Below are 113549 nucleotides of genomic sequence, written 5' to 3'. Positions count from 1 at the left end.
GGACGGCCCGGCCGACCGCGTCGCCCCCCGGGCAGCCGGCTGGCACGCCGTCCGGCTGCCGTCCGCCCCGCGCAACCAGGAGCTCCGTTCGGTCGCCGCGCTCGGGCCCGACGCGGCGTGGGCGGTCGGCTACGAGGAGAGCCAGGCCGGCGGCGCCCCGCTGGTGGAGCGGTACGACGGGCGGGTCTGGCGCCGGCTGAAGGTGCCCGGCCACCGCGGTGCGGGCAGCCTGGAGGCCGTCCTGCCGTTCGGGCCGGGCGACGTCTGGGCGGTCGGCAGCCGCAGCGACCCGGCGGCCGGCGAGGACCGCGGTCTCGCCGAGCACTGGGACGGCCGCGCCTGGCGCGAGGTCCCGCTGCCCGCCGGGCCGGCCGACCGGTCCGTCCACCCGCTGGCCCTCGCCGCCGCCGGCCCGCGCGACCTGTGGGCGGTCGGCGCCACCGCGCATGACCGCACCACCGCCCCCCGCCCGCTGGCCCTGCACTGGGACGGTTCGGCCTGGCGCACCGTCCCCACCCCGGGGACGGAGGGCGACGCCGCGCTGCTCGGCGCCGCCGCCGACCGCGCGGGCGGACTCTGGGCCGTGGGCGTCGCCTACGACCCGGACGGCACCGGCCGGCCGCTGACCGAGCACTGGGACGGCCGGGCCTGGCGCATCGTCGACGCCCCCGGCGAGGACGGCCGCAGCACCACCCTGGAGTCGGTCGCCGTGCTCGCCCCCGACGACGTGTGGGCGGCCGGCTCCAGCACCGACGAGGACGGCCCGGCCCGGCCCTACCTGCTGCACTGGGACGGCGGCGACTGGCGGCCCGCCGACCCGCCCGCCGATGCGGAGGGCCAGCTCCACGCGGTGGCCGCCGCCCCCGACGGCACCCTCTGGGCGGCCGGCGAGCAGCCCGGCGCCGCCGTCCCGGCCTTCACCCTCCGGTACCGCGACGGCGCCTGGACGCACCACCCGGCCGACCCGGCCGCGGCCGGCGCCTCCTTCTTCTCGGTCGCCCCCGTCCCCGGCACCGGCGCGCTCTGGGCCGTCGGCTCCACCCAGCCGCAGCTCCAGGACGCCTGGCACCCCGTCGTGGAGTCGTACACCCCGTGACGGCCGCGCCGGGCCGCCGTGGCACAGTGACCGGATGCTGCTGCCCCCCGAGAACGCCCGCTTCGTGACGGGTCCGGTGCCCCCGCTGCTGCTGCTCGGTGCGGCGCCCTTCCACGCCGCGCTGCCCGTGCTGGCCGACGGCCCCGACGGGAAGATGCCGATCTGCGCGGGGTGGACGCTGGTGCCGAGTCTGATCATGTGCGTGGTCGACGGACCCGGGGAGGCCGGCTGCGTGATCCCGACGCTCACCTCTCCCGGCGACCCGGAGGAGGCCGCGTACATCGACGCCTGGTGCGCCGAGGCGGCGGAGGCCGGCGGCGCCGTGGTGGTCTCCCTCGACGCGATGCCCGAGCAGGTGGACTGGGCCGAGGTGTTCGGCGGGGACGCCGCCCGGGGCGGGTTCGTCGCGCTCGCGGCGCTCGCCTGACACCTGCTTCGCAGCCTGGCGGCGGCGGCCCGTGGGTAGAGTGCGGGACATGAGCGATGGCGCGGTGCTGCACATCAAGGGGCGAGTGCTGGTCGGGCCCGAGGACGTCCGGGACGAGCTGTGGGTGGTGGACGGGCGGGTCACCTTCGACCGCCCCGCGCACGCCGCCGACGTCCGCACCGTCGCCGGCTGGGCGATGCCGGGCCTGGTCGACGCGCACTGCCACGTCGGCCTGGACGCGCACGGCGCCGTCGACGAGGCCACCAGCGAGAAGCAGGCGCTCACCGACCGGGACGCCGGCACCCTGCTGATCCGCGACGCCGGTTCGGCCGCCGACACCCGCTGGATCGACGACCGCGAGGACCTGCCGCGGATCGTCCGGGCCGGGCGGCACATCGCCCGGACCCGCCGCTACATCCGCAACTACGCGCACGAGATCGAGCCCGGCGACCTGGCCGCGTTCGTCCGGCACGAGGCCCGGCGCGGCGACGGCTGGGTCAAGCTGGTCGGCGACTGGATCGACCGCGAGGAGGGCGACCTCACGGCCTGCTGGCCCGGGGACGCGCTGCGCGAGGCGATCGCCGCCGCGCACGAGGAGGGCGCCCGGGTCACCGCGCACTGCTTCGCCGCCGCGTCGCTGCCGGACCTGATCGCGGCCGGCATCGACTGCATCGAGCACGCGACGGGGCTCACCGAGGAGTTGATCCCGCAGTTCGCCGAGCGCGGGGTGGCCATCGTGCCGACCCTGGTGAACATCGCCACCTTCCCGAAGCTGGCGGCGGGCGGCGAGGAGAAGTTCCCGGCCTGGTCGGCGCACATGCGGCGGCTGCACGAGCGCCGGTACGACACGGTGGGCGCCGCGCACGACGCGGGCATCCCGGTGTACGTCGGCACCGACGCGGGCGGCTCGCTCGCGCACGGCCTGGTCGCCGAGGAGGTGGCCGAGCTGGTGAAGGCCGGGCTGTCGGCCACCGAGGCGCTGTCGGCGGCGAGTTGGGCGGCCCGCGCATGGCTGGGCCGGGACGGCCTGACCGAGGGCGCACCGGCCGACCTGGTGGTGTACGCCGAGGACCCGCGGGCGGACGTCCGGGTGCTCGCCGATCCGCAGGCCGTGGTGCTGCGCGGCCGGGTGGTGGCCTGAGCGGGACGGCGCCGGCGCCGTCCGCGAGTAGGGGCGGGGCGCGGACGTCAAGCTCCCCGACGGCGTGTCGGCGGGGGCCGCTAGGGTGATCACCATGGCACCCCGTCCCCTGCACGAGATCGTCGAACCCGGCTGGGCCCGCGCCCTGGAGCCCGTGGCGCCGCGTGTCGCCGCCATGGGCGACTTCCTGCGCGCCGAGCTGGCGGCCGGCCGCACCTACCTGCCCTCCGGCCCCAACGTGCTGCGCGCCTTCCAGCAGCCGTTCGACCAGGTCCGCGTCCTGATCGTCGGTCAGGACCCGTACCCGACCCCGGGCCACGCGGTGGGCCTCAGCTTCTCCGTGGCGCCGGACGTCCGGCCGATCCCGGCGAGCCTGGTGAACATCTACCGGGAGTACGGGACGGACCTCGGCTTCCCGCCGCCGTCCAACGGCGATCTCACTCCGTGGACGCAGCAGGGCGTGCTGCTGCTCAACCGCGTGCTCACGGTGGCGCCGCGCACGCCCAACGCGCACAAGGGCAGGGGCTGGGAGGAGGTCACCGAGCAGGCGATCCGCTCGCTGGCCGCCCGGGGCGGCCCGCTGGTGGCGATCCTCTGGGGCTCGGCCGCGCGCAACCTCCGTCCGCTGCTGGGCGGGATCCCGTCGATCGAGTCGGCGCACCCCAGCCCGATGTCCGCGGACCGCGGTTTCTTCGGCTCCCGCCCGTTCAGCCGGGCCAACGAGCAGCTCGTCCGGCAGGGCGCGCAGCCGGTGGACTGGCGCCTGGCGTAACGGAGTTGGCGTCAGTCTCGGGTGCCGCGGCCGGCGGGTGTCAGGCCGCGGCGTCAACCTCACCCGAAGGAGTGAACTGACGCTCCGTGGTGCTCGGGTGACGCACGGTTCGAGTGAGACTGATTGTCAGTCCAGAGCACGAGCCCCGTCCCCGGACCGGTGCGCGCCCCGCTTTCTCCGCGCCCGCGCCGGGGATGTCTCCGCGCCCCGCGCGGGGTGACGTCCCCGCGCAGGGCGACGTCGGTGGCGCGCTCCTCCTCGTCCATGTGTGGGGGTCACTCCGTCATGCCGTCCCGTTCTTCCGTCCGCGCCGTCGCCGCCTCGCTCGCCGCCTCCGCGCTCGCCGTCTCGCTGCCGGCCGCCACCGCGCAGGCCGCCACGCCCAAGGGGTCGGCGGGCAGCGCCCGGGCGGTCACCGCCGAGGTCGACCTGGAGGTGTCGCTGCTCGACAAGGCGGTGCGCGTCCCCGTCGACGCGACCCTCAACAAGGTGCAGACACCCGCCGAGCGGGACGCCTCGATGCTCACCGCGGCGGTGGACGGCGTCGACCGCGGCCGCCCGGTCACCCTGGTCAAGGCGGACGTCGGCCGCTCGGTCACGCACTCCGACGACCGGGGCACCTCGGCCTCCGTGACGCTCGCCGACGCGGACGTGCACGCCCCCGGCCTGCCCGGCACCACCCTGCTCGGCCTGCAGGCGCTCTCCGCCGAGGTCACCTGCCCGGTGGACGGGCGTCCCACCGCCAAGGTGACCTCCCCGCTGAAGCTGACCGTGCTGGGCCGCCCGGTCAGCGTCGGCCTGAACAGCCCGAGCCGGGTCGCCGTGCCCGCCGTCGGCACGGTGGAGGTGGAGTTCTCCAAGAAGACGGTCACCACGACGACGGCCGCGGCCTCCGCCCTGGAGGTGTCGGTCGACCTCAATCCGCTCAACCTCAACGTCGCCCGGGTTACGGGCAAGGTGACGGTCGCCTCCGTTTCCTGCGAGAAGCCCACCGCGGCGCCCGTGGTCCAGACCTCCCGGCCCGCTCCGAAGCCGACGAAGGCCGACCTCCCCGTGCCCGCCGGGCAGCCCGGGGCGCTCGCCTCCACCGGCAGCAGCGGCACCGGCACGCTGGTCGGCGGAGCGGCGACGCTGCTGGTCACGGGCGGTGCGGCGCTCTGGGCCACCCGTCGCCGACGGGCCCACGCACGCCGCCGCTGACCGCCCCGGGTGAACCAGCCGTCCCACCGGTGCGCCCACATCCCGAGACGTGCACTGTCCGAGGGTGAGCGTGCCGCCGCGGACGGTTGGTTCACATGGGCGTTACATAGGAGGAACAACCGGGAAACGGCGGCTTGCAACGCTACGCGGGCACCCACCACCCAAGCAGTGAGGTTCACCGCAATGGCAATCAAGGCCGAGTACATCTGGATCGACGGCACCCAGCCGACCGCCAAGCTCCGTTCCAAGACTCGGGTGCTGCCGAACGCGGACAAGATCCCCACCTGGGGCTTCGACGGCTCGTCGACCAACCAGGCCGAGGGCCACGCCTCGGACCGTGTGCTCGAGCCGGTGAAGGTCGTCAAGGACCCGATCCGCGGCGGTGACAACATCCTGGTGCTGTGCGAGGTCTTCGAGATCGACGGCACCCCGCACGTGTCCAACACCCGTGCGAAGCTCCGCCCGATCGCCGAGCAGTACGCCGCTCAGGAGTCGATCTTCGGCATCGAGCAGGAGTACACCTTCTTCAAGGGCTCCCGCCCGCTCGGCTTCCCCGAGGGCGGCTACCCGGCCCCGCAGGGCGGCTACTACTGCGGCGTGGGTGCCGAGGAGGTCTTCGGCCGCGAGATCGTCGAGCTGCACCTCGACCGCTGCCTGGACGCCGGCCTCGCGATCTGCGGCATCAACGCCGAGGTCATGCCCGGCCAGTGGGAGTTCCAGATCGGCCCGGTCGACGCGCTGACCGTCTCGGACGACATGTGGATCGCCCGCTACCTGCTCTACCGCACCGCCGAGGAGTTCGGCATCGACGCCACCCTGGACGCCAAGCCGGCCCGTGGCGACTGGAACGGCGCGGGTGCGCACACCAACTTCTCCACCAAGGCGATGCGCGAGGGCTACGACGCGATCATCACCGCCTGCGAGTCGCTCGGCGCCTCCCAGGAGAAGGTCATGGAGCACGTCAACCAGTACGGCGACGACATCCAGTCCCGCCTCACCGGCAAGCACGAGACCGCCCCGTGGAACGTCTACTCCTACGGCGTCTCGAACCGCGGTGCCTCCGTCCGCATCCCGTGGCAGGTCGAGGTGGAGCAGAAGGGCTACATCGAGGACCGCCGCCCGAACGCGAACGTCGACCCCTACGTCGTCACCCGCCTCCTGATCAACACCTGCTGCGAGGCGCTGGAGAAGGCCGGCCAGGTCTGATCCGCGCTCCCCAGAGCCTTCGCCCGCCGCTCCCTCCGCACCGCGGAGGCGAGCGGCGGGCGCTTTCCGTACCCGCCGCGCACGGCCTTCCGTAGGGTGGTTCCATGGCGGACGACCCCGACCCCACGCCCGACTTCACGCCCGAGCAGACGGCCCGCGGCCGGGCCCTGCGGCGCGCCCAGGTGCCGTGGCTGCTCGGCGGTGCGCTCACCGCGCTCGCCCTCACGCTGGTGCTCGGCCTCACCCCGGCCGGTGCCGGGCTGGTGACGTGGGCGGGCGGCCTGTTCGGCGGCTCGCGCACCGCCGAGGTGCTGGGCGGTGCGGCGGCGCTGGCGGTGCTCGGCCAGGCCGTCCGGATGCCGTTCGGGGCCCGGATCAGGGCCGTCCGCGCCCGCTACGGCCTGGTCACCCAGGGCTGGGGCGGCTGGGCGCTCGACGCGCTGCGCGGCCTCGGTCTCGGGCTGGCGCTCCTCCTGCCCGCCGCGCTCGGCCTGTACGCCCTCACCGGACGCTCCCCGGACCGCTGGTGGATCCCCGGCGCGGTGCTCGCCGCACTGCTGGTGACGGCGCTGTCCTTCCTGCACCCGCTGCTGATCGAACCGGTCTTCAACCGCTTCTCGTCGATGCCGGCCGGCCCGCTGCGGGACGCCCTGCTGGGCCTCGCGGACCGGGACGGCGTCCGGGTGCGGGACGTCCTCGTCGCGGACGCCTCGCGCCGCACCACCGCGCTCAACGCCTACGTCTCGGGCCTCGGTTCGACCCGCCGCATCGTGGCCTACGACACCCTGCTGAACACGGCCGAGCCGCGCGAGGTGGAGCTCGTCGTCGCCCACGAACTCGGCCACGTGAAGCACCGGGACGTGCTGACCGGCACCCTGCTCGGCGCGGCCGGGGCCGCCGCGGCCACCGTGCTGATCGGGCTGGCGGCGAACTGGCAGCCGCTGCTGGACGCGGCCGGCGGCGAGCCCACCGCCGACCCCCGCTCGCTGCCGCTGCTGGCCGCCCTGGCCGCGCTGATCGGGTCCGCGACCGGCCCGCTGCAGGCCGCCGCCAGCCGCCGCATCGAGGCCCGCGCGGACCGGCACGCCCTCGAACTCACCGACGACCCGGAGCAGTTCATCGCGATGCAGCGCCGCCTCGCGGTGGCCAACGTGTCCGACGTCGACCCGCCGCGCCTGCTGGTGCTGCTCTTCGGCACCCACCCCAGTGCCACCCGCCGGATCGCCGCCGCCCGCGCCTGGCGCCCGGCCGCCGCGCCGCCGGCCGCGGCACCCCCGGCCGGCTGAGGACCGGGCGCCGCCGACTGCCGTGCCGGCGTCCACGGCCGCGGCCGTAGACTCGCGGGAGTCGTCACGGAACGTATCGAACAAGGACTCTGATTCATGGTGGACCCTTCCCCCAAGGTCGTCGTCGTCGTGCCCACGTACAACGAACGGGAGAACCTGCCGGTCATCGTCGGCCTGCTCGCCGACCTGGGGATGCCCGACCTGCACGTGCTGGTCGTCGACGACAACTCGCCGGACGGCACCGGTGAGGTCGCCGACAAGCTGGCCGCCGAGTCGCCGGACACCGTCGGCGTGCTGCACCGCACCGACAAGGACGGTCTCGGCCGCGCCTACGTCGCCGGCATGAGCCGGGCGCTCGACGAGGGCGCCGACGTGGTCGTGCAGATGGACGCCGACCTGTCGCACCCCGCCGCCGTCCTCCCGGTCATGGTCGAGACCCTGCTCTCCGGCGACGCCGCGGTGGTGCTCGGCTCCCGTTACGTGCCGGGCGGCTCGACCGCCGCCGAGTGGCCGTGGCACCGCAAGGCGCTCTCCGCCTGGGCCAACTTCTACGTCAACGCGATCCTGCGGCTGCACGTCAAGGACGCCACCGCCGGCTTCAAGGCGTGGAAGGCGGACACCCTGCGGGCGATCGACCTGCAGTCGGTGCACAGCAACGGCTACTCCTTCCAGGTCGAGATGAACCACCGCACCGTCCGCCGAGGCCTGCGGATCGCGGAGGTGCCGATCCGGTTCGAGGAGCGGGTCAAGGGCGCCTCCAAGATGAGCTTCGGCGTCCAGGTCGAGTCGGCGCTCGCGCCGTGGAAACTGCTGTTCGCCGGACGCCGCTGACCGGCCCCCGCCGCGGCGGCCGGCCGGGGGAGCACCCCGGCCCCCGCCGCGCGGGTGACGTGCCGTCACCGTGCAGCGGTGTCGGCCGGATCGCGCCCCTCCGCGTTCCTATGCTGCGTCGGTAAGGCCGGGTACGACCGGGCTTCCGACTCCCGAACGGTTGAACGCATGCGAGTGAAGACCCGGAGCCGGCGGGTGTGGGCCGGCATCGGCGCCGTGCTGGTCGGCGTCACCGCGACCACCGGTGCGGCCGCCCCGCAGAAGGGACCGCGCCAGGACCTCGGCCCCGCGATCTCCGCGATCCTGGACAAGCCGCGGTACCAGCACTCCCAGTGGGGCATCCTGGAGCAGGACCCGCAGACCGGCCGGACGATCCACGACCTGCAGGGCGGCAAGTTCTTCATCCCCGGATCGGTCGCCAAGCTGATGAGCGTCTCCGGCGTCTGGGACACGCTCGGCGGCGACCACCGCTTCACCACCCCGGTCAACGCGCTGGGCAACCGCTCCGGCTCCGTCCTCACCGGCAACCTGGCGATGGTCGCGCAGGGCGACCTGACCATGGGCGGGCGGACCGCGCCGGACGGCCAGGTCTCCTACACGCCCGTCGACCACACCTACGCCAACGACGTCCCGGGTGCCACGCTCACCCCGGAGGACCCGCTGGCCGGCCTCGACTCCATCGCGCAGCAGGTCCGTTCGGCCGGCATCACCCAGGTCCGCGGCAACGTCGTCGTCGACCCGCGGCTGTTCACCGCCGGGCCGCCGCTCGACCCGGCGCCCACCCCGATGATCGTCAACGACAACGTCATCGACCTGCTCACCACCCCGACCGCCCCCGGGCAGACCGCGCAGCTGTTCTGGCGGCCGCAGGTCGCCCCGTACCAGGTCACCTCGGACGTGCGGACCGTCCCGGCCGGCGGCACCACCGACATCCAGGTGTCCGCCGACCCGGACGGCACCCGGATCACCCTCTCCGGCACCATCGCCGCCGACGCCGCCCCGGTGCTGCGGATCTCGCACGTCCAGGACCCGAACGCGTTCGCCCGCACCGCCCTGATCGAGGCGCTCGCCCGGGCCGGCGTCACGGTCGGCGCCCGCCCGGTCGGCCCCAACCCGGTGGACCTGCTGCCCGCCTCGTACCCCGCGGGCTCCCGGGTCGCCGCCTACGTCTCCCCGCCGTTCGAGCAGTACACCCGGCTCATCCTCAAGGTCAGCCACAACCTCGGCGCCAACCTGGGGATCTGCCTGATGGCCGTCTCCGCCGGCAGCCACGACTGCCTGGACGGCTTCCCCGTGCTGCGGGCCTTCCTGGAGCGGGCCGGCGTCGACCTCACCCAGGTCCAGCTCGCCGACGGCCGCGGCGGCGACCCCGTCGACCGGGTCACGCCCGTCGCGATCAACCAGATCCTCGCGTACTGGCTGCGCACCCCCGAGGCGGACACCTTCCGCAACGCCCTGCCGATCCTCGGCGTCGACGGCACCCTCGCCGACAACTGCACGGACTGCCCGGCCAAGGGCAAGGTCTGGGCGAAGACCGGCACCGTCGCCGGCTTCGACTACCTCAACCAGCAGCTCGCCGTCGGCGCGGAGACCGTCGCCGGCTACCTGGACGCGGGCAACGGCCGGCTCCACACCTTCTTCGCCGGCGTCAACAACACCCAGGCCGCCGACTTCGACGACTTCCTGGAGGTCATCGACGACGTCACGAACGTCGCCGCCCTCCTCCAGCAGCAGGCCGCCCGCCACCCGCACCACTGACGGACCGCCACCACCGGGCCGCGGACGGCACGGCCGTCCGCGCCCCGCGGCGTGCCCGCCGAAACCCGGTGGCCCGGCGGCACAGCCCCCGACGACAATGCGGCGGACACCGCGGTACGGGGGAGGGGTCGTGGAACGACCGGACGACGACGGGCGGCCGTTGCTGCTGCTGGACGTGGACGGGCCGCTCAACCCGTACCGGGCGAAGCCGCAGCGCCGGCCCGAGGGCTACCTCACCCACCGGGTGAAGCCCGCCTCCTGGCTGGAACGGCACCGCGACACACCGCCGGCCCGCGTGAAGCCGCTGCGGCTGTGGCTGCACCCCGGGCACGGACCGGCCCTGCTCGCCCTGCCGTACCGGCTCGTCTGGTGCACCACCTGGCAGGACGAGGCCAACGAGTGGATCGGGCCGCCGATCGGCCTGCCCCGGCTGCCCTTCGTCCGCTGGCCGCGGATGCACCACGGCGACCCCGACGGGCTGCACTGGAAGACCCGGTACCTGACCGAGTGGGCCGCCGGCCGGCCGTTCGCCTGGGTGGACGACGAGATCGAACCGCAGGACACCGCCTGGATCACCGCCCACCACCCCGCTCCGGCGCTGACCCTGCTGATCGACCACCGGTACGGCCTGCGGGCCGCGGACTTCGCGGCCCTCGCCCACTGGGCCGAGCAGCTTCCGGCGGCCGGCCGGTGACCGCCGGGACGGTGCGCAGCCTGCACCGCCACCCCCTGAAGTCCGCGCTCGGCGAGGAGATCGCCCATGCGCGGATTACCGGGCGCGGCCTCGACGGCGACCGGGTCCGCGCCCTGCTCGACACCGCCACCGGCCGCGTGGTCAGCGCCAAGAACCCGCGGCTGTGGCGCGCCCTGCTGACCGTCACCGCCCGCACCACCCCGCACGGGATCCGCCTGCTCGCCGCCGACGGACGGGAGTTGGACGAGGCGGGGCTCACCGCGCTGCTCGGCCGGGAGGTACGGGCCGTCGACGTGCCGCCGCCCGGCGCCGAGCTGGAGCGCAGCGTCCCCGAGGAGGTGCTCGACCGCGGCGCGGACGCCGAGGTGACGTCCACCGTGCACGTCCTCGGCAGTGCGGCGCCGCCCGGGACGTTCTTCGACTTCGCACCCGTCCACCTGGTCAGCACCGCGACGCTGGCGGCGCTCGGCGAGGGCACCGGCACCGGCGGGCCGGTCGCGGCGGCCCGCTACCGGCCCAACCTGGTGGTCGACACCCCGGGGCGGCGCGGCTTCCCGGAGAACGGCTGGGTCGGCCGCGAGCTGCGGATCGGCGACGGCGTCCGGCTGGAGGTGCTGGCGGCGACCCCGCGCTGCGCCGTCCCGACCCTGGCGCACGGCGCGCTGCCGCGCGACCTCGAGGCGCTGCGCGCGGCCGCCCGGCTGAACCGGGTGGAGCCGCTGCCCGGCACGGGCCCGATGCCCTGCGCCGGGGTGTACGCGCGGGTGCTGGCGGGTGGCACCGTCCGCCGCGGGGACGCCGTCAGCCTGCGGTGACCGGGCGGGCGGGCGGGGCGCCGACGGCGGCGGCCAGCGCGGCGAGGAAGCGGTCTCCGGTGGCCGGGTCCCGGACGGCGATCCGCAGCCAGTCCAGCCCCAGGCCGGGGAAGGTGTCGCCGCGCCGCACCGCGAACCCGGCCTCCCGCAGCCGCTCCCGCACCGCGGCCGCGCCGGCCAGCTCCACCAGCAGGAACGAGGACGCCGGGGTGCCGTGCACCCGCACGCCGGGGACGCCGCGCAGGCCCGCCAGCAGGTGCGCCCGGTGCGCGGCCAGCTCGTGGGCGGCCTCCTCGGCCTCGGCGAGCGCGGCCGGTGCCGAGCAGACCTCGGCGGCCGCCAGCGCCGGGGTGGAGACCGGCCAGAGCGGCTGGGCGGCGGCGAGTTCGGCGATCAGCTCCGCCGGGCCGAGCACGTAGCCGATCCGCAGCCCGGCCAGGCCCCAGGTCTTGGTGAGGCTGCGCAGCACGACCACCCGGCCCGGCAGGCCGCGCACGTCGGCGAGGGCGGCGCTCTCGCCCGGGACGGTGTCCATGAAGGCCTCGTCGACCACCAGGGTGCGGCCGGGGCGGGCGAGCGCGGCGACGTCCGCGGCGGGGTGCAGCACGGAGGTCGGGTTGGTGGGGTTGCCGATCACCACCAGGTCGGCCTCCTCGGGCACCGCGCCGGGCGTCAGCCGGAAGCCGTCCCCGGCGCGCAGCACCGCCCGGTGCACGGTGTGCCCGGCGTCCCGCAGTGCGGCCTCCGGCTCGGTGAACTGCGGGTGCACCACGCAGACGTGACGGGCCGCCACGACCCGGGCGAGCAGCACGAAGGCCTCGGCGGCGCCGGCGGTGAGCAGCACCTCGCCGGCCGGCCGGCCGTGCCGGGCGGCGACGGCGGCGCGGGCGGCGGCCGGGTCCGGGTAGGCGGCGAGGTCGCCGAGGGTGGCGGCGAGCCGGTCGCGCAGCCAGGGGGGCGGGGTGCCGGTGCGGACGTTGACGGCGAGGTCGACCAGGCCGGCGGCGCGGACCTCCGCGTCGCCGTGGTGCCGGAGGTCGAAGTCGGTGCTCATCGCGGTGGTCTCCCGAGGGGTCGCGGGGCGGTCGGGGCTGCCCGGGCGCAGCGGCTCGTCCGGGGCGGGGGCGCGGCGGGCGATCGCGACCGTGGCCGTCCGGGAGGCCGTCTTGGGCACCACCAGGCGCCCGCCGGGGGCCTCTGCCAGGGCGGCGGCCTCGGCGACGCCGGGGGTGCCGAGGGCGGCGCGGACGGCCGCGGAGGGGTTCGGTACGGGCACCGCGGCGAGCACGGCCGCCGGGTGCGCGGTCAGCGGGACGCCGAGGATCCGGGCGGCCCCGCGCAGGCCGGGTTCGGCGGCCCTCACGTCGACGGTGGCCAGCAGCACGAGCTCCGTGCGGTCGAGGCCGGCGGTGGCCAGTGCCTCGTCGAGCAGGCGCAGGACCTCGTCCGCGGGGGTGCCGGGGCGGGCGCCGACACCGGCGACCAGCGGGCCGTGCAGCTCCACCACCGTGCCTCCGCAACCCCTGTGACCTGCCGGAAATCCCACCACGGGCGCGACGGGCGGGTCAATCGTGGCGGGTGTGAGATGGAACGTACCGGCGTCGGATGCTGTTCTTCCGTTCTTCACTTCCGCGGCGCGGCCCCGGCCACCGGCCCCGGCCTAGGGTTTGGCCGCTCGACCGGTCGCAGCCAGCACTGCCTCGCACCACCCTCAACTGCCGCCCCTCGTACGGAGGACAGCATGACCGCCGCTCGGACCCCGAAGCGCAACCGGCGCACCTTCACCGCCCTCGCCGGAGCCGTGGCGATGGCCGCCGGATCGCTCGGCATCTGGGCCGTCACCGGCGCCACCGCCCAGGCCGCCACGCTCCCGACCCCCGACCACGTGGTGGTCGTCGTCATGGAGAACCACGCCTACTCGCAGGTCATCGGCAGCTCCAGCGCGCCGTACCTGAACAACACGCTGAAGGCGGGCGGGGCCAACCTGACCCAGTCCTACGGCCTCACCCACCCCAGCGAGCCCAACTACTACCAGCTGTTCTCCGGCTCCAACCAGGGCCGCACCGACGACAGCTGCGTCACCGTCGGCTCGATCTCGGCGCCGAACCTCGCCTCCGAGCTGATCGCCGCCGGCCAGACCTGGGCGAGCTACAACGAGGGCCTGCCCAGCCAGGGTTCGACCGTCTGCAGCAACAGCGCGACCAAGTACGCCCAGAAGCACAACCCGTGGTTCGGCTTCTCCAACGTGCCGACCTCGACCGCCAAGACGATGACCCAGTTCCCGACCGACTACACCACCCTGCCCAAGGTGTCGTTCGTGGTGCCGAACCTGTGCAGCGACATGCACGACTGCTCGGTCTCCACCGGCGACACCTGGATCCAGAACAACCTGGGCGCCTACGCGACCTGGGCGAAGACCCACAACAGCATGCTCGTGGTGACCTTCGACGAGGACAACAAGCTCTCCGGCAACCGCATCCCGACGATCTTCTACGGCGAGCACGTCGCCGCGGGCAGCTCCACCGCCACCACCTACAACCACTACAACACGCTGCGCACCCTGGAGGACCTGGCCGGCCTGACCAGCCACGCGGGCAACGCCGCGAGCGCCTCCGACATCACCGGCATCTGGAACTGACGCCCGTGTACCTCGCGGACTCCCGCAGCACCAAGGCCGCCACCACCGGGGCCGGCCGCACCGCGGCCGGCAGCGGCGACGCCGGCAGCGCCGCGAGCCGCAGCACCGATCCGGCCGCCGTCCCGGGCATCCGCCCGGGGCGGCGCGCCGCCGCGGTGCCCGGCACCGTCCTGGCCCTCGGCGCGGTCAGCCTGATCACCGACGTCTCCTCGGAGATGGTCGGCGCGGTGCTGCCGCTGTACGTGGTCGCCGGACTCGGGCTCTCCCCGCTCGGCTTCGGCCTGCTCGACGGCATCAACAACGGTGTCGGCGCCCTCGTCCGGCTGGTCGGCGGGCACGCCGCGGACGGCGGCCGGGGCAGGCACAAGGCCGTCGCCGCGATCGGCTACGGCCTGTCCGCGGTCTGCAAGCCGCTGCTGCTCGCCCACACCCTGCCGCTGATCAGCGCGGTGCTGGCGGTCGACCGCACCGGCAAGGGGCTGCGCACCGCCCCGCGCGACGCCCTGATCTCGCTGGCCACCGCGCCCGAGCACCGCGGGCGGGCGTTCGGCGTGCACCGGGCCATGGACACCACCGGCGCGCTGCTCGGCCCGCTGGTCGCCTTCGCCCTGCTCCGGTTCGCCGCCGACGGCTACGACGCGGTCTTCGCCGTCTCCGCGTGCGTCGCCGCGCTCGGCGTGCTGGTGCTGCTGCTCTTCGTCCCGGGTCGCGCCGCCACCGCCGCCCCCGCCGGCGGGCCGCGCCCCGCCCTGCGCGACTCGCTGGCCCTGCTGCGGCTGCCCGCGCTGCGGCGGCTCACCCTGGCCGCCGTCCTGCTCGGTCTGACCACCGTCAGCGACTCCTTCCTGTACCTGCTGCTGCAGCGCCGGCTCGACCTGCCGGCGCACCTCTTCCCGCTGCTGCCGCTCGGCACCGCGGCCGCCTTCCTGCTGCTGGCCGTGCCCTTCGGCGCGGCCGCGGACCGGATCGGCCGCCGCAGGCTCTTCCTGCTCGGCCACCTGGTGCTGCTCGCCGGGTACGGGCTGCTGCTCGCCCCGTTGCACGCCTGGTGGGCGGCGCCGGTCGTACTGCTGCTGCACGGCTCGTTCTACGCGGCGACCGACGGCGTGCTGGCCGCGGCCGCCTCCGCGACCGTGCCCGCCGAGCAGCAGGGCGCCGGGCTCGCCCTGGTGGGCACCGGGCAGGCGCTGGCCCGCTTCGGCTGCTCGCTGGCGTTCGGCGCCGGCTGGACCCTCTGGGGCGGGCGGCCGGTGCTGGCGGTCGCCGCCGCGGCGCTGGCCGTGGCCGCCGGTGCCGCCTTCCTGCTGATCCGCACCCCCGGCTCCCCGCACACCCCCGACTCCCCGCCCGACACCGGCACCACCGAGGAGCACCCTGCATGACGCGCACCGCCCGCCTGCTGACCCTGCTGGCCGCCGTCCTCCTGCTCGGGGCGGTCGGCACGGTGGCGGTGCTGCACGCCGCCGACCGCTCCGGCCGCAAGGACCGGGAGCAGGCGGGCGGTCCCGTGATCACCCCCGGCCCCGTCCCGCTCGCCCCGGACGGGCCCCGCCGGCTGCTGTTCCGCTCCACCGCCTGGGGGCCGCACCGCGACGAGATCACCGCGGTGCCCGCGGACCGGCCGGACGGCCCGCGGACCGCCTCCGGTCTCAGGTGCCTGCGCTTCCACGCCGCCGCGGGCACCGGCATCTGCCTGCAGGGCGAGCAGGAGGGGCTGGGCGACCGCTACACCGCGGTCGTCCTCGACGCCGGCCTGCACGAGCTCAAGCGGTACCCGGCGGCGGGCATCCCCACCCGCTCCCGGGTCTCGCCCTCCGGCCACCTTGCCGCCTGGACGGTCTTCGTCAGCGGCGACTCGTACGCGGGCACCGACTTCTCCACCCGCACCTCGATCGTCGACACCCGCGGCTGGACCCTCTACGACAACCTGGAGACCTTCACCGTCCTCGACGGCGGCAAGCCGCTGAAGTCTCCCGACACCAACATCTGGGGCGTCACCTTCGCCGACGACAACGGCTTCTACGCCACCGTCGCCACCGGCGGGAGGACCTACCTCGTCCGCGGCGACCTCGGCGCCCGGACGCTCACCACCCTGCACCAGAACGTCGAGTGCCCCTCGCTCTCGCCGGACGGCACCCGGGTGGCCTACAAGAAGCGGGTGGCCGGCGCCTCCCCGGACGCGCCGTGGCGGCTGTACGTGCTCGACCTCGCCACCATGACCGAGACCGCCACCGCCGAGCAGCGCAACATCGACGACCAGGCGCTGTGGGCCGACGGCCGCACCCTGGTGTACGCCCTGGCCGGGGACTACGGGGCCGACCTCTGGACCGTCCCGGCCGACGGCTCCGGCAGCCCCGCCGTCCTCACCCGCTCCGCGGTGGCCCCGGCCTACCTCGGCTGACCGGCCGCCGGGCGGGCCGTCCGCTCCGCCGGCGGCCGCCAGTCCAGCAGCGACGCCGCGGCCCGGACGGCCGTCCGTTCGGGCAGCCGGCCGGCCGCCGCGAGGAGGGCGTCCGCAGGGCGACCGCGGGGGCGGCCCGCAGCCCGACCAGCCGGCCGACCCGGCGCGAGCCGGCGGTGACGGCGGTGGTGCGGGGCAGCCGGGCCGCGGTGTAGGCGGCGAGGGCGCCGGTGACGGCCGCCCCGGCGAGTGCGTGCGCGAGGACGACGGCGTCCTCCAGTGCCTGGCAGGCGCCCTGCCCCTGGAAGGGCGTCATGGCGTGGGCGGCGTCGCCGAGCAGGGCGACCCGGCCGCCGTGCAGGGCGGGCAGCGGGTCGGCGAGCTCCCACGCGTCGTGCCGCAGCACGGCCGCCGGGTCGGCGGAGTGCAGCAGGTCGACCAGCCCCCGGTGCCAGTCGCCGTACCGGCGCAGCAGTTCGGCGCGTTCGTCGCCGTCCGCGGCCCGGCCGCCGGGCGGGGTGAGCGCGGCGGCGTAGAGGTAGACCCGGCCGCCGGTGAGCGGGATGACGCCGGTGAGCGCGCCGCGGCCCCAGGTCTCGCCGGCCGGCACCGGACGGCCGGGGTCGGGGACGACGGTGCGCCAGGTGGTGAAGCCGGAGTAGCGCGGGCCGGGGTGTCCGGGCAGCAGCAGCGCGCGGGCGGCGGAGCGCAGCCCGTCGGCGGCCACCACCAGGTCGGCCTCGCCCTCGGTGCCGCCGGCCGTGACCCGGGCGGGCCGGCGGGCGTCGCCGGGGACGCCCGGCGGCTGGTCCGCTGGTGCGAGGGCGTCGTCTTCCACACCGCGGCCGGTGCGGGCCGCGCCCTCGGTGTGCCGGGGCCGCAGGAGCTGAGGGCCGAGGCCGCCCGCTACCTGGACGCGCTGCTGGCGTCCTGAGCCCGCGTCGGCGGGTGCCCGGCGTCCTGGGGCTGCGTCAGTTCCGTGCGCAGCTGCTCGCGCCGGTCGTGCCAGCGGCCGAGCAGGGCGGGCAGCTCCTCGCGCATGAAGCCGAAGAAGGCCAGCGACTCGGCCAGCCGGGCCCCGGCCGGGGTGTCGGGGCCGAGCGCCTCGATGCCCTCGCGCAGGCTCGACTCCCAGCGGACGAGCTCCCGGTCGCGGTGGACGGAGGCCTCGTACCAGGCGTCGTCGTGCACCCGGTAGCGGTCCCGGCGGGAGCCCGCCTCGCGTTCGCGGGTGACCAGGTTGACCTGGCCGAGGAAGCGCACCGCGCCGGACACCGCGGCCGGGCTGATCTGCAGCGTGTCGGCGAGTTCGGCGGCCGTCAGCCGGCCGGAGTCGCTGGCGAGCAGGGCGGTGAAGACCCGGGCGGGCATCCGGGGGAAGCCGGCGTCGGCCATCACCGCGGCGAAGCGCTCCACGAAGGCCCCGACCGCCGCGCCGTCCCGTTCCACCACGCCTCCCGCCCCGTGCCACGACCGTCCGGACCATCATCGGGGACCGGTCGGCCCTTGCGGAAATCCACTGAATTCATGAACTTCACGAATCTGTGAATCGAGAGTACCGTCGAGCCATGACGACCGCCATCTCGGTGACCGGCCTGGTCAAGGACTTCGGCCGGACGCGCGCCCTGGACGGGCTGGACCTCGCCGTCGCCCGCGGTGAGGTGCACGGCTTCCTTGGCCCGAACGGCTCCGGCAAGTCGACCACCGTCCGCGTCCTGCTCGGCCTGCTGCGCGCCGACGCCGGCACCGTCCGGCTGCTGGACGGCGACCCCTGGCGGGACGCCGTCGACCTGCACCGCCGCCTCGCCTACGTGCCCGGTGACGTCACCCTCTGGCGGAACCTCTCCGGCGGCGAGGCCATCGACCTGCTCGGCCGGCTCCGCGGCGGCCTCGACCCCGCCCGCCGCGCCGACCTGCTGGAACGCTTCGAACTCGACCCCACCAAGAAGGGCCGCACCTACTCCAAGGGCAACCGTCAGAAGGTCGCCCTGGTCGCCGCCCTCGCCTCCGACGCCGAACTGCTCGTCCTGGACGAGCCCACCTCCGGCCTCGACCCGCTCATGGAGGAGGTCTTCCGCACCTGCGTCGCCGAGGAGCGCGACCGCGGCCGCACCGTGCTGCTCTCCAGCCACATCCTGTCCGAGGTCGAGGCGCTCTGCGACCGCGTCAGCATCATCCGCGCCGGCCGCACCGTGGAGACCGGCACCCTGGCCGAGCTGCGGCACCTCACCCGCACCGCGATCGACGCCGAACTCGCCGGCCCGCCGCCCGAGCTGACGGGCGTGCACGACCTCGTCACCGACGGCCGGCGGGTGCGCTGCCAGGTCGACGCGGACCGGCTCGACGAGGTGCTGCGCGCCCTCACCGCCGTCGGCGTGCGCAGCCTCACCAGCCGGCCGCCCACGTTGGAGGAGCTGTTCCTGCGCCACTACGAACAGCCCGGCACCCCCGACCGCGGCGACCGGTCGCCCGACCCGGCGGTGACCCGGTGAACACCCTCGCCGGCACCCCCGTCCTGCTGCGCCTCGCCCTGCGCCGCGACCGTATCGTGCTGCCCGCCTGGGTGTACGTGCTCGCCGCCTCGGTCGTCTCCACCGCCGTGTCCTTCCGCTCGCTGTACGACACCGAGGACGCCCGGCTCCGCTTCGCCGCCGGCATCGCCGCCAACACCTCGCTGCGCGCCCTCTACGGCCCCCTGCACGACGCGTCCACCATCGGCGGGCTGACGGCCTGGCGGATGGGCGTCTTCGGCGCCGTCCTGGCCGGCCTGATGAGCACCCTGCTGGTCGTCCGGCACACCCGGGCCGAGGAGGAGGACGGCCGGCTCGAACTCGTCGGCGCCGGCGCGGTCGGCCGCCGCGCCCCGCTCACCGCCGCGCTGCTCGCCGCCGCCACCGCCAACCTGGTGCTCGCCGCGCTCGTCGCCGGCTGCCTCGCCGCCACCGGCGAGGCCCCCGCCGGCTCGCTCGCCTTCGGACTCGCCCTCGGCGGCTGCGGGATGCTCTTCGCCGGCACCGCCGCCGTCACCGCCCAGGTCGCCGGCACCGCCCGCGCCGCCAACGGCCTGGCCGGCGCCCTGCTCGGCACCGCCGCCCTGCTGCGCGCCGGCGGCGACACCGGCCCGGCCTGGGTGGGCTGGCTCTCGCCGATCGGCTGGGCCGAGCAGGTCCGCCCCTTCGCCGGGGACCGCTGGTGGGCGCTGCTGCTCCCCGCCGCCGGCACCGCGCTCGCCGTCGCGGCCGCCTACGCCCTGGTCGCCCGGCGCGACCTCGGCGCCGGCCTGCTGCCGCAGCGCCCGGGCCCCGCGGCCGGCGCCCCCGGGCTGCGCACCGCCACCGCGCTCGCCGCCCGGCTGCACCGCGGCACCCTGATCGGCTGGGCCGGCGGCCTCGCCGCGGCCGGCCTGGTCTTCGGCGGGGTCTCCCGCGGCGTCGTCGACCTGGTCGGCGACAACGCCCGGGTCGCCGACGTGATCGCCCGGTTGGGCGGCCGCCAGGGCGTCCTGGACGCCTACTTCGGCACCATGACCAACCTCTTCGGCATGGTCGTCGCCGGCTACGCGGTGCAGGCGGTGCTGCGGCTGCGCGCCGAGGAGACCTCCGGCCGGGCCGAGCCCGTCCTCGCGACCGCCGTCTCCCGGCTCCGCTGGGCCGGCGGGCACCTGCTCTTCCCGCTGGCCGGCAGCGCCGTGCTGCTGGCCGTCGCCGGGGTCTTCACCGGTCTCGGCCAGGGTGCCGCGATGGGCGGCACCGGGCGGGCCGTCGCCCGGCTGGTGCCCGCCGCGCTCGCCCAACTGCCCGCGGTGTGGCTGGTCGCGGCGGTCGCGCTCGCCGTGGTCGGGCTGGCGCCCCGGTGGAGCACGGCGGCGTGGGGCGCGCTGGCGTTCTTCCTGCTGATCGGCTGGCTCGGCCCCGTGCTGCGCCTGCCGCAGTGGGCCCTGGACCTCTCCCCGTTCACCCACACCCCGCACCTGCCGGGCGGCGCCTTCACCGCCGTCCCGCTGCTCTGGCTGACCGCGCTCGCCGCCGTGGCGGCCGCCGTCGGCCTGGCCGCGCTGGACCGCCGCGACCTGGGCTGAGCCGCGGTGCCGGGCGGACGGCCCGGCGGCGGAGGGGGAGTTCGCGGGCCGGCCCGTCCGGGGCCCGAATACGGTCGGACGGGCGTCCTAGTGATCCGCTATATTCGCGCCGCCGTCGAACGACCAGTGTCCGGCGCGCACCAGCGCACAGGGAGCCCGCATGCCGTCCGACCCGTACAGCCCTCAGCCGGACGACCGGGCGGCCCGGGACGACGCCTTCGCCCGGGCCTTCGCCCCGCCGCAGGAACCCCGGCAGGACCCGCAGCAGACCCCGCCGCCGCCCTACGGTGCGCCCGTGCCGAACCCGTACACCGCGCCGGCCCAGGACGAGGCACTGGCACGGGCGTTCGCCCCGCCGCCCGGCGACCTCCCGTTCGGTGCCGTCCCGCCCGGCGCGGTGCCGCCGGGTGCCGTGCCGCCCGCGGCCCCGTGGGGCGGCGGCGCCTGGGGGGCCGGCGCGGGCCCGTACGGCTGGCAGCAGCCGCCGCTCGGCCCGCCGACCGCCTGGAACGGCTACGCGATCACCTCGTTCGTGCTGGGCGTCCTCGGCATCGCCTGCTGCATGTGGGTCGGCGCGATCGCCTTCGGCGTGGCCGCCCTGCGCACCGTCAGGGCGCGCAACGAGCGCGGCCGCGGGCTGGCGATCGCCGGTGTCGTGCTCGGCGGCTTCTGGGCCGTCGTGCTGGCCGTGCTGATGGTGCTGGGCGTGGTCCTCGACGACCGCGGCCCGCTGGGCACCGCACCCTTCCGGGACGAGAACGGCTCCGACCGGACGGCCACCACCGGGGTCTTCGACCTCACCGCCGGGGAGTGCTTCGTCAAGCTCGGCAGCGGCAAGGGCGAGGACCTCACGGACGTCGAGACGGTGGACTGCTCCGAGCCGCACTACGGCGAGGTGTACGCCACCCCGCACTTCACCGCCGCCGCCTACCCCGGCAAGGACGGCGTCGTCGCCGACGCCAAGAAGGGCTGCGCCGAGACGCTGTTCGACTACGCGCCGGACAGCTGGGCCGTCCCGGAGGACATGGAGATCCACTTCTTCTACCCGGACGCGGCGACCTGGGCGCTGGACGACGACCACTACGCCACCTGCTTCCTGACCGACAGCAGCTCGGTGGCCACGGGCACGGTGCGCCAGGACCGCACGGGGCTGAACGACGAGCAGATGGCCTACCTCCGTGCCGAGCACCGGGTCGACCGGGCGTACGACGAGCAGCCGCAGGCGAAGCCCGCCGCCGACCCGGCCGCCTACCGGGAGTGGGCGAAGAAGCTCTCCACCGCGGTCGGCGGGGAGGTCGACGACCTGGGCCGGCGCAGCTGGGGCGGGCTGGCCGCCGCTCCGGTCGGCGCGCTCAAGGACGAGCTGAAGCAGGCGCTGCCGCACCTGCAGGCGGCCGGGGCGGCCACCGACCCGAAGGTGCTGGAGCGCGAACTCGACGCGGCCGAGGGGCTGCTGGGCTTCGAGCGCCCGGCGGCCGTCCGGGCCGCGCTGGGCCTGGCGACCGGCGACGGCAAGCGCGACGGCGGGGGCGCGCCCGGCGGCGTGCGGACGGAGAGCCCGGCCCCGGTCGCCGATCTGCGCGGCCCCGGCCGTCCGTCGGCGGGCGGCGCCGCCCCGGCCCGGGGCTGACCCGGCGCCGGGCGCGGCCGGCGGGGCGTCAGCCCTCGGCGGGCAGGCCGACCAGGTCGGCCATCTCCTCGACGGCGTGCGCGAAGAAGGCGTCCGCGGGGTCGAAGGACCCGACCAGGTGCCCGAAGAGCTCGAACCCGATCATGCCGAAGAGCTGGGTCCAGGCGATCGCGGCGCGGGCCAGCACGGCCTCCGGCAGGCCGGGGGCGATCGCCGCGCGGAGCCGGGCGAGCTGCTCGCCGAGCGGCCCCGCGGGCCCCGCGGGCACGGCCGGCTCGGCCGGCTCGGGAGTGTCCGGGCGGCCCTCCCGGACCACCGTGATCAGCGCGATCGGGAGCCGGGCGGCCGGCTCGATCGTCTCCTGCGGGGCGCGGTAGCCGGGCACGGGCGTGCCGTAGACCAGCGCGTACTCGTGCGGGTGGGCGAGCGCCCAGTCCCGTACGGCGCCGCACAGGGCCCGCCAGCGGGCGCGGGGGGCGGCCGGTGCGGCGGCCAGGGCCGCGTCGGCGGTGTCGGCGAGGTCGGTGTAGGCGTCGACGATCAGCGCGGTGAGCAGCTCGTCGCGGCTGGGGAAGTACCGGTAGATCGCGGACGAGGCCATGCCGAGCTCGCGGGCGACGGCGCGCAGCGACAGGCGCTGGGCGCCCTCGGAGGCGAGCTGCCTGCGGGCCTCCTGCTTGATCTCGCGGGTGAGCTCCTCGCGGGCCCGTTCGCGGGCGGTCCTGATGGCGGTCATGGGAACAGCCTGCCATATGAGGGAGCGCCGCACAGAAACGAGAGCACTGCTCTTGACCGTGGCCCGGGGCGGTGGCAGAGTCATGTCCAGGAACGAGAGCACTGCTCTCTGAAGAGTCCGCCGCTCACTGCCCCGGGAGTTCCCGTGTCCGACGCCGCCAGCCGCTACGTGATGCCCACCGGCCGGATCAGCGCCGCCCTGCTGGGCCTGTCCAACCGCACCGTCGCCGCCCTCACCCGCGCCGGCCTCAGCCTCTGGGGCTCCCGCGTCCTCGCCGTGCGCGGCCGCAAGAGCGGCGAGTGGCGCACCACCCCGGTCAACCTGCTCACCCACGACGGGCAGCGCTACCTGGTCGCGCCGCGCGGCCACACCCAGTGGGTGCGCAACCTGCGCGCCGCCGGCACCGGCGAACTCCGGCTCGGCCGCCGCGCCGAGGCCTTCCGCGCCGCCGAACTCCCCGACGCCGAGAAGCCCGCGGTGCTCCGTGCCTACCTCAAGCGCTGGAAGTTCGAGGTCGGCGTCTTCTTCGACGGCGTCGACGCGGACGCCTCCGACGCCGAGCTGCTGCGGATCGCCCCCGGTTACCCGGTCTTCCGGCTCGCCCCGAACTGACGGCGGCGCGTCCCCGGCGTCAGAGCGCCACGCGGACGAGCCGCTCCGCGAGCTGCGGCGCCCCCGCCCAGTGCAGGTGCAGGTACGAGCCGTGCACCGCGCCCTGCACGAACCCCTCGACGGCCGGCCCGGCAGGCGCGCGCCAGCCCCAGGCGGGCTGCTCCCCGGCGCCCGGCTCGCAGACCGTGCGGTGGAACTCGTGCCCGCGCACCCGGGTGCCCGCCACCGCCAGCGGACTGTCCGCCAGCGCGACCGCCTCCCGGTAGCCCAGCGTGAGCCGCTCGGTCATCCGGGCCGTGTGCGGCAGCACCCCGCACATCTCCTTGCCGTCCAACTCCCGCCCCAGGTAGAGCAGGCCGGCGCACTCCGCGGCGATCGGCGCGCCGCCCGCGGCCAGCGCGGCGATCTCCGCCCGGAGCGCCGCGTTGGCGCTCAGCTCACCCACGTACATCTCCGGGAAGCCGCCGCCGACCACCAGCGCCCGGGTGCCGGCGGGCAGGCGCTCGTCCCGCAGCGGGTCGAAGGGCACGACCTCGGCGCCCGCCGCGGCCAGCAGTTCGGCGTTCTCCGCGTACGAGAAGGAGAACGCCGCCCCGCCCGCCAGCGCGACCCGCGGCCGGCCCGCGACGGGGGAGACCTCCGCGGCCGCGGACCACGGCTCGGCGTCCAGCGGCGGGGCGCTGCGGGCCAGCGCCAGCAGCGCGTCCAGGTCCACCGAGGCGGCGACCAGCTCGCCCATGTCCCGCACCGCCCGCAGGGCGTCCGCGGAGCGCTCCACGGCCGGCACCAGGCCCAGGTGACGCGAGGGAGTCGCCACCGAGGCGGTGCGCCGCACGCAGCCGAGCACCGGCACCCCGGAGCCCTCCTCCAGGGCCTCGCGCAGCAACTGCTCGTGCCGGTCGGAGGCGACCCGGTTGAGGATCACCCCGGCCAGGCGCACCTGCGGGTCCCAGGAGGCGAAGCCGTGCACCAGCGCCGCCACCGAACGGGACTGCGAGGAGGCGTCCACCACCAGCACCACCGGTGCCTTCAGCAGCTTGGCGACCTGCGCGGTGGAGGCCAGCTCGCCGCGGCCCGCCGCCCCGTCGAACAGCCCCATCACGCCCTCGACCACCGCGACGTCGGCCCCGGCCGCGCCGTGCAGGAAGAGCGGCGCGACCCGGTCCTCCCCGCACATGAACGCGTCCAGGTTGCGGCCCGGGCGGCCGGCGGCCAGCGCGTGGTAGCCCGGGTCGATGTAGTCCGGGCCGACCTTGTGCGGGGAGACCGCGAGGCCCCGCGCGGCGAGCGCGGCGATCAGCCCGGTGGCGACGGTGGTCTTGCCCGCGCCGGAGGAGGGCGCGGCGACGACGAGACGGGGGATGTTCAACGGACTACCACTCGATACCGCGCTGGCCCTTGCGGCCGGCGTCCATGGGGTGCTTGACCTTGGTCATCTCGGTGACCAGGTCGGCGAAGTCGGTCAGCGGCTCCTTGGCGTACCGGCCGGTGATCACCACGTGCTGGCTGCCCGGGCGGTCCTTCAGCACCGACACCACCTCGTCCACGTCCACCCAGCCCCAGTGCATCGGGTAGGTGAACTCGTCCAGCACGTAGAAGCGGTAGGTCTCGGCGGCGAGGTCGCGCTTGACCTGCTCCCAGCCCTCCTTGGCCGCCTCCTCGCTGGACTCCATGCCGCGCTGCACCCAGGACCAGCCCTCGCCCATCTTGTGCCAGGCCACCGTGCCGCCCTCGCCGGAGGCGCCGAGCACGCGCAGCGCGTTCTCCTCGCCGACCTTCCACTTGGCGGACTTGACGAACTGGAACACCCCGATCGGCCAGCCCTGGTTCCAGGCGCGCAGCGCCATGCCGAAGGCGGCGGTCGACTTGCCCTTGCCCGGGCCGGTGTGCACGGCGGTGATCGGCAGGGTGCGGCGCTGACGGGTCGTCAGGCCGTCGTCGGGGACACTCTCGGGCACTCCCTTGGGCACGGCTCAGGCCGCCTTTCGCTGGGTGGAGACGGAACGGTGGTCGCGGACGAGCGCCGCCACGCCCTCGGCGCGCAGCTCGTCCAGGGTGACGGCGGGGCCGCCGAGGCGGGCCGCCAGGGTGCGGGCCAGGCCGAGGCGGACGTGGCCGGACTCGCAGTCCAGCACCACGCTCGCCACGCCCTGCCCGGCCAGCAGGCCCGCGGCCCGCTCGGCCTGCGCCAGGGCGTCCCGCCCGCCGGTGGCCCGGCCGTCGGTGACGACGACCAGCAGCGGACGGCGGTCCGGGTCGCGCATCCGCTCGACCCGCAGCACCTCGTGGGCGCGCAGCAGCCCGGCGGCCAGCGGCGTCCGCCCGCCGGTCGGCAGCTGCTCCAGCCGGGCCGCGCCGACCTCCACCGAGGAGGTCGGCGGCAGCGCCAGCTCGGCGCCGGTGCCGCGGAAGGTGATCATGCCGATCTTGTCCCGCCGCTGGTAGGCGTCCATCAGCAGCGACATCACCGCGCCCTTGACCGCGCCCATCCGCTGCCGGGCCGCCATCGAACCGGAGGCGTCCACCACGAACAGCACCAGGTTGGACTCCCGGCCGCGGCGCACCTGCTCCCGCAGGTCGTCCTTGGCCAGCACCAGCGCCCGCCCGGACCGCCCGCGGGCGGCCTGGTGCGGGGCGGCGGCCTGCAGCGTCGCGGTCAGGTGCAGCCGGGCCAGGCGGCCCTGCGGGCGGCGCGCCCGCACGGTGTGCCCGCCGTCGGTCTCCGCGGCCGAGCGCCGTCCCCGGGCGCCCCGGCCGGTGCCCGGCACCTTGAACAGCCGGGTCCGGTACGGGTCGGCGCCGGCGACCGGGGCCGCCTCCCGTCCGGCGCCGGGCGCGGGGCGGGGCGGCGGCGGGGCCTGCTCGGGGGCGCCGGCCGGATCCGGGGCGGGGTCGGAGGCCGCCGATCCGTCCGGGCCGCCGTCCGGGCCCTCGTCCTGCGGGCCGCCGCCGGGGCCGTCCGGGCCGCCGTCCGGGCCCTCGTCCTGCGGGCCGCCGCCGTCGGGGTCGGTGTCCGGTTCGGTGTCGTCCGGGCCGTCCTCCTCGGCGCCCGCGTGCTCCTCCAGCGTGCGGTCCAGCTGCTCCTCGTCCAGGCCGGGCGCGTCGAAGGGGTTGCGGCGCCGCCGGTGCGGCAGCGCCAGCTGCGCGGCCTTGCGGACGTCCTCCTCCAGCACCTCGGTGCGCCCCGCCCAGGCCGCCAGCGCCACGGCCGTGCGGGCCATCACGATGTCCGCCCGCAGGCCGTCCACCTCGAAGGCCGCGCAGACCGCGGTGATCTGACGGAGCGCCGTGTCCGTCAGCTCCACCTTCGGCAGCAGCTCCCGGGCGGCGGTGATCCGCATCGCGAGCGCCCGCTCGTCCTCGGCGAACCGCGCGGCGAAGCCGGCCGGGTCGGCGTCGTAGGCCAGCCGGCGGCGCACCACCTCGGCCCGCTCCTGCGGGTCCCGGGTCGCCGCGATCTCCACCGTCAGGCCGAACCGGTCGAGCAGCTGCGGCCGCAGCTCGCCCTCCTCCGGGTTCATCGTGCCCACCAGCAGGAAGCGCGCGGCGTGCCGCACCGACACGCCCTCCCGCTCCACGTACGAGCGGCCCATCGCCGCCGCGTCCAGCAGCAGGTCGACCAGGTGGTCCTGCAGCAGGTTGACCTCGTCGATGTACAGCACGCCGCGGTGCGCCCTGGCCAGCAGGCCCGGCTCGTACGCCTTGACGCCCTCGGCGAGCGCCTGCTCCAGGTCCAGCGAGCCGACGATCCGGTCCTCGGAGACGCCGACCGGCAGCTCCACCAGGTGCGCGGGCCGCTCCAGCGACCCGGCGCCGCCGTGCGCGCCGTCCGGGCACTGCGGGTCCGGCGCCGCCGGGTCGCAGGCGAACCGGCAGTCGGCGACCGTGCCGATCGACGGCAGCAGCCCCGCCAGGGCGCGCACCATGGTCGACTTGGCGGTGCCCTTCTCGCCGCGCACCAGCACACCGCCGACGGCCGGCGAGACCGCGTTCAACAGCAGCCCGAGCCGCAGGTCGGCCATGCCGACGACCGCGGTGAACGGATAACGGGCGTCACTCATCTGCTCTCCCATGTTCACGGCCCCGCTCACGGCGCACCCGGCGGCACGAACGGCAACCCCTGCGGTGCCCCGCCCTCGATCAGCTTCCACAGCGCGTCGGTCTCCGCATGCTCCTCGATCAGGTCGCCCAGCCGGTCCAGCCGCTCCTCGCGCGCCGCGGCGAACGAGGTGTCCGGCGCCGGGACGAAGGCCCGCCCGGCCGCCGACGCCACCTCGCGCAGCAGCGCCCGGCGGAAGCCGTCGTTCTCCAGCGCGCCGTGCCAGGTCGTCCCCCACACCGCGCCGACCCGGCAGCCGTCCAAGAAGGCTTCCCCGCCCTCGACGGCCACCACGCCGTGGTGGATCTCGTACCCCTCGACCCGCTCCCCGTACGCCTCGCCGACCGGCCGGCCGAGCACCTTCTCCGCGCCGAACTCCACCCGGGTCGGCAGCAGCCCGAGGCCCTCGACGGCGCCCGCCTTCGACTCCACCGCGTCGACGATCTCCCGGGACAGCATCTGGTAGCCGCCGCACACGCCGAGTACGGGCAGCCCGGCCGCGGCCCGCGCCTGCAGGGCGGTGTCCAGCCCGCGGCCGCGCAGCCAGTCCAGGTCGGCCACGGTCGCCCGGGTGCCGGGCAGCACCACCAGGTCGGCGTCGGCCAGCTCCTCCGGCCGGGTCGCCCAGCGGACCAGCACGCCCGGCTCCTGGGCCAGCGCGTCCACGTCGGTGAAGTTCGACAGCCGCGGCAGCCGCACCACGGCCACCCGCAGCACCTCCGCGCCGTGCGGGGCCGCGGTCGGACGGTTCTCCACCGCCGTCGACAGGTCCAGCGAGTCCTCGGCGTCCAGCCACAGGCCGGACAGCATCGGCAGCGTGCCCAGCACCGGACGGCCCGTCAGCTCCCGCAGCATCTCCAGCCCCGGCGCCAGCAGCCGGGCGTCCCCGCGGAACTTGTTCACGAACCAGCCCGCCACCAGCGCCTGGTCCTGCGCGGACAGCAGCGCCAGGGTGCCGTACATCGCCGCGAACACGCCGCCGCGGTCGATGTCGCCGACCACCACCACCGGCAGGTTCGCCGCCGTGGCCAGGCCCATGTTGGCGATGTCCCGGTCCCGCAGGTTGATCTCCGCGGGCGAGCCGGCGCCCTCGCAGACCACCACCTCGTACCGGCTGCGCAGGTCCGCCAGGCACTCCAGCGCCCGCTCCAGCAGGACGGGCTTGCGCTCGCGGTAGTCCAGCGCCCCGACCTCGGCGACCGGCCGGCCGAGCAGCACCACCTGGCTGCGGCCGTCCGCCCCCGGCTTCAGCAGCACCGGGTTCATCGCCGCCTCCGGCGCCACCATGGCGGCCTGCGCCTGCATCGCCTGGGCGCGGCCGATCTCGGCGCCGTCCGCGGTGACGAAGGAGTTCAGCGACATGTTCTGCGCCTTGAACGGCGCCACCCGCACCCCCTGCCGGGCCAGCCACCGGCAGATCCCCGCCGTGACCACGCTCTTGCCCGCGTCCGAGGTCGTCCCTGCCACCAGCAGAGCCTTCGTCACGTGACACTCCCTTGCTTACGTGTGGCGCCGGCGGTGAGAACGGCCGTCCCGGCCGCAACGGCCGGCATTCCCGGGGCGCGAGTGGGCACGCCGGCCGCGACGGTGGGCATCCCGGGGGCGCCGACCAGTCCGGTGCGCCCGCGAGTGGCCCGTACTCCTCCTGCGCACCCGGCGACCCGCCGAACCGCCGTCATCGCTTCCTCCCCGGCTCACGGGCATCCCGCCCCCGACGTCCCCGTGCCAGGCCGGTGAGGCCGCGGGCGGCCGTGGTGACGGCCAGGGCCAGGATGCCGACGCGGCGGGAGAGGCGGCAGGCGCGTTCGATGTCCGCGACGGCGACCGGGCGGAGTTCGGCGCCGAGGACGGGGCGGTGCTCGACACGCTCGCCGTACCGCAGGGTGCCGCCGAGGCGGACGCCGAGGCCGCCGGCGAAGGCCGACTCGGCCTGTCCGGCGTTGGGGCTGGGGTGTGACGACCCGTCGCGCCGCCAGACCTTCCAGGCGGCCCGCGGGTGCTCCGCGGCGGCGACGGTCAGCAGCGCGGTGAGCCGGGCGCCCGGCCAGCCCGCCACGTCGTCGAGCCGGGCGGAGGCCCAGCCGAAGCGCAGGTGGCGGGGCGAGCGGTGGCCCACCATCGCGTCCAGGGTGTTGACGGCCCGGAAGGCCAGCAGCCCGGGGGTGCCCGCCAGCGCGCCCCAGGTGAGGGCGTTGACGACCGCGTCGGCGGTGTTCTCGGCGACGGACTCGACGACGGCGCGGGCGATCTGCTGCTCGTCCAGGGCGCTCGGGTCGCGCCCGCACAGGTGGGGGAGCCGCCCGCGGGCGGCGGCGAGGGCGCCGGCCTCCAGGGAGCGGCCGATCGCGCGGGCCTCCCGGGTGAGCGAGGTGCCGCCGAGGACCGTCCAGGCGGCGGCCGCGGCGAGCGCGGCGCGGGCCGCGGGACGGCCCCGCAGCGCGTGGTCGGCGAGGGCGGCCCCGGCCGCGACGGCGCCCACGCTCAGCGCGGTGAAGGCGGTGCCGGCGCCCCGGTGGTCGCGCCAGAGCCGGCGCTCCAGGCGTCCGGCGGCGCTGCCGAAGAGGGCGACCGGGTGGCCGCGGCGGGGGTCGGCGAGGGCGGTGTCGGCGAGGTGGCCGGCCACGGCGCCCAGCAGGTAGGGGGCGGAGCTCAGACGGGCCACGGCCCGGCTCCCCGGTCGGGGCGCAGCGGTGACCGCTGGGCAGCCTGCATGGCGTGCGTGTCCTCACTCAGGGTCCGCGCCCTGGATCGACGAACCGGCGGCGAGAGTCTCCTGGCTTCCGGGTCCGGCGCGCGCTCGGGCCTTCCAGCGGCCCTGTGGCGGACCGCCGTGACCGTGCAGGTCGAGCGTGCTCCCCGGTGACAGTGGCGGGACCGCGCCGGATTCGCACCGGCTTCCTCTGCATGCCTCCGTATGGCCCCGAGATCCCATCACGCGCTCCGACCACCAGTCAACAAAGCCTCCGGAGGGCTTGGTCACACTCCGTCGCCGGATTCCGTCGCCGCCCGCCCCGTACGATCCTCCAGCGCCGGGCGGTTCCGCCGGGGCCGGGTTCGTGCGTTCGGCGTGTGGGTGGTGCCGTGCGGGCGCCCGTACGTTCTTGTCGCATGCGACGCAGACCGTCCGCACCGCCTCCGGTGCCGTTCTCCCCGCCGGCCGCGCGGGCGCACCGCGCCGGGCTCGGCCTGAGCCCGGAGCAGGTCGCCGAGGCCATGGCCGCGCACGGTGTCCGGCTGCTGTCCTCGCACGTGGCGGCCTGGGAGGCCGGTGAGTTCCTCCCGTCGGAGGAGGAGTTCATCGCGCTCTCCCGGGCGCTGTGGTGCCCGCCCGCCCAGCTGATGGGCGTCGCGCCGGCGACCCTGCGGGACTTCCGGCTGGCCCGGGAGCTCACCCGGGAGCAGGCCGCGCACCGGATCGGGGTGGGTGCGGCGACCTACGCGAGGGCCGAGGCCACCGGACGCTGGGACGCGGACGGCGAGCAGGGCCTGGCGCTGGCGCACGTGCTCGGGCTGCCGCTGCGGGTGCTGGTCCGGGTGACCGGGCGTCAGGACGACCTGGACCGGCGGCTGCGCCAGGTGGTGGACGGCCGCTGGCAGGCGCAGCTGCGGGAGGTGGGCCGGATCGTGCCCGTCCCGCACGACCTGCTGGGCGGGGTGCTGGCCGAGTTGCAGGACGAGTACCTCGTCCCCGGGCACTGGGGCTCGTCGGTGCCGGACGCCGCCCGTCCGCCGGCCCGGCCGCTCGCGGAGCGGTTCTGGGAGCTGCTGGCCCGCCGGGGCACCGACGTGCCGGTCTGACCCGCCCGGACGGACCCGCCCGGACGGACCCGCCCGGGTGGCCCGCTCCCGGGCCGGGGCGTGGACTGGGATCGCCATGTCCGTGCCGCCACACCGGGAGCGCCATGCGTTGGGGAACCGCCGCGATCGTCGCGGCCGCCGCCGTCGGGACGGGTGCCGCGGCACTGCTGATCGGCCGCCGGGTGTCCGAACGGGCCGTCCGGCCCGGGTTCGCGGGAGCCTTCGCGGCCGCCGGGCAGGCGGGCGGACCGGGCATCCGGGTGCAGGAGCTGGCCGCGGACCGCGTCATGCTCACCCGCAGCGTGGAGACCGAGCGCCCCGGCCGCTACGCCCTGGAGTGGGCCGGGGGCGGGCACGCGGTGGTCGGCGACGTGCTGGCCACCGGGCCGCAGAGCGTCACCCGCCGGCTGCTCGCCACCGGCGCCGGCTCGCTGTACAGCGGGACGGAGGTCCGGGTGACCGCCCGGGTGCACCTCGGCGACCCGGCCTCCGCGCTCGGCCTGGACTTCACCCCGAGCGACGTCGAGGGCGAGCTCGGCCCGATGCCGGCCTGGTACCTGCCGGGCATCCGCGGGCTGTGGGCGGTCCTGGTGCACGGCCCGGGCGCCGACCGGCAGCAGGCCCTCCCGGTGCTGCCGCTGCTGCACGCGCTGCGGCTGCCCGTGCTGGTGGTCACCCACCGCGGCGACGCGGGCGCCCCGGCCTCCCCGGACGGCCTCGGGCACTTCGGCGAGACCGAGTGGCGGGACGTCGACGCCGCCGTCCGCCTCGCGCAGGCGAATGGCGCCGGCCGGATCGTGCTCTTCGGCTGGTCGCTCGGCGCGACGATGGCGCTGCACACCGCGGCCCGCTCGGCCTGGCGGGAGTCGATCGCCGGCCTGGTGCTGGACTCGCCGGTGCTGGACTGGCCGACGACCGTCCGCCAGGAGGCCGCCCGGGCCGGGGTGCCCGCCCCGCTCGCCGAGCTCGGCGCGCTGGCCGCCGAGGGCCGCACCAAGGTCGACCTGGCCGGCTTCGCCCGGCTGGCCGACGGCACCGACCTGAACGTGCCGACCCTGCTGCTGCACAGCCCCGTGGACGCGGTGGCGCCCTTCGCGGCGGCCGAGCGCCTCGCCCGGCGGCGCGACGACCTGGTGAGCCTGCACCCCGTCCCGGACGGCGCGCACGCGGCCCTGTGGAACGCCGACCCGGACGGCTACGGCGAGGCGCTGCGCCGCTGGCTCACCCCGCTGATGTGAGCCCGGCGGGCCCGTCCGCGGGGGGTGTGCTCATGCCAGGTTTCCCGCTCGGACGACCCGGTTTGGTGGCTGTTGCCCGATCTCATCCCCCGTCCGCGGACCGGACCTACGATCGCGCGTAGAACTCGATGTGACAGAAGGCCGGTACACGGGGAAGACTGCTCGGCGTGACGTCTCGGAACCCGCGCGACCGTGATGCCCCGCTCCAGCCCGCGATCCGCACCGGAGCGACGGTCACCCGTCTGCCAGGAGCGGCTCGCCGACCCGAGAGCACGCCTCCGGGCGGGCCGGTCCGCCGCCGCACCCCCGCACCCAAGCCGGGCCGCGGCCGGGTGCCGGTGCCGGACGGCTTCCCCGCTCCCGCCGAGCTGGCCCCGCTCGCCCGCCGGATGCTCGCCGACGCGGTGCGCATCTCCCGCTGGGCCGGCGAGCTCGGCGAGGTCGACAAGCGCGGCGAGCTGCTGCCCGACGACGCCCGGGCCGCCGGGCGCGCCCTCGCCATGACCGTCGGTGCCGCCGCCAAGGCCTGGGGCCAGGCCCTGCTGGTCGGCCTGGTCGAGCTGCGCGACGGCGGTGCCGGGCCCGGCTGGCGGCTGAACGCCTGGGAGCACGACGACGAGGCGGTGATCCGCGGCTGGTCCGCGCTGTTCGACGCCTGGACGCTGCTCGCGCCCGTGCCGCCCGCGGCCATGCGCGGCGTCTTCGCCCTGCTGGCCGGCCAGGCCGTCGACCAGGCGCCGCACCTGCTGTCCTTCCTGCACCTGGTGGACGGGCCCGTCCCGGACAACGAGCTGCTGGAGCTGCTGCGCCGCGGCCTGGACGAGCGCCGGCACGGCGCCGGCACCGGCTCGTTCGGCCCCTCGCCGGTGCCGCACGCCGCCTCCGCCATGTCCGCCGTCCGCGGCACCTGCCGGGAGCCGCAGATCGACACCCCGACCTCCGCGGCCGACGTCGCCGCGGTCCTCGACTGGATGCTGGACGGCCTGGCCGCCGTCGGCGCCCTGGAGCGCCGCAACGACGCCGCCGAGCTCTCCCCGCTCGGGCACTGGGCGGTCCGCGCCAAGCTGGAGGAGATCTGCACCGTCGCGCAGACCGCCGCCGGCCACATCGAGCAGGACGCGCTGGAGCTGCTCGCCGCCTGCGCCGACTACACCCCGGGGCCGGCCCGCGCCGAGTACCGGGCCTGGGTCGCCGCCCGGCCGGCCGACCGCGCGGTCGCCGAGCTGCTGGACGCCGCCCGCGGCGAGGACGCCCTGCTGCGCGGCCTCGCCTTCGAGGCCCTGCGGGTCGCCGGCGGCCCCGCCGAGCAGGCCGTCCGGGCCGCGGTGGACGAGCAGGTCCTGCGGCCGTACGCGCTGCTCTGGCTGGCCGAGCGCTCCGACGACGGCCCGGTGTCCCCGGCCGACGTGCTGGGCGCGGAGGACGCCGCCTGGCTGTGGGTGGACACCGCCGCGGCCGTCCTCGACCACGGCGACACGGCGCTGCTGGTGCCGCACGTCGAGGGCGCCTCGGCGGGCGAGCCGGTGCGGCTGTTCAACCGGGCCCGGCAGTCCGGCCACCCGCGGGCGGCCTCGGTGCTGACCGCCGTCTCTGGCGTGCACCCGGACCCGTCGGTGGCCCGGGCGGCCCGTCGCTCCGCCTTCAGCGTCCACGACGGCGGTGCCGGCCGGTAACGCCCGCACCCGCCTCCCGGGCACGCGAGAGGGGCCCGCATCCGGTTCGGATGCGGGCCCCTCTCGTCGGGTCTGCGGGACTCCCGCCGGCTCAGCAGCCGCGGGACTCCGCGCGGCGGGCGCGGACGTCGCCCACCTTCTCGCCGACCTTGCGGCGGATCACCAGCAGCGGCGCCATCGCGGCGAGCGTGATCTGGGCGACGGCACCGATGTGCATCAGCAGGTCGCCGCCGGGCAGACCGGCCGCCCAGGCCGCCAGGCAGCCGATCGAGACCACGATCCAGCAGAGCGTCGCGGTGGCGAGCAGGCCCTGCGGCTTCGGGTACTCGATGCGGCTGACCATCAGGTACGCCACACCGAAGATCATCAGCAGGCCCGGCACGAACGGCGGGTCGAGGAGCACGATGGCGATCACCGTCATCGCGCCCATCGGGCACGGCATGCCCTGGAAGATCCCCGGCCGCATCTTGACGGCCGAGAACCGGGCGAGCCGCAGCACCACCGCCAGCAGGACCGTCAGCGCGATGAACGCCGAGAGCTGCTGGTTGCTGTCCGGCGACACGATGCCCCAGACCGCCACGAAGTACGCCGGGGCGATGCCGAAGCTGATCAGGTCGGCCAGGTTGTCCAGCTCCGCGCCCAGCGCCGAGGAGCGCAGCTTGCGGGCCACCAGGCCGTCGAACAGGTCGCACATCGAGCCGATCAGCAGCAGCGTGACCGCGGTGGCGGCGCTGTTGCGGTTCGGCGCGGTGGTCTCACCGGTGAGGTGCGGCATCAGGACCCCGGTGGTGATCGAGTAGATCGCCAGGAAGCCGCAGACGGCGTTCCCCAGGGTCAGGAAGTCGGCGGTGGACAGGTGCTGCGGCGAACGGGGCGCCCGCAGCTCGCGGTCGCGCGCCCAGCGGCGGCGCCGCAGCTCCGTCTCCTCCTCGTCTCCGAGGCCGACGAGAGTCTCAGGATCAGTCACGGTCAAGGCGCGTCACCCCGGCGGTGGTCTTCTGGCCGACCTCGACGCCAACCTCGACGCCTGCCGGCAGGTACGTGTCGACGCGGGAGCCGAAGCGGATCAGACCGATCCTCTCGCCCTGCTCGACCTTGGTGCCGGCGCTCACGTACGGCACGATGCGGCGGGCCACGGCCCCCGCGATCTGGACCATCTCGATGTCGCCGAGTTCGGTGTCGAAGTGCCAGACGACCCGCTCGTTCTGGTCGCTGTCCTTGTTGAACGCCGGGACGAAGCCGCCGGCGACGTGCTCGACGGACGTCACGGTGCCGGGCAGCGGGGCCCGGTTGACGTGCACGTTGAGCGGGCTCATGAAGATGGCCACCCGGGTCCGGCCGTCCGGCCAGGCGTCGATCGACTGCACCACGCCGTCCGCGGGGGAGATGACTCTGCCGGTGCCGATCTCACGCTCCGGGTCGCGGAAGAACCACAGCATGCCCGCACCGAGGGCGCAGGCCGGGACAGCCGCCAGGGCCCACTTGCCGGAGCGCCGGGTGAGGGCGGTCGTCACGGCGGCGGTGGCCAGGGTCGGGGCGAACCAGGGGGTCGCGCCGCGCGCGATCGTCACGCGCGGACGCCGACCGGCCGTCGGTGCGGCGAAGGGGTCGCCGCCCGGGACGGAGGTGTGAGGGGACGGGCTGATGGGCATCGAAGACCTTAGTCGCGGGGGATCATGGCCGCTGGACGGGGGCCACCGCGGGGATCGGGTACATGGGGACGCTGTCCCGGTGGATGCTATCGGGACCAGGCGGTAGGTGGGCAAGCCGCCTGTTCGTGGATATGCCGGGCATGGTGCCGAACCATGCCTGCTATGTATACGACCGTAGCCGAGGCGGGGTGGTTCCCCAAGGGCTCGGGCGTGGCGCGTGACCCACCTCTCATCGCACGCCGGGCGCCCTCCGCGGAGGGTCGGCACGCCGGGGGACGCCGGCGCCGCCACGGTGTGCAGAGGCGGCCGCAGGGCGCGTACCTGCTGGTATGCGCCCTGCGGCCGCCTCCGGGCCCGCCGCACCGCCCCCCACGGCTGACCAGGCCGTACCGGTGCGGCAGGGGGCCGGGAACGGGCCCGCACGCCCGTGCCCGACCATGCGGAAAGTCGGGGACGTGCCTGATCAGTCGGCCAGGCGGTACTCCTCGAGCAGCCGCCGACCGACGATCATCTTCTGGATCTCCGCAGTACCTTCACCGATGAGCAGCATCGGGGCCTCGCGGTAGAGGCGCTCGATCTCGTACTCCTTGGAGAAGCCGTAGCCGCCGTGGATGCGGAAGGCGTCCTCGACGACCTCCTTGCAGTACTCGGAGGCGAGGTACTTGGCCATGCCGGCCTCGAGGTCGTTGCGCTCGCCGCTGTCCTTCTTGCGGGCGGCCATCACCATCATCTGGTGCGCGGCCTCGACCTTGGTGGCCATCTCGGCGAGCTTGAACTGGATCGCCTGGTGCTCGGCGATCTTCTTGCCGAAGGTGGTGCGCTGCTGGGCGTAGGAGATGCCCAGCTCGAAGGCGCGGCGGGCGACGCCGCAGCCGCGGGCGGCGACGTTGACGCGGCCGACCTCGACGCCGTCCATCATCTGGTAGAAGCCCTTGCCGGGGACGCCGCCCAGGATGCGGTCGGCCGGGATGCGGACGTCCTGCAGCACCAGCTCGGTGGTGTCGACGCCCTTGTAGCCCATCTTCTCGATCTTGCCGGGCACGGTCAGGCCGGGAACCTTCGGGTTCGGGCCGAAACCGGGCTCCTTCTCGATCAGGAAGGTGGTCATGTTCTTGTACGGGGTGGAGCCGCCCTCGTCGGTCTTGCAGAGCACCGCGACCAGGGTGGAGGTGCCGCCGTTGGTCAGCCACATCTTCTGGCCGTTGAGGACGTAGAACTCGCCGTCCTTGACGCCCTTGGTGGAGATCGCCGCGACGTCGGAGCCGAGGCCCGGCTCGGACATCGAGAAGGCACCGCGGATCTCGCCGGCCGCCATCCGCGGCAGGAAGTACTCCTTCTGCTCCTGGGTGCCGTGCGCGTTGATCATGTGCGCCACGATGAAGTGGGTGTTGACGATGCCGGAGACGGACATCCAGCCGCGGGCGATCTCCTCGACCACCAGGGCGTAGGTCAGCAGGGACTCGCCCAGGCCGCCGAACTCCTCGGGGATGGTCAGGCCGAACAGGCCGAGCTGCTTCATCCCCTCGACGATCGCGGTCGGGTACTCGTCCTTGTGCTCCAGCTCGGTCGCGACCGGAATGATCTCCTTGTCGACGAAGTCCCGCACGGTGGCGAGGATGTCCCGCTGGATCTCGGTGAGGCCGTCGGTCTGTGCGAGGCGTCCCATCGTGCGGCTCCCTATCTGAAGGCGTGAGGGTGGGGGAGGGAAGATCGGCTCGTGCCGGAGCACGGAAGTCGTTGTCGGGGGCCCTGCCGGCGTGGCTGCGGCAGCAGGGCCCCCGGGGCCGGGTGGGGTGAGGCCGATGACGGCGGCCTACCCGTCCGGGGTCTCAGGAGGCAGGAGTCGGGCGGCCGGGCTGCTCGCCGCCGCGCTCCTTGATGTACGTCGCGGTCGGCACCATCACCTTGCGGCGGAAGATGCAGACGACCGTGCCGTCCTGCTTGTAGCCCTTGGTCTCGACGTACACGATGCCGCGGTCGTCCTTGGACTTGGACGGCCACTTGTCGAGGACGGTCGTCTCGCCGTAGATCGTGTCGCCGTGGAAGGTCGGGGCGACGTGGCGCAGCGACTCGATCTCCAGGTTGGCGATCGCCTTGCCGGAGACGTCCGGGACGGACATGCCGAGCAGCAGGGAGTAGATGTAGTTGCCCACGACGACGTTCTTGCCGAAGTCCGTCGTCTTCTCCGCATAGTTGGTGTCCATGTGGAGCGGGTGGTGGTTCATGGTGAGCAGGCAGAAGAGGTGGTCGTCGTACTCGGTGACCGTCTTTCCGGGCCAGTGCTTGTAGACCGCGCCGACCTCGAACTCTTCGTAGGTGCGTCCGAACTGCATGGGAGTGTCCTTAGGAGGCCTGGGAAGGGGGCGGGCGGGTCAGGCCTGCGGGGGCTCGAACTTGCTGGTGCGCTCCATGCCGGCGGCGCGGCCCTTGCCGGCGATGACCAGGGCCATCTTGCGGCTGGCCTCGTCGATCATCTCGTCGCCGAGCATCGCGGAGCCCTTGGCGCCGCCCGCCTCGGAGGTGCACCAGTCGTAGGCGTCGAGGATCAGCTCGGCGTGGTCGTAGTCCTCCTGCGAGGGCGAGAAGATCTCGTTCGCGGCGGCGACCTGGTCCGGGTGGAGCACCCACTTGCCGTCGAAGCCGAGGGCGGCGGCGCGGCGGGCGACCGCCTTGTAGCCGTCGGCGTTGCGGATCTGCAGGTAGGGGCCGTCGATGGCCTGCAGGTCGTTGGCGCGGGCGGCCATCAGGATGCGCATCAGGATGTAGTGGTACGCGTCCGCGTCGTAGCCGGGCGGCTGCTCGCCGACGACCAGCGACTTCATGTTGATCGAGGCCATGAAGTCGGCCGGGCCGAAGATGATGGTCTCCAGCCGGGGCGAGGCGGTCGCGATCGAGTCGACGTTGATCAGGCCCTTGGCGTTCTCGATCTGCGCCTCGATGCCGATCTTGCCGACCTCGAAGCCCATGGTCTTCTCGATCTGGGTGAGCAGCAGGTCGAGCGCCTTCACCTGCTCGGCGTCCTGGACCTTCGGCAGCATGATGCAGTCGAGGTTCGGGCCGGCGCCCTCGACGACCGTGATCACGTCGCGGTACGTCCAGTGCGTCGTCCAGTCGTTGACCCGGACGACCTTGGTCTTGTTGCCCCAGTCGCCGTTGTTGAGGGCGTCGACGATGTTGTGCCGGGCGCTCTCCTTGACCAGCGGGGCGCAGGCGTCCTCGAGGTCGAGGAAGACCTGGTCGGCCGGGAGGCCCTGGGCCTTCTCCAGGAAGCGCGGGTTGCTGCCGGGCACGGCCAGGCAGGAGCGGCGCGGCCGGAGGCGGTTGACGGTGGTCATGGGGGTGGTGATTCCTTCCCGGTCAGCTGGTCGCGGTCGAGTGCGGCGCCGCGGCCCACGGCTGGAGCCTGTTGGCCAGCCGGATCTCGTCCACGATCCGGCCGATGATGGTGGTGATGCCGAAGTCCTTCGGGGTGAAGACCGCGGCGACACCGGCGGCCTTGAGGGCCTCGGCGTCCGCAGCGGGGATGATGCCACCGACGATCACGGGCACATCCTCCACCCCGGTGCGGCGCAGCCGCTGCAGGACGTCCGGCACCAGCTCGGGGTGGGCACCCGAGAGGATGGACAGGCCGACGCAGTGGACGTCCTCGGCGACGGCCGCCGAGACGATCTGCTCCGGGGTGAGCCGGATGCCCTGGTAGACCACCTCGAAGCCGGCGTCGCGGGCCCGGACGGCGATCTGCTCGGCGCCGTTGGAGTGACCGTCGAGGCCCGGCTTGCCGACCAGCAGGCGGAGCTTGCCGGTGCCGAGCTCGGCGGCCTTCGCGGCGACCGCCTCGCGGACGGCGGCGAGCTCGCCGCCGGGCTCGGCCGCCACGGCGACCGCGGCGCCGCCCACGCCGGTGGGGGCGCGGTACTCGCCGAAGACCTCGCGCAGGGCGAAGGCCCACTCGCCGGTGGTCACGCCGGCGCGGGCGCAGGCGAGGGTGGCCTGCATGAGGTTGTCGGTGGTCGCCGCGGTGGCCTTGAGGTGCTCCAGGGCGGTCTGCGCGGCCGCCTCGTCGCGCCCGGCGCGCCACTGCTCCAGGCCGGCGAGCACGGAGCGCTCGGAGGCCGGGTCCACCACCATGATCGCGGTGTCGAGGTCCGCGGTGAGCGGGCTCTCCTCGGTGGTGTCGAAGCAGTTCACCCCGACGATCTTGTCCTCGCCGGCCTCGATCCGGGCGCGGCGGGCCGCGTGCGAGGCGACCAGGTTGGACTTGAGGTAGCCGGACTCGACGGCCGGGATCACGCCGCCCATCTCCAGCACCTTGGCGATCTCGGCCTCGGCGCCGGCGAGCAGCTCGTCGGTCTTGGCCTCGACGACGGTGGAGCCGTTGAAGATGTCGCCGTACTCCAGCAGGTCGGACTCGTAGGCGAGCACCTGCTGGATGCGCAGCGACCACTGCTGGTCCCACGGGCGGGGGAGGCCCAGGGCCTCGTTCCACGCGGGCAGCTGGACGGCGCGGGCGCGGGCGTCCTTGGAGAGGGTGACGGCGAGCATCTCCAGCACGATGCGCTGGACGTTGTTCTCCGGCTGGGCCTCGGTGAGGCCCAGCGAGTTCACCTGCACGCCGTAGCGGAACCGGCGCTGCTTGGCGTCCTCGATGCCGTAGCGCTCGCGGGTGACCTTCTCCCAGAGCCGGGAGAAGGCCCGCATCTTGCACATCTCCTCGACGAAGCGGACGCCCGCGTTCACGAAGAAGGAGATCCGGCCGACGACCTCGCCCATCCGCTCGGCCGGCACCTGGCCGGAGTCGCGGACGGCGTCGAGGACGGCGATCGCGGTGCACATCGAGTACGCGATCTCCTGGACGGGGGTCGCCCCGGCCTCCTGCAGGTGGTAGCTGCAGATGTTGATCGGGTTCCACTTGGGGATGTTGGCGACCGTGTAGGCGATCATGTCGGTGATCAGCCGGACGGACGGCCCGGGCGGGAAGACGTGCGTCCCCCGCGACAGGTACTCCTTGACGATGTCGTTCTGGGTGGTGCCGGTGAGCTTGGCGATGTCCGCGCCCTGCTCCTCGGCGACCACCTGGTAGAGCGCCAGCAGCCACATCGCGGTGGCGTTGATCGTCATGGAGGTGTTCGTCTGCTCGAGCGGGATGCCGTCGAACAGCGTGCGCATGTCGCCGACGTGGCCCACCGGGACGCCGACCCGGCCGACCTCGCCGCGGGCGAGGACGTGGTCCGAGTCGTAGCCCGTCTGCGTGGGCAGGTCGAAGGCGACGGACAGGCCCGTCTGGCCCTTCGCCAGGTTCCGCCGGTAGAGCGCGTTGGAGTCGCTCGCGGTGGAGTGTCCGGCGTAGGTCCGCATCAACCACGGACGGTCGCGCTGAACGCCTTCACGGTCTGCCATCAGATGTTCCGGAAGCGGTTGATCGCCGGCAGGTGCTTGGCACGCAGCTCGTGGTCGCGGACGCCCATGCCCTCCTCGGGGGCGAGGCAGAGCACGCCGACCTTGCCCTGGTGCTTGTTGTGGTGCACGTCGAGGGCGGCCTGGCCGGTCTCGTCCAGGGAGTAGACCTTGGAGAGGGTCGGGTGGATCTTGCCCTTGGCGACCAGGCGGTTGGCCTCGAACGCCTCGCGGTAGTTGGCGAAGTGCGAGCCGACGATGCGCTTCAGCGACATCCACAGGTAGCGGTTGTCGTACTGGTGCATGTAGCCCGAGGTCGAGGCGCAGGTGACGATGGTGCCGCCCTTGCGGGTGACGTAGACCGAGGCGCCGAAGGTCTCGCGGCCCGGGTGCTCGAAGACGATGTCCACGTCCTCGCCGCCGGTGAACTCGCGGATCTTGCTGCCCAGGCGCTTCCACTCGCGCGGGTCCTGGGTGTGCTCGTCCTTCCAGAACTTGAAGCCCTCGGCGGAGCGGTCGATGATCGCCTCGGCGCCCATGGCGCGGCAGATCTCGGCCTTGGACTCGCTGGAGACCACGCAGATCGGGGTGGCGCCGCCGGCCAGGGCGTACTGGGTGGCGTAGGAGCCGAGGCCGCCGCTGGCGCCCCAGATCAGCACGTTGTCGCCCTGCTTCATGCCGGCGCCGTTCTGCGACACCAGCTGGCGGTAGGCGGTGGAGTTGACCAGGCCCGGGGAGGCGGCCTCCTCCCAGGTGAGGTGCTTCGGCTTGGGCAGCAGCTGGTTGGTCTTGACCAGGGCGATCTCGGCGAGGCCGCCGAAGTTGGTCTCGAAGCCCCAGATGCGCTGCTCCGGGTCCATCATCGTGTCGTTGTGGCCGTCCGGGGACTCCAGCTCGACCGAGAGGCAGTGCGCGACGACCTCGTCGCCGGGCTTCCAGGCGTTGACGCCGGCGCCGGTGCGCAGGACGACGCCCGCGAGGTCCGAACCGAGGATGTGGTACGGCAGGTCGTGGCGCTTGGTCAGCGGCGACAGGCGGCCGTAGCGCTCCAGGAAGCCGAAGGTGGAGACCGGCTCGAAGATCGAGCTCCACACGGTGTTGTAGTTGACGGAGCTCGCCATGACGGCGACCAGGGCCTCGCCCGGGCCGAGCTCGGGGAGGGGGACCTCGTCCAGGTGGAGGGACTTGCGGGGGTCCTTGTCGCGGCTGGCGAGGCCGGCGAACATCTGCTCCTCGTCCTTGTGGAGCGTCACCGCCCGGTAGGACTCCGGCAGCTTGATCGCGGCGAAGTCCGCCGGGGTGCTGTCGGAGCTGAGGATCGCGTCGAGGATTTCGTTCATGGCTGCCTCCGAAGGCGTACCTGTGTGAGGGCACAGGGCGTCTGGGGGAGCCGGGAGCGGACACCGGCTTCGCTGAGGGTCTGTGGGTGGGTGGGTCGACGGTCTGCGACGGATGTGGTGTCGCCGAGGTCGTACGTGCCCCCGTGGTGCGGGGACGCCGGACGCGGCGCGCCGAGGTGGGGAGCCGCGGCGCCGCGACTGGTGGGTAACAAGGTAGTGGCACCCTGTGCCACTCGTAAAGACACCGGGTGTCATCAGTTCGAGTGATGTGGATCGCTGTTCGAGGCGCCCCGGTGCGGTATGCGCGAAGGCCCGCCCCGGATGTCCGGGACGGGCCTTCGAAATGCCTTCTGAACTGCGGGAATGCCGGGAATCAGGCCGACTTGGCGGCGCCCAGGGCGGACTTGATCGAGTCCAGCACGAGGTCCAGCGGGGCGTCGGTGCGGGCCACTGTGATGAGCACCTCACCGCCGGGGCTCGCACTCAGGGCGCTCACCGCCGCGCCCTCCAGGGCCGACCCGGTGTCACCACTGGCACCGGGTGCCACGAGAGTGCCACGGCGTCGCACGCCACTCGGCGAGGTCGCCCAGAAGGTGCCCCGGATGACCTCGAAGGAGTGGTCCAGCTGCGCCTCCACGTCGCCGTGGCCGCCGGCCCGCAGCCAGCGCCGCAGCACGTGGTTGTGGGCCGCCACCACGGCCGCCGCCGACACCTCGGCCAGCATCGAGTCGTCGTCCCCGCCGCGCTGCCAGCCCGGCGGGATCTGCTCGGCCGCGTCGAAGCGCCCCAGCAGGTAGCGGGTGAACAGCCGCTCGTACCGGGCCACCACCGCGATCTCCCGCTCGCGCAGCGCCGGGACCTGCCGGATCAGCTGGTAGCGCGCCACCGAGACGCCCGGGGTGGAGGCGTACATCCGCAGCACCTCCTTGATGCCGCGGCACACCACGTCCAGCGGGTGCTCCTCCGGCTCGGCGCTGGCCAGCAGGTCGGCCACCCGGACCAGGGTGTCGTCGTGGTCCGGGAAGATCGCCTCCTCCTTCGAGCGGAAGTAGCGGAAGAAGGTCCGCCGCGCCACGCCCGCCTCGGCGGCGATCTGATCGACCGTCGTCTCCTCGTACCCCTGGTTGGCGAACAGGTCCATCGCCGCCGACGCCAGCTCCTGGCGCATCTGCCGGCGCTGGGCCGCGGCCCGACGGCCGCCGGTGCCGCCCTCGGGACGGGCGCCGTCCACCGGTTCGCGGGGCGGCTGCTGCTGCGCGGATGACTGTTCCCGATCCATGCCCGGAACGCTACACGCCCCGGGCGCCGCTCCGGTCGGCCGTGCCCGGCGGACCGGGGGCGCCGGCGGCAGCACGGCGGGCCGCGGCCAGCGGGGCGGCAGCGCACCCTCGTTCCAGGCCGGCCGTCCGGCCGGCGCGACGTTGCTCCGAGGCAGTCTGCCTCCGGGCTCGGTGTTCATGTCGACTCCTTGCTGCGAGGCGGCCGTTCGGTCCGTGGATGTGCCGTGCGGGCCGCCCCGCACCCCGCCCGTCCGCGGGTGGGGCCGCGGGGGACGGGCGGGGCGGGGACGGCCCGTGGTGCGTCAGCGCCGGGCGTGGTCGCGGAAGCCGCGGCCGGTCTTGCGGCCCAGGCAGCCCGCCGCGACCAGGTGCTCCAGCAGCGGGGCGGCCGCCAGGCCGGGCTCGCGGAACTCCTGGTGCAGGACCTGCTCGATGGTCAGCGAGACGTCCAGGCCGACCACGTCCAGCAGCTCGAACGGGCCCATCGGGTAGCCGCAGCCGAGCTTCATCGCGGTGTCGATGTCGTCCACCGTCGCGTAGTGCTCCTGCAGCATCCGCACCGCGTCGTTCAGGTACGGGAAGAGCAGCGCGTTGACGATGAAGCCGGCCCGGTCGCCGCACTCCACCGCGTGCTTCTTCACCTTGGCGCAGAGCTCCAGCACGGTGGCGGTGACGTCCGGCGCGGTGAGCACCGTGGAGACCACCTCGACCAGCTTCATGGCCGGTGCCGGGTTGAAGAAGTGCATGCCGATCACGTCCTGCGGCCGCGAGGTCGCGGTCGCGCAGCTGATCACCGGCAGGCTGGAGGTGGTGGTGGCCAGCACCGCACCCGGCTTGACGACCTTGTCCAGGGTGGCGAACAGCTCGCGCTTGACCTCCAGGTCCTCGGCGACCGCCTCGACCACCAGGTCCACCCCGGCCAGGTCGGCGTAGCTGCCGGTCGGGGTGACCAGCGCCAGCGCCGCGTCCCGGGCCTCGGCGGCGAGCCGGCCGCGGGAGACCGAGCGCTCCAGCGACTTGGCCAGCTGCGCCTTGGCGCGGTCCGCCTTCTCCTGGCTGCGGGCCGCCAGCAGGACGGGCAGGCCGGCCTTGGCGAACACCTCGACGATGCCGGTGGCCATGGTGCCCGAGCCGCAGACGCCGATGCTCGCGACCGTCCGGCCCGCGACCCGTGTGCCGGCCGCGGCGGTGGCCTCGGCGACCGCCTTCGAGGAGCCGGGCGCCTCGTAGGTGTAGAAGCCGCGGCCCGACTTGCGGCCGAGCAGGCCCGCCGAGGCGAGCTGGCCGAGGATCGGCGCCGGGGCGTGCAGCCGGTCCTTGGACTGCTCGTACATCGCCTCCAGCACGGTGCGGGCGGTGTCGATGCCGATCAGGTCGAGCAGGGCCAGCGGGCCCATCGGCAGGCCGCAGCCGAGCCGCATCGCGGCGTCGATGTCCTCGCGGGTGGCGTACCGCGACTCGAACATCGCGGCGGCCTGGTTGAGGTAGGCGAAGAGCAGGCCGTTGACGATGAAGCCGGCCCGGTCGCCGGCCGCGACCGGCTCCTTGCCCAGGTCGCGGGCGAAGGCGGCGGCGTCCTCGGCGGCCTGCGGCGAGGTCAGCACGGTGCGCACCACCTCGACCAGCTTCATGGTGTGCACCGGGTTGAAGAAGTGCAGGCCGAGGACCCGCTCCGGGCGGGCGGTGGCGGCGGCGATCCGGGTCACCGACAGTGCGGTGGTACCGGTCGCGAGCACCGTCTCCGGCGGGCAGATCCGGTCCAGTTCGGCGAAGACCTCGCGCTTCAGCTCCAGCTGCTCGGGCAGCTCCTCGATCACCAGGTCGGCCCCGGCGGCGACGTCCAGCCGGTCGCCGACGGTGATCAGGGCGAGCAGCGCGGTGCGCTCCTCGGCGGTGAGCCGCTCGCGCTGCACCGCGTGCGCGGTGGCCTCCTCGATCCGGGCGAGGGCCCGGCCCGCGGCGTCGGCATCGGCCTCGATGCCGAGCACCCGGCGGCCGCTCTTCGCGACGGCCACGGCGACGCCGGCACCCATGGTGCCGAGGCCGACCACGGCGACGGTGGGGAAGGGACGCTCCATTGTCCTGACTCCTTGTCATGGGCCCGCGCAGCACTCGGGCGCGGCCGGCCGCTCGACGGCGAGCGGCGGCCGGGGCACGCCGGAGGAGGGTGTGGCGACGCGGGTGTGCGGGAAGACGGGGCGGCCCCGCGGAGCACGGACCGGTCCGCTCCGGTCGTGCCGCGGGTGTGCCGAGGTGCTCAGGCGCGCTGAGAGGAAGGACAGGCGGCGCTGAACTGCTGCAGGGAGAAGACGGCCGCGAGGGCCGGAGACACGCACCGGGGCGTCCGCGCGAATACCGCGGCGCCGACCACGCCGGTGCGGCTCCCGAGGCCCGGCGCTGGTGCGTGCCGGTCACTGTAGCGGAGTTACCGCCCAGTAGGAAGAGTGCCGCGCGGGTCGGGGAGGAGCGGGGAACGCGCAGCGGCCCGCCGGGAGACCCCGGCGGGCCGCTGCGGTGAGGGGTGGCGTCAGTGCGCCATCACGGGGACGGCGTCCTCCGCGGCCGCGCCCTCGGCGGTCGCGTGGACGTCGGGACGGCCGGTGTTGATCAGGACGGCGGCGGCCGTGGCGGCGAGCACCAGGATGCCGAAGGACCACCAGATCGCGGTCGAGAAGCCGTGCACCATGCCCTGCAGCTGGAGCAGCTGCTGCGGCGCGCCGTCCTTGGCGTGCGAGGTCAGGTACGCGGTGGTGGCGCTGGCCGCGATGGTGTTCAGCAGCGCGGTGCCGATGGCGCCGCCGACCTGCTGGGAGGTGTTGACCATCGCCGAGGCGACACCGGCGTCGCGCGGCTCGACGCCGTGCGTGGCCAGGCTCATCGCCGGCATGAACGCGGTGCCCATGCCGAGGCCCATCAGGATCAGACCGGGCAGGATCAGCGCCGGGTAGGAGCTGTTCACGTCGATCTGGGTGAGGATCAGCATGCCCAGCGAGGCGACCAGGAAGCCGGGCACCATCAGGTAGCGCGGCGGGACGCGGGTCATCAGCCGGGCGCCGATCTGGGTGGAGCCGGTGATCATGCCCGCCACCATCGGCAGGAAGGCCAGGCCGCTGGTGACCGGGCTGTAGCCGAGGACCACCTGCAGGTAGTAGGTCAGGAAGAGGAACAGGCCGAACATGCCGATCACGGCGAGGCCGAGCGACAGGTAGACACCGCCGCGGTTGCGCTCGGTGACGACGCGCAGCGGCAGCAGCGGCGCGGAGACCTTGCTCTCCACCACGGCGAACGCGGCCAGCAGGACGGCGGCGGCGACGAACAGGCCGACGGTGATGCCGGCGCTCCAGCCGTCCGACTCGGCGCGGGTGAAGGCGTACACCAGGGAGACCAGGCCGGAGGTGACCAGCAGCACGCCGGGGATGTCCAGCTTGTTGCGGTTGCGGCTGCCGACGGGCTCGCGGATCACCATCACCGCGCCGAGGATCGCGACCACGGCGAACGGGATGTTGACGTAGAAGGTCCAGCGCCAGTTCAGGTACTCGGTGAGCAGACCGCCGAGGATCAGGCCGATCGCACCGCCACCACCGGCGATGGCGCCGTAGATGCCGAAGGCCTTGGCGCGCTCCTTGGCCTCGGTGAACATCACCGCGAGCAGCGAGAGCGCGGCCGGGGCGAGCAGGGCGCCGAAGACGCCCTGGAGGGCGCGGGCACCGAGCAGCATCGGGGTGTTGACGGCGGCGCCGCCGAGCGCGGACGCCAGCGCGAAGCCGGTCAGGCCGATGATGAAGGTCCGCCTGCGGCCCCACAGGTCGGCGATCCGGCCACCGAACAGCAGCAGTCCGCCGAAGGCCAGCGCGTAGGCGGTGATCACCCACTGGCGGTTGCCGTCGGAGATGCCGAGGTCGTGCTGGGCGGAGGGCAGGGCGATGTTCACGACGGTCGCGTCGAGGACGACCATCAGCTGGGCCAGGCCGATGAAGGCGAGTGCCTTCCAGCGGCGCGGGTCGGCCTGGAGGCCGGATTCGGACATGGGGGTACCCACTAACTAACGTGCGATGCGTGCGGTCGGGTCGGTCAGTCGGCGCGCTTGAGGTCCTCGAAGGACGCGGCGCGGCCGGGAAGTACGGAGGTCGCCGGTGCCCGCAGGCCGTCCAGGAAGACCTGCAGGTGGCGATGGACGAACTGGTCGAGGTCGAGGCATCCGGTGCCCGGGAGCGGGCGGGTCAGCTGGGTGACGCCGAGGAAGTAGTCGCCGACTCCGATGTCGGCGCGCAGCTGCCCGCTCGCGTGGACGCGGGCGATGAGCTCGGCGGCGGCGGCCTTCAGCTGCAGCAGGGCCCGCTCCAGCTCGGGATCGTCGTGGTCGATGTGGTCGGAGACCATCGGACAGAGCGCGCCGATGCGCTCGTCCGCGGCGGCGTGCGTGAACCGGGACAGGCCCTCGAAGGCGTCCGGCTCCGCGAGTCCGGCCTCCGCGTGCTCCAGCACCCTGGTCAGCACCGAGAGGGTGACGTGGTGCAGCAGCTCACGCCGGTCGGAGAAGTTGCGGTAGAGCGTGGCGTTGCCGACCCCGGCCCGACGGGCGATCTCGTCGAGCGGCGCCTCCGCGCCGTGCTCCACGATCGCCTCGCGGGCGGCGGTGATGATCCTCGCCCGGTTGCGTTCGGCGTCCGCACGGAGCCGCTGGCCCGCCGGCTTGGCGCTGACCGTGGTCATCGGACTCCCTTCCCTTCCGGGGACTCGTTCCCCGTTTGTGCGGACACCGGATCAAACGGGGAGTCGGTCCCCGGAAATTCCCCGTCCGGTGTGACCTGCGACACATCTGCCGAGTTGGCCGATTTCACCCTCCCGGGCAGCCCCCACCGCGGGGCGATCCCCCGCCCCGGCCGCTCCGGACGGCAGCATGGGCGCATGGGCAGCGCGCACACGAGGGACGAGACGGTGGAACGGGCCGAGCAGGCCGCCGCGGAACTCGCCGGGGCCGGGATCGACGCCGTCGCCCTCGGCTGGGTGGACAACGCCGGCATCACCAGGACCAAGGCGGTGCCGGTCGCCCGGCTGCCGCACGCCGTCCGGTACGGCATCGGCGCCTCCCCCTGCTTCGACTCCTTCCTCGCCGACGACTCCATGGCCCCCGGCGGCGGCCCCGTCGGCGACCTCCGCCTCGTCCCCGACCTCGACGCACTGGTGCCGCTCGCCGCCCAGCCCGGCTGGGCCTGGGCACCCGTCGACCGCCGCCGCCAGGACGGCGCGGCGCACCCCGGCTGCCAGCGCTGGTTCGCCCGCCGCACCGAACGGGCACTCGCCGCCCGCGGACTCGACGTGCGGGCCGGCTTCGAGATCGAATGGGTCGTCGACCGGGACGGCCCACCGGAGGGCGGCTCCGCCTACGGCATGGACCGGCTGGTCGAACGCTCCGACTACCTGCTCGACGTGCTCCGCGCCCTGGAGGCCCAGCAGCTCGCCGTGCTGCAGATCCACCCCGAGTACACACCCGGCCAGTTCGAGGTCTCCGTCGCCGCCGACACCCCCGTCCGCGCCGCCGACACCTCCCTGCTCGTCCGGCAGACCGTCCGCGCGGTCTCCGCCCGGCACGGACTGCGCACCTCCTTCGCCCCCGTCGTCGCACCGGACGGCGTCGGCAACGGCTGCCACCTCCACCTCAGCCTCTGGCAGGACGGCCGGAACCTGCACGCCGGCGGCCCCGGCCCGCACGGCCTCACCGAGCAGGCCGCCGCCTTCCTCGCCGGGATCCTGGAGGAACTCCCCGCCCTCCTGGTCCTCGGCGCCCCGAGCCCCGCCAGCCACCTGCGCCTGGTGCCCGGCCGGTGGTCCGGCCCCTACCGCTGCTGGGGACTGGAGAACCGGGAGGCCGCCCTGCGACTGATCACCGGCTCCGCACCCGACCAGGCCAACGCCGAGGTGAAGTGCTTCGACCCGGCCGCCAACCCCTACCTCGCCCTCGGTGGCGCCCTCGCCGCAGGCCTCGCCGGACTCGACGCCGGCCTGAAGCTGCCGCCCGAGGTGCCCGGCGACCCCGCCCGCGAACCCGGCGTCGAGCGACTGCCGCACAGCCCCGCCGCCGCACTCTCCGCCCTCCGCGCCTGCGCCCCGCTGCGCACCGCCCTGGGGGAGGAGCTCTACCACGCCGTGCTCGACGTCCGGGAGGCCGAGATCGCCCGCTACGGAGGGCTCGACGCACAGCAACTGGTCGCCGCCACCCGCTGGCGGTACTGACCGTGCTGGTCGACCACCACTGCCACAGCGTCGTCGCCGACGAACTCGACGAAGCCGCCCTCGGCGCCCTGATCACCGAGTCCGACCGGCCGCCCGCCCCCGGCACCTCCCCCTTCGACAGCGCGATCGGGCTCGCCGTCCGGCGCTGGTGCCCGCCACTGCTCGGACTGCCCGCCCTCGCCGAACCCGCCGACTACCTGGCGGCCCGCCGGGAGACCGGCGCCGCCGAGGCCACCGCCCGGATGCTCGCCGGCGCGGGCCTCGCCGACCTGCTGGTCGACACCGGCCTCACCGAAGCCGGCGGCAGGCCGCTGCTGCCGCCCGCCGACCTCGCCGCACTCGCCGGAGCCCGGCTGCACGAAGTGGTCCGGCTGGAGGCGGTGGCCGCCGACGTCCGGGCGCCCGCGGCGCAGTGGCCGGACGCCGTCGCCGAGGCACTGGCCGAAGCCTGCGCCGGGGCCGTGGCGGTGAAGTCGGTGCTCGCCTACCGCGCCGGCCTGGACATCCCGGGCGGGCCGCCCGCCCGCTCCGAGGTCGTCCGGGCCGCGGGGGCCCGGCCGCCCGACCGGATCACCGACCCCGTCCTGCTGCGCCACCTGCTGTGGACGGCCGTCGGCCTCGCACTGCCGATCCAACTGCACACCGGCTTCGGCGACCCCGACCTGCGGCTGCGCCGGGCCGACCCGGCCCTGCTGGTGGACTTCGTCCGCGCGGTCGAGCCGGACGGCGTCCCGCTCGTCCTGCTGCACGGCTACCCCTACCACCGGCAGGCCGCCTGGCTCGCCCAGGCCTACCCGCACGTGTACGCCGACGTCGGACTGACCCTCTCCTACACCGGACCGCGGGCCGCCACCGTACTCGGCGAAGTGCTCGAACTGGCCCCCTTCGGCAAGGTCCTGGCCTCCACCGACGCCTACGGACTGCCCGAGCTGTACCCCGTCGGCGCAGCACAGTTCCGCCGGGCGCTCGCCACGGTCCTGGACGGCTGGCACACCACCGGCGACTGCACCCCGGCGGACGTCCTGCGGATCACCGAGGCGCTGGGATCGGCCAACGCCCGCCGCCTGTACGGAATCTGAAGGACACCACTCAGGGGCGCAGGGAGGTCGGCCAGCCAGGGGCGCGGGGAACTGCGCAGTCCGGGGGTGGGTGCCGCAACTGACCGGGGCCGACCCTGGTTCGTCCGTGCGCCGCATCCGAATCGCGCAGTTCCCCGCGCCCCTACGGGGTTTTCCATTCTTGGGCAGGTTGGCCCGCCCAGGGCGCGGGGAACTGCGCAGTCCGGGGGTGGTCGCCCTGGTGGTTCGGGGCGAGCCCGATTTCCCCGCGCCCCTAGGGGGTGCACCTGATGCCCGGGCGTCAGCCGATCGCGCGGAAGTGGTCCCGCAGGCCCGCGCCGAAGTTGGTCGCGGTGCCGTCGTAGTTGCTGATCAGCGAGGGGCCGGAGCTGCAGTCCCAGGTGTTCCAGGTCCAGCCGAGGTAGCCGAGCTTCCGGGCGTCGAGCCAGGCCATCACCTGGTCGATGAAGCCGTGGCTGCAGGTGTTCTCGCCGATCTCTCCGGCGACCAGCGGGACCTTGGCCGCCACCGGGGCGAGGGCGGAGTCGAAGCAGGACGTGCTGGAGCAGGTGTTGAAGTTGTACACGTGCCAGGCCGCGGCGAGGTTGCCGGTCGGGTCGGTCGGCTTGTAGGTGAGCCACTGGCCGAGGTCGTTGGAGTAGGCCAGGCCGCCGAGCATGATGACGTTCTTGGCGCCGGTCGCCCGTACGGTGTCCACCAGGGTCTGGAAGCCGCTGACCTGGTAGGGGATGCCGGGGCAGGCGCTGCCGCCGTCGCGCCAGCAGAGCCAGCCCTGGGTGGTCGAGGATTCCGAGCGGTCCGGGTAGGGCTCGTTGAACAGGTCGAAGACGACCTGGTCGGTGTCCTTGAAGGTGTCCGCGACGGAGCTCCAGAACGGCACCGCGTTGGCGCCGGGCATCGGCTTCTGGCAGGTGGCGTTGACGTCCGCGCAGCCGGAGGAGTTGCCGGTGTACTGGCCGCGGCTCCAGTGCATCTCGACGATCGGGGTGAGGCCGGCGTTGCGCAGTGCGTCCACCCAACCCTTGATCGCGGAGCGGTAGTTGGCGCCGGCGTACTCGGGCTTGACGTTGCTGGTGCCGATCCAGCAGTCCTCGTTGAGCGGGACGCGGACGGCGTTGGCGTGCCAGCTCTTGATCGCCGCGATGGCCGCGGCGTCGACCGGTCCGTCGAAGAAGCCGTAGCCCTGGACGCACATGAACTCGGTGCCCGAGCGGTTGACGCCGTGCAGGGTGACGGCCGTACCGGACTCGTTCACCAGGGAGGTGCCCGAGACGTGCAGGGCCGGGGCGCCGGTGCTGCCGGTGGGCGAGGAGGAACTGCTCGGCGAGGCCGAGCTGCTGGGGGAGGGGGAGGCGGAGGCGGAGGCGCTCGCGGAGGGCGAGGCCGAGGCCGAGGCGCTGGCCGAGCCGGACGGGGTGGGGCCGGTGCCGGTGCAGGCGACGCCGTTCAGCGCGAACGAGGTCGGCGCCGCATTGGTGCCGCTGTAGGAGAAGTTGGCACCGGCGGTCACCGACTGTCCGGCGCCGATGCCGGTCGCCCAGGCCGGGTTGGTGACGGTGACGTTCTTGTCGGACTGCGACCAGGTGCCGTTCCAGCCGGTGCCGGAGAGCGTCTGGTTGCCGGTGTAGGCGTACGTCAGCGTCCAGCCGTTGACCGCGGTGGTGCCCAAGTTGTTGATCTTCACGTTGGCGGTGAAGCCGGAGCCCCAGTCGTTGGTCGTGTAGTCGACGGTGCAGGCGGTGGTGGCGGCCGCGGCGGTGCCGGGGCCGACCATGGCGAGCCCCGCGGCGGCGGTCGCGACCAGCGCGGACCCCAGTGCCAGGGCGGTGGTGCGGAGGGACATGTCCACTCCTCGACGAGAGTGCTTCATGGGCGCGCTCCCACAGGCCCGGGCTGAAACATAGCCAGCGGTACGGGAGTTGCCAAGCCTCTCTGCTGCGCAATCTCTTGACATGACTGTAACGCGTCACCATTCTTGGGAGCGCTCCCACAGATCCACGCACTGAAGCGAGAGCCGTGCATCGCCGCCTCGCCGTCGATCTCCCCCACCTTCAGGAGCCGTGATGTCACCCCCCGCCATCTCCCGGACCACCCGCGTGTCCACGCTCGGCGTGGCGCTCGCCGTGCTCGCGGCCGGCCTCACCACCATGGTCGCGAACCCCGCCGCGGCCGCCGCCCTGCAGTGCTCCGTCGACTACAGCACCAACGACTGGGGCTCCGGCTTCACGGCCAACGTGAAGATCAGCAACAAGGGCACCGATGCGGTCAACGGCTGGACGCTGACGTACGCCTACACCGGCAACCAGGCGCTCTCCGGCACCGGCTGGAACGGCACCTGGTCGCAGTCCGGCAAGAACGTCACCGTCACCAACCCGGCCTGGGCGACCGGCATCGGCGCCGGACAGTCGGTGACCGCCGGTGCCAACTTCTCCTACAGCGGCACCAATGCGGCGCCGACCTCGTTCGCGGTCAACGGCACCGCCTGCACCGGTGCGCACGCCGCCCCCACGGTCGCGCTCACCAGCCCCTCGGCGGGCGCGAACTACGCCGCCGGCGCGGCGATCCCGCTGGCCGCCAGTGCCGCCGCGGCGGACGGCGCGTCCATCGGCAAGGTCGAGTTCTACGACAACACCACGCTGATCGGCACCGCCACCACCGCGCCGTACACCTTCAGCTGGACGGGTGCCGCCTCCGGCAGCCACTCCGTCTACGCCAAGGCGTACGACAGCCTCGGTGCGACCAGCGAGTCGACCCCGGCCGGCATCACCGTCGCCGCCGGCCCGTCGATCACCGCGGTGCCCACCACCCTGTCGGTGACCCAGGGCAAGACCGGCACCTTCGCCCTGAAGCTGTCCTCGCAGCCCAGCGGCAACGTCACCGTCACCACCACCCGCACCTCGGGCAACACCGGGCTCTCCATCAGCGCCGGTGCCACGCTCACCTTCACCCCGTCGAACTGGTCCACCGCGCAGACCGTCACCCTGGCGGCCGACGCGGGCTCCACCGGCTCCGCGAACTTCACCTCCACCGCCACCGGCTACACCAGCTCGGTGGTCACGGTGACCGAACTCGCCGCCGGGACGGGCGTCTACGACGACCGCTTCCTGCAGCTCTACAACAAGATCAAGGCGCCGGCGAACGGCTACTTCTCGCCCGAGGGCATCCCCTACCACTCGGTGGAGACCCTGCTGGTCGAGGCGCCGGACCAGGGCCACGAGACCACCTCCGAGGCCTACAGCTACCTGCTGTGGCTGGAGGCGCAGTACGGCCGGGTGACGAAGGACTGGTCGAAGTTCAACGCGGCGTGGACGCTCATGGAGACGTACATGATCCCCACGCACGCCGACCAGTCGACGAACAGCTTCTACAACGCGAGCAAGCCGGCGACCTACGCCCCCGAGCACCCGCTGCCCAGCGACTACCCGTCGCAGATGGACAGTTCGGTGACCCCGGGCAACGACCCGATCGCCGCGGAGCTGAAGTCCGCCTACGGCACCGACGACATCTACGGCATGCACTGGCTGCAGGACGTGGACAACGTGTACGGCTACGGCAACTCGCCCGGCAAGTGCGAGGCCGGCCCGACCGACACCGGACCGTCCTACATCAACACCTACCAGCGCGGCCCGCAGGAGTCGGTCTGGGAGACGATCCCGCAGCCCACCTGCGACAAGTTCGCCTACGGCGGCAAGAACGGCTACCTGGACCTGTTCATCAAGGACGCGTCCTACGCCAAGCAGTGGAAGTTCACCGACGCCCCGGACGCCGACGCCCGCGCCATCCAGGCCGCCTACTGGGCGGACACCTGGGCCAAGGCCCAGGGCAACGGCTCGCAGGTCGCGACCGCCGTGGCCAAGGCCGGCAAGATGGGCGACTACCTGCGCTACTCGTTCTTCGACAAGTACTTCAAGAAGATCGGGAACTGCGTCGGCCCGACCGTCTGCGCGGCCGGCTCCGGCAAGAGCAGCGAGCACTACCTGCTGTCCTGGTACTACGCCTGGGGCGGCGCCACCGACAGCAGCGCCGGCTGGGCCTGGCGCATCGGCGACAGCGCCGCGCACGGCGGCTACCAGAACCCGATGGCCGCCTACGCCCTGGTGAACAACACCGCCATGGCACCCAAGTCGGCCACCGGCAAGACCGACTGGACGACCAGCCTGGGCCGCCAGGTGGAGTTCCTGCAGTGGCTGCAGTCCAGCGAGGGCGCCATCGCGGGCGGTGCCACCAACAGCTGGGACGGCGCCTACGCCACCCCGCCGGCCGGCACCCCGACCTTCTACGGGATGTACTACGACGAGGCGCCGGTCTACCACGACCCGCCGTCCAACCAGTGGTTCGGCTTCCAGGCCTGGGGCGTGGAGCGGCTCGCCGAGTACTACTACGCGAGCGGCGACACCAAGGCCAAGGCCGTGCTCGACAAGTGGGTCACCTGGGCGCTGGCGAACACCACGTTCAACAGCGACGGCTCGTTCAAGATCCCGTCCACGCTGGCCTGGACGGGCAAGCCGGACACCTGGAACGCGAGCGCGCCGGGCAGCAACGCCTCGCTGCACGTGACCGTCGTCGACCAGACCAGTGACGTCGGCGTCGCGGGCTCGTACGCCAAGCTGCTGTCCTACTACGCGGCGAAGTCCGGCAACGCCGCGGCGAAGACCGCCGCGCAGAAGCTGCTGGACGGCATGTGGGCCAACAACCAGGACGCGCTGGGCATCTCCGTCCCGGAGACCCGCACGGACTACAGCCGGTTCAAGGACTCGGTCTCCGTCCCGTCCGGCTGGACGGGCACCATGCCCAACGGCGACCCGATCAACTCGGCGTCCACCTTCCTCTCCATCCGTTCCTTCTACAAGAACGACCCGGCCTTCGCCAAGGTCCAGTCCTACCTGGACGGCGGCGCCGCGCCGACCTTCACGTACCACCGCTTCTGGGCGCAGGCGGACATCGCGACCGCTCTCGCGACCTACGGGGAGCTCTTCAACTCCTGACGGCAACACGGGGTTTCGCCCCACCGTGACGTGACGGACGAACAGGACAGGTGCCCGGCCCGGCTGACAGCGGGCCGGGCACCGCTGTTGTGCGCATTTCGTGTCCGTGGTCTTGCGGATCACCACGCGCGTTCAATAGCGTCCGGTCCACCTCACGTGCCACCGCCACCAGCGGGGCACACTTCGAGACTCCGGAGGGTCAACCCCTATGAGTGTTCCTCGGATACGCCGGACCAGGACGGCGGCGCTGGGCCTCGCCCTCGCCACGGCGGGAGCCATCGCGCTGCCGTCGGGAACCGCCGCCGCGGCCGGCGCCGCGGACGCGCCCGGCCCACTGCTCAGCTACGTGGTGAACACCAAGGCCAACCACGGCCAGGTGAAGAAGGCCGAGCGGGAGATCGCCGCCCTCGGCGGCACCGTGGTCGTCTCCTACGAGCAGATCGGCGTGGTCGTCGCCCGCTCCACCGACAAGGACTTCGCGGCCAAGCTGCGTTCCTCGAAGACCGTCGACTCGGTGGGTGCCAGCCGCACCGCCGGGATCGTCCAGAGCAACGACGTCGAGGTGGCCGAACCGGCCGCCGTCCCCACCGCCGCGCCCGCCGACGGCTCCGAGCCGCTCTGGGCCAACCAGTGGGACATGCGGAAGATCGGGGTCGACAAGGCCCACGAGAAGACCCTCGGCAGCCGCCGGGTGGTCGTCGGCGTCCTGGACTCCGGCATCGACGCCACGCACGAGGACCTCGCGCCCAACGTCGACGCCTCGCTCTCCGCCTCCTGCATCAACGGCGGCAAGGCCGACACCTCCTGGCAGTCCTGGCAGCCCACCTCCAGCGACCACGGCACCCACGTGGCCGGCACCATCGCCGCCGCCAAGAACGGCAAGGGCATCGAGGGCATCGCGCCGAACGTCCGCCTCGCCGCGGTCAAGGTCGTCGACGACGGCGGGTTCATCTACCCCGAGTACGCCATCTGCGGCTTCATGTGGGCCGGTGAGCACCACTTCCAGGTGACCAACAACAGCTACTACATCGACCCGTGGCTGTTCAACTGCAAGACCGACCCCGACCAGGCCGCGATCGTCACCGCCGTCAAGCGGGCCGTCGCCTTCTCGCAGCGCAACGGCGTGCTCAGCGTCGCCGCCGCCGGCAACGAGAACATCGACCTCGCCCACAAGACCACCGACACCACCAGCCCCGACGACACCACCCCCGCCCCCCGGCCGATCGACGACAACTGCGTCTCGCTGCCGACCGAACTGCCCGGCATCGTGGTGACCACCTCCGTCGGCGACAAGGGCGACAAGTCCTTCTACTCCAGCTACGGCCTCGGCAAGGCCACCGTCGCGGCCCCCGGCGGCGACTCCCGCTACCAGCTGCCGGACACCCCCGACAAGAACGGCCGGGTCCTCTCCACCGTCCGCGGCAACAAGTACGCCTACATGCAGGGCACCTCGATGGCCTCCCCGCACGCCGCGGGCGTGGCCGCGCTGCTCGCCTCCACCCACCCGTGGGCCGGCCCGGACGAGCTCCGCGCCATGCTGCAGCACCAGGCCGACGACCACTCCTGCCCGGCGACCTTCGACCCCAGCGGCGACGGCGCCTGGAAGGCGGTCTGCGAGACCTCCGGCCACGGCAACGGCTTCTACGGCGCGGGCATCGTCAACGCCGACAAGGCCGCCGACTGGTGGCGCCTGTGACGTCGGTGACGTCCTGGGCTTCGGCCGGCTGAACGACGGACGAACTCCCCTGCCCCGCCCGAGTATCCGTACTCAGGCGGGGCAGGGCCGTTTCCGGCGACCCTCGGTACGGGGGCCGGAGGAGCGGGGGAGTGGTCGGGATGGTCGGGACGGACGGACGGCGCAGGACCGGCGCGGTGCTGGTGCTCGCGGGCAGCCTGGTGGTCGCGGTACCGGGGCTGGTGCTGCTGGCGATCGGCGTCTGCTTCGGCGCGGGCGGGACGGCCTCGGCCGGAGCGGGCGACTGGCTGGGGGCCGGCCTCCTCGTGCTCGGCGGCCCGCTGGCCGGCCTCTGCGGGGCGGCACTGCTGCTGTGGACACCACGGGTACGCCGACTGGACCCCCTGGAACGGGCCGCACTGGTGGCCTTCTGCCTCTTCTGCGGCACCCTCGCCGAAGGCCTCCTCCTCGCCGCCGGCGCAGAGCCGGTACCGCCCTTGTATTAGGAGTGAGCCAACAGGGGGCCGGGGAACTGCGCAGTCCGGGGACGGGTACCGCTTCTGGTCGGGTAGGGCAGATCAGGGCCCCACGCGCCCTGGCGGCTCGCCCTCGTCAGCCGATGTGGCGGGTCCAGTCGGATTCGACCTGGGCGAGGCCGTGGCGGTTGGGGACCTGCTTGAGCCAGGCGGGGCGGGCGGCCATGGTGGCCGCGGCGCGGCGCTCCTCGGCGGCCCGCAGCTCCTCGGGCGAGGCGAACTCGGTCGGCAGCCAGGCGGCGGACCCCGCGGCCCGTTCGGCGAGGTGCGCCACGTACGCGTCGCGGACGGCCTGTGGCGAGTCGAACCCGGGTTCGTCGGCCAGCCAGGGCTCCGGCACCAGGCCGACGACCTCGCGCAGCAGCTCCTCGGTCACCCGCGGTGCGAACTCCTCGTCGGCCGCGGCCACCGCCGGCCGGAAGGCGCCCAGGGCGTGCGCGTTCATCGGGTACGGCTTGAGCACCGAGGCGGCCGCGCCGGACCACCGGTGATGGAAGATCAGCCCGGCGCCGTTGTCGATCAGCCAGAGCCGCCGGTGCCAGACCATCAGGTTGGGGTTGTGGACGGTGCGGTCGACGTTGCCGGTGAGGGCGTCCAGCCAGACGATCCGGCCGGCCTCCAGCGGGTCGACGGGCAGGGCGCCGGGGGTGAAGTCGCGGGCGCCGGGCAGCAGGTCCATGCCGAGGTTGAGTCCGGCGCTGGATCGCAGGATGTCCTGGATCTCGGTGTCCGGTTCGTGGGCGGCGACGGCGGGGTCGAAGTCGACCAGGACGAGCGGCGGCACCCGCAGCCCCAGCCGGCGGGCCAGCTCGCCCACGATCACCTCGGCGACGAGGGCCTTGGCACCCTGGGCCGCACCGGTGAACTTGACCACGTAGGTGCCCAGGTCGTCCGTCTCGACCACGCCGGGCACCGACCCGCCGGCACGCAGCGGATCGAGGTAGCGGAGGGCGGTCACCTGATCGAGCACACCGGCAAGCCTAACCCGCGCCCCGGGGTGAGTCGCGGGTGCGGCGGGGCCGGTGTGGTTGGCTTGGGCGCGTTCGGCCGGCGCCCCCGAGCGGCGGCGGCGAAGTCCAGTGAAGGAGAGCCCCCATGGGCAAGGTCCAGGCCATCACCGAGCGGGTCTACCAGGCGTCCCCGCAGCGGGTGTACGAGGCGCTCGCCGACTACGCCACCGTCCGGCCGCGGCTGCTGCCCGAGCAGTACAGCGAGTACGAGGTCCGTGCGGGCGGCACGGGCGCCGGCACCCAGGTGCACTGGCGGCTGCAGGCCACCGAGAAGCGGGTCCGGGACTGCCTGTTCTCGGTGACCGAGCCGCGGCCGCAGACCCTGGTGGAGACGGACGCCAACTCCAGCATGGTGATCACCTGGACGGTCACCCCGGCGGGGGAGGGCGCCAAGGTCGTGGTCGACGCCTCCTGGCAGGGTGCGACCGGCATCGGCGGCTTCTTCGAGCGCACCTTCGCGCCCAAGGGCCTCAACCGGATCCACGGCGCGGTCCTCGACCGGCTCTCCACCGAGGTCGAGTAGCCGTCGGGGGGGTCGTCGAGCAGCCGTCCGCCGGTTGGTCGAGCGGCCGTACGACCCTGCGCACACCCGTGCGGACGGCCCGCGCCGTACGGGTGGCGCCCCGTCCCCGGGACGGGTGATCCCGGGCCCGCCGGAGGCCGCCCCAACCTAGGCTCGCGGCCGTGTATCTGACGATCCTTCATGCCGCGCAGCCGGTCGACGGCGGGGTGGCCCGGGTGGTGGTGGACCTCGTCCGCGGGCAGCGTGCGGCGGGCCACCGGGTGCTGCTGGCCTGTCCGCCCGGCGGGCTGCTCGCCGCCGAGGCGGCCGCCGCCGGTGCGGAACTGCTGGACTGGCCGGCCGGCCGGGCGCCGGGCCCCGCCACCGCGGGGGAGGTGCGGCGGCTGCGCCGGATCGTGCGCACCGCCGAACCGGACGTGCTCCACCTGCACAGCGCCAAGGCCGGGCTGGCCGGCCGGCTGGCGGTGCGCGGGTCCGTCCCCACCGTCTTCCAGCCGCACGCCTGGTCCTTCGCGGCCGTCGAGGGCGCGGTGGCCTGGGCCACCCTGCGCTGGGAGCGGTACGCCGCCCGCTGGGCGCACGCGCTGGTGTGCGTCAGCGAGCAGGAGCGGGCCGACGGTGCCGCGGCGGGGATCGCGGCCGCCTGGCGGGTGGTGCCGAACGGGGTCGACCTGGAGCACCACGTGCCCGCCGGCGCCGCCGACCGGCGGGCCGCCCGCGCCGGGCTCGGACTGGCCGGCGCCGGCCTGGACCCGGAAGCCCCGCTCGCCGTCTGCCTGGGCCGGCTCTGCCGGCAGAAGGGCCAGGACGTGCTGCTGGACGCCTGGCCGCGGGTGGCCGAGGCCGTGCCCGGCGCCGGGCTGGCGCTGGTCGGCGGGGGTCCGGACGAGGCGGTGCTGGCCGAGCGGGTCCGGGCGCTGCCCGGGCCGCGCCGGGTGCTGATGGCGGGCGGGGTGGGCGATCCGCGGCCCTGGCTGGCCGCCGCGGACCTGGTGGTGCTGCCGTCCCGCTGGGAGGGCATGGCGCTGGCCCCGCTGGAGGCGATGGCGGCCGCCCGCCCGGTGCTGCTCACGGACGTGCCCGGGGCGCGCGAGTGCCTGCCGCCCGGGGGTGCCGTGCCGCCGGTGCCGCCCGGGGACGTTGCCGCGCTGGCCGAACGCCTGGTCGAGGAGCTGGCCGATCCGGACGCCTGTGCGCGCCGCGGAGGGCTGGCGAGGGCGCACGTGGCGGACCGGCACGACGTCCGCCGCACGGTCGAGCAGGTGGAGGCGGTGTACCGCGGGGTGCTGCCCGCGCGTCCGTCCGGTCGCCCCGATTCCCGTGTCCCCCAGGGATTCTGATCGTTTATCCGACCGTGGGAGCCCCCGCGGGCTGCTGCCCAGTCCGCAGCCGCCGCCGGGTCGGGGGCGCCGCGTACGAGTCGTCCGACAGTCCGACCAATGAGCAGGTGGCATGACACGGCACGTCAACTCGCCGCAGTGACAACGGCGATCGCTATTGTCTGATTTTGCCTGATTCGCACCTGTTCGGAGGGTCCACTTCGTCGTGCCCCGGCACCGGGCACGGTTCGGGCCGGTCGGCCGCCCCCGCGACCGCGGGTACACCACAGGGGAGTTCGCGCACCGATGACCATTGACCACGAGAGCGTGCCGCGGCCGGGGGGCCCGCTGTCGGCCCGGCGGCTGCTCGGCACCGAGCTGCTGGAGCGGCCCGCCGCAGGTCCCCGGGCGCGTCCGGCACCGCAGGTCGGCCGCCACCGCCGGCCGCTGCGCTCTCGGGTCGCCCTCCCGGCCGGACTCCTCGGCTGCGACGTCCTCGCCCTCGCCGCCGCCGCGGCCCTGACCACCCCCGGCCCGCCGCCGCTGGCCGCCGCGCTGCTCGGTCTGCTCCTGCCGCTCAACCTGGCCGGCGGCCTCTACCGCAGCAGGCTCACCGTCTCCGCGCTCGACGACCTCCCCGCCCTCGCCGGACGCGCCGCCGTCTCCACCGCCTTCGCGGTCACCCTCGCCGCCTGCCTCGGCCGGTTCGTGCCCGGCCCGGCGGCGCTGTTCAGGTTCGCCGGACTGCTCACCGCCTTCACCCTGCTCGCCTGCCTGGGCCGGGCCGCCGCCTACGCCCTGCTGCGCCGCGCCCGCCGCCGGCGCCCCAGCCCGACCCTGGTGCTCGGCGCCGGCCAGCTCGGCCAGCGGATCGCCGCCGTCCTGCTCGAACACCGCGAGTACGGTCTGCGGCCGGTCGGCTACCTGGACTCCCAGCCCGTCCTGCTCGCCCCGGACGCCCCGCTGCGGCTCCTCGGCGGCCACGACGCCCTGGAGAGCCAGATCCGCCGCAAGCGCATCCACCACGTGATCGCCACCGAGGGCGCCGCCGACGACGCCGCCACCGCCGCCGCGCTGCGCACCGCCGCCCGGCTCGGCTGCCGGGTCTGGGTGGTGCCCCAGCTGCGCGAGTACGCGGCCCTCGGCCGGCGCGGCACCGACCAGCTGTGGGGCTTCCCCTGCCTGCCGCTGGAGCGCCCGGCCGTCCGCCGCCCCGGCTGGGTCGCCAAGCGCGCCCTGGACGTCGCGGCCGCCGGGTTCGGCCTGCTGCTGCTCTCGCCGGTGCTGGCCGCCTGCGCGCTCGCCGTCCGCTGCGACACCGGCCCCGGGGTGCTCTTCCGCCAGCAGCGCACCGGCCTCGACGGCCAGGCCTTCACCCTGCTGAAGTTCCGCACCCTGCGCCCCAGCAACGAGCACGAGTCGGCCACCCGCTGGAACATCTCGCAGGACCACCGGATGGGCGCCGTCGGCCGGCTGCTGCGCCGCACCTCGCTGGACGAGCTGCCGCAGCTGTGGAACGTCGTCCGCGGCGACATGAGCCTGGTCGGCCCCCGCCCCGAACGCCCCTACTTCGTGATGCGCTTCGGCCAGGCCTACCCCGAGTACCAGGACCGGCACCGCGTCCCGGCCGGCCTCACCGGCCTCTCCCAGGTCAACGGCCTGCGCGGGGACACCTCCATCGAGGACCGGGCCCGCTTCGACAACCGCTACATCGAGAGCTGGAGCCTCTGGCAGGACGCCAAGATCCTGCTCCGCACCGCCGTCCTGATGCTCCACCCGGACGGGAGCTGACGTGACGTCGGGAACGCTGCCGGCCCGCACCGCGCCGCTGCCGCAGTGGTGGCGGCGGCTGCCCGCCGCACCCCGGCCCGCCGCGGCGGCCGCGGCCGCCACCGTGCTGCTGGTCTGCGTGCCCACCGGGGAGAAGGACGTCACCGCCGCCGTCCACATCACCCCGGCCGACCTCGCCTCGCTGCTGCTGGTCGCCCTCACCGCCGCCGACCTGCTGCGCGGCCGCGCCCGGCTGGACCGCACGGTCTGCCTGCTGTTCGGCGCGGTGGTCTGCGCGGCCGCCGCCGCCACCCTCGCCTCGATCGACCCGCAGGCGAGCACCACCGGCTTCGTCCGGCTGGTGCAGATCTTCGTCCTGGTGCCCGCCGCCGTCGCCTGCGCGCTGCGCACCCGCCGCGACCGCCGGCTGGTGCTGGGCGCCTTCGTCGCCGCCGCCCTGGTCGAGGGCGCGGTCGGCGCGCAGCAGTACCTCACCCGCACCGGCGCCTCGTACGCCGGCCAACCGGTCCGGGCCGTCGGCACCTTCGGCGCCCTGGACATCATGGCGATGTCCACCGTGGTCAGCTTCGGACTGCTCGCCGCGCTCGCCCTGGCGCTCGGCGAACGCGGCCCCGGCGGCCGGCCGGCCCTGCGCCGGGCGCTGTACGCCGCGGCCGCGCTGCTGACCTTCCCGCTCGCCGTCTCCTTCAGCCGCGGCAGCTGGATCGCCTGCGCCGCGGCCGTCGCCGTGCTGATGCTGCGCGCCGACGCCCGGCTCGCCCTGCGCTGCGCGGTGATCGGCGCGGCCGCCGCGGTGGTGCTGGTCGGCGGACTCGGCCTCGGTGCCTCCGGCGTCGCCGAGCGGCTCGGCAGCATCGGCTCGGTGCAGGCCGCCCCCGACCAGTCGGTCAGCGACCGCTACGACCTGTGGGCGACCGCCGGACGGATCTGGCAGGACCACCCCGCCACCGGCGCCGGGCCCAAGGCCTTCCAGCAACTGCGCGACGGCCACGCCCCGCTGCGGCTCTCCTCCGGCAGCGACGCCGAGGACGCCACGATCGGCTTCCAGCGCGAACCGCTGCTCTCACCGCACAACATGTACTTCCTGGTGCTCAGCGAGCAGGGACTGCTGGGTATCACCGCGTACGCCGCGCTCTTCCTCGCCCTGCTGACCGGCTGCCTGCGCCGGGCCCGCGGCGGCGCCCTGGCCGCGCTCGCCCTGCTGGTCTGGATCCTCGTCGACTTCCTCTACGCCGACATCGGCGGCACCACCACCGTGCTGACCTCGGTGGTGCTCGGCCTCGCGGCCCGGGCCGCCTTCCCCGGCCCGGCGGACCCGGAGGCGCGATGAGCGGCGACCGCCGGACCACGACCGCCCGGCCCGCCCGGGCCGCCTTCCCCGGCCCGCGGCACGCCGCCGCCCGGCCCCGGCGCGGCGGCTTCGTCGCCCGCGCCTTCGGCGTCACCGCGGTGCTCAGCGCCGCCGGGTCCGGTCTCGGCCTGCTCCGCGACCTGCTGCTCGCCCGGTACTTCGGCGCCACCCGGGGCACCGACGCCTTCCTCGTCGCCTGGACGGTGCCGGAGACCGCCGCGCCGCTGCTGATCGAGGACGCGATGGCCTTCCTGATGGTCCCGGCGTTCAGCCTGGCCCTGGTGCTGCGCGAGGAACGCCCGCACGGCCCGGACCCGGTACGGCAGTTGGTGCGCGCCACGCTGCCCTGGCTGCTGCTCGCGCTGTGCACCCTCACCCTCGCCGCGGCGGTCGGCGCCGGCCCGCTGGTGGGCCTGCTCGCCCCCGGCCTGGCCGACCCGGCACTCGCCGTCACCTGCACCCGGATCACCGCCCTGACCGTGCTGCCGTTCGGCGTGGTCGGCTACCTCTGCTCGATGCTCCGCGCCCACCACCGGTTCACCGCCCCGGCCGGCATCTACGTGGCGTACAACCTGGGCATCCTCGCCGTGCTGCTCGGCGGCCACGCCCTGCTCGGGGTCCGCTCCGCCGCGCTCGGCGTCACCTGCGGCAGCCTGCTGATGGCCGGACTGCTGCTCGGGCCCGTCCGGCGGATCCTGCCGGGCGCGCGACGCCGGATCTCCCCCGGCCCCCGGCCGGGAGGTGCCCCCACGTCCGGACGCACGCCCGAATCGCCCGAGCACGTCCAGCACGAGGGCGCCCCGGGCGCACGCCCGGACGGGCGCCCCACGCCGCACGCCGATCCGGCCGGATCCGCCGGACAGGCCCGGGCCGCCCGGCGGCCGGCCCGCCCGGCCCGCGGTGCCGCGGCCGGCGGCCTGGTGCTGATCCCGCTGGCGATGCTGCCGGTCGCCACCTTCACCCTCACCCGGCAGGCGCAGGTCTTCGTCGAGCGCTACCTCGGCTCCGGCCTGCCGCCGGGCACCATCTCGCACCTCAACTACGCCGCCAAGGTCTCCCAGCTCGCCATGACGGCGGGCATCCTGATCGTCACGGTGACCTTCCCGCTGGTCGCCAGGGCGCTGGCCGCCGGGGACCTCGCCGCCGCCCGCGACCGGGTGGAGAAGGACCTCGGCCAGGCCGCCGCGGTCGTGCTGCTCGGCACCGCCTTCCTGATGGCCTGCGCACCCTCCGTGGTCGCGCTGCTCTTCCAGCGCGGCGCGTTCGGCGCGCACGACACCGCCGCCACCGCCGAGGTGATCCGGGTGTACAGCTTCGGGCTGCCCGCGCAGGCGCTGATCGGCGTGATGGTCCGGCCGTTCTTCTCGCTGCGGCCGGTGGTCCGCCGGGCCGGCGACCCGGAGCCGGCCGGGCTGCGGCCGCTGGACTGGTACCCGGTCGCCGCGATGGCCGTCGGCCTGCTGGTCACCGCCGGCGTCGGACTGGCCGCCACCCCGCGGTACGGCGCCCTCGGCCTCGCGGCCGGCAACGCGGCCGGCATCACCACCGCCGCGGTGCTGCTGCTCCGCGGCCTGCTGCTGCGCGGCATCGCGCTGCGCCTGCCCCGGGTGCTCGGCGGCCAGGCCCGGCTGCTGGCCGCCGCGGTAGGCGCCGCCGCGGCCGGCGCGGTGGCCGCCGCCGGCCCGTCCGCGCCGCTGCCGGCCACCCTGCTCGGCGGTCTCACCGTCGTGCTCGTCTTCGCCGGGCTCGGCACGGTCCTCGGCGCACCCGAGGTCCGTGACCCGGTGCGCGCCCTCCTCCGGGCCGCGGGTCCGGTCACCCAGGCTGCTGAGAGGAAGCCCCATGGACGCTGAACCGGCCCGTGGCCCCGCCCTGCCCGCCCAGCCGCACCCGGCCCGGTCGGCGCCGTGGATCCTGATGTACCACTCGATCACCCACGAGGAGCACGACCCGTACCTGCTCACCGTCAGCCCGGAGCGGTTCGCCGCGCAGATGGCCTGGCTGGCCCGGAGCGGCCGGCGCGGGGTGAGCGTCCGCGAACTCCTCCGGGCCCGGGCCGCGGGCGCCGCCGCCCGGCTGGTCGGGCTGACCTTCGACGACGGCTACGCGGACTTCGCCCGGTACGCCGTGCCGGTGCTGCGCCGGCACGGCTTCACCGCGAGCGCCTACGTGGTGCCCGATCTGCTCGGCGGCCACAACGGCTGGGACCCGGACGGCCCGCGCAAGCCGCTGCTCACCGTCGACCAGGTGGTCGAACTCGCCGCCGCGGGCTGGGAGATCGGCTCGCACGGGCTCTCCCACCGCAGGCTGCCGGGGCTGTCCGCGGACGAGCTCGCCGATCAGGCCCGCGGCAGCCGGCGGGCCCTGGAGCAGTTGGTCGGCGGCCCGGTGACCGGCTTCTGCTACCCGTACGGGGCGGTCGACCGGCCCGCCGTGGAGGCCGTCCGCGACGCCGGGTACCAGTACGCCTGTGCCATCGAGCACGGCGAGCTCACCGGCAGGTTCGCGCTGCCGCGCTGCTACGTCGGCGACCGCGACGGCGCGCTGCGGCTGCTCGCCAAGCAGGGCCGGCACCACTGGCGGGACGCCGTGACCGGACTGCGCGGTGCCGCCCCGGTGCCCGCCGCCCGCCAGGAGGCCGTCCGATGAAGGTCCTGCACGTGGTCACCGGCCTCGCCGCGGGCGGCGCCGAGCGCCAGCTGCACCTGCTGCTGCGCCACCTGCCCGACCGCCACCACTGCGAGGTGGCCACCCTCACCAACCCGGGCACGGTCGCCGAGGCGCTGCGCGCGGACGGCTTCGCCGTGCACGAGCTGGACATGCGCGGCAACCGCGACCTCGCGGTGCTGCCGCGGCTCACCCGGCTGATCCGCAGCCGGCGCTACCAGGCCGTGCACACCCACCTCTACCGGGCCGGGCTGTACGGCCGGCTCGCCGCCCGGCTGGCCGGCGTGCGGACGGTGCTGGCCACCGAGCACTCGCTGCACCCCGGGGTGATCGAGGGCCGGCCGGCTGGCCGCGGGGTCCGGGCGCTCTACCTGGCCGCCGAGCGCCTCGGCCGGACGACCGTCGCCGTCTCCGGACAGGTCGCCGCGACCCTGCACGACTGGGGCGTGCCGCCGCACCGGGTCCACCTGCTGCCCAACGGCATCGACGCCGCCGGGTACGCCGTGCCGGCCCGCACCCGGGCCGCCGTGCGGGCCCGACTCGGCCTGCCGGAGCGGGCGTTCACGGTCGGCGCGGTGGGCCGGCTGGTGCCCGGCAAGCGGTTCGAGGTGCTGGTGGAGGCGGTGGCCGCGCTGGCCGCCCGGCCCGGCCCGGACACCCGGTTGCTGCTGGTGGGGGAGGGGCCGGAACGCGCCGCCCTGGAGGCGCAGGCCGCCCGCGCCGGGGTGGCCGCCGTCTTCACCGGCGAACGCGACGACGTCCCCGAGCTGCTCGCCGCCATGGACGTGCTGGCGGCCCCCTCGACCGAGGAGACCTTCGGGCTGACGGTGCTGGAGGCACTGGCGGCGGGCCTGCCGGTGCTGCGCACCGCCTGTCCGGCCCTGGACGCGCTCGGCCCGGACGCCGCCCCCGCCGCCCACCGGCTGCCGTCCACCGCCGGGGCCTACACCGAGGCCCTGGACGGGCTGCGCGCCGCACCGCCGCGCCGGCTCCCGCCGCCGCCCGCCGTCCACCACTACGACATCGCGCGGATCGCCGCCGAACTCGCCGACCTCTACGACCGGCTCGGCCCGGCCCGCACCGCGCCGCCCCGGCCGGCCGCCCTGCGGGCCTGAACGCGCGACACCACCGACCGAGCCAAGGAGTTCCGATGTCCGAACCGCGCCGATCCGTCCGGGCCGCCGTCCGCCGCTGGTGGCCGGTGGCCGTCGCCGTCCCGCTGGGCGCCGCCGCCGGCGCCGGCTACGCCGCCGTCGCACCCACCGCCTACACCGCCAACTCCTACGTGGTGGTGGTCGCGCAGAACCCGGGGGAGGGCGCCACCGCGGTCAACTTCGCCCAGGCGTACGGCCGGCTCGCGGGGCAGCCGCAGGTGCTGGTCGCGGCCGCCGCGAAGACCGGCCGCACCGTCTCCGCCCTGTCGGACAGCGTCCGGGGCACCACTTCGCCGGACGCCCCGATGATCGAGATCACCGGCACCGGCCGGCGCGCCGCCGACGCGGTGCGGGCGGCCGACGCGGTGGCGACCTCGCTGATCGCCTTCGCCAACACCAGCAGCCAGGACACCGGCGTCAAGCTCGTCCCGCTGGCCAGGGCCGCCTCCCCGGACGGCCCCTCCTCGCCGTCCGCGGCCCTGGACACCGCGGTCGGCGGCGCGGCCGGCGTGCTGGTCGGCGCCCTCGCCATGGCCGCCCGGCGCCGCCCGGCCGGGTCGGGCGGCGCCGACGCCGCCGTGTCGGTGCCCGGGCAGCCGGTGGAACGGCAACCCGCCGGGGCCGTCCGATGACCACCGACACCCCCGCCCCGGCACGGGCCGGGGCCGCCGCCGAGGTCTGGACGGCCGAGGTGGACCGCGGGGACGACGCCCTCGACCGGATCGCCGCCGAGTGGGACGTGCTCGCCACCCGCTGCCGCACCGCCACCCCCTTCCAGGACGGCGCCTGGCTGCGCTCCTGGTGGCGCCGGTACGGCCGGCCGGGCGCGCTGGTGCTGGTGCTCGTCCGCCGGGACGGCCGGCTGGCCGGCGCCGCGGCCCTGCGCCGCCGCGGGGCCCTGGGCGGTCTGACGAACCTCGGCGGCGGGCTGGCCGACTTCACCGACGTGCTGCTCGACGACGACTGCCGCGGCCGGGCCGCCGCCGAACTGGCCGCCGCCCTGCCGTTGCGCCGCCCCTGGCACAGCCTGGAACTGCGCGAGGTGCACCCGGAGGCCGCCGTCCAGCAGGTGCTCGCCCACCACCGCGGCACCACCCGGCGCTACCGGGACTCGCTCTGCCAGCACCTGCCCGCGCTGCCCGTCGAGGAGTTGCTCAAGCGGCTGCCCGGAAAGACCGCCCAGCGCAGCCGGGTCAAGCTGCGGAAGATCGCCGCCTCCGGGGTGCAGGTGGACACCGCGCCGCCGGAGGAGGTGCCGCAGGCGGTGGCCGACCTGCTGCGGCTGCACTTCCTGCAGTGGCAGGAGCGCGGGGTCACCGCCGAGCACCGCACCGGGCGGTTCGCGGCGCACCTGGCCGAGTCGACGGCCTCGATGGCGGCCCGCGGCCGGGCCGCCGTGCACCGGTTCCGGCTGGACGGCGAGCTGGTCGCGGTGAACCTGGTGGTGCTCTGCCCGTCCTTCGGCGGCCTCTACCTGTACGGCGCCCATCCGCGGCTGCGCGAGCGGCTGGACATCGCCGGGCTGCTCTTCGGGGCGGCGCTGGACGAGGTCCGGGCGGCGGGCATCCCGGTGCTCAGCCTGCTGCGCGGCCAGGAGCCGTACAAGCAGCGGTGGCGCCCGGACGCCCTGCGCAACGAGCGGCTGGTGGTGGGCCCGCCGGGCCCGGCCCCGGCGGCGGCCCTGCTCGCCCTGCGGGTGCTGGCCCGGCAGGCGGCGGTGACCGTGCTGACCGCCCGGCTGCCGCGGCTGAAGGAGGCGCTAGCGGCGCGCCGGCGCGCGTGAGGAGACGCCGCCCGGCGCCCCCTTGGAGCCGGACATCAGCTGCCGGAAGACCGCGGCCGACCGCGGGTTGCGGTCGCAGCCCCAGAAGCCGTGCGGGCAGTAGTCGGTGACGGTCTGGTAGGCGGTGTCGTGGGTGCGCATCCACTCGATCATGCGCCGCACGTACTCGGGGTTGTCGCCGTTGCGGAACAGCCCCCACTCCGGGTACGAGACCGGCTTGCCGCGCCGGGCGGCGAACTCGACCTGGTCCTGCAGCCCGTAGGGCTCGGTGACCATCTCCTCGAAGGAGGCGCCGGCCGGCATGTCGTAGGCGTCCATGCCGATGATGTCGACCACGTCGTCGCCCGGGTAGCAGCGCGTCCAGGGGATCGCGTCGAGCCCGCGGGTGGGGGTGAAGTCGAAGCGGAAGTGCTGGCCGGGCACCGAGCGCATCACGGTGACGATCCGGCGCCAGTACGCCTTCCAGGCCGCCGGGTCGGGGCGGCAGCGGGAGCTGTAGGTGGTGCCGTTCATCTCCCAGCCGAGCGTGAGCACGGTGTCGCCGCCGCCGAACGCGACGAGCTTGCGGGCCAGTTTGAGGAAGTGCTGGTCGAACTCGCCCTTGGTGCCGCGGGCGAGCAGCGCGGCGACCTGCCCGTCGCTCAGGTTGCCCTCGTTGGGCACCAGCATCGGCACGCCGAGCACCAGGGTGCGGGCCGGGTCGCGCAGCCGCCACTGCGACCACAGGCCCAGCACCTGGTTCTCGCCCTCGACGTCGGCCCAGCCGTTGCCCGCCAGGTAGGTGTGGCCGACCTGCAGGTCGGCGTTGCGCAGCCAGGTGGACAGCTTGGCGATCTGCGGGATGTAGGTGTCCCAGGAGCCGACGAAGGCGCCGAACGGCACCTCGTGCGGGGGCCGCAGCACGGCGGGCTTCGGGGCGGCCCCGCGCCGGCCGTCCTCCGCGGTGTCGGCGGAGAAGACGTCGTGCCGCGGGGTCTGGCTGAGCGGCGTGCCCGAGGGCACGCTCGCGGTGGTCAGCAGCAGCAGCGCACTGGCGGCCAGCGCGAGACGGCCGAATCGCATGGGGCACTCCGGGAGCGGTGCGGGGGCGGGTGCTGCTCGTCCGACAGTAATCCCACAGGGCGTCAGAAATATCTCATATCACCCGAAAGTGGTGGTTCGCACGGACGCCCGCCGAGTCCCCGCCGGGCGCCACGCACAGTGATCATTTCGGTGCGGCCTGTACCACCTGTGTAACAGTCGCCCCGCCGGGCGGGCGCCCCCGGCGGCCGGGCGGCCCGCGCGCGGCGCCGCCGAGCCGCAGGTCGAGGGTGCCGCACCGGGGCCGCCGTGACCCTGCGCACATCCGTGGGACGCCCCGAATTCCGGCTGACGTACAGGCGTGCGGCAGGTACGCTCCGCCCGTGTCCTGGAAGCCGCTGCGAAGCCTGACCCGCCGTTCCGTGCTGCCCGCGCTCGCCGCGCTGCTGGTGCTCGGCGCGGGAGCCGCCGCGCACGCCAACCGTCCGGTGCCGTTCGGCGACCGGGTCGCGGAGCCGGGCGTCGCGGACGCCAGCCCGGTCGGCGCGCAGGTCCTGGACGCGGGCGCGCTGGAGCTGAAGGTCGGCCCCGGCCTGGAGGCGTACGACCGCGCGACCGGCGACCACCTGTGGTCCTACCGCCGCGAGGACGCCACCGCCCTGCACCTCGCCATGGCCGGCGAGAGCGCGGTCGTCGTCTGGGACGACGGACTGGTCACCTCGGTCCGCCCGAGCGACCACCAGGTGCGCTGGCACCGCGCGGTGCCGGGCCTGGCCGACTGGCTGCGCGCGGACGGCGAGCCCGGCGCCGCCGACCGCAGCGAGGAGCAGAAGCAGGCCGTCGCGGTCCGCCGGGCCGCCGCCGCGCTGCAGACGGCCCTGGAGGACGAGCCCTGGGTGGCCGTCGTCACGCCCTCGCTCACCATGGGATTCCGCGACCGCGACGGCGACCTGCGCTACAACTCCCGCCCGCCGCAGGGCTGCTCGTATGACCCGCTGCGCGCGGTGCACACCGACAACGCCGTCCTGGTGCCGCGCACCTGCGTCACCGGACCGAACACCGGCAAGCTGCTGCCCGGCGGCATCAACGGCTTCCGGCTGGCCGGCCGCGGCTGGCAGCTCAACGCCGGGCCGGAGGTCGTGCTCAAGCGCCTGGACGCCCACCGGGTGACGGTCGAGGACGGCCCGATCCTCGGCACCAAGGTCTTCGACACCCGGCGCGGCGCCCCGGAGACGGTCTGCACCAGCCCGCAGCTGCCGTTCGCGGCGGTCTCCCCGCAGGAGGGCTGCCCGGCGGGCTGAGCGGCGGTCCGGCCGGGCTGCGCCCGGCACAGCCCAGGGGGAATCCCGGCCGCCCGGTAGACTGGGCCGTATGGCTGTGTTCCTCGGGCATTAGGCGCCGGTCGGCGAGCATTCGAAGGCCCGCCGCCGCCCCGCCCTTCCGCCTGCATTCCGCCCGGCCGCCGGGCCCCGCCCCCGTCCCTGGAGAGACCCAGCCATGATTTCCGCGAACGCCCTGGAGCTGCGCGCCGGCGCCCGCGTCCTCATCGAGTCCGCGTCCTTCCGGATCGCCCCCGGCGACCGGATCGGCCTGGTCGGCCGCAACGGCGCCGGCAAGACCACCATGACCAAGGTGCTGGCCGGCGAGGGCCTGCCGGCGGGCGGCACGGTCACCCGCACCGGCGAGGTCGGCTACCTGCCGCAGGACCCGCGGACGGGCGACCTCGACGTCCTCGCCAAGGACCGCATCCTCTCCGCCCGCGGCCTGGACACCGTGCTCCGCAAGATGCGCGAGAACGAGGACCGGATGGCGAACGGCCAGGGCGCCACCCGGGAACGCGCGATGAAGAAGTACGCCAACCTGGAGACCGAGTTCCTCACCAAGGGCGGCTACGCGGCCGAGGCCGAGGCGGCGACCATCGCGGCCGCGCTGGGCCTGCCGGACCGCATCCTCAACCAGCCGTTGCACACCCTCTCCGGCGGTCAGCGCCGCCGTGTGGAGCTGGCCCGGATCCTCTTCTCGGACGCCGACATCCTGCTGCTCGACGAGCCGACCAACCACCTCGACGCCGACTCGATCGCCTGGCTGCGGGACTTCCTGAAGACCTACAAGGGCGGCTTCATCGTCATCTCGCACGACGTCGACCTGGTCGAGACGGTCGTCAACAAGGTCTTCTACCTGGACGCCAACCGCGCCGCGATCGACATCTACAACATGGGCTGGAAGCAGTACCAGCAGCAGCGCGAGGACGACGAGAAGCGCCGCAAGCGCGAGCGCGCCAACGCCGAGAAGAAGGCCGCCACCCTCAACGCGCAGGCCGACAAGATGCGCGCCAAGGCGACCAAGACCGTCGCCGCGCAGAACATGGCCCGCCGCGCCGAGAAGCTGCTCTCCGGCCTGGAGCAGGCGCGGGTCTCCGACAAGGTCGCCAAGCTGCGCTTCCCCGACCCGGCGCCGTGCGGCAAGACCCCGATGACCGCCTCCGGTCTGTCGAAGTCCTACGGCTCGCTGGAGATCTTCACCGACGTCGACCTGGCCATCGACCGCGGCTCCAAGGTGGTCGTGCTGGGCCTCAACGGCGCGGGCAAGACCACCCTGCTGCGGATGCTGGCGGGCGTCGAGAAGCCGGACACCGGCGAGGTGATCCCCGGGCACGGCCTGAAGATCGGCTACTACGCCCAGGAGCACGAGACCCTGGACCCGGACCGCACGGTGCTGGAGAACATGCGCTCCTCCGCGCCGGACACCGACCTGGTGCAGATCCGCAAGATCCTCGGCTCCTTCCTGTTCTCCGGCGACGACGTCGACAAGCCGGCCGGCGTGCTCTCCGGCGGTGAGAAGACCCGGCTCGCGCTGGCCACCCTGGTCGTCTCCAGCGCCAACGTGCTGCTGCTCGACGAGCCCACCAACAACCTGGACCCGGCCAGCCGTGAGGAGATCCTCGGCGCGCTGCGCTCCTTCACCGGTGCGGTCGTGCTGGTCACCCACGACGAGGGCGCGGTCGACGCGCTCCAGCCGGAGCGGATCATCCTGCTGCCGGACGGCGTCGAGGACCTCTGGAGCCCGGCGTACGCGGACCTCGTCTCGCTCGCCTGAGAGCAGGCCCGAGTGCCGGCCCGAATACCGCCCGAGTGCCGACTCCCGGCGCCGAGTAGACACCGGATCAGCCGATCATCGTAGAAATCCCGGTCCGACGAAGATCGCGGGAATGCGTCTTCCGGTGAATGCGTTGACGACGGCCCCGCTGCGATTCCGCGGCGGGGTCGTCCGTTCTGATCAGCCGATTCTCGCCCGGCGGCCGACGCCCGCGGGGGCGCGTGCACCCAGGGTGAGCGCCCTTGTGCACTGCGGGTACCACCGGCAGACTGCGCTTTCCCGGGACAGACCTTGTCGAATGGGTGGCCAGGAGACTGGCTATGGGTGATCATGGGAATCTGACCGAGCACAGCTACGAGGAGGCACGGGTGGCCGAGACTCTGAAAAAGGGCAGCCGGGTAACAGGTGCCGCGCGTGAGAAGCTCGCGGCCGATCTCAAGAAGAAGTACGACTCCGGGGCGAGCATTCGTGCGCTCGCGGAGGAGACGGGTCGCTCCTACGGCTTCGTGCACCGCATGCTCAGCGAGTCCGGGGTGAATCTCCGGGGCCGCGGCGGTGCGACGCGCGGCAAGAGCAAGGTGACTGCTGCAGCGGGTTCCTGACGGTTCATCAGACAAGACGGTTCCGTGCCGGACGGTCGGGGAGTGCCCCCGGTCCGGTCGCGGACGAGGAGTGATCCGGTGGTGGAGCAGCCGAGCCGGATCGGTCCCCGTGCGGTTGCCGGCGGCGCCCGAGGCGCGGCCGGCACGTGCGGACGGAGCGGCGGCCGGGTCTCCCGGGCCGCCGTTCGTCGTTTCCGGCGCGGCCCTGTTCGGTCGCCCCGGCTTTTGTTACTCTCCAGTAGCTCTACTGTCCCCCGCTGGAGGTAACCCCCCATGACCGCTCCCGCCGTCGGTACCGACCCCCAGGACTGGGCGCAGGTCGGCGTCCGCCTCGACGTCGAGGGCGAACTGGCGCTGGTCACGCTCTGCAACCCCGCGCGCCGCAACGCGCAGAGCCCGGCGATGTGGCGGGCGCTCGCCTCGGTCGGCCGCACCCTGCCCGGCACCGTCCGCGTGGTGGTGCTCCGCGCCGAGGGCGTCTCCTTCTCGGCCGGCCTCGACCGTCAGATGTTCACCCCGGAGGGCATCCCCGGCGAGCACTCCTTCCTCAAGCTCGCCGCCGGCAGCGACGAGGAGACGAGCGCCGCCATCGCCGAGTACCAGGAGGCCTTCACCTGGTGGCGCCGCCCGGACGTGGTCACCGTCGCCGCCGTCCAGGGCCACGCGGTCGGCGCCGGCTTCCAGCTGGCGCTCGGCTGCGACCTGCGGGTGGTCGCCGAGGACGTCCAGTTCTCCATGAAGGAGACCTCGCTCGGCCTCGTCCCGGACCTCGGCGGCACCAAGCCGCTCACCGACCTCGTCGGGTACGGCCGGGCGCTGGAGATCTGTGCGACCGGCCGCTGGGTCGGCGCCGAGGAGTCCGTGGCGATCGGCCTGGCCAACCTGGCCGTCCCGGCGGAGCAGCTGGAGGGCGCCGCCCGCGACCTTGCCGCCGCACTGCTCGCCGCGCCGCGCAACGCCGTCATCGAGACCAAGGCCCTGCTGCAGGGCGCCGGCGGCCGCTCGTACGACGAGCAGCGCAGCGCCGAGCGGGCCGCCCAGCACCGCCGGATGCGGGACCTCGCCGGCATCGGCGACTGACCGCAGCCGCCCCGCGGGCCCGGACCGCCACCCGGCGGTCCGGGCCCTCGGCGTTCCCCGGTCGGCGCCCGCTGCCCGGGCCGTCCCGTTCCGCTCCCGACGCGCGGCCCGTGCGGCGAAATGTCAGAGTTGGGCTGATTTGCGATATAGCTGGAGACGACACAGGAGACCCCGCCATGCCGCAGACCCCCACCCCCGCCGACCTGCAGAAGGGCCACACCGGGCCCGAGGAGACCACGCTCGCGTCCGAGCGCGGCCGCACCGCGCTCGCCGTCGGCGTGATCGAGAAGATCGCCGGGATGGCCGCCCGGGAGATCTCCGGGATCCATGCCCTCGGCTCCGGCTTCACCCGGACCTTCGGTGCCGTCCGCGACCGCGTCCCGGGCTCGAAGTCCGGCGCGGGCCGCGGCGTCAAGGCCGAGGTCGGCGAGAAGCAGGCCGCCATCGACATCGCCCTGGTCGTCGAGTACGGGGTGGTGATCCCGCTGCTGGCGGCCGAGGTCCGGGCGAACGTCATCGACGCCGTCGAGCGGATGACCGGCCTGGAGGTCGTCGAGGTCAACATCGCCGTCAACGACGTGCACCTGCCGGACGAGCCGGACGAGGAGGAGCCGGAGCCGGTCGGCCGCGTCCAGTAACACCCGCGGAGCACCACCCCAGCAGCACGCAGCACCGGGCAGCACCGTCTGCCGCCGGACACGAGGAGGAGCGGATGAACCTGGCGCTGGTCGGCCTGGTGGCCGGAATGGCCCTGGGCTTCGCCGGGTACTTCGGCGGTTTCGCCGCCTTCCTGCTGGTCGCCGTCCTCGGGGCGGTCGGCTTCGTCCTCGGGCGGCTGCTGGAGGGCGACATCGACCTCGGCGACCTGGGCGACCTCATCCGCGGCCGGGAGCGCCGGCGGTGACCGCCGCCGCAGCGATCCCCCCGGCCCGCCGCGGACGGCTCAAGGTCGCCGACCGGGTCTACGCCCGGCTCGCCGAACAGGCCGTCCGGCAGGCCCTCGCCGAGATCTGGGCGGCCCGCACGGCCCGCGGCAAACCGCCGCGGGCCACCGTGCTGGTGGTCGGCGGCAAGGCCAGGGTCACCCTCCACCTCGACCTGCCCTACCCGGCCGACCTCGCCGGCCTCTCCCACCTCTGCCGGGACGCCGCCGCCGGCCGGGTCGCCGAACTCACCGGCACCCCCGTCACCGAGGTCGCGCTGCTGGTCGAGCGCCTCGTCCCGGAGACGACCCGGTGAGCGCACCGCCGACCCCGCCCCGGCCGGAGGAATCCGAACCGGACAGGCCCGCGCCGTACGCCGCCGAGCCGACCGCGATCGCCCCGGAACAGCTCATCGGCGCCGGTGTCGCGCTGCCCGAACGCATCGGCCTGGAAGCCGAGTTGGCGCACCCCGAGGCCGAACCCGGCGGCGGCCCCGAGGAGTGGGGCCCGACCGTCCCGTACGAGCGCCCGCACCGGCCGCGGTCGGCGCGGACGGCCGCCACCGCGCTGGTCGTGACCTGCCTGCTGGTGCTCGGCGGGGCCGCGCTGTACGACGCGATCTCCGAGGGCACCGGACACGCCGCCCGGCAGTGGCGGGCCGACCTCGCGCAGGAGACCGCGACCCGCCACCTCGACGACCCCTGGGTGCTCGGCATCGCCGGCGGCGCCGTGGCGGTCGGTCTGCTGCTCTGCTGGCTGGCCTTCGCCCCCGGGCTGCGCCGCTGGCTCCCGCTGCTCCGACCGGGCGCCGCGATCGACCGCGCCGGGGTGGCCGCGCTGCTCTCCGCCCGGGCCACCGGGATCGAGGGCGTCGAGCGGTGCACGGTGAAGGCGCGCCGCCACCGGGCCGTCGCCACCGTCACCGGCAGCGCCGAACCGATCGCCGTGGAACGGGAGTTGAACGAGGAGCTGGCCGCGGTGCCGCTGCTCGGCCCGTACCGGCTGGACCTGCGGATCCAGCCCGTCCGCCCGGCCCGGCCGGACGACCGGCGGCACGGCCACCGCCGGCTCGCCCAGGAGGCACCCCGATGAGCATGTCCGCGGTGAACCGGACGATCCTCGCGGTCATCGGGATCGCCCTGCTGCTCGGCGGCCTGCTGGTGCTGGCCGGCGGACTCGACCTGTACGGCAGGCTGAACGCCACGATGCCGGACGGCTGGCCGTTCACCTCGCCGCACCAGCCGGTGCTCAGCGCCGCCACCCGCGCCGACTGGTCCGACCAGGCCTGGTTCTGGCCGGTGGTCATCGCCGTCCCGGCCGTGGTGGTCGTCGGCGCCCTCGGCTGGCTCTACGCCCAACTGCACCGGGCCGGCTCCAGCACCGTCACCGTGCCCGTCCCCGGCGGGGAGGGTGTGGCGCTGCGGATGCGCAAGCGCGCCCTGCAGGACGCGGTGGAGACCGAGGTGATCGACCTGCCGCGGGTCGACAAGGTGACCGTCCGGGCGAGCGGCGCCTCGCACCGGCTGCTGCTGCGGTCCACCGTGCGGCTGGAGCCGGGCGCCGACACCGCCCGCCTGGTGCGGACCCTCGACGACGGGCCGTTGGAGAACGCCCGCACGAGCCTCGGACTCGCCGAACTCCCGTGCCGCCTCAGGCTCACGGCGTCGGTCCGGCGCCGCAGCGCCGGACCGAAGGCCCGCCGGGTGGTCTGAACACCCGTACCGGCGAGCCGACGTGAGCGTCCGTCAGAGTCCGCGCAGGGCACCGCCGTCGACCGGCACCATCACGCCCGTCAGATAGGAGGCGGCCGGGGAGAGCAGGAAGGCCGCGACCTTGCCGAACTCCTCCGGGGTGCCGTAGCGGCCGAGCGGGATCGCCGCGCTCGCCCGCGCGCGGGCCGCCGACGCGTCGCCGCTCAGGGCGTCCAGCTCGCGCACCCGGTCGGTGTCGATCCGGGCCGGCATCAGGCCGACGACCCGGATGCCGCGCGGGCCGAGCTCGTCGGCCAGCGACTTCGCGGCCATCGCCAGACCGGGCCGGAGCCCGTTGGAGATGCCGAGGCCGGAGATCGGCTCACGGACGGAACCGGACAGCACGAAGCCGATCACGCCGCCCTCCGCCAGCTCCGCCGCAGCCGTCCGGGCGATCCGCAGCGCACCGAGGAAGACCGACTCGAAGGCGCCCCGCCAGGCCTCGTCCTCCGCCCGGAGCACCGGGCCGGCGGTCGGCCCGCCGACGCTGATCAGCACGCCGTCGAAACGGCCGAAGCGCTCGCGCGCGGCCTCGACCAGGAGGCCCGCGGTGGCGGGATCCCCGTTGTCGGCGACCACGCCGTGCGCGTGCTCCGGCCCGCCCAGCTCCTTCACGGCCGCGGCCACCGATTCCTCGTGCCGGCCGCTGACCACCACCCGGGCGCCGTCGGCGACCAGTTCACGCGCGGAGGCCAGGCCCAGGCCGCGGGTGGCACCGGTCAGTACGTACACCTTCTGCTGAAGTCCGAGATCCATGCACCCATCCTCCCCGGTCCGGGCCCGGGGCGTCGATCGGGTCTCCCCCCGCGGCGCCGGGTTGACGCGGGGGGAGAACTTAGGGAAACCTAACCTCGCTTTCGCCCTCCCCCCCCCCACCCCCACGGAGCACCACCATGCCTGAGTCCGACGAGCTCGCCCCGCTGTCCGGGACAGTCGCCCGTTGCCTCCTGGTGTCGGTCGGGCTCTGCGTGCTCTGGGCGGGCAGCGCCTGGACGGCCGGCCACGTGCGGACCGACGCCTCGCTGCACACCGTCGCCCTCTTCGTGCACCTGGTGGCGCTGGTCGTCGGCTTCGGCGCCGTGCTCGCCGTGGACTACATGGGCGCCCTGTGGCTGCTCGGCCGCCGCACCCTCGCCCAGGCCGTGGAGTCCACCGGCCCGCTGCACGTACCCGTCTGGGCCGGTCTGGCCGGCCTCACCGCCAGCGGCATCCTGCTGGAGCCGCAGCTCGACTCCCCGCTGACCCGGGTCAAGCTGCTCCTGGTGCTGCTGATCGCACTGAACGGGGTGCACGCCACGGCCCTGACCAAGCGACTGGAGGCCGCGGGCCCGGGTCGCCCCAAGCGGCGGCTGCTGGTGCGCGGCGCCCTCTCCGCCCTGGTCTCCCAGCTCGGCTGGTGGGGCGCCCTCGCCATCGGCTTCTGGAACACCCGGCACTGACGCACGAGGGCAGGTGCACCTGCCCGAAGGCAGCCCCCCGGCGCCCCTGGTGTGCTGTCCCGCGCCCCCGGTGGTCTACGCGGGGGCGAGCTCCCCGGCCGAGGCCGCCGCGGCGGCCTCCTCGGCGCGTTCCTTGGCCTCGCGGCGGGCCAGGATCACCAGGCCGACCGGGAGCAGGCCGGCGAACAGCCACCACTGCACGGCGTACGCCATGTGCGGGCCGATGTCCGAGTGGTTCGGCTCGGCCAGCAGCACCGGGGAGCTGCCGACGGCCGGGGTGGCGGAGGCCAGCTCCAGGTAGCCGCCGAGCACCGTGGCGCCGGTGGCCTTGGCCTGCTGCCCGCTGTTGATCAGCTTGTACTGGCGCTCCGGCAGGCCGCCGCGGTCGCGGATGCCGCTGCTGGCGGTGGTCTCGTCGGCCCGCAGCCGGCCGGTCACGGTCACCGGCCCGGCCGGCGGCGCCGGCACCGCGGGGTAGCTGGCGGCGTCCGTGCCGGAGTCCACCCAGCCCCGGTTGACCAGCACCGAGCCGCGGCCGTCGGCGAGCTTCAGCGGCGTGACGACGAAGTACCCGATGCTGCTGCCGTCCGGTTCGGTGCGCCCGCGGATCACGAACTCGTGCGCGGTGTCGTAGGTGCCGGTGGCCGTCACGGTGCGCCAGGTCAGGTCGCCGGGCACGGCGAAGCCGGGGGAGGACAGCGAGTCGAAGGCGACCGGCGCCGCCTTCAGGCTGCGGCCGATCAGCTCGTTGCGGGCGACCCGGGCCTCGTGCCGGTGCAGCTGCCAGAACCCCAGACGGATCATCACGGGGATCAGCAGCAGCACGGTCAGCGCGATGACCGCCCAGCGCCGGGACAGCAGAAATCGGTACACACCCGGCACGCTACGCCCTACTGATCCGCGGGCCGGACACCGGGGTGGGGTGCGACCTCCCGCAGCAGCTGGAGGAAGGCGTCCTCGCCGACCACCGGCGTGCCGTGCTCGCGGGCCTTGCGGGCCTTGCCGCTCCAGCTGCCCGGCTCGTTGGTGACGAGCAGGCTGGTGAGCCGGCTCACCGAGGTCGCGATGTGCAGGCCGGCCTCGATCGCGCGGTCCTCCAGCAGTTCCCGCTCGGTGGCGGTGTCGCCGGTGATCGCCACCCGCATGCCCTGGACCAGCGGGGAGCCGTCCTGCCAGCGGCCCGGGTTCGGGTACGGGCAGGCCGGGCGCTTGCGGCTCGGGCGGTAGGACGACGACCAGGACGTGCCGCGGGCCGGCGCGGGGGAGTCCTCGCCGAGGTCGGTGACGGCCACGCAGGCGGTCAGCGGCAGCGGCACCCCGAACTCCCGGGCCAGCTGCAGGCTGGGCCGGAACGCCTCGGCGAGCACCCGGGCGTCGTCCAGCGCGTTGTGCGCCTGCCGCTGCTGCACCCCGAAGTGCGCGACGAGCGAGGACAGCTTGCCGTTGGGCAGCGGCAGGCCCAGGTCGCGGGAGAGCACCATGGTGCACAGCCGCTGCTCCACCGGGACGTGCAGCCCGGCCCGGGCGAACTCGCGGGCGATCATGTTCCAGTCGAAGAGCGCGTTGTGCGCGACCATGATCCGCCCGCGCAGCCGCTCGGCCAGCTCCTCGGCGATCTCGGGGAAGGTCGGCGCGTCGGCCAGCATCTCGGCGGTCAGGCCGTGGATCCACACCGGCCCGGGGTCGCGCTCCGGGTTGACCAGCGTGTACCAGTGCCCCGTCACCTCGCCCTGCGCGTCCAGCTGGTAGACGCCCGCCGAGACGACCCGGTCGGTGCGGCCGAGCCCGGTGGTCTCGACGTCGACGACGGCGAAGCCGGTGCCGGCCTCGGCGGCGGGGCGGGGCGCCGGGAGGGCCGCGGGGGCCGCCAGGCCGTCCCACGGGGACTGGATCGCATGCATGGTGCACCACTCTAAGGCCGACCGGCGTCAGGGCCGGGCCGATCGGCGGCGGGCGGTGGCCCGGGGCCGCCCGGAATAGAGTGGTCGTCGGAGCGGTCGTACATCCTCGCGACCCTCTCCGGTCGTCAGCACCCCGACGTACCACCCCCCACCCGTAAGGAAGCTCCATGCGCGCCACCGTGATCCACGGACCCAACGACATCCGGATCGAGGAGGTGCCGGACCCGGTCGTGCAGCGGCCGACCGACGCCGTGGTGCGGGTGGTGAACGCCTGCATCTGCGGCAGCGACCTGTGGGCGTACCGGGGTGTGGCGTCCCGGGTGGCCGGCCAGCGGATCGGCCACGAGTTCCTCGGCATCGTCGAGGAGGTCGGTTCCGACGTGACCGGATTCACGCGCGGCGACTTCGTCGTCGCCCCGTTCGTCTGGTCCGACGGCACCTGCGACCACTGCCGCGAGGGCCTGCACACCTCCTGCCCGCAGGGCGGCTTCTGGGGCGAGGTCGGCTCCGACGGCGGCCAGGGCGAGGCCGTCCGCGTCCCGTTCGCCGACGGCACCCTGGTCAAGCTGCCGAAGGAGGCGGCCGGCGAGGAGAAGCTGCTGCCGGGCCTACTCGCCCTCTCCGACGTGATGAGCACCGGCCACCACGCCGCGGTCGCCGCGAACGTCCGGCCGGGCGCGACCGTCGCCGTGGTCGGCGACGGCGCCGTCGGCCTGTGCGGCGTGCTCGCCGCGCACCGCCTCGGCGCCGGCCGGATCATCGCGTTGGGCCGGCACGAGCAGCGCACCGCGATCGCCCGCAGCTTCGGCGCCACCGACGTCGTCGCCGAGCGCGGCGAGGCCGCGATCGAGGCGGTCAAGGAGCTGACCGGCGGTCAGGGTGCGCACGCGGTGCTGGAGGCCGTCGGCACCGAGGAGTCGATGCGCACCGCGATCTCGATCGCCCGGGACGGCGGCGCGGTCGGCTACGTCGGCGTGCCGCACGGCGGCAGCGCCGGTGTGGACATCGCCCAGATGTTCGGCCGCAACGTGACGCTGGCCGGCGGTGTCGCCCCGGCCCGCGCGTACATCCCCGAGCTGCTGCCGGACGTGCTGTCCGGCGCGATCGACCCCGGCCTGGTCTTCGACCGCACCGTCGGCCTCGACGGGGTGCCGGACGGCTACCGCGCCATGCACGACCGCGAGGCGCTGAAGGTCCGCATCACCTTCTGACCCGCAGTCACACCCTCTGCGCCCCCGGGGCGGTGCCGCACGCGCGGCACCGCCCCGGGCGGTTTGCGCGGACGGTTTTCGGCCAGATCGGGGACAGCCCGCGGCCGATCGTGCGCGGACGCTGTCGCGGGCCGCGCGGGTGGATCTAGCATGCAGCCGCACCGTGCCTGTGATGCCCCTCACACCCCAGTGATCCACCCGCGCACCCGCCGACGTCAGGAGACACCGCGTGGACACTCCGCCGGCCGCCGAGGCCGCCGCCGCAGACGTGCAACGGATCGAGGAGGGCGAGGAGTTCCGCGGCCTCAGGTCCGCCTTCCGGAGCTTCGCCTTCCCGGTCACCATCGGCTTCATCCTCTGGTACCTGCTGTACGTGCTGCTGTCGAGCTACGCCCCGGCGTTCATGGCGACCAAGGTCGTCGGCCACGTCAACACCGCCCTGGTGCTCGGCCTGCTGCAGTTCGCCTCCACCTTCGCCATCGCCGCCTGGTACGCCCGCTACGCGGACCGCCGCCTCGACCCGCCCGCCGAGGCGATCCGCGAGAGCCACGCGCCCGCCGCCGTCCACGCCCCCCGGGAGGCCGCCGAATGATCCAGCTGGCCAGCGCCGCGAGCGACCACCGCGGCCTCACCATGACCCTGTTCGGCCTGTTCGTGGCCGCCACCCTCGGCATCACGATCTGGGCCGGCCGGCAGACCAAGGACGCCGCCGACTTCTACGCCGGCGGCCGTGGCTTCACCGGCTTCCAGAACGGCCTCGCCATCTCCGGCGACTACATGTCCGCCGCGTCCTTCCTCGGCATCGCCGGCGCCATCGCGCTCTTCGGCTACGACGGCTTCCTCTACTCGATCGGCTTCCTGGTGGCCTGGCTGGTCGCCCTGCTGCTGGTCGCCGAACCGCTGCGCAACTCCGGCCGCTACACCATGGCCGACGTGCTGGCCTTCCGGATGCGGCAGCGCCCGGTGCGCACCGCCGCCGGCGTCTCCACCATCGTGGTGTCGATCTTCTACCTGCTGGCCCAGATGGTCGGCGCCGGCTCGCTGGTCGCCCTGCTGCTCGGGGTCAGCGGCGAGGGCGCCAAGCGCTGGACGATCGTCGCGGTCGGCGCCCTGATGGTGATCTACGTCGCGATCGGCGGCATGAAGGGCACCACCTGGGTGCAGATCGTCAAGGCGGTGCTGCTGATCGCCGGCACCGCGCTGATGACCGTCCTGGTGCTCGCCAAGTACCACTTCAACCTCTCCAGCCTGCTCGGCGCCGCCTCCGAGGCCAGCGGCAAGGGCGCCGCCTTCCTCGAACCCGGCCTGAAGTACGGCACCACCGGCACCACCAAGCTGGACTTCCTCAGCCTCGGCCTCGCCCTGGTGCTGGGCACCGCCGGCCTGCCGCACATCCTGGTGCGCTTCTACACCGTGCCCACCGCGAAGGCCGCCCGGAAGTCCGTGCTCTGGGCGATCGGCATCATCGGCGGCTTCTACCTGATGACCCTGGCCCTCGGCTTCGGCGCGGCCGCCCTGGTCGGCCCGAAGGCCATCAAGGCGTCCAACGCGGCCGGCAACACCGCCGCCCCGCTGCTCGCCCAGGAACTCGGCGGCGGCGCCGGCTCCACCGGCGGCGCCATCCTGCTGGCGGTGATCTCGGCGGTCGCCTTCGCCACCATCCTCGCCGTGGTCGCCGGACTCACCCTGGCCTCCTCGGCCTCCTTCGCCCACGACCTGTGGGCCAACGTGATCCGCCGCGGCAAGGCCTCGGAGAAGGAGGAGGTCCGCTCGGCGAAGCTGGCCGCGGTGGCGATCGGCGCGATCGCCATCCTGCTGTCGATCTTCGCGGACAAGCTGAACGCCGCCGCCCTGGTCGCCCTGGCCTTCGCGGTCGCGGCCTCCGCCAACCTGCCGACCCTGCTCTACTCGCTCTTCTGGAAGCGGTTCAACACCACCGGCGCCGTCAGCTCGGTCTACGCGGGCCTGATCACCTCGGTCACCCTGGTGATCTTCTCCACGGTGGTCTCCGGCGGCAAGAACTCGCTCTTCCCGCACAGCGACTTCCACTGGTTCCCGCTGGAGAACCCCGGCCTGGTCTCCATCCCGGTCGGCTTCCTGGCCGGCTGGATCGGCACCCTGCTCTCCAAGGAGACCGCCGACCCGGCGAAGTACGCTGAACTGGAGGTCCGCTCGCTCACCGGGCTCGGCGCCCACTGACCGGAGCCCACTGACCGGACGTACCCCGGACGGGTACCGCCCCGGTCGATAAGCTGGCCCGGCCCGCCCGCAACGGCGGCCGGGCCCGCGGGTTTTGAGCCCACGCACTCAGGAAGGGGGCCGCGATGCTGCTCGACACCTTCGGCCGGCAGGCCGTGGATCTGCGCGTGTCCCTCACCGACCGCTGCAACCTGCGGTGCACCTACTGCATGCCCGAGGAGGGCCTGCAGTGGCTGGCCAAGCCGTCCCTGCTCACCGACGAGGAGATCGTCCGGCTGGTCGGCATCGCGGTGCGCGACCTCGGCGTCCGCGAGGTCCGCTTCACCGGCGGCGAGCCGCTGCTGCGGCCCGGCCTGGTCGGCATCGTCGCCGCCTGCGCCGAACTGGAGCCCCGGCCCGAGCTCTCCCTCACCACCAACGGCATCGGCCTCGCCCGCACCGCAGCCGCCCTCAAGCAGGCCGGACTGGACCGGGTGAACGTCTCGCTCGACACCCTCGACGAGGACACCTTCCACACCCTCACCCGGCGCCGCCGCCACCACGACGTGCTCGACGGCCTGGCCGCCGCCGAGGCCGCCGGGCTCAGCCCGGTCAAGCTCAACGCCGTCCTGATGCGCGGCGTCAACGACCACGAGGCCGCCGACCTGCTCTCCTGGTGCATCGAGCACGGCTACGAACTGCGGTTCATCGAGCAGATGCCGCTCGACGCCCAGCACGGCTGGGACCGCTCGCAGATGGTCACGGCCGAGGAGATCCTCGCCCTGCTGCAGGACCGCTTCGACCTCACCCCGGAGCCGAGTGCGGCCCGCGGCGCGGCACCCGCCGAGCGCTGGCTGGTGGACGGCGGCCCCGCGCGGGTCGGCGTGATCGCCTCGGTGACCCGGCCGTTCTGCCGGGCCTGCGACCGCACCCGGCTCACCGCGGACGGGCAGGTCCGCAACTGCCTCTTCGCCACGGACGAGACGGACCTGCGGGAGGCGATGCGGTCGGGCGCCTCGGACGCGGAGATCGGCGAACTCTGGCGGAAGGCCATGTGGGGCAAGAAGGCCGGCGCCGGCATCGACGCCCCCACCTTCCACCAGCCCGACCGCCCGATGTCCGCCATCGGCGGCTGAAGCCGCTCAGGGGCGCGGGTGCCCCCACGCGCCCCTGACCTGGCCACCCGTGTGCCTCGGGCAGGAGCCCGCTACCCCTCGAAGTCCTCGAGGGGGAGGACTTCCTTCAGGAAGCCCCGGACGCCGAGGAACTGCGAGAGGTGCTCGCGGTGGTCGTCGCAGGCCAGCCAGGTCTTCCGGCGGTCGGGGGTGTGCAGCTTGGGGTTGTTCCAGACCAGCACCCACCGGGCGTCCTCGCGGCAGCCCTTCGCCGAGCAGACCGGCGGGCCGTCGGGGCCGGCGGAGGCGTCCGCGGTGCCGAAGAGGCCGAGCGAGGGGGTGTCCATGGTGGGCCGTCCTGGGGGGAGCTGCCGGAGCTGTCACGGCCAGTCTCGCACCCCGGGAAAGCGCTCCCGCACGCGGGCATGACGACGCCGGGCAGCCACGGGGGGAGCCGCCCGGCGTCGGTCTGTCGCTCCGACGGGGGATGCGGAGCGCGTACGCAGTATGTCACGCCACAACCCCCGCGTGGCTAGGCCTTTCATGATTAATCTGAGCCTCTGTTGAGGGTTCTGCCGGGCGAATGCCGACAGAACCGGACGGATCGGTCGACCCGTCCGTACGCGGCTCAGTCGGCGGCGGGGGAGTCCGTGCCGTCCCGGTCGGCGCGCGGGTCCGCGTCGGTGTTCGGGGCGGGGCGTCCGCCGCCGCCCGTCCCGCCGGGGCCGAGCATCAGCGGGGTCTCCGGCGGCACCGCGAAGGTGCTCGGGAGGCCCGGGGCGCGCTCGCGGCCGGCGTTGGCGATCACCACCGCGAAGTACGGCAGCAGCACGCCGCCGGCCAGGGCGATGAACGCCAGGACCCGCTGGACGTCCCAGAGCACGACGGCCAGCAGCACGCAGAGCGTGCGGACCAGCATCGAGATCACGTACCGCCGCTGGCGGCCCCGCACGTCCTCCGTGAGGCCGGTCCGGGCCCCGGTGATCCGGAAGACCTGCCCGTTGCCGGAGCTCTTCGCCATCGCCTACCGCCTTCGTCCGTCACCGCGCCCCCGTGGGTGCAGCCAATTCACGGTACGCCGTGTCGGCCGTCACGGGGGCTCCGGGGCTCAGGCTTTCCGCAGGTACGCGGGCGGGACGGCGTCGGTCAGCCAGACGCCGTTGGCGCTGACCCGGAAGACGTGGCCGTCGCGGGCCATCGCGGCGGCGTCCACCAGCAGGACGACCGGCCGGCCGTGCCGGGAGCCGACCCGGGTGGCCGTCTCGGTGTCGGCGGAGAGGTGCACGTCCCGGCGGGCCATCGGGCGCAGCCCCTCGTGGAAGATCGCGTCCAGGACCCGCCCGGTGGTGCCGTGGTACAGCACCGCGGGCGGGTCGCTGGGCGGCAGGCCGAGGTCGACGTCGACCGTGTGGCCCTGGCTGGCGCGGATGGAGAGGCCGTCCTCGGAGAAGGCGAACCGGCGCTTGTTGTTCGTCTCCACGACGTGGTCCAGCTCGGCCCGGCTGACCGCCCGGCCGTGCCGGGCCAGCGCCGCGAGCAGGGCGTCCACCCCCACCCAGCCGGCCCCGTCCAGGGTGATGCCGACCGAGCCGGGGTCGTGCCGCAGGATGCGGGACAGCCGCTTGGAGACTCTGACCGTCTGCTTCTCGTCCATCGTTCCGGGAACCTCTCCCCCCGTGCCGGGCTCCGCTAGGAGGCCTGGCTGACCGAACTCATGTTGAAGTCGGCCACCCGGACCGGCGGCATCGCCGCCCGGGTGAACCAGTCGCCCCACTCGCGGGGCAGGCAGCGCTCGGTGCGTCCGACCTCGGTGATCCGTCCGAGGATGTCGACCGGCGACTCGTTGAACCGGAAGTTGTTGACCGCGCCGACCACTTCGCCGTCCTCCACCAGGTACACGCCGTCCCGGGTGAGGCCGGTGAGCAGCAGTGTCGCCGGGTCGACCTCGCGGATGTACCAGAGGCAGGTGAGCAGCAGGCCACGCTCGGTGCGGGCGATCATCTCCTCCAGGGTGGGCGCGGACGACTGCTCCGCGGTCTCCAGGACGAGGTTGTCCACCGGCGGGTGCAGCGGCAGGCCGGTCAGGCCGGCCGAGTGCCGGGTGGTGAGCAGGTTGGCCAGCTCGCCGTCGCGGATCCAGTCGGTGGCGGTGAGCGGGTGGCCGTTGTCGAAGACCGAGTCGTTGTCGCCCGAGGAGTGGGTGAGGACGAACGGCGCGGCCTCCAGGCCCGGCTCGGCCGGGTCGGAGCGCAGGGTCAGCGGCAGCGGGCTGAGCCGCTCGCCGACCCGGGTGCCGCCGCCCGCCTTGGAGAAGACGGTGCGGCCCTCGGCGGCGTCACGTCCGCCGGAGGACCAGCTGAGGTAGACCAGCAGGTCGGCGACGGCGGAGGGCGGCAGCAGCGTCTCGTAGCGGCCGGCCGGCAGGTCGATCCGCTTGCGGCCCCAGCCGAGCCGCCGGGTGAGCCCGGTGTGCAGCTCGGTGACGTCGACGTCGGTGAAGTCGCGGGTGGCCGCGCCCGCCCAGGCGGAGCCGGCGAGGTCGGCGGTCTTGGCGTTCAGCTCGACGGTGCCGGTCGGCTGGTCGTGCCGCAGCCGCAGGCCGGTGGAGGTGCCGAGGTAGCTGCTGGTCACCTCGTGCCGGGCGAAGCCGTACAGCAGCTCGCCGTTCTTGCGGGCCCGGGCGAAGGCCTCGCCGAGGGCCGGGGCGAAGGCCGCGAACACCTCGGCGGAGGTCTCGGCGGGCGGTGCGGTGAAGTCGGCCGAGGCCGGGCGGGACGGGATCAGCGGCTGGGCGTCCTCGGCGGGCCCGGCGTCGCGGGCGGCGGCCTCGGCGGCGCGGACCAGCGACTCGACCTCGTCGAGGGTGACGGCCTCGCGGGAGACCACGCCGGACGCGGTGCCCTCGGCGCCGTCCACGGTGGCGATCACGGTGAGCCGGCGGCCGCGGGTGACGCCGTTGGTGGTGAGGCCGTTGCCGGCCCAGCGGAGGTTGGCGGTGGAGTCCTCGTCGGCGATGACGACGCAGCCGTCCGCGCGGGACAGCTCCAGGGCGCGCTCGACCAGCTCGTGGGGCTTGACGGCGTTCATCAGTGACCGGCCTCCTGCTGGGTGTTGAGCACGTTGACGTTGCGGAACAGCGCGGACGGGCAGCCGTGGCTGACCGCCGCGACCTGGCCCGGCTGGGCCTTGCCGCAGTTGAAGGCGCCGCCGAGCACGTACGTCTGCGGGCCGCCGACGGCGCTCATCGAGCCCCAGAAGTCGGTGGTGGTCGCCTGGTAGGCGAAGTCCTTGACCTGCCCGGCGAGGCGGCCGTTCTTGATCGCGTAGGCGCGCTGGCCGGTGAACTGGAAGTTGTAGCGCTGCATGTCGATCGACCAGGAGCGGTCGCCGACGATGTACAGCCCGTTCTCCACCTGGGAGATCAGCCCGTCCGTGGCGGGGCCGCCGGCGGCGGGCTGCAGCGAGACGTTCGCCATCCGCTGCACCGGGACGTGCGCGGGGGAGTCGGCGAAGGCACAGCCGTTGGAACGGCCGAGGCCCTTGAGTCGGGCCATCGCCCGGTCCAGCTGGTAGCCGACCAGGACGCCGTCCTTGACGAGGTCCCAGGACTGCGTGGCGACGCCCTCGTCGTCGTAGCCGGTGGTGGCGAGGCCGTGCTCGGCGGTGCGGTCGCCGGTGACGTGCATCAGCTCGGAGCCGTACTTCAGGGTGCCGAGCTTGTCGAAGGTGGCGAAGGAGGTGCCCGCGTACGCGGCCTCGTAACCGAGGGCGCGGTCCAGCTCGGTGGCGTGGCCGATCGACTCGTGGATGGTCAGCCACAGGTTGGACGGGTCGATCACCAGGTCGTAGCGGCCGGCCTCGACGCTCGGCGCCTTCATCTTCTCGGCCAGCAGACCGGGCAGCTCGGCGAGTTCGGCGTCCCAGTCCCAGCCGGTGCCGCGCAGGTACTCGAAGCCGCGGCCGGCCGGCGGGGCGAGGGTGCGCATCGAGTCGAAGGCGCCGGTGCGCTCGTCGACCGAGGTGGCCTCCAGCGAGGGGTGCAGCCGGATCCGCTGCTGGGTGGTGACGGTGCCCGCGGTGTCCGCGTAGAACTTGTTCTCCTGCACCGTCAGCAGGGCCGCGGACACGTGCGACACGCCCTCGGCGGCCAGCAGGCGGTTGCTCCACTCGGCGAGCAGGGCGGTCTTCTCCGCGTCCGGCACCTCGAAGGGGTTGACGTCGTAGGCGGAGACCCAGACCGCGTCGGCGTGCACCGGCTCGTCGGCGAGCTCCACCACGTCCTCGGAGCCGGCGGCACGGCTGATCCCGCCGGAGAGCCGGGCCACCGCCACCGCCTGCTCGGCGACCCGGGCCGCCGCGTCGGTGGTGAGGTCGACCCCGGCGGCGAAGCCCCAGGCCCCGTCGAACAGGACGCGGACGGCGAAGCCGAGCTGCACCGAGTCCGAGGTGCCCGAGGGGCGGGCGTCGCGCAGCCGCCAGGAAGCGCTGCGGACCCGCTCCAGGCGGAAGTCGGCGTGGCCGGCGCCGAGTTCGCGGGCCCGGCTGAGGGCGGCGTCGGCGAGGGCGTGCAAGGGGTAGCCGAGGAACAGCGGGTCGACGGTGCGGCTTGTGGGCGGCATCGGGCTCCCTGGGTCGGACGGTCGGTGGCGGCGGGCGCCCCCGGGCAGGGGAACCCGCATCGCATCATGGACCGCCGAACACACCCGGGGCCAGCGAATTCACCCGAAACCGCGCGCGTCGCCCGCCGCACCACCCGTACCGACGGACCGTCAGGCGACCGTCTCCCACCAGCCGTCCAGCTCCTGCGGCTGGTCGACGTCGACCCGCTCGCCCGGCCGCGGCACGACCAGCGGTACGGCCTGCGCCTTGGCCTCCACCAGCAGCCGCTCGATCGGCTCCGCCCACGGGTGCAGCCCCAGGTTGAAGGTGCACCAGTGCACCGGCACCAGCAGCCCGGCCTGCAGCTCCCGGTGGGCGCGGACGGCGTCCTCCGGCGTCATGTGGATGTCGGCCCACGCCTCGTCGTACGCGCCGATCTGCACCAGCGCCGCGTCGAACGGGCCGTGCTGCTCGCCGATCCGCGCGTAGCCCTCGAAGTAGCCGGAGTCGCCGGTGTAGTACACCTTGCGGTTCGGCCCGGCGATCACCCAGGAGCCCCACAGCGTGGTGTTGCGGGTGGTGCCGCGGCCGGAGAAGTGGTGCGCCGAGGTCAGGGTGAGGGTGAGCGAGCCCAGGGTGCAGGTCTCGTCCCAGTCGAGCTCGATGATCCGGTGCTCCGGCACGCCCCACCGGCGCAGGTGGCTGCCGATGCCCAGCGGCACCAGGAACGGCGCCGACTGCAGCGTGACCAGCCGCTTCACGGTCGCCATGTCGAGGTGGTCGTAGTGGTCGTGCGAGATCAGCACCGCGTCCACCGGCGGCAGCTCGGAGAGCGCGGCCGGCACGGGGTGCAGCCGCTTCGGGCCGACGTGCGCGGACGGGGAGCAGCGGTCGCTCCAGATCGGGTCGAGCAGCACCCGGCTGCCCTCGATCTCCACCAGCACGGAGGCGTGCCCGTACCAGACCACCTCCACCCCCTCGGCGGGCCGCTCGCCGTGCTGCGGGCGCACCGTCGGCACCGGCAGTGCGGGGGTGCGGCCCTCGCGGTCGAACAGCATCCGGCGGACCGTCTCGGCACCGGGCGTGGACGCGCGTGCCAGCTCGGAGGGGGCGTTGTGGAACACGCCGTCCCGGTACTGCGGGGAGCGGCGGATCCGCTCCTCGCGCTCGCCGTCCGGCCGTCCGCCGAACGCCGCCGGCAGATCGCGCAGCGCCCACGCCGCGCCGCCCGCCGCGGCGGCCAGCGCGGTCAGGGCCAGCAGGCGGCCGCGCCGCCCGGTCGAACCGGTGGGCCGTACCTCGGTCATCCGTGCTCCCGCTCTCTCGTCACCGACCGTGTGCCGGGCCTCGCTGATGGTGCGGCCCGCGACCGGGACGCCCAGAGGGCAACGGGTACGGCCCGCCCGGTTGTTCCCGTCCAAGTCGGACGCGTTGTCGGGATGCGACAGTTCCCGCCGGACGGACCTGTGGGAGGTCGATTCGCCGCAGGATCACCGGGACCGATAGCGTCACAGTGCGTACGCGTCACGGCGTACCGCTGCGGCCCGGCGGCCAACCGGCCGCCGCTCGACGGGCCGCCGCCAACTACGGAGAGAGGTGGATCGTTGAGCCGCTCGGTTCTCGTCACCGGAGGCAACCGGGGCATCGGCCTCGCGATCGCCAAGGCCTTCGCCGAAGCCGGCGACAAGGTCGCCATCACCAGCCGTTCGGGCGAGGTCCCGGCCGAGCTGGCCGCGCACGAGGTCCTCGCCGTCAAGTGCGACATCACCGACGCGGCCCAGGTCGACGCGGCCTTCGCCGAGATCGAGGAGAAGCAGGGCGCCGTCGAGGTGCTGGTGGCCAACGCCGGCATCACCAAGGACACCCTGCTGCTGCGCATGTCCGAGGACGACTTCAGCTCCGTCATCGAGACCAACCTCACCGGCACCTTCCGGGTGGTCAAGCGCGCCGCGACCAAGATGCTCCGCGCCCGCAAGGGCCGCGTGGTGCTGATCTCGTCCGTGGTGGGCCTGCTCGGCTCGCCCGGCCAGGCCAACTACGCCGCCTCCAAGGCCGGCCTGGTGGGCTTCGCGCGCTCCCTCGCCCGTGAGCTCGGCTCCCGCAACATCACGATCAACGTGGTCGCGCCCGGCTTCGTCGACACCGACATGACGGCCGTGCTCAGCGAGGACCGCCGCAAGGAGATCGTCGCCGGCGTGCCGCTCGGCCGTTACGCCGCGCCCGCCGAGGTCGCCGCCGCGGTCCGCTTCCTCTCCTCCGACGAGGCCGCATACATCACCGGAGCCGTCATTCCCGTCGACGGCGGATTGGGCATGGGTCACTGAACCATGAGTGGAATCCTTGAGGGCAAGCGCATCCTGATCACCGGTGTGCTGATGGAGTCGTCCATCGCCTTCCACACCGCGAAGCTGGCCCAGGAGCAGGGCGCGGAGATCATCCTCACCGCCTTCCCCCGGCCGAGCCTCACCGAGCGCATCGCCAAGAAGCTGCCGAAGCCGGTGAAGGTCCTGGAGCTGGACGTCTCCAGCGAGGAGCAGCTGGCCGGCATCGCCGACCAGGTCCGCGAGTACCTGCCGACGCTCGACGGCATCGTCCACTCGATCGGCTTCGCCCCGCAGGACGCGCTCGGCGGCAACTTCCTCAACACCCCGTGGGAGTCCGTCGCCACCGCCATGCAGGTCTCCGCCTTCTCGCTGAAGTCGCTGACCATGGCGCTGCTGCCGCTCATGCAGGACGGCGGCTCGGTGGTCGGCCTGACCTTCGACGCGCAGTTCGCCTGGCCGAAGTACGACTGGATGGGCCCGGCCAAGGCCGCGCTGGAGGCGACCAACCGGTACCTCGCCCGCGACCTCGGCGAGCGCAACATCCGCTGCAACCTGATCTCGGCGGGCCCGATCGGCTCGATGGCCGCCAAGTCCATCCCGGGCTTCGGCGAGCTGGCCGACACCTGGAACCAGCGCTCGCCGCTCAAGTGGGACCTCTCGGACCCGGAGCCGGCCGGCCGCGGCGTCGTCGCCCTGCTCTCCGACTGGTTCCCGAAGACCACCGGCGAGATCGTCCACGTCGACGGCGGCCTGCACGCCATCGGCGCCTGACGGCGCACACCCCGTACGAAGGGTGAACCCGTAGGGGCGCGGGGCTGACCTGCGCAGGGGTGAACCACTAGGGGCGCGGAGAACCGCGCGAATCGGAAGACGGCCGGGCTCGGCTTCTCCCGTCGCGCGCGGTTCTCCCCCAGCCTTCGGCCGGGAGGTACCCCCCCCGCGCCCCTGCTTCGTGGCCGGAGCAGCGCGTCGGGCTCGCCACTCCCGCCCTGCGCGGTTCTCCCCCGGCCTTCGCCGGGAGGTACCCCACGCGCCCCCGGTGGTGCCGCCCCTATTCGTTCGGGGCGGCCTCGCTGCCGCAGGCGCCGATGGCGCGGCCGGCCTCGGCGGAGGCCCGCTGGGCGTCGCCGCCGCGGACGGCGTCGAGGATGCCGTCGTGGCCGACGTACCGTTCGGCGATCAGCTCGGGGCCGACGTCGTGCCGCAGGTGCGCCCGCATGACCTCCCCGAGGTCCGCGTAGACCGCGGCGAGCACCTCGTTGTGGGCGGCCGCGACCACCGCGGAGTGGAAGGCCGCGTCGGCCTGCACGAAGTCCTCCGGGTCGCCGGAGTGCCAGGCCCGCTCGCGGCGGTCGAGCGCCGAGCCGAGCAGTTCGAGGTCCCGGTCGGTGCGCCGGGAGGCGGCCAGTCCGGCGGCGGACATCTCCAGGGTGGCGCGCAGTTCCGCGACCTGGGACTGGTCGGCGTCCGCGAAGCGGCGGTGCATGACGCCGGCGAGTTCGCTGGTGGCCAGCACGTACGTCCCCGAGCCCTGCCGGATGTCGAGCAGGCCGTTGTGGGCGAGCGCCTTCACCGCCTCGCGGACGGTGTTGCGGGCGACGCCGAGCTGCTCGACGAGGGCGGCCTCGGTGGGGATGCGGGAGCCGACCGGCCATTCGCCCGAGGTGATCTGGGTCCGCAGCTGCGCGATGACCTGATCGGACAGCGGGGTTCGGCGGGTGCTGGACAGCGCCATGGCTCGGACTCCTCCTCCTCTTCCTCGCTCCCCCGGGGGAGGAGCCTCAGACCTTAGCCGTTTCGGGACGTTCTGGCGCGAGCATTCATCCCATCATTCTATGATGGGCGCTATGTCGACCGCAGCGGACTCCGCCACCCACCGCCGCGCCGAGCCCGTCCCGGCCGCGCCCGCGCCCTCCCGCGCCCGTCTCCAGACCGTCCTCCTCGCCGTCGGCATCGCGCTGGCCGCCGTCAACCTGCGCCCCGTGGTCACCAGCCTCGGCCCGCTGCTCGACGACGTCCGGGCCGACCTCGGCATGAGCGCCGGCGTCGCCGGCCTGCTCACGGCGGTGCCCTCGCTCTGCTTCGCGCTGTTCGGCCTGGCCGCGCCCGCGCTCGCCCGCCGGATCGGCCCGATCGCGGTGGTCGCGGCCGGCATGGGCGCGATCACCCTCGGCGTGCTGGCCCGCTCCTACGCCGGCGGCACCACCGTCTTCCTGCTGCTGACCGCCGTGGCCCTGGCCGGCGTCGCGGTCTCCAACGTGCTGCTCCCGGTGGTCGTGAAGCGCTGGTTCCCGCACCGGGTCGGCCCGATGATCGGCCTCTACTCGATGGCCCTGTCGGTCGGCACCTCGCTGGCCGCCGCCGCCACCGTGCCGCTGACCGCGGAGATGGGCGGCAGCTGGCGGGCCGGCCTCGGGATCTGGTCGCTGCTCGCCGCCGCGGCGCTGGTGCTGTGGGCGGTCGTCGCCCTGCTGCGCCGCGACCGCTCCGGCGGCGGGCGGCCGGCGGCGGGGGAGGGGCGGACGGCCGCGGAGCCGTCCGGGCCGATCGTCCGCAGCCGGACGGCGTGGGCGCTCGCCGTCTTCCTCGGCCTGCAGGCCACCAGCGCCTACGCCACGATGGGCTGGCTGCCGAAGATCTACCAGGACGCCGGGGTCTCGGACGGCGCCTCCGGCGTGCTGCTGGCCGTGGTCATGGCGGTGAGCGTGCCGGCCTCGTTCGTGCTGCCGAGCCTCGCCGCCCGGCGCGGCGACCAGCAGCTGTTCGTCGTGGTGCTCGGAATCTGCGGCATCGCCGGCTACACGGGCCTGGCGTTCGCCGCGGGCACCGCCTCCTGGCTGTGGGCCTGCCTGGTCGGCCTGTCGATGTGCGCCTTCCCGCTGGCCCTCACCATGATCGGCCTGCGGGCGCGGACCCCGGGCGGGGTGGCGCGGCTGTCGGCGTTCTCGCAGTGCGTCGGCTACCTGATCTCCATCCCCGGGCCGATCGCGGTCGGCGCGGTCTACCAGGCCACCGGCAGCTGGTACCTGCCGCTCGGCCTGCTCGCCGCCCTGCTGGTGCCGCAGATGGTGTTCGGCGCGCTGGCCGGCCGGCCCCGGCACATCGAGGACGAACTGCCCCGCGTTCCCGCCACGGCCTGACCCCGGTTTCCGGACGGAACCGTCGGAATGCGACACTCTGCGCATGCCAGTTCTCGAACCCGAGCCGCAGGACGGCCAGAAGAAGCTGCTCCAGCTGATGGGCGTGATCGCCGGGGTGGTCGTGCTCGTCGCCGTGATCGCCATGGTCGCCGCCCGCCTGGGCTGACGGGGTCCGCACACCGCCCCCACTCCTGCGGGTGGCGACCGCGCGGACCCCGCGCCCGGGAGCGCATTTTCTGCAAAGCTCTAGGGGTATGAGCGCCGACACACCCCGAAGGATCATCGTTCTCCGTCATGCCAAGGCCGACTGGCCGAACCAGGTGGCCGACCACGAGCGGCCGCTGGCCGACCGCGGGCGGCACCAGGCGCCGGAGGCGGGCCGCTGGCTGGCCGATTCCGGCATCAACCCCGACTACGTGCTCTGCTCCACCGCGCTGCGCACCAGGGAGACCTGGAAGCTGGCGGCGCACGAACTGCCCAAGCGCCCGCGCCGCACGGTCTACGAGGACCGGGTGTACGAGGCCAGCCCGGGCGAGATCATCGCGGTGCTCCAGGAGACCCCGGACGAGTTCGCCGACCTGATCCTGGTCGGCCACAACCCGGGCGTGCTCGGCCTCACCCAGGTCCTCGCCGGCGACGAGGGCGACGTGGACGCGCTCAACCGGCTGAGGCTCAGCAGCTTCCCGACCGCCGCGATCGCCGTCCTCAGCTTCGCCGGCCCCTGGAAGTCGGTCGAGCCCGGGGTCGCCAAGCTGGACTCGTACCACACCCCGCAGGACTGAGACCCGGGACGGCCGGTACGTGAAGGGTGGCCGGGGCCTACGCCCGAGCCACCCTCCGTGCTGGTGCGGTGCCGCCGCCGGATCAGTCGGTGACGCTGCCGTCCAGGGCGTCCGCCGCTTCGACCTCGTCGCGGGTGATGCCCAGCAGGTAGAGCACGGTGTCCAGGAACGGCACGTTGACCGCGGTGTGCGCGGCCTCGCGGACCACCGGCTTCGCGTTGAACGCCACGCCCAGCCCGGCCGCGTTCAGCATGTCGAGGTCGTTGGCGCCGTCGCCGATCGCCACCGTCTGCGCCAGCGGCACCCCGGCCTGCTCGGCGAACCGGGCCAGCCAGCGGGCCTTGCCCGCGCGGTCCACGATCTCGCCGGTGACCCGGCCGGTGAACCTGCCGTCCGCGACCTCCAGGGTGTTGGCGGCGGCGTAGTCCAGCCCCAGCTGCTCGACCAGGTGGTCGGTGACCTGGGTGAACCCGCCGGAGACGATCGCCACCTGGTACCCGAGCCGCTTCAGGGTGCGGATCAGCGTGCGGGCGCCCGGAGTCAGCCGCACCTCGGCGCGGACCTTCTCCACCACGGCGGCGTCCAGCCCGGCCAGCAGCGAGACGCGGGCCCGCAGCGACTCCGCGAAGTCCAGCTCGCCGCGCATCGCGGCCGCCGTCACCTCGGCGACCTCCGCCTCGCAGCCGGCGTGCGCGGCGAAGAGCTCGATCACCTCGTCCTGGATCAGCGTGGAGTCGACGTCCATGACCACCAGGCGCTTGGCCCGCCGGTGCAGGCCGGCGCCGACCACCGCGATGTCCACGCCGAGCGCCGAGGCCTCCGGCGCCAGCCGGGCCCGCAGCTGCTCGGTCGGCAGACCGGAGACGGCCAGCTCCACCGCGGTCACCGGGTACTTGGCCAGCCGGAACACCCGGTCGATGTTGCCGCCGGCCTCGCTCACCAGCCCGGCCAGCGCGGCCACCGCCGCGGCGGTCAGCGGGTGGCCGAGCACGGTGACGTGCGAGCGGCCCTCGCGGCGCGGCCGGTTGTCGCCGGTGCCGGAGATGATCTCGGCCTGCAGCTTGAGCTCCTCGGCCCAGCGGTGCACCGTCACGCGCAGCCCGCCCTCGGACGCCTGCCCGGAGGGCGGCGTGACCAGGGCGCACAGCGTTATCCGGCCACGGGTGACGACCTGCTCGATGTCGATCACGTCCACGCCGTACTCGGCGAGCGTGGCGAACAGGCCCGCGGTGATACCGGGGCGGTCCTTGCCGAACACCTTGACGAGCAGCGTCCGCTCGTCGTCGGTCCGTGGCTGCGGGGCGGGGCCGGGCTCGGCGGCCGGATCAGTCGCGTTCATGGTGCCTCCCACGCTACCCGCCCGGCGTGCGGCGCCACGCCCGGCGTCCGCACGCTGGGACGACGCGGCGGCCCCGATTTCGTTGCCGCCCGGTCACAAAGGCCGAGGTGACTTTCAGGTACGACCGCGGGGCTGGAATGATTCCCCCGTCAGATCAGGCGCACAACTCCCCACGTGGGGAGCAAATCGGGGGACCGAGAGAGCGGGGGCAGGCGGACGTGCCGCAACTCGTACTGGAGCTCAACGGGCAGCAGACCGTCCTGGAGCCGGGCCGCGCGTACACCATCGGACGGGACCCGGCCTCGGATTTCACGTTCGAGGACGCCAGGGTCTCCTGGCGGCACGCCACGATCGCCTTCGACGGGGCGGGCTGGCAGCTGCAGGACCACGGATCCACCAACGGCACCTACGCGGGCGGTGCCCGCACCCAGCACGTGCCGCTCCACCCCGGTGCGGTGGTCAACCTCGGCAACGCCGAGAACGGGCCCCGGCTCGCGTTCTCCGCGCCGGCCCAGGCGCCCGCGCCGCAGCCCGGCGTGCACGAGGCCGTGACCAGCCGGGCCGCACCGCCGCCGGCCGCTCACCAGGCCCCGGCCAACCAGGCACCGGCCCAGCAGCCCTGGGCGCAGCACCAGCAGCCGCCCGTCCACCAGCAGTGGGACACCCCGGCGCCGCAGCCGGTCGTGCCGCACCAGGGGCAGCAGCACGCCCCCGTTCCGCCGCAGCAGGGCCGGTCGCCGCTGCCGAACGGGCTCGGCAACCCGACCATGGTGCGCAACCTCACCGCCGGCATGCGCACCATCCGCATCGGCCGCGCCCTGGACAACGACATCGTCGTCTCCGACCTGCAGGTCTCCCGCCACCACGCGGAGCTGCGGCAGCTCGCCGACGGCCGCTGGGAGATCGTCGACCTCGGCAGCCACAACGGCATCTTCCTCAACGGCCAGCCGGTGCAGCGCCAGCTGATGGGCCCGCAGGACCGCCTGACGGTCGGCCACTCCAGCTTCGTCCTGGTCGGCGACCAGCTGCAGGAGTTCGTCGACACCGGCGCCGTCACCTTCTCCGCCCGCCACCTGACCGTCGAGGTCGAGTTCAAGGGCGGCAAGAAGGTCCTGCTCAACGACGTCTCCTTCTCCGTCCCGGAGAAGTCCCTGGTCGCCGTCATCGGCCCGTCCGGCTCCGGCAAGTCCACCCTGCTGCGCGCCCTGACCGGCTACCGCCCCGCCGACCGCGGCGAGGTGCTGTACGACAACCACAACCTGTACCAGCAGTTCGCCGAGCTCCGCTCGCGCATCGGCCTGGTGCCGCAGTCCGAGATCCTGCACAAGGAGCTCACCGTCCGCAGCGGCCTCAAGTACGCCGCCCGGCTGCGCTTCCCCGGCGACACCGAGGCCGCCGAGCGCGAGCGCCGGATCGACGAGGTGCTGTACGAGCTGCGCCTCGACAAGCGCGCCGACAACCGGATCACCGCCCTCTCCGGCGGCCAGCAGAAGCGCGTCTCGGTCGCCCTGGAGCTGCTCACCAAACCGTCCCTGATCTTCCTGGACGAGCCGACCTCCGGCCTCGACCCGGGCATGGACCGCGAGGTCATGCAGACCCTGCGGGGTCTGGCCGACGACGGCCGCACCGTCCTCGTCGTCACCCACTCGGTGGCCGAACTCGCGCTCTGCGACCGGCTGCTGGTGATGGCGCCGGGCGGCTCGGTGGCCTACTTCGGCCCGCCGTCCGAGGCCCTGCACTTCTTCGGCTACGAGACCTGGGCCGACGTCTTCCAGGCCTTCGAGAACTACCCCGACCACGACTGGGCCGGCCGCTACAAGGGCTCCGTCCACTACCGGCAGTACTCCGCCGACGTGGACGCCCCCGTGCAGCACGCCACCCCGAGCGTGCCGCTGGCCCAGGTCCGCCCGCCGAAGCCGCAGAGCTGGGGCTCCCAGCTGTGGACGCTGATCAGCCGCTACCTCGCGGTGATCGGCTCCGACAAGGGCTTCATGCTGCTTTCCCTGGTGCTGCCGCTGGTCCTCGGCGGGGTCTCGGTGCTGATCCCCGACCACTGCGGACTGGCGGCCTGCCCCGCCTCCGGACGCAACGACATCGCCAAGATGATCCTGCTGGTGGTGGCCTTCGGCGCCTGCCTCTCCGGCTCGGCGAACTCCGTCCGAGAACTGATCAAGGAACGGGCGATCTACGAACGGGAACGGGCCACCGGCCTCTCCCGCTCCGCCTACCTGGTCTCCAAGATCGTCGTGCTCGGCCTGGTCAGCTTCGTCCAGGGCGGCGTCATCTCCGCGATCGCCTTCAAGACCCGCGACCTGCCCGCCGAGGGCCTGCTGCTGAAGAGCATGCCCGCCGCCGAGATGGCGATCGGCGTGATCCTGCTGAGCTTCACCTCGATGCTGGTCGGCCTGACCATCTCGGCGCTCGTGAAGACCGCCGAGAAGACCATGCCGCTGCTGGTCATGTTCGCCATCGTGCAGATGGTCTTCACCGGCGCCATCTTCCAGGTCTTCGACAAGCCCGGCCTGGAGCAGTTCGCCTGGCTGATGCCCGGCCGCTGGGGCCTCGCCGCCACCGGCAACACCCTCGACCTGGCCCACAGCTCCGCCGTCACCTACAACACCGACGTCCGCCCGCCCACGCCGGTCGTCGACCCGCTGTGGGACCACACCGTCGGCCACCTCTTCCTCAACTGGTTCGCCCTGATCGCCATCTCCGTCGGCCTCGCCTTCCTCATCCAGCGCTTCCTGCGCCGCCACGAGCCCGAGGTCATGCAGAAGGGCTGACACCCCGCACCGCACACGACGGGCGGCACCCCCGGCACCGGGGGCGCCGCCCGTCGGCGTACCCGGGCCGGAGGCCCCGCCGTACGCCCCCGGACCTAGGCCGGTCGCCCCATGCCCCGGCCCCTCGCCCGGCGGTAGCGTGGGGGCATGCCGCCCGAGGAACCCGCCCCCGCCTGCGACCCCTGCCTGGGCGGGATCGAGGCGATCAGCACCGCCGTGCTCGCGATGAGCCGCCACCTGGAGGTCCGCGAGGTCCTCCGGCGGATCACCGCCTCCGCCCGCAGTCTGCTCGGCGCCGAGTACGCCGCCCTCGGCGTCCCCGACGACCACGGCGGCTTCGCCCAGTTCGTCGTCGACGGCGTCACCGACGAGCAGTGGCGCGCGATCGGCCCGCTGCCCCGCCAGCACGGCGTCCTCGCCGCGATGCTCCACGAGCTGACGCCCACCCGGCTCGCCGACGTCCGCACCGCGCCCGACTTCGGCGGCTGGCCCGCCGCCCACCCCGAGATGACCGACTTCCTCGGCATGCCGATCGTCGACGGCACCGAGATCCTCGGCGCCGTCTTCCTCGCCAACAAGCCCGGCGGCTTCACCGCCCACGACGAGGAACTGCTGCGGATCCTCGCCGCGCACGCCGCCCTCGCTCTCTCCAACGCCCGCCTCTACGAACGCAGCCGCGAACTCACCCTCGCCGGGGAACGCGCCCGCATCGCGCACGACCTGCACGACGCCGTCTCGCAGAAGCTCTTCTCGCTGCGCCTCACCGCCAAGGCCGCCGCCACCCTCGTCGACCGCGACCCGGCCCGGGCCCGCGCCGAACTCGCCGAGGTCGCCCGGCTCGCCGCCGAGGCCGCCGACGAACTGCGCGCCGTCGTCGTCGAACTGCGCCCCGCCGCGCTGGAGGAGGACGGCCTCACCGCCACCCTCGCCTCCCAGGTCCAGGTGCTCGACCGCGCGCACACCGCCGCCGTCAGCTTCAGCGCCCTGCACATGAAGGCGCTGCCCGCCGCCCAGGAGGCCGCCCTGCTGAGGGTCGCCCAGGAGGCCCTGCACAACGCACTGCGGCACTCCGGCGCCCGGACGGTCGACGTCACCCTCGCCGGTACCCCGGCCCGCGGCGCCGTCCTGCGGGTCGCCGACGACGGGCAGGGCTTCGACCCGGACTCCGTCCGGCGGGCCGGCCGCCACCTCGGCCTGGTCTCGATGCGGGACCGCGCCGCCGCGGTCGGCGGCACCCTCACGCTGGAGTCCGCCCCGGGCAAGGGGACGGTCGTGGAGATGGAGGTCCCCGGTGCCTGACAGCCGGTCGATGATCCGCGTGCTGCTGGTCGACGACCACCAGGTCGTCCGGCGCGGACTGCGCACCTTCCTGGAGGTCCAGGACGACATCGAGGTGGTCGGCGAGGCCGCGGACGGCGCCGAGGGCGCCGCCCTCGCCCAGCAGCTCGCCCCCGACGTCGTCCTGATGGACCTCAAGATGCCCGGCGTCGACGGCATCGAGGCCCTCAAGATCCTCCGCGACCAGGGCAACCGGGCCAAGGTCCTGATCGTCACCAGCTTCACCGAGCACCGCACCGTCGTGCCCGCCCTGCGGGCCGGCGCCGCCGGCTACGTCTACAAGGACGTCGACCCGGAGGCTCTCGCGGGCGCCATCCGCTCGGTGCACGCCGGACACGTGCTGCTCCAGCCCGAACTCGCCGAGGCACTGCTCTCCGACGACGGCCCGCGGCCCGCCCAGGGACGCGGCGGCACCCTCACCGACCGCGAGCGCGAGGTGCTCGGCCACATCGCGGACGGCCGCTCCAACCGCGAGATCGCCCGCGCGCTGCACCTCTCCGAGAAGACGGTGAAGACCCACGTCTCCAACATCCTCATGAAGCTCGACCTCGCCGACCGCACCCAGGCCGCCCTCTGGGCCGTCCGCAACGCCGAAGCCTGAGGCCGAGCACTCGCCGGGAGGTGCCCCCAGCGCCTCTGGTGGTTGGCCTACCGCGGTTCGTCGACGAGGGCGTTGTAGGCGGCGACCTGGGCGCGGCGGGCCGTGCGCTCCAGCGGGGCGAGGACCTCGCGGCGGGCCGCCATCTCCGAGGCGGAGACCGCCGCGCCGTGCCCGCCCGCGGCGATCGACAGCAGGGCCGACACCTGCCGGGCGGACTCCAGCACCCGTACGGCGCGGGCCGGGTACCCCGGCGCCAGTGGTTCGGAGTGCCCGCGCCGGCGGTACGACTCCAGTGCCTTCAGCGCCTCGGGCCCGGCGCCGGCGACGTCGAGGCGGGTGAGCAGCACGGTGGCCTGCCGCAGCCCGTCCGCGAGCTCGAACTCGGCCTCGTGCAGCGAGGGGACGTCCGCCGGCGGGGTGTCGTTGACCTCCGAGCAGCGCCACAGCACGGTCGCCGAGCGGTCCCCCTCCGGTCCGAAGACGCTGACTTCGGGCACCAGCCCGATCGGTACGCCGACCGCCAGGACGGCCTCCCCGGCGCCCATCGCCCCGGTGTTGAACGGGGCGGGCCCGGTCAGCCCCAGCGGGTGGCCGGCCGAGGGCAGCGCGAGCCGCAGCCCGCGGACGCCGAGGACGCGGAGCCGTCCGAGCGCCCAGGTGAGGCCGTGCAGCTCGCCGTCCGCGTCGCCGGGCAGGCCGGTGACCCGGTGGGACTCGTCGCCGCCGATGACGGCCGCGGCGGCGTCGTCGGGCGAGGCGGAGCCGGCGAGCAGGGCGTTGCCCCAGGCGGTGAGCCGGGCCGAGCGCGGCTCCTGGAAGGGATTGTCGGCAGGTGTGGCGAGCATCCCGCCAGCCTACGGACAACTCCGCCATCGGCGTGGCGTAGGTTTGGGCTGTGCTGCGCGCGGCGCATCCCGTCCCGCCCGCCGGACCGGCGGGAGTACGCTGCCCGCGCGCACCGACTGTCGAGACCACTGGACCGAACCCCGAGGCCCGATGCCGCCGGCCCTCGGACGGCCGACATCTGCATTGGGGAAGGCTAGGCATGAGTGACGTGCTGGAGCTCGTCGACGTTTCCGTGGTCCGGGAGGGTCGCGCGCTGATCGACCGGGTCTCCTGGGCGGTCGCCGAGGGCGAGCGCTGGGTGGTCCTGGGTCCGAACGGGGCGGGCAAGACGACGCTGCTGCAGGTCGCCTCCACGTACCTCTTCCCGACCTCCGGCACCACCGCGGTGCTCGGCGAGAAGCTCGGCTCGGTCGACGTCTTCGAGCTGCGGGCCCGGATCGGCCTGGCGAGCGCCGCGATGTTCGACAAGCTGCCCGGCGAGCAGACCGTGCTGCAGACGGTGCTGACCGCGGCCTGGGGTATGACGGCCACCTGGAACGAGCAGTACGACAGCAGCGACGAGGCCCGGGCGCTGGCCCTGCTGGACCGGCTCGGCATGGCCGGTTACACGACCCGCAAGTTCGGCACCCTCTCCGAGGGCGAGCGCAAGCGCACCCTGATCGCCCGCGCGCTGATGACCGACCCCGAGCTGCTGCTGCTGGACGAGCCGGCCGCCGGCCTCGACCTCGGCGGCCGCGAGGACCTGGTGCGCCGCCTCGGCGCGCTCGCCCAGGACGAGTACGCGCCGTCGATGGTGATGGTCACCCACCACGTCGAGGAGATCGCCCCGGGCTTCACCCACGTGCTGATGATCCGTCAGGGCAAGGTGCTGGTCGCCGGTCCGATCGACACCGAGCTGACCGCCCGCAACCTGTCGCTCTGCTTCGGCCTGCCGCTGACCCTGGAGCGCCGCGGCGACCGCTGGTCCGCGCAGGGCCTGCCGATGGGCTGACCGCCCCGTCCGCGACGGCCGCCGGGCCGCGCACCCGCTCCGGCGGGCGCGCGGCCCGGCGGCCGTTCCGGTGTCCGCGGCGGCGCGGCCCGGCGGTGCTGAACCACTGAACTCCGCTGAACACCCGCCCCCCGTACGGGCGGCCGGTTTCCGCCTGTTCACCTGCGGGAAGCTAGGCGTCACAAGCATTCCCCTCCCTAGGATGGCGTCGTGGACAGCTGGATCTGGTGGCTCCTGGCCGCCGTCGGCCTCGGCATACCGCTGGTGATCACCGCGATGCCGGAGTTCGCCATGTTCGCGATCGGGGCGGGTGCCGCGGCGCTCACCGCGGCCCTCGGGGCCGGGGTGGTGCCGCAGTTCCTGGTGTTCGTCGCGGTGTCGGTCGCCCTCCTGGTGTTCGTCCGGCCGATCGCGTACCGCCAGTTGCAGAACGGCCCGGCGATCAAGACGGGCATCGAGGCGCTCGAGGGCGCCACCGCAGTCGTACAGGAGAAGGTCGACGGGGAGGGCGGCCGGATCAAGCTCAACGGCGAGATCTGGTCGGCCCGGGCACTCCACCCCGGCAGTGTCTACGAGCCGGGGCAGCAGGTCGACGTCGTCGAAATCCAGGGCGCCACCGCCCTGGTCGTCTAGGGGAGAATCGTGGAACCCGTCCTCATCGTGCTGGTCGTCCTGGTCGTGGTGGCCTTCATCGCGCTGATCAAGACGATCCAGGTGATCCCGCAGGCCAGCGCGGCGATCGTGGAGCGCTTCGGCCGCTACACCCGCACGCTGAGCGCGGGACTCAACATCGTGGTGCCGTTCATCGACACCATCCGCAACCGCATCGACCTCCGCGAGCAGGTCGTGCCGTTCCCGCCGCAGCCGGTCATCACCTCGGACAACCTGGTCGTCAACATCGACACCGTCATCTACTACCAGGTGACCGACCCGCGGGCCGCGACCTACGAGGTCGCCAGCTACATCCAGGCCATCGAGCAGCTCACCGTCACCACGCTGCGCAACATCATCGGCTCGATGGACCTCGAGTCCACCCTGACCTCCCGCGAGGTCATCAACGCGGGCCTGCGCGGCGTCCTCGACGAGGCCACCGGCCGCTGGGGCATCCGCGTCAACCGCGTCGAGCTGAAGGCGATCGAGCCGCCGACCTCCATCCAGGACTCGATGGAGAAGCAGATGCGTGCCGACCGCGACAAGCGCGCCGCGATCCTCACCGCCGAGGGCGCCCGGCAGGCCCAGATCCTGCGCGCCGAGGGCGAGAAGCAGGCCGCCGTCCTGCAGGCCGAGGGCGAGGCGCAGGCCGCGGTGCTGCGCGCCGACGGTGAGGCCGCCGCGATCCGCACCGTCTTCGAGGCCATCCACGAGGGCGACGCCGACCAGAAGCTGCTCGCCTACCAGTACCTGCAGACCCTGCCCGAGCTCGCCAAGGGCGACTCCAACAAGCTGTGGATCATCCCGAGCGAGGTCGGCGACGCGCTCAAGGGCCTCGGCGGTGCCTTCACCGGCCTGACCGGGGGCAACGGCGCCGGCCCGGCCGCCGCGGCCGCCCCGCGCCCGGTGGACACCGAGACCAAGCACATCGGCCGCCCCCGGGTCGAGACCACCCGCGAGTACCCGCGGATCGACCCCGAGTGAGCCGGCGGTAAGGCCCCGGCAGACCCCTCCGGGCTGCGCCGCCCGTACCGGGCCGGCGCAGGCCGGCTCCGCATGTCGCACCCGGGCATGTCACACCCGTACGGGCTGCGTCGTCTCCCTGGCATGAGAATCGCCATCGTCGGAGGAACGGGGACGCTGGGAAGCCACGTCACCGAGGAACTGCGCGCCCGCGGCCACGAGGTCCGGGTGCTGAGCCGCCGCTCGCCCGAGCACCCGGTCGACCTGACCACCGGGGCCGGACTGGCCGCCGCCCTGGCCGGCTGCGAGGTCGTGGTCGACGCCGCCAACAGCCGCTCGGCGAAGGGCGCCGAACGCACCCTGGTCGACGGCACCAGGCACCTGCTCGCCGCCGAACGCGCCGCCGGCGTCGGCCACCACGTCTGTGTCTCGATCGTCGGCTGCGACCGGGTGCCGGTCGGCTACTACGCGGTGAAGACCGCCCAGGAGCGGGCCGTCGCAGAGGGCCCGGTGCCGTGGACGGTCGTCCGGATCACCCAGTTCCACGAGCTGATCGGCGAGGCCTTCGCGGCGCTCGGCCGATGGCGCCTGCTGACCGTGCCGAAGGCCCGGCTGCAGACGATCGCCGCCGTCGACGCCGCCCGCGCCGTCGCGGACGTTGTCGAACGGCCCGCCCGCCTCGGCCGGACGGAGGCCGCCGGCCCGGAGACGGCCGACGCCCGCGAACTCGCCCGCACCTGGCGGGCCGTCACCGGCCGCCACGTCCTGCAACTGCCCCTGCCGCTGCCCGGTGCCCTCGGCCGGGCCCTGCGCGCCGGCGGCCTCACCACGGACCGGCCCGACACCCGCGGCACGACGACCTTCGCCGACTGGCTGGCGGGTGCCACCGCCGCCACCGCCACCGCACCCGACCGCACGCCCGCCCGGTGACCACCCGGCCCCGCGGGAGGGCGGGGAGTCCCCGCGGGGCCGGAGCGGTCCGGATCGTGGATCACCCCTGGCCCGGCCCTCCCTCCTCCGGCATGATCCTTAGTGACAGGAGCGAAGGAGGGAATCACGGATGTCGGTCTGGGAAGCGCTGGCGGTCCTGCTGGCCGGTGTGGGTGCGGGCACCATCAACACCGTCGTCGGCTCCGGCACGCTCATCACCTTCCCGGTGTTGCTCGCCCTCGGTCTGCCGCCCGTCACCGCCAACGTCTCCAACACCCTCGGCCTGGTGCCCGGCTCGATCAGCGGCGTCATCGGCTACCGCCGCGAACTCACCGGCCAGCGCCGCCGGCTGCTCCGCCTCGGCACCGCCTCCCTGATCGGCGGTCTCACCGGCGCCTACCTGCTCACCAAGCTCCCCAGCAAGGCCTTCGACGCCATCGTCCCCGCGCTGATCCTCTGCGCCCTCGTGCTGGTCGTGATCCAGCCGCGGGTCTCCCGCGCGGTGGCCGCCCGCCGCGGCCGCGGCGGAGGCAGCAGCAGCACCGAGGGCGGGCCGCTGCTCTTCGCCGGCGTCCTGCTCGCCGGCGTGTACGGCGGCTACTTCGGCGCCGCCCAGGGCGTCCTGCTGCTCGCCCTGATGGGCATGCTGCTCCAGGACGACATGCAGCGGATCAACGCCACCAAGAACGTCCTCGCCCTGATCGTCAACGGCGTCGCCGCGGTCTTCTTCCTCTTCGTCGCCCCGATCGACTGGACGGCCGTGCTGCTCATCGCCGCCGGATCGGTGGTCGGCGGCCAGATCGGCGCCAAGGTCGGCCGCCGCCTGCCCCCGCCCGTGCTGCGGACGGTCATCGTCGTCGTCGGCCTCGCCGCCGTCACCCGGCTGCTGCTCACCTGACACCCGTGTCGCCCGGCCCCGGCGGCCCCGCCTTCCTATGCTCCTTGTGACGCACCCCGCGGCCGGCGGCCCGCCCGCCGCGGGCCCGCCAGCGACCCACCGGGAGCACCCGTGAGCCGAACCCGGCTGACCGAGGACGAGATCACCACCGCCCTGGCCGCCCTGCCCGAGTGGCACCGCGAGGGCGAGGCGATCGTCCGCACCGCGGAGACCGCCAGCTTCATGACCGCGATCCGGGTCGTCGACACCGTCGCCGTCGCCGCCGAGGAACTCGACCACCACCCCGACATCGACATCCGCTGGCGCACCCTGCGCTTCGCCCTCTCCACCCACAGCGCGGGCGGCCTCACCGGCCTCGACACCACCCTCGCCGCCCGCATCGACGACGTGCTGCGCACCACGTCCTGAGGCCCGGTCAGCTCGCAGCGCACCCCGTTCCGGCGGGGTGCTCCGGCCGCCATGAGATGCTGGGCGCTTGCAGCAGCAGTCGGGACGGACGGATTTCATGGCTCAGGACCCTCCCCGGACGTACGACCAGGGGTACCCGCACGACGGCACCGGGCAGCAGCCCGCCGCCGGCCAGGACTACCAGCAGCAGCAGGGCTGGTACCAGCCGCAGACGGACCAGCCGGCGGACCAGTGGGCGGCCGCCCAGCAGCAGCCGTACCAGGCCGGGGCGGACCAGCAGGCCTGGCAGCAGGGCGCCGACCAGCAGGCCTGGCAGCAGCAGACCGCCGCCTGGGACCCCCAGACCGCCCAGGCCTACCAGCAGCAGGGCTACGACCAGCAGGCGTACCAGCAGCAGGCGGGGCAGCAGGGCTACGACCAGCAGGCGGGCCAGCAGCAGGCGTACGAGCAGCAGGCGGGCCAGCAGGGCTACTACGCCGGCGGCTACGAGCAGATCCCGCAGCAGCAGACCGGCGACCCCTACCAGGCGAACGCCGGATACACCGACCCGTACGCCGCCTACGGCGCGAGCTCCACCGGCACCGCCGACGCGTACGCCCAGATCACCCCCGAGCCGTCGCTCTACGCCCCGGCCGACCAGGCGCAGGACAGCTGGCAGACCCAGCAGCAGGAGATGCCGACCGTCGGGTTCCCGGACACCAGCGGCCGGGGCACGGCCTTCCCGGCCGACCCCGACGGCAGCCCCGAGGCCGGTTCCGGGGGCACCCTCAGCCCCTACGTCGTCACCCGCGACGACAGGTACAGCGACGACCGCGACGACACGGACGGCAACGGGCGGGCCGGCCGCCGCTCGATCGCCGACCGCGCCCGGGCCGCCGCGGCCGGCGTCGTCTCCGCGGACCACGGACCCGGCCGCCGCACCCTGCTGATCCGGGCCGGCGCCGGCGCCGCGGCGCTCGCCGTCCTGGTCACCGCCGCCGTCCTGGTGACCGGCGGCGACGACGGCGAGAAGTCCGGCGGGGGCGGCTCGGACTCCGCCGCGGCCCGCACCTACACCGTCGCCCACGCCAAGGCCTGGGCCGCCAAGCCCGCCGCGGGCGCCCCGGCCTCCGCCGACGACACCCTCGCCGGCTCCTGGATCACCGCCGACGCGGTGGTCCGCGCCGACGGCACCGGCGTGCAGGCCTACGCCCTCGCCGACGGCAAGCCCACCTGGTCCGTCACCGCCCCCAGCCAGGGCGCCGCCCCGTGCGGCCTCTCCCCGACGGTCAACACCGCCGGCCTCGGCGGCGTGCTCTTCCGGACCGGCAGCGACCCCAAGAGCCCCTGCACCGTCCTCGCCGCCGTCGACACCAAGACCGGCAAGACCGCCTGGACGAAGAACCTCTCCGACACCAAGGACGGCTACGACGCCAAGGTCTCCGTCCTCGACGACAAGGTCGTCGCGGTCGGCGAGGACAAGGCCTCCGCCTGGGCCGCCGCGGACGGCAAGGACCTCTGGCAGTACACCGGCCAGGGCAAGTTCTGCAGCCTCTCCGGCGGCGCGAGCGGCGCCACCGTCGTGCTGCACAGCAGCTGCGCCGACAGCACCCCCACCGACCAGGCGGTCGCCCTCAACGCGGCCGACGGCAAGGTGAAGTGGTGGCGCGGGCTGAACAACAAGCCCAAGACCGTCACCGTGCTCTCCGCCGAACCCGCCGTCGTCGCCACCACCGGCGAGAAGCCCGCCGACGACCGGATCTTCGCCTGGGGCACCGCCGGCGACCCCGCCGCCGAGATCCCGGTCACCGGCGACGCCGGCCGCCTCGACGTCGGCCGCGGCACCTTCGACACCGCGCCGACCGTCTTCTTCCACCAGAACACCATGGTCGCCGCCCTCGGCCCGGCCGACGGCGTCGGCCCGGCCACCTCGGTCACCGCCTACGACCTCGCCACCGGCAAGCCCACCTGGACGACCGCCGTCGCGGAGAAGCGCAAGTCCCGCGCGGTCGGCCTGGACGGTGGGGGCCTTCTGCTCGCCGTCGACGAGCGCCTCGACCAGCCCGCCCACATCAGCCGCTTCGCCCTCGCGGGCGGCCAGGAGACCCAGGGCGGCGCCTTCCCGCTGGGCACCGGCTCGCTGCTCACGGCCGGCCGGCTGCTCTCCGCCGACGGCAAGGTCGTCGTGCTCCCCGAGCACTCGGCCAACTTCGGCAGTGCCACCGCCTTCCAGGCCAAGGGCTGACGCACCGCACGCCACCGGCCGGCCCGTCCCCCGATCGGGCCGGCCGGCGGCGTGGGTGCACGGGGACGGGTCTCCGTCCCCGGTCTGCGGCCGGCGCCCGTGCGGGCACCGGCCCGTCGGGCAGCGCCGGTCGGGCGCCGACGGTCAGGCGCTGGCCGGCAGCCAGGCGGCGAGCTCGCGCAGCTCACTGCCGCGCAGGCCGAGGGCGAGCATCAGCGTCGCCTCCGGCGTCGGCTCGAACGGCCGCCGCAGCAGCTTCATCCCGGCCTGCTCGGGCGTCCGGTCGGCCTTGCGCTGGTTGTCCTCCGGGCACGCGGCCACGGTGTTCATCCAGCTGTCGGCACCACCGCGCGACTTGGGCACCAGGTGGTCCACGGTGGTCGCCCGGCGGCCGCAGTAGGCGCACTGGTGCTGGTCCCGGACGAGCACGCCCCGCCGCGACCACGGCGCGTGTTGTCGGAAGGGCACCCGCACGTACCGGTTCAGCCTGATCACCCGGGGGACCGGAACGGCCACACCGGTACCGCGCACCATCCCCAGCGGATGGGCGTGCTCCACGACCGCCTTGTCCTGCAGGACGAGCACCACGGCGCGCTTCAGCGACACCGTCGTCAGCGGCTCGTAGCTCGCATTCAGTACCAGCGTGTTGCGCATCGTTCCGGCCACCTCCCCTGTGCGGCCGTGCCGCCAGGCACGACCGTCCCGTCCTCGCCGCACTCGGCGGTGGGTCCACTGTGAACTCGCGTGGCCACCGGCAACAACGGAATTTCCGTCCGCCCCCCGGCCGGGCCGAAATCCGCTGGCCCGATGCGCGTACTCTCTAGAACGCTGGAGTCGTCCAGGCACGGGGCCCACGGCGGGCCGCGGACAACGCCGGACGCGACCGAAGGAGAAGCGTGACCGTGACGGACATCGTCGACGAGCTCCGGTGGCGTGGGCTGATCGCCCTGTCCACCGACGAGGACGCACTGCGCAAGGCGTTCGCGGACGGCCCGGTCACGTTCTATTGCGGCTTCGACCCGACGGCGCCCAGCCTGCACCTCGGCAACCTGGTGCAGATCCTCACCATGAAGCGCCTGCAGCTGGCCGGAAACCTGCCCCTCGGGCTGGTCGGCGGGGCCACCGGCCTGATCGGCGACCCCAAGCCGACCGCCGAGCGCGTGCTCAACGACCCCGAGACGGTGGCCGGCTGGGTGGAGCGCCTGCGCGGCCAGATCTCGAGGTTCCTCGACTTCGAGGGCGAGTACGCGGCCCGCATGGTCAACAACCTGGACTGGACGTCCGGCATGTCGGCGATCAGCCTGCTGCGCGACGTGGGCAAGTACTTCCGGGTCAACAACATGATCGCCAAGGAGGCGGTCGCACGCCGGCTCAACTCCGACGCGGGCATCAGCTACACCGAGTTCAGCTACCAGATCCTCCAGGGCATGGACTTCCTGGAGCTGAACCGCCGCTACGGCTGCGCCCTGCAGACCGGCGGCAGCGACCAGTGGGGCAACCTCACCGCCGGCACGGACCTGATCCGCAAGGCCGAGGGCAAGTCCGTGCACGCGCTGGCCACCCCGCTGATCGTGAAGGCCGACGGCACCAAGTTCGGCAAGACCGAGTCCGGCACGGTCTGGCTCGACCCCGAGCTGACCACCCCGTACGCCTTCTACCAGTTCTGGCTGAACGCGGACGACCGGGACGTCTCGAACTTCCTGCGGATCTTCTCCTTCCGCTCGCGGGAGGAGATCGAGCAGCTGGAGCGGGACACCGCCGAGCGTCCGGCCGCGCGCCTCGCCCAGCGGGCCCTCGCCGAGGAGCTCACCACGATGGTGCACGGCGCCGAGCAGTACGAGCGGGCGGTCGCCGCCTCCAAGGCGCTCTTCGGCCAGGGCGACCTCGCCGACCTGGAGCCGGCCACCCTGGCGGCCGCGCTCGCCGAGGTGCCGAAGGCCACGGTCACCGAGCTCCAGGCGGTCGTCGACCTGCTGGTCGAGACCGGGCTCGCCCCGAGCCGCTCGGGTGCCCGCCGCACCATCAAGGAGGGCGGCGCCTACCTGAACAACGCGAAGGTCGCCGACGAGGAGGCCGTCCCGGCCGCCGAGGACCTGCTGCACGGCCGCTGGCTGGTGCTGCGGCGCGGCAAGCGCAACCTCGCCGCGGTCGAGGTCGCGTCGAACTGACGTCAGGTGGCTTGAACCGCACCGCGGTTGAACTGCCACGACACCCCACAGGGGCCGGATCCAGCCAGATCCGGCCCCGCGTGTTTGACGCTCGCAGTCCGGTGCCCTAACGTTGGACGAGTCGCCGAAACTGGTTGCGAACCGGTAACGGCCCCCTTCCTCCGACGAGTCGACCGTCGCACACCCCTTCGAGAAATCGACCGGGAAATGCGCGCGAAAAACTCTGGTAGAGTTCGGGAGCGCCGAAAGGTGGAAAGCAAATCAGAAAAGCCCCGGTAAAACGGCCGGGCGCGGATCTGATAAGCTGGAAACAGGAAAGAGCGAAACGCCCGGAGGGTCCGCTGGA

At 74.3% G+C, this 113549-nt stretch carries 101 protein-coding genes and 1 riboswitch (1 of these 102 running past the window's edge); of the genes, 65 read left to right on the top strand and 36 right to left on the bottom strand.

Annotated elements, in window-relative coordinates; genetic code table 11:
• From ABD353_RS03680 to ABD353_RS03630, 11 genes are all read left to right on the top strand, one after another.
• Window positions 1-1096, top strand: partial view of a hypothetical protein gene (locus ABD353_RS03680; RefSeq protein WP_344621977.1) — the 3' portion only. It extends 125 nt beyond the left edge of the window; only the last 1096 of its 1221 coding nucleotides appear in the window; its start codon lies beyond the left edge, outside the window; its stop codon occupies window positions 1094-1096.
• Between the two features lie 34 nt (window positions 1097-1130).
• Entirely contained in the window at window positions 1131-1523 is a 393-nt protein-coding gene (locus ABD353_RS03675) for a hypothetical protein (RefSeq protein ID WP_344621976.1), read from the top strand.
• Window positions 1524-1572: 49 nt separating this feature from the next.
• Entirely contained in the window at window positions 1573-2664 is a 1092-nt protein-coding gene (locus tag ABD353_RS03670) for an amidohydrolase family protein (RefSeq protein WP_344621975.1), read from the top strand.
• 94 nt (window positions 2665-2758) lie between these two features.
• Window positions 2759-3436, top strand: coding sequence for a uracil-DNA glycosylase (locus tag ABD353_RS03665; RefSeq protein WP_344621974.1), 678 nt, complete (start codon window positions 2759-2761; stop codon window positions 3434-3436).
• Window positions 3437-3721: 285 nt separating this feature from the next.
• Window positions 3722-4636 (top strand): SCO1860 family LAETG-anchored protein, encoded by a 915-nt coding sequence (locus ABD353_RS03660; protein WP_344621973.1) that lies wholly within the window; start codon window positions 3722-3724, stop codon window positions 4634-4636.
• A 183-nt stretch (window positions 4637-4819) separates the two neighbouring features.
• A complete protein-coding gene (gene glnII / locus ABD353_RS03655; RefSeq protein ID WP_344621972.1) occupies window positions 4820-5842 on the top strand; it encodes a glutamine synthetase GlnII in 1023 nt (340 codons plus the stop codon).
• Between the two features lie 104 nt (window positions 5843-5946).
• The gene (locus ABD353_RS03650) at window positions 5947-7128 is read left to right on the top strand and encodes a M48 family metalloprotease (protein WP_344621971.1); all 1182 of its coding nucleotides are present in this window, start codon (window positions 5947-5949) and stop codon (window positions 7126-7128) included.
• A gap of 96 nt (window positions 7129-7224) precedes the next feature.
• Complete coding sequence (locus ABD353_RS03645; protein ID WP_344621970.1) at window positions 7225-7959, top strand: polyprenol monophosphomannose synthase; 735 nt, start codon at window positions 7225-7227, stop codon at window positions 7957-7959.
• A 168-nt stretch (window positions 7960-8127) separates the two neighbouring features.
• Window positions 8128-9717 (top strand): D-alanyl-D-alanine carboxypeptidase/D-alanyl-D-alanine endopeptidase, encoded by a 1590-nt coding sequence (dacB, locus tag ABD353_RS03640; protein ID WP_344621969.1) that lies wholly within the window; start codon window positions 8128-8130, stop codon window positions 9715-9717.
• Between the two features lie 97 nt (window positions 9718-9814).
• On the top strand, window positions 9815-10411 hold the full coding sequence (locus ABD353_RS03635; RefSeq protein ID WP_425555068.1) for an HAD domain-containing protein: 597 nt from the start codon (window positions 9815-9817) through the stop codon (window positions 10409-10411).
• A gap of 11 nt (window positions 10412-10422) precedes the next feature.
• Window positions 10423-11226, top strand: coding sequence for an MOSC domain-containing protein (locus tag ABD353_RS03630; protein ID WP_344621967.1), 804 nt, complete (start codon window positions 10423-10425; stop codon window positions 11224-11226).
• Here the strand turns inward: ABD353_RS03630 and cobC are convergent.
• The gene (gene cobC, locus ABD353_RS03625; RefSeq protein ID WP_344621966.1) at window positions 11213-12733 is read right to left on the bottom strand and encodes an Rv2231c family histidinol phosphate aminotransferase CobC; all 1521 of its coding nucleotides are present in this window, start codon (window positions 12731-12733) and stop codon (window positions 11213-11215) included. The genes ABD353_RS03630 and cobC overlap by 14 nt on opposite strands.
• A 234-nt stretch (window positions 12734-12967) precedes the next feature.
• Between cobC and ABD353_RS03620 the strand changes: the two genes are divergently transcribed.
• From ABD353_RS03620 to ABD353_RS03610, 3 genes are read left to right on the top strand one after another with little or no spacing between them, the layout of a single operon-like run.
• A complete protein-coding gene (locus ABD353_RS03620) occupies window positions 12968-13864 on the top strand; it encodes an alkaline phosphatase family protein (RefSeq protein WP_344621965.1) in 897 nt (298 codons plus the stop codon).
• Window positions 13865-13869: 5 nt separating this feature from the next.
• Window positions 13870-15246 (top strand): MFS transporter, encoded by a 1377-nt coding sequence (locus ABD353_RS03615; protein ID WP_344621964.1) that lies wholly within the window; start codon window positions 13870-13872, stop codon window positions 15244-15246.
• On the top strand, window positions 15243-16265 hold the full coding sequence (locus tag ABD353_RS03610) for a TolB family protein (RefSeq protein ID WP_344621963.1): 1023 nt from the start codon (window positions 15243-15245) through the stop codon (window positions 16263-16265). The genes ABD353_RS03615 and ABD353_RS03610 overlap by 4 nt, the downstream gene beginning before the upstream one ends.
• Here the strand turns inward: ABD353_RS03610 and ABD353_RS03605 are convergent.
• Both ABD353_RS03605 and ABD353_RS03600 read right to left on the bottom strand, forming a co-directional pair.
• The gene (locus ABD353_RS03605; protein ID WP_425555067.1) at window positions 16228-17103 is read right to left on the bottom strand and encodes an FAD-dependent monooxygenase; all 876 of its coding nucleotides are present in this window, start codon (window positions 17101-17103) and stop codon (window positions 16228-16230) included. The genes ABD353_RS03610 and ABD353_RS03605 overlap by 38 nt on opposite strands.
• A 68-nt stretch (window positions 17104-17171) precedes the next feature.
• Window positions 17172-17717, bottom strand: coding sequence for a GbsR/MarR family transcriptional regulator (locus ABD353_RS03600; RefSeq protein WP_425555066.1), 546 nt, complete (start codon window positions 17715-17717; stop codon window positions 17172-17174).
• Between the two features lie 116 nt (window positions 17718-17833).
• Between ABD353_RS03600 and ABD353_RS03595 the strand changes: the two genes are divergently transcribed.
• From ABD353_RS03595 to ABD353_RS03585, 3 genes are all read left to right on the top strand, one after another.
• A complete protein-coding gene (locus ABD353_RS03595) occupies window positions 17834-18757 on the top strand; it encodes an ABC transporter ATP-binding protein (RefSeq protein ID WP_344621962.1) in 924 nt (307 codons plus the stop codon).
• A complete protein-coding gene (locus ABD353_RS03590; RefSeq protein WP_344621961.1) occupies window positions 18754-20343 on the top strand; it encodes an ABC transporter permease in 1590 nt (529 codons plus the stop codon). Before ABD353_RS03595 ends, ABD353_RS03590 begins: the two co-directional genes overlap by 4 nt.
• Before the next feature lie 160 nt (window positions 20344-20503).
• Window positions 20504-21973 (top strand): DUF4190 domain-containing protein, encoded by a 1470-nt coding sequence (locus ABD353_RS03585; RefSeq protein ID WP_344621960.1) that lies wholly within the window; start codon window positions 20504-20506, stop codon window positions 21971-21973.
• 28 nt (window positions 21974-22001) lie between these two features.
• Here the strand turns inward: ABD353_RS03585 and ABD353_RS03580 are convergent, their stop codons facing one another.
• Window positions 22002-22709: a TetR/AcrR family transcriptional regulator gene (locus ABD353_RS03580; RefSeq protein WP_344621959.1), complete on the bottom strand. Its 708-nt coding sequence runs from the start codon at window positions 22707-22709 to the stop codon at window positions 22002-22004.
• 171 nt (window positions 22710-22880) lie between these two features.
• Between ABD353_RS03580 and ABD353_RS03575 the strand changes: the two genes are divergently transcribed.
• Window positions 22881-23321 carry a nitroreductase family deazaflavin-dependent oxidoreductase gene (locus tag ABD353_RS03575; protein WP_344622042.1) on the top strand — a complete coding sequence of 147 codons (441 nt, stop codon included), beginning with the start codon at window positions 22881-22883 and terminating at the stop codon, window positions 23319-23321.
• 19 nt (window positions 23322-23340) lie between these two features.
• Here ABD353_RS03575 and ABD353_RS03570 read toward each other — a convergent pair whose 3' ends face one another.
• The 5 genes from ABD353_RS03570 to ABD353_RS03550 form a co-directional block, all read right to left on the bottom strand.
• Window positions 23341-24690, bottom strand: coding sequence for a cobyrinic acid a,c-diamide synthase CobB (locus ABD353_RS03570; RefSeq protein ID WP_344621958.1), 1350 nt, complete (start codon window positions 24688-24690; stop codon window positions 23341-23343).
• Between the two features lie 4 nt (window positions 24691-24694).
• Window positions 24695-25291, bottom strand: a complete 597-nt coding sequence (gene cobO, locus ABD353_RS03565) for a cob(I)yrinic acid a,c-diamide adenosyltransferase (RefSeq protein ID WP_030266664.1) — start codon at window positions 25289-25291, stop codon at window positions 24695-24697.
• A 3-nt stretch (window positions 25292-25294) separates the two neighbouring features.
• The gene (locus tag ABD353_RS03560) at window positions 25295-27382 is read right to left on the bottom strand and encodes a putative cobaltochelatase (RefSeq protein ID WP_344621957.1); all 2088 of its coding nucleotides are present in this window, start codon (window positions 27380-27382) and stop codon (window positions 25295-25297) included.
• A 26-nt stretch (window positions 27383-27408) separates the two neighbouring features.
• Window positions 27409-28905: a cobyric acid synthase gene (locus tag ABD353_RS03555; RefSeq protein WP_344621956.1), complete on the bottom strand. Its 1497-nt coding sequence runs from the start codon at window positions 28903-28905 to the stop codon at window positions 27409-27411.
• A 190-nt stretch (window positions 28906-29095) separates the two neighbouring features.
• Window positions 29096-30073 (bottom strand): cobalamin biosynthesis protein, encoded by a 978-nt coding sequence (locus ABD353_RS03550; RefSeq protein ID WP_344622041.1) that lies wholly within the window; start codon window positions 30071-30073, stop codon window positions 29096-29098.
• Between the two features lie 91 nt (window positions 30074-30164).
• Window positions 30165-30384: riboswitch (cobalamin riboswitch) on the bottom strand.
• A gap of 144 nt (window positions 30385-30528) precedes the next feature.
• On the opposite strand from ABD353_RS03550, the gene ABD353_RS03545 reads away from it, so the two are divergent.
• The 3 genes from ABD353_RS03545 to ABD353_RS03535 all read left to right on the top strand — a co-directional run bounded on the left by ABD353_RS03545 (window position 30529) and on the right by ABD353_RS03535 (window position 34129).
• On the top strand, window positions 30529-31218 hold the full coding sequence (locus ABD353_RS03545; protein ID WP_344621955.1) for a helix-turn-helix domain-containing protein: 690 nt from the start codon (window positions 30529-30531) through the stop codon (window positions 31216-31218).
• Between the two features lie 104 nt (window positions 31219-31322).
• Window positions 31323-32456 (top strand): alpha/beta hydrolase family protein, encoded by a 1134-nt coding sequence (locus ABD353_RS03540; RefSeq protein WP_344621954.1) that lies wholly within the window; start codon window positions 31323-31325, stop codon window positions 32454-32456.
• A gap of 167 nt (window positions 32457-32623) precedes the next feature.
• Complete coding sequence (locus tag ABD353_RS03535; protein WP_344621953.1) at window positions 32624-34129, top strand: hypothetical protein; 1506 nt, start codon at window positions 32624-32626, stop codon at window positions 34127-34129.
• Between the two features lie 91 nt (window positions 34130-34220).
• Here ABD353_RS03535 and ABD353_RS03530 read toward each other — a convergent pair whose 3' ends face one another.
• The 11 genes from ABD353_RS03530 to ABD353_RS03480 form a co-directional block, all read right to left on the bottom strand.
• On the bottom strand, window positions 34221-35102 hold the full coding sequence (locus ABD353_RS03530) for a CDP-alcohol phosphatidyltransferase family protein (RefSeq protein ID WP_425555065.1): 882 nt from the start codon (window positions 35100-35102) through the stop codon (window positions 34221-34223).
• Window positions 35089-35781: a phosphatidylserine decarboxylase gene (locus ABD353_RS03525; RefSeq protein ID WP_344621952.1), complete on the bottom strand. Its 693-nt coding sequence runs from the start codon at window positions 35779-35781 to the stop codon at window positions 35089-35091. Before ABD353_RS03525 ends, ABD353_RS03530 begins: the two co-directional genes overlap by 14 nt.
• 463 nt (window positions 35782-36244) lie before the next feature.
• Window positions 36245-37447 (bottom strand): acyl-CoA dehydrogenase family protein, encoded by a 1203-nt coding sequence (locus tag ABD353_RS03520; RefSeq protein ID WP_030266688.1) that lies wholly within the window; start codon window positions 37445-37447, stop codon window positions 36245-36247.
• A 163-nt stretch (window positions 37448-37610) separates the two neighbouring features.
• Entirely contained in the window at window positions 37611-38114 is a 504-nt protein-coding gene (locus ABD353_RS03515; RefSeq protein ID WP_344621951.1) for a MaoC family dehydratase, read from the bottom strand.
• A gap of 39 nt (window positions 38115-38153) precedes the next feature.
• A complete protein-coding gene (locus ABD353_RS03510; RefSeq protein WP_344622039.1) occupies window positions 38154-39128 on the bottom strand; it encodes an HpcH/HpaI aldolase/citrate lyase family protein in 975 nt (324 codons plus the stop codon).
• Between the two features lie 10 nt (window positions 39129-39138).
• Window positions 39139-41178: a protein meaA gene (locus ABD353_RS03505; RefSeq protein WP_344621950.1), complete on the bottom strand. Its 2040-nt coding sequence runs from the start codon at window positions 41176-41178 to the stop codon at window positions 39139-39141.
• A complete protein-coding gene (gene ccrA, locus ABD353_RS03500; protein WP_344621949.1) occupies window positions 41178-42515 on the bottom strand; it encodes a crotonyl-CoA carboxylase/reductase in 1338 nt (445 codons plus the stop codon). The genes ABD353_RS03505 and ccrA overlap by 1 nt, the downstream gene beginning before the upstream one ends.
• Before the next feature lie 373 nt (window positions 42516-42888).
• Window positions 42889-43794, bottom strand: a complete 906-nt coding sequence (locus ABD353_RS03495; RefSeq protein ID WP_344621948.1) for a TetR family transcriptional regulator — start codon at window positions 43792-43794, stop codon at window positions 42889-42891.
• 303 nt (window positions 43795-44097) lie between these two features.
• A complete protein-coding gene (locus ABD353_RS03490; protein ID WP_344621947.1) occupies window positions 44098-45873 on the bottom strand; it encodes a 3-hydroxyacyl-CoA dehydrogenase family protein in 1776 nt (591 codons plus the stop codon).
• 449 nt (window positions 45874-46322) lie between these two features.
• Window positions 46323-47822, bottom strand: coding sequence for an MFS transporter (locus tag ABD353_RS03485; protein WP_344621946.1), 1500 nt, complete (start codon window positions 47820-47822; stop codon window positions 46323-46325).
• A 44-nt stretch (window positions 47823-47866) separates the two neighbouring features.
• Window positions 47867-48508 (bottom strand): TetR/AcrR family transcriptional regulator, encoded by a 642-nt coding sequence (locus tag ABD353_RS03480; RefSeq protein ID WP_344621945.1) that lies wholly within the window; start codon window positions 48506-48508, stop codon window positions 47867-47869.
• Window positions 48509-48703: 195 nt separating this feature from the next.
• Between ABD353_RS03480 and ABD353_RS03475 the strand changes: the two genes are divergently transcribed.
• The gene (locus ABD353_RS03475) at window positions 48704-50029 is read left to right on the top strand and encodes a type I glutamate--ammonia ligase (RefSeq protein WP_344621944.1); all 1326 of its coding nucleotides are present in this window, start codon (window positions 48704-48706) and stop codon (window positions 50027-50029) included.
• Between the two features lie 2 nt (window positions 50030-50031).
• A complete protein-coding gene (locus tag ABD353_RS03470) occupies window positions 50032-51108 on the top strand; it encodes an amidohydrolase family protein (protein WP_344621943.1) in 1077 nt (358 codons plus the stop codon).
• Between the two features lie 280 nt (window positions 51109-51388).
• On the opposite strand, the gene ABD353_RS03465 is transcribed toward ABD353_RS03470, so the two are convergent.
• Window positions 51389-52882, bottom strand: a complete 1494-nt coding sequence (locus ABD353_RS03465; RefSeq protein WP_344622038.1) for a cellulase family glycosylhydrolase — start codon at window positions 52880-52882, stop codon at window positions 51389-51391.
• Window positions 52883-53171: 289 nt separating this feature from the next.
• On the opposite strand from ABD353_RS03465, the gene ABD353_RS03460 reads away from it, so the two are divergent.
• The 3 genes from ABD353_RS03460 (at window position 53172) to ABD353_RS03450 (ending at window position 58274) form a co-directional block, all read left to right on the top strand.
• Entirely contained in the window at window positions 53172-56093 is a 2922-nt protein-coding gene (locus tag ABD353_RS03460; protein ID WP_344621942.1) for a glycoside hydrolase family 48 protein, read from the top strand.
• 208 nt (window positions 56094-56301) lie between these two features.
• Window positions 56302-57789, top strand: a complete 1488-nt coding sequence (locus ABD353_RS03455) for a S8 family peptidase (RefSeq protein ID WP_344621941.1) — start codon at window positions 56302-56304, stop codon at window positions 57787-57789.
• Between the two features lie 131 nt (window positions 57790-57920).
• Window positions 57921-58274 carry a hypothetical protein gene (locus ABD353_RS03450; protein WP_344621940.1) on the top strand — a complete coding sequence of 118 codons (354 nt, stop codon included), beginning with the start codon at window positions 57921-57923 and terminating at the stop codon, window positions 58272-58274.
• Between the two features lie 106 nt (window positions 58275-58380).
• Here the strand turns inward: ABD353_RS03450 and ABD353_RS03445 are convergent, their stop codons facing one another.
• Window positions 58381-59274 (bottom strand): HipA family kinase, encoded by an 894-nt coding sequence (locus tag ABD353_RS03445; protein WP_344621939.1) that lies wholly within the window; start codon window positions 59272-59274, stop codon window positions 58381-58383.
• 125 nt (window positions 59275-59399) lie between these two features.
• On the opposite strand from ABD353_RS03445, the gene ABD353_RS03440 reads away from it, so the two are divergent.
• From ABD353_RS03440 to ABD353_RS03400, 9 genes are all read left to right on the top strand, one after another.
• Window positions 59400-59837 carry an SRPBCC family protein gene (locus ABD353_RS03440; protein WP_344621938.1) on the top strand — a complete coding sequence of 146 codons (438 nt, stop codon included), beginning with the start codon at window positions 59400-59402 and terminating at the stop codon, window positions 59835-59837.
• Window positions 59838-59998: 161 nt separating this feature from the next.
• The gene (locus ABD353_RS03435; RefSeq protein WP_425555064.1) at window positions 59999-61177 is read left to right on the top strand and encodes a glycosyltransferase family 4 protein; all 1179 of its coding nucleotides are present in this window, start codon (window positions 59999-60001) and stop codon (window positions 61175-61177) included.
• Window positions 61178-61462: 285 nt separating this feature from the next.
• A complete protein-coding gene (locus tag ABD353_RS03430; protein ID WP_344621937.1) occupies window positions 61463-62947 on the top strand; it encodes a sugar transferase in 1485 nt (494 codons plus the stop codon).
• Window position 62948: 1 nt separating this feature from the next.
• The gene (locus tag ABD353_RS03425; protein ID WP_344621936.1) at window positions 62949-64277 is read left to right on the top strand and encodes an O-antigen ligase family protein; all 1329 of its coding nucleotides are present in this window, start codon (window positions 62949-62951) and stop codon (window positions 64275-64277) included.
• On the top strand, window positions 64274-66151 hold the full coding sequence (locus ABD353_RS03420) for a lipid II flippase MurJ (protein WP_344621935.1): 1878 nt from the start codon (window positions 64274-64276) through the stop codon (window positions 66149-66151). The genes ABD353_RS03425 and ABD353_RS03420 overlap by 4 nt, the downstream gene beginning before the upstream one ends.
• A complete protein-coding gene (locus tag ABD353_RS03415; protein WP_344621934.1) occupies window positions 66141-66947 on the top strand; it encodes a polysaccharide deacetylase family protein in 807 nt (268 codons plus the stop codon). Before ABD353_RS03420 ends, ABD353_RS03415 begins: the two co-directional genes overlap by 11 nt.
• Window positions 66944-68080 carry a glycosyltransferase gene (locus ABD353_RS03410; protein ID WP_344621933.1) on the top strand — a complete coding sequence of 379 codons (1137 nt, stop codon included), beginning with the start codon at window positions 66944-66946 and terminating at the stop codon, window positions 68078-68080. The genes ABD353_RS03415 and ABD353_RS03410 overlap by 4 nt, the downstream gene beginning before the upstream one ends.
• 35 nt (window positions 68081-68115) lie before the next feature.
• On the top strand, window positions 68116-68751 hold the full coding sequence (locus ABD353_RS03405; protein WP_344621932.1) for a YveK family protein: 636 nt from the start codon (window positions 68116-68118) through the stop codon (window positions 68749-68751).
• Window positions 68748-69902 (top strand): GNAT family N-acetyltransferase, encoded by a 1155-nt coding sequence (locus ABD353_RS03400; RefSeq protein ID WP_344621931.1) that lies wholly within the window; start codon window positions 68748-68750, stop codon window positions 69900-69902. Before ABD353_RS03405 ends, ABD353_RS03400 begins: the two co-directional genes overlap by 4 nt.
• Here the strand turns inward: ABD353_RS03400 and ABD353_RS03395 are convergent.
• A complete protein-coding gene (locus ABD353_RS03395; protein WP_344621930.1) occupies window positions 69879-70964 on the bottom strand; it encodes a glycoside hydrolase family 26 protein in 1086 nt (361 codons plus the stop codon). The two genes, ABD353_RS03400 and ABD353_RS03395, sit on opposite strands and share 24 nt — an antisense overlap.
• 341 nt (window positions 70965-71305) lie before the next feature.
• On the opposite strand from ABD353_RS03395, the gene ABD353_RS03390 reads away from it, so the two are divergent.
• The 9 genes from ABD353_RS03390 (at window position 71306) to ABD353_RS03350 (ending at window position 78335) form a co-directional block, all read left to right on the top strand.
• On the top strand, window positions 71306-72223 hold the full coding sequence (locus ABD353_RS03390; RefSeq protein ID WP_344621929.1) for a PQQ-binding-like beta-propeller repeat protein: 918 nt from the start codon (window positions 71306-71308) through the stop codon (window positions 72221-72223).
• Window positions 72224-72419: 196 nt separating this feature from the next.
• Window positions 72420-74018 (top strand): ribosomal protection-like ABC-F family protein, encoded by a 1599-nt coding sequence (gene abc-f / locus ABD353_RS03385; protein WP_344621928.1) that lies wholly within the window; start codon window positions 72420-72422, stop codon window positions 74016-74018.
• Window positions 74019-74386: 368 nt separating this feature from the next.
• Window positions 74387-74620, top strand: coding sequence for a helix-turn-helix domain-containing protein (locus ABD353_RS03380; RefSeq protein ID WP_030266747.1), 234 nt, complete (start codon window positions 74387-74389; stop codon window positions 74618-74620).
• A 273-nt stretch (window positions 74621-74893) separates the two neighbouring features.
• Window positions 74894-75700 carry an enoyl-CoA hydratase/isomerase family protein gene (locus ABD353_RS03375; RefSeq protein ID WP_344621927.1) on the top strand — a complete coding sequence of 269 codons (807 nt, stop codon included), beginning with the start codon at window positions 74894-74896 and terminating at the stop codon, window positions 75698-75700.
• A 176-nt stretch (window positions 75701-75876) separates the two neighbouring features.
• Window positions 75877-76338 carry an Asp23/Gls24 family envelope stress response protein gene (locus ABD353_RS03370; protein WP_344621926.1) on the top strand — a complete coding sequence of 154 codons (462 nt, stop codon included), beginning with the start codon at window positions 75877-75879 and terminating at the stop codon, window positions 76336-76338.
• Window positions 76339-76412: 74 nt separating this feature from the next.
• The gene (locus ABD353_RS03365) at window positions 76413-76604 is read left to right on the top strand and encodes a hypothetical protein (protein WP_030266756.1); all 192 of its coding nucleotides are present in this window, start codon (window positions 76413-76415) and stop codon (window positions 76602-76604) included.
• The gene (locus tag ABD353_RS03360; RefSeq protein WP_344621925.1) at window positions 76601-76939 is read left to right on the top strand and encodes a hypothetical protein; all 339 of its coding nucleotides are present in this window, start codon (window positions 76601-76603) and stop codon (window positions 76937-76939) included. The genes ABD353_RS03365 and ABD353_RS03360 overlap by 4 nt, the downstream gene beginning before the upstream one ends.
• Window positions 76936-77715: a DUF6286 domain-containing protein gene (locus tag ABD353_RS03355; RefSeq protein WP_344621924.1), complete on the top strand. Its 780-nt coding sequence runs from the start codon at window positions 76936-76938 to the stop codon at window positions 77713-77715. Before ABD353_RS03360 ends, ABD353_RS03355 begins: the two co-directional genes overlap by 4 nt.
• Window positions 77712-78335, top strand: a complete 624-nt coding sequence (locus ABD353_RS03350; RefSeq protein ID WP_344621923.1) for an alkaline shock response membrane anchor protein AmaP — start codon at window positions 77712-77714, stop codon at window positions 78333-78335. The genes ABD353_RS03355 and ABD353_RS03350 overlap by 4 nt, the downstream gene beginning before the upstream one ends.
• Window positions 78336-78368: 33 nt before the next feature.
• On the opposite strand, the gene ABD353_RS03345 is transcribed toward ABD353_RS03350, so the two are convergent.
• Entirely contained in the window at window positions 78369-79130 is a 762-nt protein-coding gene (locus ABD353_RS03345) for an SDR family oxidoreductase (RefSeq protein ID WP_344621922.1), read from the bottom strand.
• A 137-nt stretch (window positions 79131-79267) separates the two neighbouring features.
• On the opposite strand from ABD353_RS03345, the gene ABD353_RS03340 reads away from it, so the two are divergent.
• Complete coding sequence (locus tag ABD353_RS03340) at window positions 79268-79813, top strand: hypothetical protein (protein WP_344621921.1); 546 nt, start codon at window positions 79268-79270, stop codon at window positions 79811-79813.
• A gap of 75 nt (window positions 79814-79888) precedes the next feature.
• Here ABD353_RS03340 and ABD353_RS03335 read toward each other — a convergent pair whose 3' ends face one another.
• Window positions 79889-80686: an SURF1 family cytochrome oxidase biogenesis protein gene (locus tag ABD353_RS03335; RefSeq protein ID WP_344621920.1), complete on the bottom strand. Its 798-nt coding sequence runs from the start codon at window positions 80684-80686 to the stop codon at window positions 79889-79891.
• A gap of 17 nt (window positions 80687-80703) precedes the next feature.
• Window positions 80704-81714, bottom strand: a complete 1011-nt coding sequence (locus ABD353_RS03330) for a DEDDh family exonuclease (RefSeq protein ID WP_344621919.1) — start codon at window positions 81712-81714, stop codon at window positions 80704-80706.
• A gap of 167 nt (window positions 81715-81881) precedes the next feature.
• On the opposite strand from ABD353_RS03330, the gene ABD353_RS03325 reads away from it, so the two are divergent.
• The 4 genes from ABD353_RS03325 (at window position 81882) to moaA (ending at window position 86239) form a co-directional block, all read left to right on the top strand.
• Entirely contained in the window at window positions 81882-82925 is a 1044-nt protein-coding gene (locus tag ABD353_RS03325) for a zinc-dependent alcohol dehydrogenase family protein (RefSeq protein WP_344621918.1), read from the top strand.
• Window positions 82926-83154: 229 nt separating this feature from the next.
• Window positions 83155-83517 carry a DUF485 domain-containing protein gene (locus ABD353_RS03320; RefSeq protein ID WP_344621917.1) on the top strand — a complete coding sequence of 121 codons (363 nt, stop codon included), beginning with the start codon at window positions 83155-83157 and terminating at the stop codon, window positions 83515-83517.
• Window positions 83514-85124 carry a solute symporter family protein gene (locus ABD353_RS03315; protein WP_344621916.1) on the top strand — a complete coding sequence of 537 codons (1611 nt, stop codon included), beginning with the start codon at window positions 83514-83516 and terminating at the stop codon, window positions 85122-85124. The genes ABD353_RS03320 and ABD353_RS03315 overlap by 4 nt, the downstream gene beginning before the upstream one ends.
• 125 nt (window positions 85125-85249) lie before the next feature.
• A complete protein-coding gene (moaA, locus tag ABD353_RS03310; protein WP_344621915.1) occupies window positions 85250-86239 on the top strand; it encodes a GTP 3',8-cyclase MoaA in 990 nt (329 codons plus the stop codon).
• Window positions 86240-86310: 71 nt separating this feature from the next.
• Here moaA and ABD353_RS03305 read toward each other — a convergent pair whose 3' ends face one another.
• The 6 genes from ABD353_RS03305 to ABD353_RS03280 form a co-directional block, all read right to left on the bottom strand.
• Window positions 86311-86565, bottom strand: coding sequence for a hypothetical protein (locus tag ABD353_RS03305; protein WP_344621914.1), 255 nt, complete (start codon window positions 86563-86565; stop codon window positions 86311-86313).
• A gap of 281 nt (window positions 86566-86846) precedes the next feature.
• A complete protein-coding gene (locus ABD353_RS03300; RefSeq protein ID WP_344621913.1) occupies window positions 86847-87239 on the bottom strand; it encodes a DUF3099 domain-containing protein in 393 nt (130 codons plus the stop codon).
• Window positions 87240-87326: 87 nt separating this feature from the next.
• A complete protein-coding gene (locus ABD353_RS03295) occupies window positions 87327-87872 on the bottom strand; it encodes an RNA 2'-phosphotransferase (protein ID WP_344621912.1) in 546 nt (181 codons plus the stop codon).
• A gap of 35 nt (window positions 87873-87907) precedes the next feature.
• Window positions 87908-89305, bottom strand: a complete 1398-nt coding sequence (locus tag ABD353_RS03290; RefSeq protein ID WP_344621911.1) for a metallopeptidase TldD-related protein — start codon at window positions 89303-89305, stop codon at window positions 87908-87910.
• The gene (locus ABD353_RS03285; RefSeq protein ID WP_344621910.1) at window positions 89305-90837 is read right to left on the bottom strand and encodes a TldD/PmbA family protein; all 1533 of its coding nucleotides are present in this window, start codon (window positions 90835-90837) and stop codon (window positions 89305-89307) included. The genes ABD353_RS03290 and ABD353_RS03285 overlap by 1 nt, the downstream gene beginning before the upstream one ends.
• A gap of 150 nt (window positions 90838-90987) precedes the next feature.
• Window positions 90988-92124, bottom strand: coding sequence for an MBL fold metallo-hydrolase (locus ABD353_RS03280; RefSeq protein WP_344621909.1), 1137 nt, complete (start codon window positions 92122-92124; stop codon window positions 90988-90990).
• A gap of 297 nt (window positions 92125-92421) precedes the next feature.
• On the opposite strand from ABD353_RS03280, the gene fabG reads away from it, so the two are divergent.
• Complete coding sequence (gene fabG / locus ABD353_RS03275) at window positions 92422-93141, top strand: 3-oxoacyl-[acyl-carrier-protein] reductase (protein WP_344621908.1); 720 nt, start codon at window positions 92422-92424, stop codon at window positions 93139-93141.
• A gap of 3 nt (window positions 93142-93144) precedes the next feature.
• Window positions 93145-93912, top strand: coding sequence for an enoyl-ACP reductase FabI (gene fabI / locus ABD353_RS03270; RefSeq protein ID WP_344621907.1), 768 nt, complete (start codon window positions 93145-93147; stop codon window positions 93910-93912).
• Between the two features lie 280 nt (window positions 93913-94192).
• Here fabI and ABD353_RS03265 read toward each other — a convergent pair whose 3' ends face one another.
• Window positions 94193-94876, bottom strand: a complete 684-nt coding sequence (locus ABD353_RS03265; RefSeq protein ID WP_344621906.1) for a FadR/GntR family transcriptional regulator — start codon at window positions 94874-94876, stop codon at window positions 94193-94195.
• A 112-nt stretch (window positions 94877-94988) separates the two neighbouring features.
• On the opposite strand from ABD353_RS03265, the gene ABD353_RS03260 reads away from it, so the two are divergent.
• The 3 genes from ABD353_RS03260 to ABD353_RS03250 all read left to right on the top strand — a co-directional run bounded on the left by ABD353_RS03260 (window position 94989) and on the right by ABD353_RS03250 (window position 97063).
• The gene (locus tag ABD353_RS03260) at window positions 94989-96281 is read left to right on the top strand and encodes a CynX/NimT family MFS transporter (RefSeq protein ID WP_344621905.1); all 1293 of its coding nucleotides are present in this window, start codon (window positions 94989-94991) and stop codon (window positions 96279-96281) included.
• Between the two features lie 43 nt (window positions 96282-96324).
• Window positions 96325-96447: an SGM_5486 family transporter-associated protein gene (locus ABD353_RS03255; protein ID WP_263103153.1), complete on the top strand. Its 123-nt coding sequence runs from the start codon at window positions 96325-96327 to the stop codon at window positions 96445-96447.
• An 88-nt stretch (window positions 96448-96535) separates the two neighbouring features.
• Window positions 96536-97063, top strand: coding sequence for a SixA phosphatase family protein (locus ABD353_RS03250; protein WP_344621904.1), 528 nt, complete (start codon window positions 96536-96538; stop codon window positions 97061-97063).
• Between the two features lie 82 nt (window positions 97064-97145).
• On the opposite strand, the gene serB is transcribed toward ABD353_RS03250, so the two are convergent.
• Window positions 97146-98402 carry a phosphoserine phosphatase SerB gene (gene serB / locus ABD353_RS03245; RefSeq protein WP_344621903.1) on the bottom strand — a complete coding sequence of 419 codons (1257 nt, stop codon included), beginning with the start codon at window positions 98400-98402 and terminating at the stop codon, window positions 97146-97148.
• A 218-nt stretch (window positions 98403-98620) separates the two neighbouring features.
• Here serB and ABD353_RS03240 point away from each other — a divergent pair, with 218 nt between their 5' ends.
• From ABD353_RS03240 to ABD353_RS03230, 3 genes are all read left to right on the top strand, one after another.
• On the top strand, window positions 98621-101185 hold the full coding sequence (locus ABD353_RS03240; RefSeq protein WP_344621902.1) for an FHA domain-containing protein: 2565 nt from the start codon (window positions 98621-98623) through the stop codon (window positions 101183-101185).
• A 147-nt stretch (window positions 101186-101332) separates the two neighbouring features.
• Entirely contained in the window at window positions 101333-102484 is a 1152-nt protein-coding gene (locus tag ABD353_RS03235) for a GAF domain-containing sensor histidine kinase (RefSeq protein ID WP_344621901.1), read from the top strand.
• 10 nt (window positions 102485-102494) lie between these two features.
• The gene (locus ABD353_RS03230) at window positions 102495-103124 is read left to right on the top strand and encodes a response regulator (protein WP_344622036.1); all 630 of its coding nucleotides are present in this window, start codon (window positions 102495-102497) and stop codon (window positions 103122-103124) included.
• 47 nt (window positions 103125-103171) lie between these two features.
• On the opposite strand, the gene ABD353_RS03225 is transcribed toward ABD353_RS03230, so the two are convergent.
• Window positions 103172-103969 (bottom strand): hypothetical protein, encoded by a 798-nt coding sequence (locus ABD353_RS03225; protein WP_344621900.1) that lies wholly within the window; start codon window positions 103967-103969, stop codon window positions 103172-103174.
• Between the two features lie 200 nt (window positions 103970-104169).
• On the opposite strand from ABD353_RS03225, the gene ABD353_RS03220 reads away from it, so the two are divergent.
• From ABD353_RS03220 to ABD353_RS03190, 7 genes are all read left to right on the top strand, one after another.
• A complete protein-coding gene (locus ABD353_RS03220; protein ID WP_344621899.1) occupies window positions 104170-104961 on the top strand; it encodes an ABC transporter ATP-binding protein in 792 nt (263 codons plus the stop codon).
• 222 nt (window positions 104962-105183) lie between these two features.
• On the top strand, window positions 105184-105594 hold the full coding sequence (locus ABD353_RS03215) for an NfeD family protein (protein ID WP_344622035.1): 411 nt from the start codon (window positions 105184-105186) through the stop codon (window positions 105592-105594).
• Between the two features lie 9 nt (window positions 105595-105603).
• Window positions 105604-106596 (top strand): SPFH domain-containing protein, encoded by a 993-nt coding sequence (locus ABD353_RS03210; protein WP_344621898.1) that lies wholly within the window; start codon window positions 105604-105606, stop codon window positions 106594-106596.
• Window positions 106597-106719: 123 nt separating this feature from the next.
• Window positions 106720-107505: an SDR family oxidoreductase gene (locus tag ABD353_RS03205; RefSeq protein ID WP_344621897.1), complete on the top strand. Its 786-nt coding sequence runs from the start codon at window positions 106720-106722 to the stop codon at window positions 107503-107505.
• Window positions 107506-107635: 130 nt separating this feature from the next.
• The gene (locus ABD353_RS03200; protein ID WP_344621896.1) at window positions 107636-108403 is read left to right on the top strand and encodes a sulfite exporter TauE/SafE family protein; all 768 of its coding nucleotides are present in this window, start codon (window positions 107636-107638) and stop codon (window positions 108401-108403) included.
• A gap of 111 nt (window positions 108404-108514) precedes the next feature.
• Complete coding sequence (locus ABD353_RS03195) at window positions 108515-108811, top strand: 4a-hydroxytetrahydrobiopterin dehydratase (protein WP_344621895.1); 297 nt, start codon at window positions 108515-108517, stop codon at window positions 108809-108811.
• 97 nt (window positions 108812-108908) lie between these two features.
• Window positions 108909-111035, top strand: coding sequence for an outer membrane protein assembly factor BamB family protein (locus ABD353_RS03190; RefSeq protein WP_344621894.1), 2127 nt, complete (start codon window positions 108909-108911; stop codon window positions 111033-111035).
• 144 nt (window positions 111036-111179) lie between these two features.
• Here ABD353_RS03190 and ABD353_RS03185 read toward each other — a convergent pair whose 3' ends face one another.
• Complete coding sequence (locus ABD353_RS03185; protein ID WP_344621893.1) at window positions 111180-111689, bottom strand: HNH endonuclease; 510 nt, start codon at window positions 111687-111689, stop codon at window positions 111180-111182.
• Between the two features lie 248 nt (window positions 111690-111937).
• Between ABD353_RS03185 and tyrS the strand changes: the two genes are divergently transcribed.
• Window positions 111938-113203, top strand: a complete 1266-nt coding sequence (tyrS, locus tag ABD353_RS03180) for a tyrosine--tRNA ligase (protein ID WP_344622034.1) — start codon at window positions 111938-111940, stop codon at window positions 113201-113203.
• Window positions 113204-113549 lie beyond the last annotated feature (346 nt).

The organism is Kitasatospora arboriphila, from assembly GCF_039528095.1.
In the GTDB taxonomy this organism is placed as follows: Bacteria; Actinomycetota; Actinomycetes; order Streptomycetales; family Streptomycetaceae; genus Kitasatospora; species Kitasatospora arboriphila.
The sequence above is the reverse complement of the archived record's forward strand: the minus strand, read 5'-3'. Positions and strand labels throughout refer to the sequence as shown.

Excerpts from the sequence above, each read along its gene's own strand:
- ABD353_RS03660 (WP_344621973.1), top strand. The coding sequence starts at position 3,722 with ATGCCGTCCCGTTCTTCCGTCCGCGCCGTCGCCGCCTCGCTCGCCGCC.
- ABD353_RS03650 (WP_344621971.1), top strand. The coding sequence starts at position 5,947 with ATGGCGGACGACCCCGACCCCACGCCCGACTTCACGCCCGAGCAGACG.
- ABD353_RS03315 (WP_344621916.1), top strand. The coding sequence starts at position 83,514 with ATGATCCAGCTGGCCAGCGCCGCGAGCGACCACCGCGGCCTCACCATG.
- ABD353_RS03280 (WP_344621909.1), bottom strand. The coding sequence starts at position 92,124 with ATGACCGAGGTACGGCCCACCGGTTCGACCGGGCGGCGCGGCCGCCTG.
- ABD353_RS03645 (WP_344621970.1), top strand. The coding sequence starts at position 7,225 with ATGGTGGACCCTTCCCCCAAGGTCGTCGTCGTCGTGCCCACGTACAAC.
- ABD353_RS03440 (WP_344621938.1), top strand. The coding sequence starts at position 59,400 with ATGGGCAAGGTCCAGGCCATCACCGAGCGGGTCTACCAGGCGTCCCCG.
- ABD353_RS03465 (WP_344622038.1), bottom strand. The coding sequence starts at position 52,882 with ATGGTCGGCCCCGGCACCGCCGCGGCCGCCACCACCGCCTGCACCGTC.
- ABD353_RS03430 (WP_344621937.1), top strand. The coding sequence starts at position 61,463 with ATGACCATTGACCACGAGAGCGTGCCGCGGCCGGGGGGCCCGCTGTCG.
- ABD353_RS03330 (WP_344621919.1), bottom strand. The coding sequence starts at position 81,714 with ATGCATGCGATCCAGTCCCCGTGGGACGGCCTGGCGGCCCCCGCGGCC.
- ABD353_RS03200 (WP_344621896.1), top strand. The coding sequence starts at position 107,636 with ATGTCGGTCTGGGAAGCGCTGGCGGTCCTGCTGGCCGGTGTGGGTGCG.
- ABD353_RS03525 (WP_344621952.1), bottom strand. The coding sequence starts at position 35,781 with ATGCCCATCAGCCCGTCCCCTCACACCTCCGTCCCGGGCGGCGACCCC.
- ABD353_RS03230 (WP_344622036.1), top strand. The coding sequence starts at position 102,495 with ATGATCCGCGTGCTGCTGGTCGACGACCACCAGGTCGTCCGGCGCGGA.
- ABD353_RS03250 (WP_344621904.1), top strand. The coding sequence starts at position 96,536 with ATGAGCGCCGACACACCCCGAAGGATCATCGTTCTCCGTCATGCCAAG.
- ABD353_RS03540 (WP_344621954.1), top strand. The coding sequence starts at position 31,323 with ATGCGTTGGGGAACCGCCGCGATCGTCGCGGCCGCCGCCGTCGGGACG.
- serB (WP_344621903.1), bottom strand. The coding sequence starts at position 98,402 with ATGAACGCGACTGATCCGGCCGCCGAGCCCGGCCCCGCCCCGCAGCCA.
- ABD353_RS03395 (WP_344621930.1), bottom strand. The coding sequence starts at position 70,964 with ATGCGATTCGGCCGTCTCGCGCTGGCCGCCAGTGCGCTGCTGCTGCTG.
- ABD353_RS03475 (WP_344621944.1), top strand. The coding sequence starts at position 48,704 with ATGGGCAGCGCGCACACGAGGGACGAGACGGTGGAACGGGCCGAGCAG.
- ABD353_RS03480 (WP_344621945.1), bottom strand. The coding sequence starts at position 48,508 with ATGACCACGGTCAGCGCCAAGCCGGCGGGCCAGCGGCTCCGTGCGGAC.
- ABD353_RS03545 (WP_344621955.1), top strand. The coding sequence starts at position 30,529 with ATGCGACGCAGACCGTCCGCACCGCCTCCGGTGCCGTTCTCCCCGCCG.
- ABD353_RS03595 (WP_344621962.1), top strand. The coding sequence starts at position 17,834 with ATGACGACCGCCATCTCGGTGACCGGCCTGGTCAAGGACTTCGGCCGG.
- ABD353_RS03580 (WP_344621959.1), bottom strand. The coding sequence starts at position 22,709 with ATGACCGCCATCAGGACCGCCCGCGAACGGGCCCGCGAGGAGCTCACC.
- ABD353_RS03620 (WP_344621965.1), top strand. The coding sequence starts at position 12,968 with ATGACCGCCGCTCGGACCCCGAAGCGCAACCGGCGCACCTTCACCGCC.
- ABD353_RS03265 (WP_344621906.1), bottom strand. The coding sequence starts at position 94,876 with ATGGCGCTGTCCAGCACCCGCCGAACCCCGCTGTCCGATCAGGTCATC.
- ABD353_RS03235 (WP_344621901.1), top strand. The coding sequence starts at position 101,333 with ATGCCGCCCGAGGAACCCGCCCCCGCCTGCGACCCCTGCCTGGGCGGG.
- ABD353_RS03560 (WP_344621957.1), bottom strand. The coding sequence starts at position 27,382 with ATGAGTGACGCCCGTTATCCGTTCACCGCGGTCGTCGGCATGGCCGAC.
- ABD353_RS03190 (WP_344621894.1), top strand. The coding sequence starts at position 108,909 with ATGGCTCAGGACCCTCCCCGGACGTACGACCAGGGGTACCCGCACGAC.
- ABD353_RS03405 (WP_344621932.1), top strand. The coding sequence starts at position 68,116 with ATGTCCGAACCGCGCCGATCCGTCCGGGCCGCCGTCCGCCGCTGGTGG.
- ABD353_RS03185 (WP_344621893.1), bottom strand. The coding sequence starts at position 111,689 with ATGCGCAACACGCTGGTACTGAATGCGAGCTACGAGCCGCTGACGACG.
- ABD353_RS03575 (WP_344622042.1), top strand. The coding sequence starts at position 22,881 with ATGCCCACCGGCCGGATCAGCGCCGCCCTGCTGGGCCTGTCCAACCGC.
- ABD353_RS03255 (WP_263103153.1), top strand. The coding sequence starts at position 96,325 with ATGCCAGTTCTCGAACCCGAGCCGCAGGACGGCCAGAAGAAGCTGCTC.
- ABD353_RS03365 (WP_030266756.1), top strand. The coding sequence starts at position 76,413 with ATGAACCTGGCGCTGGTCGGCCTGGTGGCCGGAATGGCCCTGGGCTTC.
- ABD353_RS03635 (WP_425555068.1), top strand. The coding sequence starts at position 9,815 with ATGCGGCGGACACCGCGGTACGGGGGAGGGGTCGTGGAACGACCGGAC.
- ABD353_RS03285 (WP_344621910.1), bottom strand. The coding sequence starts at position 90,837 with ATGCCGCCCACAAGCCGCACCGTCGACCCGCTGTTCCTCGGCTACCCC.
- ABD353_RS03225 (WP_344621900.1), bottom strand. The coding sequence starts at position 103,969 with ATGCTCGCCACACCTGCCGACAATCCCTTCCAGGAGCCGCGCTCGGCC.
- ABD353_RS03485 (WP_344621946.1), bottom strand. The coding sequence starts at position 47,822 with ATGTCCGAATCCGGCCTCCAGGCCGACCCGCGCCGCTGGAAGGCACTC.
- ABD353_RS03350 (WP_344621923.1), top strand. The coding sequence starts at position 77,712 with ATGAGCATGTCCGCGGTGAACCGGACGATCCTCGCGGTCATCGGGATC.
- ABD353_RS03455 (WP_344621941.1), top strand. The coding sequence starts at position 56,302 with ATGAGTGTTCCTCGGATACGCCGGACCAGGACGGCGGCGCTGGGCCTC.
- ABD353_RS03415 (WP_344621934.1), top strand. The coding sequence starts at position 66,141 with ATGGACGCTGAACCGGCCCGTGGCCCCGCCCTGCCCGCCCAGCCGCAC.
- ABD353_RS03205 (WP_344621897.1), top strand. The coding sequence starts at position 106,720 with ATGAGAATCGCCATCGTCGGAGGAACGGGGACGCTGGGAAGCCACGTC.
- ABD353_RS03345 (WP_344621922.1), bottom strand. The coding sequence starts at position 79,130 with ATGGATCTCGGACTTCAGCAGAAGGTGTACGTACTGACCGGTGCCACC.
- ABD353_RS03340 (WP_344621921.1), top strand. The coding sequence starts at position 79,268 with ATGCCTGAGTCCGACGAGCTCGCCCCGCTGTCCGGGACAGTCGCCCGT.
- ABD353_RS03305 (WP_344621914.1), bottom strand. The coding sequence starts at position 86,565 with ATGGACACCCCCTCGCTCGGCCTCTTCGGCACCGCGGACGCCTCCGCC.
- ABD353_RS03460 (WP_344621942.1), top strand. The coding sequence starts at position 53,172 with ATGTCACCCCCCGCCATCTCCCGGACCACCCGCGTGTCCACGCTCGGC.
- moaA (WP_344621915.1), top strand. The coding sequence starts at position 85,250 with ATGCTGCTCGACACCTTCGGCCGGCAGGCCGTGGATCTGCGCGTGTCC.
- fabI (WP_344621907.1), top strand. The coding sequence starts at position 93,145 with ATGAGTGGAATCCTTGAGGGCAAGCGCATCCTGATCACCGGTGTGCTG.
- ABD353_RS03520 (WP_030266688.1), bottom strand. The coding sequence starts at position 37,447 with ATGGGACGCCTCGCACAGACCGACGGCCTCACCGAGATCCAGCGGGAC.
- ABD353_RS03665 (WP_344621974.1), top strand. The coding sequence starts at position 2,759 with ATGGCACCCCGTCCCCTGCACGAGATCGTCGAACCCGGCTGGGCCCGC.
- ABD353_RS03505 (WP_344621950.1), bottom strand. The coding sequence starts at position 41,178 with ATGGCAGACCGTGAAGGCGTTCAGCGCGACCGTCCGTGGTTGATGCGG.
- ABD353_RS03490 (WP_344621947.1), bottom strand. The coding sequence starts at position 45,873 with ATGGAGCGTCCCTTCCCCACCGTCGCCGTGGTCGGCCTCGGCACCATG.
- ABD353_RS03400 (WP_344621931.1), top strand. The coding sequence starts at position 68,748 with ATGACCACCGACACCCCCGCCCCGGCACGGGCCGGGGCCGCCGCCGAG.
- abc-f (WP_344621928.1), top strand. The coding sequence starts at position 72,420 with ATGATTTCCGCGAACGCCCTGGAGCTGCGCGCCGGCGCCCGCGTCCTC.
- glnII (WP_344621972.1), top strand. The coding sequence starts at position 4,820 with ATGGCAATCAAGGCCGAGTACATCTGGATCGACGGCACCCAGCCGACC.
- ABD353_RS03325 (WP_344621918.1), top strand. The coding sequence starts at position 81,882 with ATGCGCGCCACCGTGATCCACGGACCCAACGACATCCGGATCGAGGAG.
- ABD353_RS03300 (WP_344621913.1), bottom strand. The coding sequence starts at position 87,239 with ATGGCGAAGAGCTCCGGCAACGGGCAGGTCTTCCGGATCACCGGGGCC.
- ABD353_RS03585 (WP_344621960.1), top strand. The coding sequence starts at position 20,504 with ATGCCGTCCGACCCGTACAGCCCTCAGCCGGACGACCGGGCGGCCCGG.
- ABD353_RS03670 (WP_344621975.1), top strand. The coding sequence starts at position 1,573 with ATGAGCGATGGCGCGGTGCTGCACATCAAGGGGCGAGTGCTGGTCGGG.
- ABD353_RS03375 (WP_344621927.1), top strand. The coding sequence starts at position 74,894 with ATGACCGCTCCCGCCGTCGGTACCGACCCCCAGGACTGGGCGCAGGTC.
- ABD353_RS03420 (WP_344621935.1), top strand. The coding sequence starts at position 64,274 with ATGAGCGGCGACCGCCGGACCACGACCGCCCGGCCCGCCCGGGCCGCC.
- ABD353_RS03495 (WP_344621948.1), bottom strand. The coding sequence starts at position 43,794 with ATGGATCGGGAACAGTCATCCGCGCAGCAGCAGCCGCCCCGCGAACCG.
- dacB (WP_344621969.1), top strand. The coding sequence starts at position 8,128 with ATGCGAGTGAAGACCCGGAGCCGGCGGGTGTGGGCCGGCATCGGCGCC.
- ABD353_RS03220 (WP_344621899.1), top strand. The coding sequence starts at position 104,170 with ATGAGTGACGTGCTGGAGCTCGTCGACGTTTCCGTGGTCCGGGAGGGT.
- ABD353_RS03290 (WP_344621911.1), bottom strand. The coding sequence starts at position 89,305 with ATGAACGCCGTCAAGCCCCACGAGCTGGTCGAGCGCGCCCTGGAGCTG.
- ABD353_RS03370 (WP_344621926.1), top strand. The coding sequence starts at position 75,877 with ATGCCGCAGACCCCCACCCCCGCCGACCTGCAGAAGGGCCACACCGGG.
- ABD353_RS03515 (WP_344621951.1), bottom strand. The coding sequence starts at position 38,114 with ATGCAGTTCGGACGCACCTACGAAGAGTTCGAGGTCGGCGCGGTCTAC.
- ABD353_RS03260 (WP_344621905.1), top strand. The coding sequence starts at position 94,989 with ATGTCGACCGCAGCGGACTCCGCCACCCACCGCCGCGCCGAGCCCGTC.
- ABD353_RS03675 (WP_344621976.1), top strand. The coding sequence starts at position 1,131 with ATGCTGCTGCCCCCCGAGAACGCCCGCTTCGTGACGGGTCCGGTGCCC.
- ccrA (WP_344621949.1), bottom strand. The coding sequence starts at position 42,515 with ATGAACGAAATCCTCGACGCGATCCTCAGCTCCGACAGCACCCCGGCG.
- ABD353_RS03610 (WP_344621963.1), top strand. The coding sequence starts at position 15,243 with ATGACGCGCACCGCCCGCCTGCTGACCCTGCTGGCCGCCGTCCTCCTG.
- ABD353_RS03410 (WP_344621933.1), top strand. The coding sequence starts at position 66,944 with ATGAAGGTCCTGCACGTGGTCACCGGCCTCGCCGCGGGCGGCGCCGAG.
- ABD353_RS03295 (WP_344621912.1), bottom strand. The coding sequence starts at position 87,872 with ATGGACGAGAAGCAGACGGTCAGAGTCTCCAAGCGGCTGTCCCGCATC.